General features: G+C 65.1%; 78 protein-coding genes, 2 tRNA genes, 3 rRNA genes, 2 pseudogenes and 2 riboswitches (2 of these 87 cut by a window edge). Of the genes and pseudogenes, 22 read left to right on the forward strand and 63 right to left on the reverse strand.

Features of this window, described 5'->3' with window-relative positions; translation table 11 throughout:
* From LFL96_RS19895 to LFL96_RS19930, 8 genes are all read right to left on the reverse strand, one after another.
* Positions 1-608, reverse strand: partial view of an aromatic ring-hydroxylating dioxygenase subunit alpha gene (locus LFL96_RS19895; RefSeq protein ID WP_281002431.1) — the 5' end (the start) only. It extends 715 nt beyond the left edge of the window; 608 of the gene's 1,323 nt are visible here — the first part of the coding sequence; the start codon lies at positions 606-608; the stop codon falls past the left edge of the window.
* Positions 609-681: 73 nt separating this feature from the next.
* Positions 682-1,524, reverse strand: a complete 843-nt coding sequence (locus tag LFL96_RS19900; protein WP_281002432.1) for an electron transfer flavoprotein subunit beta/FixA family protein — start codon at positions 1,522-1,524, stop codon at positions 682-684.
* Complete coding sequence (locus tag LFL96_RS19905) at positions 1,521-2,705, reverse strand: electron transfer flavoprotein subunit alpha/FixB family protein (RefSeq protein ID WP_281002433.1); 1,185 nt, start codon at positions 2,703-2,705, stop codon at positions 1,521-1,523. Before LFL96_RS19905 ends, LFL96_RS19900 begins: the two co-directional genes overlap by 4 nt.
* Before the next feature lie 4 nt (positions 2,706-2,709).
* Positions 2,710-4,623, reverse strand: coding sequence for a (Fe-S)-binding protein (locus LFL96_RS19910; protein WP_281002434.1), 1,914 nt, complete (start codon positions 4,621-4,623; stop codon positions 2,710-2,712).
* A gap of 2 nt (positions 4,624-4,625) precedes the next feature.
* The gene (locus tag LFL96_RS19915; protein WP_281002435.1) at positions 4,626-6,689 is read right to left on the reverse strand and encodes an NADH:flavin oxidoreductase; all 2,064 of its coding nucleotides are present in this window, start codon (positions 6,687-6,689) and stop codon (positions 4,626-4,628) included.
* Positions 6,690-6,734: 45 nt separating this feature from the next.
* A complete protein-coding gene (locus LFL96_RS19920) occupies positions 6,735-7,271 on the reverse strand; it encodes a DUF5943 domain-containing protein (RefSeq protein WP_281002436.1) in 537 nt (178 codons plus the stop codon).
* 59 nt (positions 7,272-7,330) lie between these two features.
* A complete protein-coding gene (locus tag LFL96_RS19925) occupies positions 7,331-8,302 on the reverse strand; it encodes a dipeptidase (RefSeq protein WP_281002437.1) in 972 nt (323 codons plus the stop codon).
* An 18-nt stretch (positions 8,303-8,320) separates the two neighbouring features.
* Positions 8,321-9,595, reverse strand: coding sequence for a serine hydroxymethyltransferase (locus tag LFL96_RS19930; protein ID WP_281002438.1), 1,275 nt, complete (start codon positions 9,593-9,595; stop codon positions 8,321-8,323).
* A 495-nt stretch (positions 9,596-10,090) separates the two neighbouring features.
* On the opposite strand from LFL96_RS19930, the gene LFL96_RS19935 reads away from it, so the two are divergent.
* A complete protein-coding gene (locus LFL96_RS19935) occupies positions 10,091-11,086 on the forward strand; it encodes a GlxA family transcriptional regulator (RefSeq protein ID WP_281002439.1) in 996 nt (331 codons plus the stop codon).
* Between the two features lie 141 nt (positions 11,087-11,227).
* Here LFL96_RS19935 and fdhA read toward each other — a convergent pair whose 3' ends face one another.
* Positions 11,228-12,427: a formaldehyde dehydrogenase, glutathione-independent gene (gene fdhA / locus LFL96_RS19940; protein WP_281002441.1), complete on the reverse strand. Its 1,200-nt coding sequence runs from the start codon at positions 12,425-12,427 to the stop codon at positions 11,228-11,230.
* A gap of 239 nt (positions 12,428-12,666) precedes the next feature.
* Between fdhA and betI the strand changes: the two genes are divergently transcribed.
* The 3 genes from betI to betA are packed head-to-tail and all read left to right on the forward strand — an operon-like array spanning position 12,667 to position 16,488.
* Complete coding sequence (betI, locus tag LFL96_RS19945; RefSeq protein WP_281002442.1) at positions 12,667-13,284, forward strand: transcriptional regulator BetI; 618 nt, start codon at positions 12,667-12,669, stop codon at positions 13,282-13,284.
* Entirely contained in the window at positions 13,284-14,753 is a 1,470-nt protein-coding gene (gene betB, locus LFL96_RS19950; protein ID WP_281002443.1) for a betaine-aldehyde dehydrogenase, read from the forward strand. The genes betI and betB overlap by 1 nt, the downstream gene beginning before the upstream one ends.
* Positions 14,754-14,799: 46 nt before the next feature.
* Positions 14,800-16,488 carry a choline dehydrogenase gene (gene betA / locus LFL96_RS19955; protein ID WP_281002444.1) on the forward strand — a complete coding sequence of 563 codons (1,689 nt, stop codon included), beginning with the start codon at positions 14,800-14,802 and terminating at the stop codon, positions 16,486-16,488.
* 49 nt (positions 16,489-16,537) lie between these two features.
* Here the strand turns inward: betA and LFL96_RS19960 are convergent, their stop codons facing one another.
* Positions 16,538-17,500, reverse strand: a complete 963-nt coding sequence (locus LFL96_RS19960; RefSeq protein ID WP_281002445.1) for a glycosyl hydrolase family 18 protein — start codon at positions 17,498-17,500, stop codon at positions 16,538-16,540.
* Positions 17,501-17,927: 427 nt separating this feature from the next.
* On the opposite strand from LFL96_RS19960, the gene ampC reads away from it, so the two are divergent.
* Together ampC and LFL96_RS19970 are read left to right on the forward strand one after the other, a co-directional pair.
* The gene (gene ampC / locus LFL96_RS19965) at positions 17,928-19,160 is read left to right on the forward strand and encodes a class C beta-lactamase (protein ID WP_281002446.1); all 1,233 of its coding nucleotides are present in this window, start codon (positions 17,928-17,930) and stop codon (positions 19,158-19,160) included.
* 68 nt (positions 19,161-19,228) lie between these two features.
* Complete coding sequence (locus LFL96_RS19970) at positions 19,229-19,699, forward strand: cupin domain-containing protein (RefSeq protein ID WP_281002447.1); 471 nt, start codon at positions 19,229-19,231, stop codon at positions 19,697-19,699.
* A gap of 36 nt (positions 19,700-19,735) precedes the next feature.
* Here the strand turns inward: LFL96_RS19970 and LFL96_RS19975 are convergent, their stop codons facing one another.
* The 16 genes from LFL96_RS19975 to LFL96_RS20050 all read right to left on the reverse strand — a co-directional run bounded on the left by LFL96_RS19975 (position 19,736) and on the right by LFL96_RS20050 (position 46,045).
* Positions 19,736-21,850, reverse strand: a complete 2,115-nt coding sequence (locus tag LFL96_RS19975; protein WP_281002448.1) for an HlyD family efflux transporter periplasmic adaptor subunit — start codon at positions 21,848-21,850, stop codon at positions 19,736-19,738.
* A gap of 13 nt (positions 21,851-21,863) precedes the next feature.
* The gene (locus LFL96_RS19980) at positions 21,864-23,357 is read right to left on the reverse strand and encodes an HlyD family efflux transporter periplasmic adaptor subunit (protein WP_281002449.1); all 1,494 of its coding nucleotides are present in this window, start codon (positions 23,355-23,357) and stop codon (positions 21,864-21,866) included.
* 4 nt (positions 23,358-23,361) lie between these two features.
* Positions 23,362-24,228: an efflux RND transporter periplasmic adaptor subunit gene (locus LFL96_RS19985; RefSeq protein ID WP_281002450.1), complete on the reverse strand. Its 867-nt coding sequence runs from the start codon at positions 24,226-24,228 to the stop codon at positions 23,362-23,364.
* Positions 24,225-25,937 (reverse strand): TolC family protein, encoded by a 1,713-nt coding sequence (locus LFL96_RS19990; RefSeq protein WP_281002451.1) that lies wholly within the window; start codon positions 25,935-25,937, stop codon positions 24,225-24,227. Before LFL96_RS19990 ends, LFL96_RS19985 begins: the two co-directional genes overlap by 4 nt.
* Positions 25,934-34,144 (reverse strand): DUF4347 domain-containing protein, encoded by an 8,211-nt coding sequence (locus tag LFL96_RS19995; protein ID WP_281002452.1) that lies wholly within the window; start codon positions 34,142-34,144, stop codon positions 25,934-25,936. Before LFL96_RS19995 ends, LFL96_RS19990 begins: the two co-directional genes overlap by 4 nt.
* A gap of 96 nt (positions 34,145-34,240) precedes the next feature.
* The gene (locus tag LFL96_RS20000; protein WP_281002453.1) at positions 34,241-34,852 is read right to left on the reverse strand and encodes a tail fiber protein; all 612 of its coding nucleotides are present in this window, start codon (positions 34,850-34,852) and stop codon (positions 34,241-34,243) included.
* Positions 34,853-34,910: 58 nt separating this feature from the next.
* Positions 34,911-35,246, reverse strand: a complete 336-nt coding sequence (locus tag LFL96_RS20005) for a hypothetical protein (protein WP_281002454.1) — start codon at positions 35,244-35,246, stop codon at positions 34,911-34,913.
* 217 nt (positions 35,247-35,463) lie between these two features.
* Positions 35,464-36,024, reverse strand: a complete 561-nt coding sequence (locus LFL96_RS20010) for a GNAT family N-acetyltransferase (protein ID WP_281002455.1) — start codon at positions 36,022-36,024, stop codon at positions 35,464-35,466.
* 296 nt (positions 36,025-36,320) lie between these two features.
* Entirely contained in the window at positions 36,321-37,034 is a 714-nt protein-coding gene (locus LFL96_RS20015) for a hypothetical protein (protein ID WP_281002456.1), read from the reverse strand.
* 237 nt (positions 37,035-37,271) lie between these two features.
* Positions 37,272-38,699, reverse strand: a complete 1,428-nt coding sequence (locus LFL96_RS20020) for an MFS transporter (protein WP_281002457.1) — start codon at positions 38,697-38,699, stop codon at positions 37,272-37,274.
* Positions 38,700-38,878: 179 nt separating this feature from the next.
* Positions 38,879-39,142, reverse strand: coding sequence for a hypothetical protein (locus LFL96_RS20025; protein ID WP_281002458.1), 264 nt, complete (start codon positions 39,140-39,142; stop codon positions 38,879-38,881).
* Between the two features lie 123 nt (positions 39,143-39,265).
* Complete coding sequence (locus LFL96_RS20030; protein WP_281002459.1) at positions 39,266-39,922, reverse strand: sarcosine oxidase subunit gamma; 657 nt, start codon at positions 39,920-39,922, stop codon at positions 39,266-39,268.
* A complete protein-coding gene (locus tag LFL96_RS20035) occupies positions 39,912-42,914 on the reverse strand; it encodes a sarcosine oxidase subunit alpha family protein (RefSeq protein ID WP_281002460.1) in 3,003 nt (1,000 codons plus the stop codon). The genes LFL96_RS20030 and LFL96_RS20035 overlap by 11 nt, the downstream gene beginning before the upstream one ends.
* Entirely contained in the window at positions 42,911-43,270 is a 360-nt protein-coding gene (locus tag LFL96_RS20040) for a sarcosine oxidase subunit delta (protein WP_281002461.1), read from the reverse strand. Before LFL96_RS20040 ends, LFL96_RS20035 begins: the two co-directional genes overlap by 4 nt.
* A 48-nt stretch (positions 43,271-43,318) precedes the next feature.
* Positions 43,319-44,563: a sarcosine oxidase subunit beta family protein gene (locus LFL96_RS20045; RefSeq protein WP_281002462.1), complete on the reverse strand. Its 1,245-nt coding sequence runs from the start codon at positions 44,561-44,563 to the stop codon at positions 43,319-43,321.
* 87 nt (positions 44,564-44,650) lie between these two features.
* The gene (locus tag LFL96_RS20050; RefSeq protein WP_281002463.1) at positions 44,651-46,045 is read right to left on the reverse strand and encodes an L-serine ammonia-lyase; all 1,395 of its coding nucleotides are present in this window, start codon (positions 46,043-46,045) and stop codon (positions 44,651-44,653) included.
* A 783-nt stretch (positions 46,046-46,828) separates the two neighbouring features.
* Here LFL96_RS20050 and LFL96_RS20055 point away from each other — a divergent pair.
* Positions 46,829-47,773, forward strand: coding sequence for an IS110 family transposase (locus LFL96_RS20055; RefSeq protein WP_280999422.1), 945 nt, complete (start codon positions 46,829-46,831; stop codon positions 47,771-47,773).
* A gap of 305 nt (positions 47,774-48,078) precedes the next feature.
* Positions 48,079-49,146: a GlxA family transcriptional regulator gene (locus tag LFL96_RS20060; protein WP_281002464.1), complete on the forward strand. Its 1,068-nt coding sequence runs from the start codon at positions 48,079-48,081 to the stop codon at positions 49,144-49,146.
* A 58-nt stretch (positions 49,147-49,204) separates the two neighbouring features.
* Here the strand turns inward: LFL96_RS20060 and LFL96_RS20065 are convergent, their stop codons facing one another.
* From LFL96_RS20065 to LFL96_RS20090, 6 genes are all read right to left on the reverse strand, one after another.
* A complete protein-coding gene (locus LFL96_RS20065) occupies positions 49,205-50,140 on the reverse strand; it encodes a choline ABC transporter substrate-binding protein (protein WP_281002465.1) in 936 nt (311 codons plus the stop codon).
* 91 nt (positions 50,141-50,231) lie between these two features.
* Positions 50,232-51,239: a GlxA family transcriptional regulator gene (locus tag LFL96_RS20070; protein ID WP_281002466.1), complete on the reverse strand. Its 1,008-nt coding sequence runs from the start codon at positions 51,237-51,239 to the stop codon at positions 50,232-50,234.
* Between the two features lie 7 nt (positions 51,240-51,246).
* Entirely contained in the window at positions 51,247-52,149 is a 903-nt protein-coding gene (gene choW, locus LFL96_RS20075; RefSeq protein ID WP_281002467.1) for a choline ABC transporter permease subunit, read from the reverse strand.
* Positions 52,142-53,320: a glycine betaine/L-proline ABC transporter ATP-binding protein gene (locus LFL96_RS20080; protein ID WP_281002468.1), complete on the reverse strand. Its 1,179-nt coding sequence runs from the start codon at positions 53,318-53,320 to the stop codon at positions 52,142-52,144. Before LFL96_RS20080 ends, choW begins: the two co-directional genes overlap by 8 nt.
* A 280-nt stretch (positions 53,321-53,600) precedes the next feature.
* Positions 53,601-54,896 carry an MFS transporter gene (locus LFL96_RS20085; RefSeq protein WP_281002469.1) on the reverse strand — a complete coding sequence of 432 codons (1,296 nt, stop codon included), beginning with the start codon at positions 54,894-54,896 and terminating at the stop codon, positions 53,601-53,603.
* A 134-nt stretch (positions 54,897-55,030) separates the two neighbouring features.
* Positions 55,031-56,137, reverse strand: a complete 1,107-nt coding sequence (locus LFL96_RS20090) for a tartrate dehydrogenase (RefSeq protein ID WP_281003942.1) — start codon at positions 56,135-56,137, stop codon at positions 55,031-55,033.
* Positions 56,138-56,279: 142 nt separating this feature from the next.
* Here LFL96_RS20090 and LFL96_RS20095 point away from each other — a divergent pair, with 142 nt between their 5' ends.
* Positions 56,280-57,200, forward strand: coding sequence for a LysR substrate-binding domain-containing protein (locus tag LFL96_RS20095; protein WP_281002470.1), 921 nt, complete (start codon positions 56,280-56,282; stop codon positions 57,198-57,200).
* A 42-nt stretch (positions 57,201-57,242) separates the two neighbouring features.
* Here LFL96_RS20095 and LFL96_RS20100 read toward each other — a convergent pair whose 3' ends face one another.
* Positions 57,243-58,925: a long-chain fatty acid--CoA ligase gene (locus LFL96_RS20100; RefSeq protein WP_281002471.1), complete on the reverse strand. Its 1,683-nt coding sequence runs from the start codon at positions 58,923-58,925 to the stop codon at positions 57,243-57,245.
* 258 nt (positions 58,926-59,183) lie between these two features.
* On the opposite strand from LFL96_RS20100, the gene LFL96_RS20105 reads away from it, so the two are divergent.
* The 3 genes from LFL96_RS20105 to LFL96_RS20115 all read left to right on the forward strand — a co-directional run bounded on the left by LFL96_RS20105 (position 59,184) and on the right by LFL96_RS20115 (position 63,352).
* Complete coding sequence (locus LFL96_RS20105) at positions 59,184-61,001, forward strand: acyl-CoA dehydrogenase (RefSeq protein ID WP_281002472.1); 1,818 nt, start codon at positions 59,184-59,186, stop codon at positions 60,999-61,001.
* Positions 61,002-61,233: 232 nt separating this feature from the next.
* Positions 61,234-61,593 carry a BON domain-containing protein gene (locus LFL96_RS20110; protein WP_281002473.1) on the forward strand — a complete coding sequence of 120 codons (360 nt, stop codon included), beginning with the start codon at positions 61,234-61,236 and terminating at the stop codon, positions 61,591-61,593.
* A 412-nt stretch (positions 61,594-62,005) separates the two neighbouring features.
* Positions 62,006-63,352 carry a sensor domain-containing diguanylate cyclase gene (locus LFL96_RS20115; RefSeq protein WP_281002474.1) on the forward strand — a complete coding sequence of 449 codons (1,347 nt, stop codon included), beginning with the start codon at positions 62,006-62,008 and terminating at the stop codon, positions 63,350-63,352.
* A 55-nt stretch (positions 63,353-63,407) separates the two neighbouring features.
* On the opposite strand, the gene LFL96_RS20120 is transcribed toward LFL96_RS20115, so the two are convergent.
* The 7 genes and pseudogenes from LFL96_RS20120 to LFL96_RS20150 all read right to left on the reverse strand — a co-directional run bounded on the left by LFL96_RS20120 (position 63,408) and on the right by LFL96_RS20150 (position 68,557).
* The gene (locus LFL96_RS20120) at positions 63,408-63,623 is read right to left on the reverse strand and encodes a YXWGXW repeat-containing protein (RefSeq protein ID WP_281002475.1); all 216 of its coding nucleotides are present in this window, start codon (positions 63,621-63,623) and stop codon (positions 63,408-63,410) included.
* A gap of 66 nt (positions 63,624-63,689) precedes the next feature.
* Complete coding sequence (locus tag LFL96_RS20125; RefSeq protein WP_281002476.1) at positions 63,690-64,856, reverse strand: DUF1501 domain-containing protein; 1,167 nt, start codon at positions 64,854-64,856, stop codon at positions 63,690-63,692.
* 5 nt (positions 64,857-64,861) lie between these two features.
* A complete protein-coding gene (locus LFL96_RS20130; RefSeq protein ID WP_281002477.1) occupies positions 64,862-66,454 on the reverse strand; it encodes a DUF1800 domain-containing protein in 1,593 nt (530 codons plus the stop codon).
* Positions 66,455-66,527: 73 nt separating this feature from the next.
* Positions 66,528-67,112 (reverse strand): periplasmic heavy metal sensor, encoded by a 585-nt coding sequence (locus LFL96_RS20135; RefSeq protein ID WP_281002478.1) that lies wholly within the window; start codon positions 67,110-67,112, stop codon positions 66,528-66,530.
* Positions 67,109-67,534 (reverse strand): hypothetical protein, encoded by a 426-nt coding sequence (locus LFL96_RS20140; protein ID WP_281002479.1) that lies wholly within the window; start codon positions 67,532-67,534, stop codon positions 67,109-67,111. The genes LFL96_RS20135 and LFL96_RS20140 overlap by 4 nt, the downstream gene beginning before the upstream one ends.
* Positions 67,531-68,097, reverse strand: a pseudogene (locus tag LFL96_RS20145) (RNA polymerase sigma factor); the annotation flags it as partial. The pseudogene LFL96_RS20145 and the gene LFL96_RS20140, both read right to left, overlap by 4 nt.
* 160 nt (positions 68,098-68,257) lie before the next feature.
* On the reverse strand, positions 68,258-68,557 hold the full coding sequence (locus tag LFL96_RS20150) for a YXWGXW repeat-containing protein (protein ID WP_281003943.1): 300 nt from the start codon (positions 68,555-68,557) through the stop codon (positions 68,258-68,260).
* Positions 68,558-68,947: 390 nt separating this feature from the next.
* On the opposite strand from LFL96_RS20150, the gene LFL96_RS20155 reads away from it, so the two are divergent.
* Entirely contained in the window at positions 68,948-69,685 is a 738-nt protein-coding gene (locus tag LFL96_RS20155; RefSeq protein ID WP_281002480.1) for an HAD family phosphatase, read from the forward strand.
* 94 nt (positions 69,686-69,779) lie between these two features.
* On the opposite strand, the gene LFL96_RS20160 is transcribed toward LFL96_RS20155, so the two are convergent.
* The 9 genes from LFL96_RS20160 to LFL96_RS20200 all read right to left on the reverse strand — a co-directional run bounded on the left by LFL96_RS20160 (position 69,780) and on the right by LFL96_RS20200 (position 80,261).
* Positions 69,780-71,168, reverse strand: coding sequence for a beta-propeller fold lactonase family protein (locus LFL96_RS20160; protein ID WP_281002481.1), 1,389 nt, complete (start codon positions 71,166-71,168; stop codon positions 69,780-69,782).
* Positions 71,169-71,310: 142 nt separating this feature from the next.
* Complete coding sequence (locus LFL96_RS20165; protein ID WP_281002482.1) at positions 71,311-71,703, reverse strand: carboxymuconolactone decarboxylase family protein; 393 nt, start codon at positions 71,701-71,703, stop codon at positions 71,311-71,313.
* A 75-nt stretch (positions 71,704-71,778) separates the two neighbouring features.
* A complete protein-coding gene (locus LFL96_RS20170; protein ID WP_281002483.1) occupies positions 71,779-72,351 on the reverse strand; it encodes a peroxiredoxin in 573 nt (190 codons plus the stop codon).
* 345 nt (positions 72,352-72,696) lie between these two features.
* Entirely contained in the window at positions 72,697-74,073 is a 1,377-nt protein-coding gene (cysS, locus tag LFL96_RS20175; protein WP_281002484.1) for a cysteine--tRNA ligase, read from the reverse strand.
* A gap of 372 nt (positions 74,074-74,445) precedes the next feature.
* On the reverse strand, positions 74,446-74,784 hold the full coding sequence (cyoD, locus tag LFL96_RS20180; RefSeq protein ID WP_281002485.1) for a cytochrome o ubiquinol oxidase subunit IV: 339 nt from the start codon (positions 74,782-74,784) through the stop codon (positions 74,446-74,448).
* Positions 74,785-75,393, reverse strand: a complete 609-nt coding sequence (gene cyoC, locus LFL96_RS20185; protein WP_281002486.1) for a cytochrome o ubiquinol oxidase subunit III — start codon at positions 75,391-75,393, stop codon at positions 74,785-74,787.
* A complete protein-coding gene (cyoB, locus tag LFL96_RS20190) occupies positions 75,393-77,381 on the reverse strand; it encodes a cytochrome o ubiquinol oxidase subunit I (protein ID WP_281002487.1) in 1,989 nt (662 codons plus the stop codon). Before cyoB ends, cyoC begins: the two co-directional genes overlap by 1 nt.
* Before the next feature lie 3 nt (positions 77,382-77,384).
* Positions 77,385-78,284 (reverse strand): ubiquinol oxidase subunit II, encoded by a 900-nt coding sequence (cyoA, locus tag LFL96_RS20195; RefSeq protein WP_281002488.1) that lies wholly within the window; start codon positions 78,282-78,284, stop codon positions 77,385-77,387.
* A gap of 423 nt (positions 78,285-78,707) precedes the next feature.
* Positions 78,708-80,261, reverse strand: a complete 1,554-nt coding sequence (locus tag LFL96_RS20200) for an NADH-quinone oxidoreductase subunit M (protein WP_281002489.1) — start codon at positions 80,259-80,261, stop codon at positions 78,708-78,710.
* A 626-nt stretch (positions 80,262-80,887) separates the two neighbouring features.
* Here LFL96_RS20200 and LFL96_RS20205 point away from each other — a divergent pair.
* From LFL96_RS20205 to LFL96_RS20215, 3 genes are read left to right on the forward strand one after another with little or no spacing between them, the layout of a single operon-like run.
* On the forward strand, positions 80,888-81,685 hold the full coding sequence (locus tag LFL96_RS20205) for an ABC transporter ATP-binding protein (RefSeq protein ID WP_281002490.1): 798 nt from the start codon (positions 80,888-80,890) through the stop codon (positions 81,683-81,685).
* Positions 81,675-84,245, forward strand: a complete 2,571-nt coding sequence (locus LFL96_RS20210) for an FtsX-like permease family protein (RefSeq protein WP_281002491.1) — start codon at positions 81,675-81,677, stop codon at positions 84,243-84,245. The genes LFL96_RS20205 and LFL96_RS20210 overlap by 11 nt, the downstream gene beginning before the upstream one ends.
* Complete coding sequence (locus LFL96_RS20215; protein ID WP_281002492.1) at positions 84,245-85,405, forward strand: carotenoid 1,2-hydratase; 1,161 nt, start codon at positions 84,245-84,247, stop codon at positions 85,403-85,405. The genes LFL96_RS20210 and LFL96_RS20215 overlap by 1 nt, the downstream gene beginning before the upstream one ends.
* A 206-nt stretch (positions 85,406-85,611) precedes the next feature.
* On the opposite strand, the gene rrf is transcribed toward LFL96_RS20215, so the two are convergent.
* From rrf to LFL96_RS20240, 5 genes are all read right to left on the reverse strand, one after another.
* Positions 85,612-85,725: ribosomal RNA gene (gene rrf / locus LFL96_RS20220) — 5S ribosomal RNA — on the reverse strand.
* A gap of 215 nt (positions 85,726-85,940) precedes the next feature.
* Positions 85,941-88,820: ribosomal RNA gene (locus LFL96_RS20225) — 23S ribosomal RNA — on the reverse strand.
* A gap of 323 nt (positions 88,821-89,143) precedes the next feature.
* Positions 89,144-89,219: transfer RNA gene (locus LFL96_RS20230), tRNA-Ala, on the reverse strand.
* Positions 89,220-89,308: 89 nt separating this feature from the next.
* A tRNA-Ile gene (locus tag LFL96_RS20235) sits at positions 89,309-89,385 on the reverse strand.
* A gap of 77 nt (positions 89,386-89,462) precedes the next feature.
* Positions 89,463-90,993: ribosomal RNA gene (locus LFL96_RS20240) — 16S ribosomal RNA — on the reverse strand.
* Together the 16S, 23S and 5S rRNA genes with 2 tRNA genes alongside form the textbook arrangement of a ribosomal RNA operon.
* A 548-nt stretch (positions 90,994-91,541) precedes the next feature.
* Between LFL96_RS20240 and LFL96_RS20245 the strand changes: the two genes are divergently transcribed.
* Positions 91,542-92,480 (forward strand): flagellar brake protein, encoded by a 939-nt coding sequence (locus LFL96_RS20245; RefSeq protein ID WP_281002493.1) that lies wholly within the window; start codon positions 91,542-91,544, stop codon positions 92,478-92,480.
* A 216-nt stretch (positions 92,481-92,696) separates the two neighbouring features.
* On the opposite strand, the gene LFL96_RS20250 is transcribed toward LFL96_RS20245, so the two are convergent.
* From LFL96_RS20250 to cobW, 4 genes are all read right to left on the reverse strand, one after another.
* The gene (locus tag LFL96_RS20250) at positions 92,697-93,236 is read right to left on the reverse strand and encodes a VWA domain-containing protein (RefSeq protein ID WP_281002494.1); all 540 of its coding nucleotides are present in this window, start codon (positions 93,234-93,236) and stop codon (positions 92,697-92,699) included.
* Between the two features lie 149 nt (positions 93,237-93,385).
* A complete protein-coding gene (locus LFL96_RS20255) occupies positions 93,386-94,768 on the reverse strand; it encodes an AAA family ATPase (protein ID WP_281002495.1) in 1,383 nt (460 codons plus the stop codon).
* Between the two features lie 2 nt (positions 94,769-94,770).
* Positions 94,771-98,685 carry a cobaltochelatase subunit CobN gene (cobN, locus tag LFL96_RS20260; protein WP_281002496.1) on the reverse strand — a complete coding sequence of 1,305 codons (3,915 nt, stop codon included), beginning with the start codon at positions 98,683-98,685 and terminating at the stop codon, positions 94,771-94,773.
* 6 nt (positions 98,686-98,691) lie between these two features.
* Positions 98,692-99,867, reverse strand: coding sequence for a cobalamin biosynthesis protein CobW (gene cobW / locus LFL96_RS20265; protein ID WP_281003813.1), 1,176 nt, complete (start codon positions 99,865-99,867; stop codon positions 98,692-98,694).
* Between the two features lie 195 nt (positions 99,868-100,062).
* Positions 100,063-100,341, reverse strand: a riboswitch (cobalamin riboswitch).
* A 67-nt stretch (positions 100,342-100,408) separates the two neighbouring features.
* Positions 100,409-100,704: riboswitch (cobalamin riboswitch) on the forward strand.
* Positions 100,705-100,919: 215 nt separating this feature from the next.
* Here cobW and LFL96_RS20270 point away from each other — a divergent pair.
* From LFL96_RS20270 to bluB, 4 genes are all read left to right on the forward strand, one after another.
* On the forward strand, positions 100,920-101,378 hold the full coding sequence (locus LFL96_RS20270; RefSeq protein ID WP_281002497.1) for a cobalamin biosynthesis protein: 459 nt from the start codon (positions 100,920-100,922) through the stop codon (positions 101,376-101,378).
* A complete protein-coding gene (gene cobO, locus LFL96_RS20275; protein WP_281002498.1) occupies positions 101,375-101,977 on the forward strand; it encodes a cob(I)yrinic acid a,c-diamide adenosyltransferase in 603 nt (200 codons plus the stop codon). Before LFL96_RS20270 ends, cobO begins: the two co-directional genes overlap by 4 nt.
* A gap of 120 nt (positions 101,978-102,097) precedes the next feature.
* Complete coding sequence (locus tag LFL96_RS20280) at positions 102,098-103,405, forward strand: cobyrinate a,c-diamide synthase (RefSeq protein ID WP_281003814.1); 1,308 nt, start codon at positions 102,098-102,100, stop codon at positions 103,403-103,405.
* The gene (gene bluB / locus LFL96_RS20285) at positions 103,389-104,051 is read left to right on the forward strand and encodes a 5,6-dimethylbenzimidazole synthase (protein ID WP_281002499.1); all 663 of its coding nucleotides are present in this window, start codon (positions 103,389-103,391) and stop codon (positions 104,049-104,051) included. Before LFL96_RS20280 ends, bluB begins: the two co-directional genes overlap by 17 nt.
* A 22-nt stretch (positions 104,052-104,073) precedes the next feature.
* Here bluB and LFL96_RS20290 read toward each other — a convergent pair whose 3' ends face one another.
* The 4 genes and pseudogenes from LFL96_RS20290 to LFL96_RS20305 all read right to left on the reverse strand — a co-directional run bounded on the left by LFL96_RS20290 (position 104,074) and on the right by LFL96_RS20305 (position 109,549).
* Positions 104,074-104,691 carry a DUF4136 domain-containing protein gene (locus LFL96_RS20290; protein ID WP_281002500.1) on the reverse strand — a complete coding sequence of 206 codons (618 nt, stop codon included), beginning with the start codon at positions 104,689-104,691 and terminating at the stop codon, positions 104,074-104,076.
* A 73-nt stretch (positions 104,692-104,764) separates the two neighbouring features.
* Positions 104,765-107,266 (reverse strand): CHASE2 and HATPase_c domain-containing protein, encoded by a 2,502-nt coding sequence (locus LFL96_RS20295; RefSeq protein ID WP_281002501.1) that lies wholly within the window; start codon positions 107,264-107,266, stop codon positions 104,765-104,767.
* Positions 107,267-107,331: 65 nt separating this feature from the next.
* A pseudogene (locus LFL96_RS20300) lies at positions 107,332-108,671 on the reverse strand (FecR domain-containing protein).
* Positions 108,672-108,775: 104 nt separating this feature from the next.
* Positions 108,776-109,549 (reverse strand): response regulator transcription factor, encoded by a 774-nt coding sequence (locus tag LFL96_RS20305; RefSeq protein WP_281002502.1) that lies wholly within the window; start codon positions 109,547-109,549, stop codon positions 108,776-108,778.
* Between the two features lie 778 nt (positions 109,550-110,327).
* On the opposite strand from LFL96_RS20305, the gene LFL96_RS20310 reads away from it, so the two are divergent.
* Positions 110,328-111,596: a Fic family protein gene (locus tag LFL96_RS20310; protein ID WP_281002503.1), complete on the forward strand. Its 1,269-nt coding sequence runs from the start codon at positions 110,328-110,330 to the stop codon at positions 111,594-111,596.
* Positions 111,597-111,965: 369 nt separating this feature from the next.
* Here LFL96_RS20310 and LFL96_RS20315 read toward each other — a convergent pair whose 3' ends face one another.
* A protein-coding gene (locus tag LFL96_RS20315) for a DEAD/DEAH box helicase (RefSeq protein WP_281002504.1) crosses the window boundary here: on the reverse strand, positions 111,966-115,343 show its 3' portion. It continues 264 nt past the right edge of the window; only the last 3,378 of its 3,642 coding nucleotides appear in the window; the start codon falls outside the window, past its right edge; its stop codon occupies positions 111,966-111,968.

Genomic DNA, 115,343 nt, shown 5'->3' on the forward strand with positions numbered 1-115,343 from the left:
TAGCACTCGCGGTTGTTCTCCATCGTGAGCTTCCAGTTGCCCTCTTCGACGATGTCGATCGACGCCGCGATCTTGCAGTTGGCCAGATCGTGCGGCAACAGATACGGCTCCATCGCGTCGCGCACCACGGAGAAATCGGCGGGCGGCGTGTCGGCGAGGCAGATGAAAATCAGACCGGCGAGATTCTGCACGTGCACCGATTTCAGGCTGTGCTTGCAGCGGTCGAACTGATCGCCCATGTGTTCGGCGAACATCAGGTCGCCGTTCAGGTTGTAGGTCCAGCTGTGATACGGACAGACGATATTGCCGAGCGAGCCCTTGTCGGTATTGCACAGACGCGCGCCGCGATGGCGGCACACGTTATGGAACGCGCGCACCTGCATATCGTCGTCACGCACGATCAGGATCGAATCGTGCCCCAGCTCCACGGTGATGTAGTCGCCCGGCTCCGGCACGTCCGGTTCCACCGCGACCTGGATCCAGTGCTGACGGAAAATCGCCTCCATGTCGAGCGCAAAAATGGCTTCGCTCGTATAGAACGGCGCTTCCAGCGTGTGATTCTTCTTGCGGCGTTCGATCATCGTGCGAACGTCTGCCGAAACTTTCATTGTGTGCTCCGTTGCATGTCACGTCTGGCGCCGCGCCAGGCCCTCCTGGTCGCATGCTGGCCCGAACCGGAAATCAATAATCCACGAGTTGATGCTCGCGCAAATACGCCAGAATCACTTGTGCTTTTTCGACGGAACTCCCTTCAATTACGACGCTGCCGCCGCGGCTCTCGGTCGTCGTGGCCGACAGCATGCGGGCGTGGCCCGAGCGCTTTTCGGCGGCGGCGAGGCGCACCGGCTTCGCGGTCGCGGGGCGGATCGTCCACGGCGTGCGGGCGGGTGCGGTTGCACCCGCATCGATCCTGGCGGGTGCGGCGGCTGCGGCGACTTCAGCAAGCGCGGCCGCCGGACGGATCGCGCCTTCGCGCAGCCGTGCATACGCGTAGGTCGGCGTCGCGTTGGCGAGCGGATGCACGGCGATCAACGCGGGCAGTCGCACTTCGACACGGCGGCGCAAACCCTTCGGCATGAACTGGCGGACTTCGGCGCAACCGTCGCGCAGCGTCACATCGACCGCCGCGCCGACCAGTGGCACGTCGAGCGCATGCGCCACCTGATACGGCAGCATGCCGCTGTCGAACGCACCCTCGGCGCGCGTACCCGTCAACACCAGGTCGTAGCCGCGCAGGCGAGCGGCGAGTAGCGGCGCGGCATCGCACGCCGAAGCGTCCGATATTGCGTCGTCGTTTGCGCCGGGCGCCGATAGCGGAATCACTTCCACCGCGCTTGCGCCGAGCGCCAGATACTCCTGCAACGCGGGATTCGACGAATCGCCCGCATGCAGCACGTCCAGCGTCGCGCGTTGCGTCTTCGCAAGCGAGAGCGCCAGCGTCAGCGCGGCACCATCGTTGCGGCTGTAGCGCGCGACTCCGCTGACCGGATGACGTCCCACGGAAACCAGCACGGCGATCTTCATGCGAGCGCTCCCTCGGCGACGGCGGTTGAATTCAGCAAGGCAGCGCCGGTGCCGCGCGCGCTGCGCGCCGCGGCTGCCGCTTCGGTCAGCGCCGCGATAGTTTCGCGCGCATCCGCGATCACCGTGAGGTTCGCGCGCCTGGCGATCGGCGCGCTGGCGTCGAGATTCACCGCGATCACGTGACGGCAATCCTTGATGCCCTGCAAATGCTGAACCGCGCCGGAAATGCCGAACGCGATATACACGCTCGCTTCGACGGTCTTGCCGGTCGCGCCGATCTGCTTGTCGCGGGTGAACTTGCCGTCGTCGACGGCGACGCGGCTCGCGCCGATCGCGGCACCGAGCGTCGACGCGAGGCGTTCGAACGCGGGCACGTCGCTCACGCCGTTGCCCGCCGAGACGATGAAATCCGCTTCCTCCAGCGCGACCTGGGCCGCGTCGATCTCCTCGATGCCGAGATCGCGCACGCTGCCTTTCGCGGCCGAGGCCGAGGCCGCGCCGTCGAAACGCCACACCACGCGCTCACCCGCGCCGACGAACGGCAGCTTCGGCTCGACCGCATTCGGCGCGAGCAGGACGACCTCGGGCAGCGAGCCCACGGCGAAGGCCGTATGGCCGCGGATGTAGCTGGCCACATGCGCCGCGTCCAGTTCGACCACGTGCGTGGCGACGCTCGCGCCAGCGGCAGCCGCGTAGCGCCGGCCAAGATCGCCGTCGCCGGTTGCGTTGTCGGGCAGGAACACATGCGCGGGCGCATAGGCCGCGACGACGGCGGTCAATGCGTTGAGTTCGTCGGCGGGCGCGAAGCCGCGGCGGTCGAACATCGGCAGTTCGATCAGCTTGTCGGCGCCGAGCGCGGCGGCGTCGCCGGTGAATTCGCCGAACACCAGCAGCACGACCTCGGTGACGGCATCCGCGATCAGCGCGGCGCCGGCGAGGGTCTGCCGCGCGTGATCGTCCAATGCGCCACGATCGGCGTGCGCGGCGACCAGCAGCACGCGTTGCGCGGCTTCGTGCGTGCGCTGGCCCTTCGCGTGTTCCCGATGCGCCGCGCCATGCGCGACGACATCCAGCGAATCCGCCAAGCCCGTCGAGCCCGTCACGCCCAGCGTGATGCGTTTGAGTCCCTCCGCCGTGATCGTGAACGGCCGGCGCGGATCGATTCGTTTGAGCGTTGTCATCCCGTTACTCCAGCGCTGCTGCAACCAGTTCGGCGACGTCCAGCACGTCCGGACGCGGCCCGACCACGCCTTCGAGCATCGCGGTGCAATTCGGACATCCCACCGCGACGATCTCGGCGCCCAGCGTGCGGGCATCGTCGATGCGGATATCGGGAATGCGCCGTTTGCCGGGGATATCGGTCAGCGGCGCACCGCCGCCACCGCCGCAGCAGCGTCCGCGCATGCCGTGCCGCTCCATTTCCACCACCTTGATGCCGATGCTCTTCAGCACGCGACGCGGCGCCTCGGTCTCGCCGTTATAGCGGCCCAGGTAACAGGGATCGTGATAGGTGATCTTGCGCTCGGCCAGCGCGGCGACCGCGCGCGGCGCCAGCTTGCCGCCCACGACCAGTTCGTCGATCAGCGCGGTGTGATGCAGAACCTCGTAGAAGCCGCCGAGCGCGCGGTACTCGTTGCGCAGGCTGTGCAGCACGTGCGGGTCCGCGGTAACGATACGGCCGAACGAGTACTGCGACAGCGTGCCGATCAGCTTGCGCGCGAGCTGCTGGAAGGTCGCCTCGTCGCCGAGACGGCGAGCCGTGTCGCCGGTGTCGGTTTCCACGCCGCCCAGTACCGCATAGTCGATGCCCGCGCGGTTCAGCACCTTCACCAGTGCGCGCAGCGTGCGCTGGTAACGCATGTCGAACGCCCCTTCGCCGGCGATCAGCAGCACCTCCACCGGACGGCCGGGCTGGGCCACCTGCACCTGCAGATCGACGGCCCAGTCGTAACGCGCGCCGATGTCGTAGCCGTTCGAGCTGCCGGTCTCGCGCAGATTCGCCAGCGTGAGCGGCCCCTTGCCCGGCACGCTGCCTTCCACCAGCGTCTGGTTGCGGCGCATGTCGACGATCGCGTCGACGTGCTCGATCAACATCGGGCACTCCTGCACGCAGGCGCGGCAGGTGGTGCACGACCATAGCGTGTCCGCCTCGATCAGCGCGGAAATCAGCGGCTTGCCCGGCGCACCCGCATGCTTGCCGACGGGAATGCCCGGTGTCGGACTGCCCGCGTACAGCGCATCCGTGCCGCCCACCATGCCGGTGACCAGATCCTGAATCAGCTTCTTCGGATTCAGCGGCTGACCGGCGGCGAACGCGGGACAGGCCGCCTCGCACTTGCCGCATTGCACGCACGCGTCGAAACTGAGCAACTGGTTCCAGCGGAATTCGACCGGCTTGCCGACGCCGTATTCCTTCGCATCGAGCACCGGCATTTTCAGCGCGGTCGGCGGCACGACGTCGTTGTCGCTGCGCCCGGCGAAGCGTTCCTGACGCGGATGGAACGCGAGGTGCAGCAGTCCCGCGAGCGCATGCTTCATCGGACCGCCGCGCGCCGCGCCGAACGTCATCGCGAACGCACCGCCCGCGATCAGCAACGCGACGATCACCGCGAGCGCGCCGGACATCGCGGCGGCCGGCAGCGCGATGAACAGCGCGAGCCCCAGCGCGAACGCGCCGAGCAGCAACGGCAACTGATCCCACGGGCCGCGCGAGAGCCGCGCCGGTACCGCTTTCGCGCCGTGCCGGCGGCGCCACACGAACACCGCGCCGGCCAGCATCACGAGTGCCGCGAGAAAGATCAGCCGGTCGAGCCACGGCGAGTAGATCGCGAGCCCGTAGTTGACGAACACCAGCGCCATCGCGAGAATCGCGCCGCCCGCCGTCGCCACGTGCGTTCTGGCGATGTACGGATCGCGCGCCACCACGTGGTGCAGATCGACGAAGTAGCGCTTCGGAATCGCCAGCAGATTGACCCAGCTGTACGCGCCGGCCGCCGTCGCGCGCCCTTCGCGCCAGTACGCCGCGCGTTTGACCAGCGCGAACGCCAGACCCGCCACCGACAACCACAGCAGGACGGTGATGACAAACACGGGGCTCATCGTCAGAAATCCTTGCAAAGGCGCAGCGCGTCGTAGATCGCGCCGTGAATGTTGTGCATGGAAATGCAGTCGCCGACGCGGAACAGCAGGAAGCGGCCATCACCGAGCGTTTCGCCGAGCGACGGTTGCGGTTCCGACGCGAACAGCTTGTGCACGTCCACCTGGCCCAGGTTCAGCGACTCCGGCTTGAGCTTCCAGTAGAGCTCGTCGTTCGGCGTGCTGCCGTTCTCGATCACCACCTGATCGACCGCGCGCTCTTCCTGCTCCTCGGTGTATTCGTTGCGCAGCACGGCAATCTTCCTGCCGTCCTCCTCGTACACCTTGTCGAGCCAGTAGTTCGGCGTATGGATCACGCCTAGCGCGTACAGCCGGCGATAGAAAATCGGGAACGTGGTGCCGCCGACATCGTCGGCCACCTTCACGTCCGGCGTCACGATCTCCACGTGCGAGCCGCGGCTCGACATGAAATCGGCGACGCCCGCGCCCGCATGCGTGCTGACGCCGTCGTACACCAGCACGTTCTTGCCGGGTTCGACCTTGCCGGACAGCACATCCCACGAACTCACCGCGAGCCCCGCATCCACGCCCCACGCCGCGACCTGCGACGTGAACGCCGAGCCGCCCGTCGCGAGCACGACGATGTCCGGCTTCTCGGCCATGATGGTTTTTTCATCGGCGGCGACACCGAGGCGACGATCCACGCCGAGGCGCTTCGTCTCCATGTCGAACCAGCGCACGATGCCCGCCATCTGCTCGCGCTGCGGCGCCTTCGCGGCCAGCATGATCTGGCCGCCCACGTAGTCGTTCTTCTCGAACAGCACCACGTCGTGACCGCGCGACTTCGCGACGCGCGCCGCCTCGAGTCCGGCCGGCCCCGCGCCGACCACCACGACCTTGCGCTTCGGACCCCGCGTCTTGGCGATCACGTGCGGCATGGTCGCCTCGCGCGAGGTCGCGGCGTTCTGCACGCACAGCACGTCCAGGCCGTTGTATTGCCGGTCGATGCAGTAGTTCGCGCCGACGCATTGCTTGATCTCGTCCTCGCGGCCATCGCGGATCTTGATGACCATATGCGGGTCGGCGATCTGCGCGCGCGTCATGCCGACCAGATCCACCATGCCGCTTGCCAGCAGCCGCTCGGCCTGGCCCGCGTCGCGAATGCTCTGCGCGTGCATGACCGGCAGTTTCACCACCGACTTGATGCCGGCCGCCAGATGCACGAACGGCTCGGGCGGCAAGGCCATCGGCGGCATGCAGTTGGCGAGCGTGTTGTGGGTATCCGCGCCGGAACCGATCACGCCGAGGTAATCGATCAGGCCGGTTTCGCTCATCGCCTGAGCGATCTCTTTCAGTTGCTCGTGGTCGAGACCGTCTTCATGGAATTCGTCGCCGCACATGCGCAGGCCGACGCAGAAGTCCGCGCCCACCGCCTCGCGTACCGCCTTCAGCACCTCGGTGCCGAAACGCAGACGGTTTTCCAGCGAGCCGCCCCATTCGTCGGTACGGAAGTTGGTGCGCGGGCTCCAGAACTGGTCGATCAGATGCTGGTGCGCGGCCGAAATCTCCACGCCGTCCATGCCCGCGTCCTTCACGCGTTTGGCCGCCGCGGCGAAGTCGCGGATGATGCGGCGGATCTCTTCCACTTCGATGATCTTCGCGTTGCCGCGGTGCACCGGTTCGCGCACGCCCGACGGCGACATCAGATGCGGCCAGTGCTCGCCGTGAAACGCCGAACGGCGCCCCATATGCGTGGCCTGGATCATGATCTTCGCGCCGTGCCGGTGCATCGCCTCGGCGAGCCGCGCGAGCGGATCGACGATCCTGTCGGTCGACAGATTGACCGACTTCCACCAGCCTTGCGGACTGTCGATCGATACCGGGCTCGACCCGCCGCAGACGGCGAGGCCGACGCCACCCTTGGCCTTCTCTTCGTAGTAACGGATATAACGGTCGCCGGGCAGGCCGCCGGGTTCCGCGTACACCTCCGCATGCGCCGTGCTGACGATGCGGTTGCGCAAGGTCAACTGGTTCAGCGTGAGAGGCTTGAAAAGGTTCGGGTAACGCATCGCGATCGACCTCGGAATGGATTGCTTGTTGTGCCGTGCCGTGCGCTAAGCCGCGTGCGGCGACACTTCGAACACACAGTGATCGTGGTGCTCGGCCGCGCACTGCGCCTCGCGCGAATGCGACGGCGGTCCCTTGCGCGCGCCTTGCGGCGCGGTGTCGTTGACCCAGTCCATCGCGCCCGCGAACCAGCCGGCGAACATGTAGCAGAGCTTGCCCTCCTTGCCCGGCTGCGCGAGCACGAACGACGAGTGATGCAGTTCGATGCGCGCATGCGAGGTGGACGGGTCGGCCTCGGTGATCGTGAAGATGCCCCAGCCGCGTTGCGACAAGCGCTTCAGGTAATGCTCGAACACCGCCATGCCGCTGATGCCGTGCTTGGCCGCTTCCTTGTCGCACCAGAAATACGCGGACTTGTAGCCGGCCTTGTAGAGAATCTCCGCATACGTATCGAGCCCGAGCGCTTCCTCGACCGCGGTGTGGTTGTTGGTGAAGAAGTGACGCGGCACGTACAGCATGGGCAGCGCGTCGGTGGTCCAGACGCCGGTGTCCGCATCGACGTCGATAGGCAGTTGCGGTTGCATGTGAGGGTTCCGTTTTTTTTGCGTGTGAGAGTGCGCTTCGAATGTCGTGCCCGGAAACGTCAGCCGTTCCAGACTTCGCCGAACACGCGTACCCAGTTCTCGCCCATGATTTTCCTGATGCGCGTCTCGCTCCAGCCGGCGCGTTCCATCGCGGCGGTGAGGTTCGGAAACTCGCCGATCGTGCGGATGCCTTCGGGATTCACGACCTTGCCGAAGTTCGTCAATTGACGGTAACGGCCCTTGTCGTGCGTGATCCAGTCGAAGAATTCGGTGCTGTAGCCCTGCGTGAAGTCCGTGCCGATGCCGACCTGATCCTCGCCGATCAGGTTCACCACGTATTCGATCGCCTCGATGTAATCGTCGACGGTGGCGTCCGGGCCGCGCTTGAGGAACGGCGCGAACATCGTCACGCCGACGAAACCGCCCGCGTCCGCGATCTCCTTCAGTTGCTCGTCGCTCTTGTTGCGCGGATGTTCCTTCAGCCCCGACGGGCAGCAGTGCGAGTAACACACCGGCTTGTTCGACGCGGCGATCGCCTCCGACGATGTCTTGCCGCCCACATGCGAGAGATCGACCATGATGCCGACGCGATTCATCTCCTGAATCACTTCGCGGCCGTAACCGGACAGGCCGCCGTCGCGCTCGTAGCAACCCGTGCCGACCAGGTTCTGCGTGTTGTAGCAAAGCTGCACCACGTTCACGCCGAGGTCCTTGAACGCTTCGATGTAGCCGAGGTTGTCCTCGAACGCATGCGCGTTCTGGAAGCCGAAGATGATGCCCGTCTTGTTCTCTTTCTTCGCGCGATGGATGTCGTCGGTGGTGCGCACCAGCGTCAGGATCTCGCCGTATTCGCGGATCTGCTGCTTCATCTCCGCGATGTTGTCGACGGTCTTCTGGAAACTCTCCCACACCGATACCGTGCAGTTGACCGCGGTCACGCCGCCCTTGCGCATGTCTTCGAACACCGAGCGCTCGAACTTGGAAATGTTCAGACCGTCGATGATGATGCTGTTGTCGTGCAATGTGCTCATCGTGTGCTCCAGGCGTGCTCAGTAGATGGGAAAGCGTTCGCACAGCGCGAAAATCTCGCGGCGCACGCGTTGTTCGGTGGCGGCGTCGCCTTCGGGGGACACGCGCAGCGATTCGAATACCTCGACGATCAGACGCCCGACCTCGCGGAACTCGCTCACGCCGAAACCGCGCGTGGTGCCGGCCGGCGTGCCGAGACGAATGCCCGAGGTGACCGTGGGCTTCTCGGTGTCGAACGGAATGCCGTTCTTGTTGCAGGTGATGCCCGCGCGTTCGAGCGCCTGTTCGACCTGATTGCCCTTGAGCCCCTTGGGCCGCAGATCGACCAGCAGCAGATGGTTGTCCGTGCCGCCCGTCACGAGATCGACGCCGCCCGCCTTGAGCACCTCGCCGAGCGCCTGCGCGTTGGCGAGCACGTTGTCGATATAGGTCTTGAAGCCCGGTTGCAGCGCTTCGCCGAAGGCGACCGCCTTGCCCGCGATCACGTGCATCAGCGGGCCGCCCTGCAAGCCGGGAAACACCGCCGAGTTGATCTTCTTCGCGATCTCCTCGTCGTTGGTCAGCACGAAACCGCCGCGCGGGCCGCGCAGGGTTTTGTGCGTGGTCGACGTCACGACGTGCGCATGCTCGACCGGATTCTGATGCCGGCCCGCCGCGATCACGCCGGCGATGTGCGCCATGTCGACCATCAGTTTCGCGCCGACGCTATCGGCGATGCCGCGCAAACGGGCGAAGTCGAGCGCGCGCGGATAGGCGGAGAAGCCGGCGATCAGCAAGGCCGGCTTGTGCTGCCGCGCCAGTTCCTCGATCTGTTCGTAGTCGATCAGCAGCGTGTCGCGCTTCACGCCGTACTGCACGGCGTTGAACCACTTGCCCGACAACGCCGGCTTCGCGCCGTGCGTGAGGTGGCCGCCCGCGTCGAGCGACATGCCGAGCACCGTGTCGCCCGGCTTGAGCAGCGCGAGCATCACCGCGCCGTTCGCCTGCGCGCCGGAATGCGGCTGCACGTTGGCGAATTTCGCGTTGAACAGCGTCTTGATGCGGTCGAGCGCGAGCGTTTCGATCACGTCCGCGTATTCGCAACCGCCGTAGTAACGCTTGCCCGGATACCCTTCCGCGTACTTGTTGGTCAGCACCGAACCCTGCGCTTCGAGCACCGCGCGCGACACGATGTTTTCCGACGCGATCAGCTCGACCTGCGATTGCTGGCGTTCGAGCTCTTTCAAAATAGCGCCGCGCACCGCCGCGTCGCGGGTGGCCAGCGATTCTTCGAAGAAGGGATTCGGGTTCGACATGGAAGGTCCGTGGGGTCGGTTAAGCCGCTTGAAGTTCGTTTGAAGTTCGCTTGAAGTCCGGTTTCAACCCGGCCAAAGCCGCCTGAAACGGGTTGACGAAAAAGGCCGTGAGCGCCGCCTGTCGCGGCATTCGCGCCGCGTAGCCCGCATCTGGCATTGCGTCTATTCTTGACGTTCGCCCCGCGCGTCAATTTATGAATTCAGACGCGTTCTTTGCCTTTTCCGCCATCGGCGTCCTTTTTCGACAAGTCGGCGGGCTTGCGTGGTGACGAACGCGCGCTGCTGCACTGCACCCGGACGTCATGCGCGCTTCCTGTGCGCGACGACCGCGCTCAGGCTCCGTTGTGGTGCCACGTTGACCGTTGATTCAGCGCGCCTGGCGGTAACCGAGGGTTTAGCCTGATGGCACGGTAGTTGCGCTAGTCCTCAGAATTGCAGCAGTCGCCGCTCCCCACGGCGACGCGACATTACAGATTCGAAGGAATCATTCCTCCCATGTCCACCGATCGCACGGCGTCGTTGTCGCACTTCGCATTCATGCCGCTCCCCAACTTCACGATGATCGCGTTCACCAATGCGATCGAAGTACTGCGCATGGCGAACTATCTGACGGGACAGACGCTGTACCGCTGGTCGATCGTGAGTCCCGACGGCGGTCCGGTCGCGGCGAGCAACGGCCTCTCGGTGGATACCGGTCCGGTCGAATGCGTCGGTCAGCCGGACATCGTGTTCGTGGTCGGCGGTATCGACGTGCAGCACGCGACCACGCCCGCCCATCTGTCCGCGCTGCGCCGTTTCGCGCGCATGGGCAGCGTGCTCGGCAGCCTGTGCACGGGCACCTATGCGCTGGCGCGCGCGGGACTGCTGGCCGGCTACGCGTGCGCGATTCACTGGGAGAACATGTCGGCGCTCAAGGAAGAGTTTCCCGATACGCGTTTTCTGAAAGAGCTGTTCGTGATCGATCGCGACCGCGTGACCTGCACCGGCGGCGTCGCGCCGCTCGACATGATGTTGAACCTGATCGCGCCGCGCGTCGGCACCGCGCGCGTCACGCAGATCGCCGAGCAGTTCATCGTCGAACATGTGCGCGATACCAGCGCGCAACAGAAAATGCCGCTGGTCGCGCGGCTCGGCTCGGCCAACAAGTCGCTGTTCGAAGTGATCTCGCTGATGGAGAACAACATCGAGGAGCCGTTGTCGCGCGAGGAACTCGCCCGTCTGGCCGGCATGTCGCAACGGCAATTGCAGCGGCTGTTCCGCGAACACCTGGGCATGACGCCGACGCACTACTATCTGACGCTGCGTCTGCGGCGCGCGCGTGAATTGCTGCTGCAGACCGATATGTCGATCATGCACATCACGATGGCGTGCGGCTTCCAGTCGGCCTGCCACTTCTCGAAGAGCTATCGCGATGCGTTCGGCACGGCACCCACGCGCGAGCGGCGCAAACAGGCGCCTTCGCTGGCGGTGGTGCCGGTAATGGCAGCTTGAGGCCAGGCTGCCGCGGCGAGGCTGAATGCCGCCACGCACATGACGCGGCTCGAATCATAAAAAACGCGTTGAACGGCATCCGTTCAACGCGTTTCGTTTTTCCACTGCCCCCACCTCTCAGGCTCCAGCTTCATTCGCCCATCAAGCCGCCTTCAACAACCCGTGCGGATCGATCACGAACTTGCGCGGCGCGCCGCCATCGAACTGCCGGTATCCTTCCGGCGCCTCGTCGAGCGACACCACGGTCACGTTGACGATATCCGCGATCGGCAGACGGTCCCACAGAATCGCCTGCATCAGGTTGTGGTTGTACTTCATCACCGGCGTCTGTCCGGTATGGAACGAATGCGACTTCGCCCAGCCGAGACCGAAGCGGATGCTCAGGCTGCCCTTGCGCGCGGCGGCATCGACGGCGCCCGGATCGTCCGTCACGTAAAGGCCGGGAATGCCGATCGCGCCGGCCGCGCGTGTAATCTCCATCAGCGAATTGAGCACCGTGGCCGGCGCCTCTTCCTGCGCACCGCTGCTGCCGTGGCCGTGCGCCTCGAAGCCGACGCAGTCCACCGCGCAATCCACCTCCGGCTTGCCGAGAATCTGTTCGATCTGCTCGCCGAGCGTCGCATCCTTCGAGAGGTCGATGGTCTGGAAGCCCATCTTGCGTGCGTGCGCAAGGCGCGCCTCGTTCATGTCGCCGACGATCGTGCAGGCCGCGCCCAGCAGCCGCGCGGAAGCGGCGGCCGCCATCCCGACCGGCCCCGCACCCGCGATATAGACGGTCGCGCCGGGCTTCACGCCGGCCATCACCGCGCCGTGATAACCGGTCGGCAAAATGTCGGACAGGCATGTGAGGTCGCGGATCTTCGCCATGGCCTGGGCGGGATCGGGAAATTTCAGCAGATTGAAATCGGCGTACGGCACCAGTACGTATTCGGCCTGGCCGCCGATCCAGCCGCCCATGTCGACGTAACCGTAAGCGCCACCCGCACGCGACGGATTCACGTTCAGACACACGCCGGTGTGCTGCGCCTTGCAGGTCGGACAGCGTCCGCAGGCCACGTTGAACGGCACCGACACGAGGTCGCCGATCTTCAGCGTTTCGACGTCGCGGCCCACTTCGATCACTTCGCCGGTGATTTCGTGGCCGAGCACGAGGCCGACTTCGGCGGTCGTGCGGCCGCGCACCATGTGCTGATCGGAGCCGCAGATATTGGTGCTCACCACTTTCAGAATCACGCCGTGACCGATCGCCCGGCCGCGAGGATCGACCATCTTCGGATAATCGATCGACTGCACTTCCACCTTGCCCTGCCCGAGATACACGACGCCGCGATTGCTGCTCATTTGTCCGTCTCCATGTCTTGTGAGCGGCGTGACGACTCCATGCGGCACGCCGTTCAACGAGCGTAGCGCCCGCCGGACAAACCGCCTGGTCCCAACGCGACACGAGTTTGGCCGGAACCGACACGCGCGGCGCGAGCCATGTCCACAGGCGTTCGGGTCGTTTTTTATTGATTGACCGTTCAATATAAAAAAACTAACATGCGCCTTCGCTTCGTCCTTTTGTTTCCTTTGCCAGCGCCATGCCCAAACTCGGAATGCGCGAAATCCGCCGCGCGCAACTGATCGACGCCACCCTGCTCACGATCGACCAGACCGGTCTCGCGGGCGCCACGCTCGCCTCGGTCGCGCAGCGCGCGAGCATTTCCACCGGCATCGTCAGCCACTATTTCGGTGACAAGGACGGCCTGCTCGAAGCCACCATGCGTCACGTGCTGCGTGATCTGTGGCAGGCCACCTCGCGCCGCCGCCGCGCCGCGAAAGCCGACCCGCGTTCGAAACTGCGTGCGGTGGTCGCGGCGAATTTCGACGCGCAACAGACCAGCGGCCCGGTGATGAAAACCTGGCTCGCGTTCTGGTCCGAGAGCATGCACAAGCCCGCGCTGCGGCGGCTGCAATACGTGAACACACGCCGGTTGAATTCGAATCTGTGCGCGGATTTTTCGAAGGCATTGCCGCGTCCGGCGGCCCGCCGCGCGGCGAGCGGACTGGCGGCGCTGATCGATGGCTTATGGCTGCGCGGCGCGCTGTCCGGCGAACCGTTCGACCCGAAGGCGGCGCTGCGCGTGGCCAACGACTACATCGACCTGGTGCTGGCCGCGCGCGGCGAGGCCGGTCCCTCTTCTGCAAGGAGCAAGTGATGACGGTATACGCTACGCAGCGTCTCTACATCGGTGGCGGCTATGTCGATGCCACGAGCGCGGAGACCTTCGAAACGCTCGACCCCGCGACCGGCGAAACGCTCGCCGTCGTGCAGCAGGCGAGCGCGGCGGACATCGACCGCGCGGTGCAGTCCGCGCGCGACGGTCAGCGCGAATGGGCCGCACTCACGGCCATGCAGCGCTCGCGCATTCTGCGCCGCGCGGTCGATCTGCTGCGCGAGCGCAACGACGAACTCGCCGCGCTCGAAACCCGCGACACCGGCAAGCCGATCGCCGAAACGCAGGCGGTGGACATCGTCACCGGCGCGGACGTGATCGAGTATTACGCGGGGCTCGCCACCGCGATCGAAGGCCAGCAGATTCCGTTGCGGCCCACGTCGTTCGTGTACACGCGGCGCGAACCGCTCGGCGTATGCGCGGGCATCGGCGCATGGAATTACCCGATCCAGATTGCCTGCTGGAAATCCGCACCGGCGCTCGCGGCCGGCAACGCGATGATCTTCAAGCCGAGCGAGATCACGCCGCTGTCGGCATTGAAGCTCGCCGAGATCTACACCGAGGCCGGCGTGCCGCCCGGCGTATTCAACGTCGTGCAGGGCGACGGCCGGGTCGGCGCGCTGCTGGCCGCGCATCCGGACATCGAGAAGATTTCGTTTACCGGCGGCGTGGAGACCGGCAAGAAAGTGATGTCGATGGCGGGCGCCTCGTCGCTGAAGGAAGTGACGATGGAGCTCGGCGGCAAATCTCCGCTCGTCGTGTTCGACGACGCCAACCTCGAACGCGCCGCCGACATCGCGATGAGCGCCAACTTCTTCAGCTCCGGCCAGGTCTGCACCAACGGCACGCGCGTGTTCGTGCAACGTAGCGTGATGGCGCGTTTCGAAGCGCAGCTGCTCGAACGCGTCGCGCGCATTCGCGTCGGTGCGCCGCACGATCCGCGCACCAACTTCGGCCCGCTCGTCAGCGCCGCGCAATTGCAGAAGGTGCTCGGCTACATCGAAAGCGGCGTGCAGGAAGGCGCGCGTCTGCTTGCGGGCGGCACGCGTCTCACCGACGGTCACTTCGCCCGTGGCCAGTACGTCGCGCCCACGGTGTTCGCCGATTGCCGCGACGAGATGCGCATCGTGCGCGAGGAAATCTTCGGGCCGGTGCTGAGTCTGCTCGCATTCGACAGCGAGGACGAAGCGATCGAACGGGCTAACGACACGGCGTACGGACTCGCCGCGGGCGTCGTCACCGAGAACCTGGCGCGCGCGCATCGCGTGATTCACCGGCTCGAAGCAGGCATCTGCTGGATCAACACGTGGGGCGAGTCGCCCGCGGAAATGCCGGTGGGCGGCTACAAACAGTCCGGCGTCGGCCGCGAGAACGGTCTCACCACGCTCGAACACTACACGCGCATCAAGTCCGTGCAGGTCGAACTCGGCCCGTATCAGCCGGTGTTCTGAACCGGCGCGCCGAACCGGTACGCTGAACCACGAGGAGAACCACGCGATGGCTTCGAACGAATACGACTACATCATCGTCGGCGCAGGGTCGGCGGGCAACGTGCTCGCGTCGCGCCTCACCGAGGACGCGGACGTGAGCGTGCTGCTGCTCGAAGCGGGCGGCCCCGACTACCGCTTCGACTTCCGCACGCAGATGCCGGCCGCGCTCGCGTATCCGCTGCAAGGGCGCCGCTACAACTGGGCGTACGAGACCGATCCCGAACCGCACATGAACAACCGGCGCATGGAGTGCGGACGCGGCAAGGGACTCGGCGGATCGTCGCTGATCAACGGCATGTGCTACATCCGCGGCAATGCGCTCGACTACGACGGCTGGGCGCAACACGCGGGTCTGGAGAACTGGACCTACCTGGATTGCCTGCCGTATTTCCGCAAGGCGGAGACGCGCGACGCCGGCGCGAACGCCTATCACGGCGGCGACGGTCCGGTGCATGTGACCACCAGCAAGCCCGGCAACAATCCGTTGTTCGCCGCGATGGTCGAAGCCGGCGTGCAGGCCGGCTTTCCCCGTACCGACGATCTGAACGGCTACCAGCAGGAAGGCTTCGGTCCGATGGACCGCACGGTGACCGCGAACGGCCGGCGTGCGAGCACCGCGCGCGGCTATCTGGACCGCGCGAAAACGCGGCCGAATCTGACCATCGTCACGCATGCCGTCACCGATCGCGTGCTGTTCACCGGCAAGCGCGCGGTGGGCGTCGCGTATCTGCATCACGGCCAGACGCTCAGCGCGCACGCGCGCCGCGAGGTGCTGGTGTGCAGCGGCGCGATCGCCTCGCCGCAATTGCTGCAACGCTCGGGCGTGGGCCGCTCGACATGGCTGCGCGAACTCGGCGTGCCGCTCGTGCACGATCTGCCCGGCGTCGGCGAAAACCTGCAGGACCATCTGGAGATGTACATCCAGTACGAGTGCAAGGAACCGGTGTCGCTCTACCCCGCGTTGCAGTGGTGGAACCAGCCGGCCATCGGCCTCGAATGGATGCTGAACGGCACGGGCATCGGCGCGAGCAATCAGTTCGAGGCGGGCGGCTTCATCCGCACCCGCGACGACGACGCGTGGCCGAACATCCAGTATCACTTCCTGCCGGTCGCGATCAATTACAACGGTTCGAACGCGATCAGGATGCATGGCTTCCAGGCGCACGTCGGTTCGATGCGTTCGCCGAGCCGTGGCCGCGTGAAGCTGACTTCGCGCGATCCGAACGCGCATCCCAGCATCCTGTTCAACTACATGGCCGATCCGCTCGACTGGCGCGAGTTCCGCGACGGCATCCGCATCACGCGCGAGATCATGCGGCAACCGGCGCTCGACCGTTATCGCGGCCGCGAGCTGAATCCGGGCGCGGAGCTGGTCAGCGACGAACAACTCGACGCCTTCGTGCGGATGCGCGCGGAGACCGCATTTCATCCGTCGTGTTCGTGCAGGATGGGTTACGACGACATGGCGGTAGTCGATCACGAAGGCCGCGTGCACGGCATGGAGGCGCTGCGCGTGGTGGACGCGTCCATCATGCCGCGCATCACCACGGGCAATCTGAACGCGCCGACCATCATGCTCGCGGAAAAAATCGCCGATCGCATTCGCGGACGCGAGGCGCTGGCGCGCGCCGACACGCCCTACTTCGTCGCGAACGGCATGCCGTCGAGAAAGCGCGACGCGACCGCGGCGGTGTAACTCCGGCACCGCCGCTCATCGCTCATCGCCTGCATCGAAACCCCGACGATCAAAGCCCCAACTGCGCGATGAACAGATTGGTGAAGCCCAGCACCCCCGCCTGCCCATAGCTATTGCAGGTGGGCGACGCGTAGCCCGGCGCGCAATCGTCATCGCGGTCGAACGACCAGAAGTGCACGCCGGCCAGGCCGTTCTGCTTCGCGAACGCGGCCACCGTCGCGACATCGGCGGTGGTGAAGGTCTCGCCCTGGGTGTCGTTGCCGCCGATCATCGGCGTCAGTTCGATCTGGCTATACGGCACGCCGTAATAGCCATGCAGATTGATCGCCGCCTGCACCGCCGACTGCCCCATGTCGCACGCGCCGTCGCTGCCCACCACGCAGTTGCCGGGAATCGCGCTGCCGTAGTCCATCGTCATCAGGTTGACCGTGTAATTCGTCAGACCCGCGGACTGGATCGCGTTCATCACCATCATGCCGGTGCCGCCGAGGCTTTGCGCCGAGTTGCCGCCTAGCGTCGCGATCGTGAAACTGAAGCGCAGGTTCGGGTAGCTGCGCTGCGCGACGATCACGCGTTGCACGAGATTGTTGATGTCGTCCTGGCTTTGCCCGGCTTCGATATCGAAGTCGACGCCTACCATGTTGGCCGAGTAGTAGGTCTGGATAAACTTGCTGAAGCCCGCGTCCGAGCCGCAGGTGAACGACCCGGCCGCGCCGCCGGTCGACACGATGTAGCGCTTGCCCGCATTCACCGCGTTCTGCACATTCGCGCCGGCCACCTGTGCGGGCGTGAGGCCGGCCCAGTTCTCGCTGCCGCATTCGCCGGTGGCGAACGCCCAGGTCAGCGTATCGAGCTTCGCGGGCATCACGCTGAGAATCGGTTGCAGGGAGCCCGTCACGGCGGTGGAAATCACGTTCGTGTTCCAGTTCATGTTGATCGTCAGATCCTTGTACGGACTGAAGACGAACGCCGTCGGCGAGGCTTGCGGAACGGACATTTTCTTTTGACTCACGCCGGCGGGATCCGACCCGCCGCCGCCGCATGCCGCGATAAGCACGCATGAAAGACTGGCCACAAGACTTTTTATCAGTTTGGCTTTCAAGGCTATCTCCTGAGTGAGCATCCAGTTGTCGGCCATTGTGCTGACGGGTCCGGTGATCCACCCGCACGCGCGGTTCGCGGAAATGGCCCTCAGGCAGCTTAGTAATTTCCCGTACGAAAACACCTGTTCATGTGGAGAGGTCAGGTCAGGCCCGCGTCACGGGAGCGTTTCTTGCGCCACAAGATTTTCTTTACCCTCGCGCAAGTTATCGTCGATTGTCAGCGCGGCGTAAAAGCCGGATAGTGCGGCCTCGGCTCGACGCGCATCGGATCGATTCCGGCAACGCGCTCGCCGACGACATCTCAAGGCACATTCAAGACTTCAAGGAACGCCGGACATGAAGCGCACCACGCTTAACCTCGTCACGTCGCTGTTTTTCGCCGCGCTATGCGCGAATGCGCCCGCTGCGCGCGCGGCCGATGCCGATGCTGCACAGGGCAATGCCAACGCCTCGGCCAAGGGCGCGGCAAACGCATCGGCCAACGAAGCCGCAATCCGCCGCACGGTCGATGCCGCGATCGAACCGCTGATGGCGAAAGACGGCATTCACGGCATGGCGGTCGGCGTGATCGTCGCGGGCCAGCCGTACGTGTTCGACTACGGCGTGGCGTCGGCGGAAACCGGCAAGCCGGTCACGCGCGACACGCTGTTCGAACTCGGCTCGGTGAGCAAGACGTTCACCGCATCGCTGGCCTCGTATGCGCAGGTGAACGGCAAGCTGGCGCTGACCGACCGAACCAGCCAGTACCTGCCGGCGCTGCAAGGCACGCCATTCGGCGACGTGCGTCTCGTCAGCCTCGGCACGCATACGCCAGGCGTGCTGCCGCTGCAGGTCCCCGACGAGATTCACGACGACGCGCAGTTCCTGCAATACCTGAAGGCGTGGAAACCGGGCTGCGCGCAAGGCACCTGCCGCACCTATTCGAATCCCGGCATCGGCACGCTCGGCATGATCACCGCGAAAAGCATGGGCGGCGATTTCACCGCGCTGATGCAGCAGCGCGTGTTTCCCGCGCTCGGCCTGAAGCACACCTATATCGATGTGCCGCCCGCTCAGATGCCCGACTACGCGCAGGGCTACAAAAAGGACGGCGCGCCGATCCGCGTGGCGCCCGGCGTCCTCTCGGCCGAGGCCTACGGCGTGAAGACCACGGCCGCCGACATGACCCGCTTCGTGCAGGCGAACATGGGGCTCGTGCCGCTCGACGGCCAGTGGCAACGCGCGCTGACCGACACGCACATCGGCTACTACCGCGCGGGCGGGATGACGCAGGATCTGATCTGGGAGCAGTACCGCTATCCGGTGGCGTTGAGCACCTTGCAGGAAGGCAATTCGTCGAAGATGGCGCTGACCGCGACGCCCGTCACCGCGATCGAACCGCCGCAGGCGCCGCGTCAGGACGTGTGGATCAACAAGACCGGTTCGACGAACGGCTTCGGTTCGTATGTGGCCTTTATTCCGGGCAAGCAACTGGGGATCGTGATGCTGGCCAACAAGAATGTGCCGATTCCGGAGCGCGTCGCCGTCGCGCATCGCATTTTGACGGCGCTCGATGCTCAGATGCGTTGAGTGCGAATCGACAGCGCGTCGTAGCGCGCGGGGTGAAGCTTGCTGATGGGAAGCCGTGGAGACATGTCATGAATGAAACGCGTCGCATGACGCACATCGGAGCGGGAACGATCGCGCGGTTCGCGCTATCTGGGCTGGCTGCGTCGATCGGCCTGGCCGCATCGATCCCATCGACGCACGCCGCCGGAACGGCGAACGCGACAGCCGCCAGCGCCCCGGATGCCAGGCCGACCGTCGTGCTGCAACGCGTACCCGTGGCCGGCACCGATCGCGAAATGGGCATGGGTATCGCGGAATTCCCGCCGAACGCGGCCAAGCCGCGGCATCGCGCGAGCGGTCCGGAGGTCGCGTACATCCTCGAAGGCGAAGTCACCGTGCAGGTGGACGGCCAACCCGACCAGGTGGTCCACGCGGGCGAGAGCTACCGGATGCCGGCGAACGTCGTCCATGTGACGAAGGCCGGACCGGCCGGCGCGAAAGTGCTGGCGACGTGGGCGTGGGTACCCGGCAAGCCGTTCAACGTGAACGTGCCGAAGTAACACGACGAGCGTGTCGCGATCCGCTCGCCGTCGCCCTCAAAAACCGCCCTCGCGCTGCATCACCGCCACCAGCGAACGCAGCCACTTGCCTGCATAGCTTTCGCGTCCGCCATCGAGCGATGCGCTGCCCGACACCTCGCGCGCGAGCGTCCGGTCGCCGTCGCACTCGTCGATCCGCACGCGCCAGGTGGCCTGCAGCGGCACCAGTTGATGCGTCTTCGCATCCTGCTCGGCGGGAATCGGGCCGCCATACGTGCTCGCCACCGACGGCTCGTCGAGCGTCCCGATGTTTACCTTGTCGACGGCCTGCACCCGGCAATGCACCGGACCCATCTCCGCCAGCGTCGCGACGAACACGGCCGGCTCGCCGGGCCGCACGCGCCCCACGTCGTTCTCGCCGACGAACGCATCGCCCTTGATGCCGCTCGGCCCCAACACGTCGAACAGATGCTCGCCGCGCGGCAGCCACGTGCCGGCCACGAGCGCATCGCCGGGCGCATTCAGCGTGCCGTCGAACGGCGCGCGCACGGTCAACTGCTCGATCTCCGCCTGCAAACCGGCAACCGTCTGCCGCGCGGCGTCCCAGCGCCGCGTCAACGCCACGCCCTGCTCGCGCAGACGATCGTCGAAGGCCTGCTGTTCGACCTGCCAGCGCAGCAGCGCTTCCTCGGCCTGCGCGGCCTTCAGCCGATAGTCGAGGTCCGGCGACACGATGGTCGCCAGCACGTCGCCCGCCCGCACGGTCTGGCCGTCGCGCGCCGGCGGCGGCGTGGCCGCCACGTAGCCCGCCGCGACCGTGTACAGACCTTGCGCCTGGCGCGGTCCGAACACCGCCGGCGCACTGACGCCCGCCTGCCACGGCAGCACGATGAAACCGGCCAGCAGCGCGGCGAGCAGCGCCGAGCGCCGCGTCTGACGCCGCCACCGCAATTGCGCGCGACGTTCCCAGCACGCGGTCGCCTCGCGCCACATCGGCCGCATGATGAACCAGCCGAACTCGATGCAGAACAGCATCAGCCCCAGCACCTTGAAGAATGCGTGATACACGACGAGCGCGATCGAGAAGAACACCGCGAGCCGGTACAACCACGTCGCGAACGCGAAGCCGATCAGAAAACGCCGCCGCGACGGCGCGCACGGCTCAGGCTGCGGCTCGCCGAAACCGAACAGCCATTCGCGCAGCCACCAGCGGCCGAGCGCGAACGCGCGGTCGTGCAGGTTCGGCATGCCGAGCCAGTCGGACAGCAGGAAGTAGCCGTCGAAGCGCATGAACGGACTCGCGTTGATCGCGAGCGTGCCGATCCAGGTGGTGGTCGCGAGCAGAAACGCGCCGGCGCGCAGCGGGCCGTCGGGCAGCAGATTCCACGCGAGCGTCGCGACCGCCGCGAGCGCGAGTTCGCTCAGCATGCCGGCCGCGCCGATGCGCAGACGGTCCGCGCGGCCCGGCACCTTCCAGGCCTCGGTGGTGTCGGTGTAGAGCACCGGCAGCATCACGAGGAAGGCGAGCCCCATGGTCGGCACGCGGCAACCGTAGCGCTGCGCGGTGAACGCGTGGCCGAACTCGTGCAGTATCTTCGCGAACGCCAGCGCGATGCCGACCGCGACGATCCCCTGCAGATCCGCGTACGAGTGGAAGGTATGCAGGAATTCGTCCCAGCGGCGCGACACGAGGAACAGGCCGAGCAGCGCGCACGCGCCGATCGCCATCCAGAACGGCGGCTTGTAGGCGAACGACGCGTAGCGCGCGGTGCGGCGCAGAAACGCCATCGGATGCCACAACGGAATGCGGATCATCAGATAGTGCTTGAGCAGCCACATCGCCTGGCCGAGGCGGCCGGCCTCGGCGCGCGCGGCGAGCCGGTCGGCGTCGCCCGCGCTCTGCGCGACCAGCAGGTTCTGCTGTTGCAGCATCTTGCACAGCGCTTCCATGTCGTCGAGCGTGACGGTGAGCGTCGTGTCGCGGTTCACGCTGGCGACGATCGCGTTGGCGTCGTCGAGCGGCCAGCGCGACAGCATCTCGAACGCGGGCCAGCCGATCTGGAAGAAACGGTTCGCGGCGGGATCGTGCAGCATCCACGTCGGCGCGCCTTCGGCACTGGGCGCGCCGGCGCTGAGTGTCAGTTCCTGGCGTAGTTGCGGCAGACGGCTCATCGGGTTACCTGCCTCACCAGCCGAGCCACTGCCGCGCGAGCGTCAACGGACGGCGCAGCACGTAGTAGAACAACGGCACCCAGCGGCCGTGAATGCGTGCCGTGCCCATCGCGCCGAGCGGCGGACGCGCGTTCGCCGCGGTGTCGTCGAAGCTGGCCCGCACGCGGTACGCGAGCACGCCTTCCGGCGTCGGCTCGGCGCGATACGCGACCGAGTCGATACGCGCCTCGTAGGTGGCGAGCGGCGAGCTCTTCGGATACAGCGTGATGGTCGCGCCCGCTTTCACGTCGACGTTATCGGCGACCGGCACATAGGCGGTCAGTTCGACGTGGGCCGGGTCCGCGAGCAGCAGGATTTTTTCGCCGACGGCGACCGCCTTGCCGGTCCATTCGTTCGGATCGGAAAACACCGCGACGCCCGCGCGCGCCGCGCTCACGCGCACGCGCGCGAGTTGCTGCGCGGTGTAGTCGAGCTGCACCGCGCTTTGATCGAGCTTGCCCTTGCGCTCGGCCATGTCGAGACGGTTGCGGTCGTCGGTGACGGCGAGCTGCGCGGTCTGCCGGTACTCTTCCTGCGCGGTGTCGAAGTCCTTGCGCGCGAGCGCATAGCGTGACTGCAACGTGGTGGGGTCGAGTCCGAGCAGCGGCGTGCCGGCCGCGACCGGTTGATTGGGCTGCACGTACAGGCGGTCGATCACGCCGTCGAGCGGCGCGCGGACCACGAACGGATCTTTCGGCGTCACCTCGGCCGGTGCGAGCACCGTGAGGCGCACGGGAATCACGCACGCCACCGCCAGCGCGATCAGCACGCGGCGCTGTTGCCGTCCCGGTTTGAGCATCGTGCGCGCGCGTTCGACCAGCGAGGGCCGCGGGCCGAATGCGGCGAACGCATGCGACCAGACCTGCGCGAGTTCGGCGAGCAGCGCGCAGTCCACCGCGGTCCACGCGGCATCGCGCGCGAACACCACGCCGCCGAGCGCACGGCCGCCGCGATCGGTGAGCGGCAGCCATAAGCCGTGCTCAGGCCACCACGCGCTCCATTCCTCGATCACGTGCGCGGCGGCGGGATCAGCGGCGAGGTCTGCCGCGGTGAATGCGCGGGCGCGTTCGACGGGCGCGGCCGGCGCGTTCTGCGCCGCCGACGCGGCCGCGTCTTTCGAATCGGCGGGATGGGCTGCGTCGTTCGATGCGCCGTCCGGCTTGCGCGCCAGCACGCGGCACAGCGCACCGAGCCACTGCACGTACGGCGCGTTCGGATCGCTTTCCGGCAAACCCGACACCGCGGCCACCGTGCCGGGCGCGGTGCCGCGCCACCAGGCTGCCTGCCTGTACGGCAGCAGCGACAGCGTTTCATTGACGACCGTGAAGCCGAGCGCGGCTTCGGTTTGCGCGGCGCGCGCGCGAGCCGCGAGTTGCCAGAGCGTGGCGAGCTGCTGCGCGTCGATGCGCACGCTGCTCGCGTTGCCGCCGGGCGATGGCGCTCCCGGCGCCGGATGCATGTTGCTCATCGCATCATCGGCTGGCGAAGGTCGCCCAGCCGCTCATGCCGGGCAACAGCTCGGGCACGCTGCCGGTCAGCGCGGCCGTCACGTCGACGGTCTGGGTGACCGGATCGACGCGCGCGCCGATTCGCGCCACCTGGGCCGGATAGGTCTTGCCGACTTCATCGACCTGCACGCTGAGCGCGTGGCCCGGCTTCAGCCAGACGAGCCACTTCGACGGCACGATCATTTTCAGTTCGAGGCGGCTGGTGTCGACGATCGTCAGGAGCGGCTTGCCCGGTTCCGCGAACTGTTGCGGCGCGGCCGAGCGCTTCGACACGCGGCCGTCGAACGGCGCGGTGATCACGCATTTGTGCACGGTCGCCTGCATGTACGCGACCTCGGCATTGCTCGCCTTGAGTTTGGCGGCGGCCTGCTGCACTTCGAGTTCGCCGACCGAATGCAGTTGCGCGAGCCGTTGATCGACGTTCAGCAGATCGCTCGCGGCGCCGGCCTCGGCCTGAGCCTTGCGCAACTGCGCGTTGTACAGCGAGCAATCGAGCGATACCAGCGTCTGGCCGGCGCGAAACGCGTCGCCGTCGCGCAGCGGCAGCGACGCGATCTTGGCGGCGATTTCGCTCGACAGATCGACCTGATCGCGCGACACGAGCTGAATGCGGATGCGCCCGTCGCCCGACGCGTCGGCCTGCTGGGAAGCAGTCGACGCGGCAGGCGCGGCAGGCGCCGGCACGGAGACCGGCTTGACCGCGGGCTTGACGGCAGGCTGCGCCGCGGGTTTTGCATCGGCCTGGGCGCCGGGTTGCGCGCTCAGGGCCGGTAGTGCGGACAACGACATCACTGCGGCTGCACACCACGCCGCGCACTGCGAAAACTTCATTGCGTCTTGACTCCACTATTCGCTTGCAGCGGCGCCGTGGCGCCGGCAGGCGCATTGGCCTGACTCACCGTCTGGGTCTGCACCGCGGCCACGCCGCCCGCCGCACCGGCCGGGGTCGCGGGCAGCGGCGCCGGCGGCAGGTTGCCGCCGTGACCGAGCGCGTACCAGCGCTGCTGTTCCTGATTGATCGACTGTTGCAGCGACGCGAGGTCGTGACCCTTGACCGCATCCGGCACCGGATCGAGACCGAGCGTGGCGAGCAGTTGCCCGTACGCGTTTTCGAGTTCGCCGTAGCTCTGGTACAGACGCAGTTCGGACATCATCGCGCCGGTCGCCGCGCGGATTTCCTCCAGCTTGCCCTGCGCGTTCGCCTGGGTCGCGTTGTGCGTGTGCTGCAGAATCTGCTGGTCGACGTCGTTCATCTGCTTGAGCAGATCGAACTGACGGCGCTTCGCGCCCAGTTCCGTGCTCGCGACGTGCACCTGGGTCAACACCGCCATGCTCAGCGCGAGACGCTGGGTCTTCGCCACTTCGAGCTGCGCGTCGGCCATGCCCTTGATGTTCTTCACGTTGATCAGGTTCAGCAGGTTCCAGCTCACGCTGATACCGGCCGCACGCCACGCGTTGTAGACGAGGAAGCTGTTGCTGTCGTAATGCGTGCCGAGGCTGAACTCGATACCCGGCAGCATCTTCGCCATCGCCTTATGGGTTTCGTTGACGCTGATCCGCTCGTTGTAGCTCGCCTCGACCAGCTCCGGACGACGCTCCAGCGCGGTCTCTTCCATGCGGTCGATCGGCATGTCGAAGGTCGGCACTTCGAAACCGTCCGGCGGCGCGAGCGTGTAGTCCTTGCCCGGTTCGAGATTCATCAGCGCGGCGAGACGCGGCTTCGCTTCTTCGAGCTGATCGCGGATCTCTTCGAGCTGACGCATCAGGTCGAGCAGCGCGTGCTGGTAGTTCAGCGTATCGAGCGGCGCGCGCAGGTTCTCGCGCTGCGCCTGACGCGAATCGTTCAGCGCCAGGCGGGCCTGATCGAGCAACGGTCCGATACGGTCGCGCAGACGCTGCGCGCCGGTCGCCTGCCAGTAGGCTTCGCGCACCTGCTGCATCATCAGCTGCACGACCTTGCGGCGGCGCTGTTCGAGCACCAGTACGTGGTCGGCCTGCTCTTTCGCTTCGTAGTAGCTGACGCCGAAGTCCAGCAGGTTCCACGAGAACGACAGGTCCGCGGTACGGTCGTTCTTGTCGGTCGAGTACGACGGTGCCAGCGATTGCTCGTTGGTGAACACGTTGGTCGACGACGAGGCCAGCGGATGGTTGCGCGTCGTGTAGCCGGCCTGCGCGGTCAGCTTGGGCAGCAGGTCGAAGTTCGACAGGTCGAGCTGCTTCTGCGCGAGCGCCTCTTCCATCATCTTCAGCCGATGATCGAGGTTGTAGCGGATCGCGCGCGCCATCGCCTCATCGAGCGTGATCGGGCCGCTGACGGCCTGCTGCTGCGAGAACATCGACGTGCGGTCGGTTTGCGCGGTCTGCGTGCGCTCCGCGTCGGTAAAGGGAACGGGTTTGATCGCGCAGCCCGACAGCCAGATCACGGCGAGCGACAACGCCAGCAACGCAGGACGCGGTGCACGCACCGCTACGGACGAGGAGTTCAATTCGGCTGCTCTCTTTCGAAAAGTGATGGGATTCTGGAAACGGTGGACGCTCATGCGTGACCTCGCGTGACGGTCTCGTTCGCGGGTGCGGTGGCGGCTGGGGCGGCGGCGACGGTCGGACGCGCGACGTGCAGCGTCGCATGGGCACGCACGAACTGTTCGGCGAGCGACGGTTTGGCCAGCGGCGCCTGGTTGAACTGCAGCGCCGCGTGCGGCACGGTGGCGGGCGTCGTGCCATGGTTCGCACCCGGTGCACGCAATGCACCATGCTCCCCATGACCGGCCTTGTCCGTGGACGCCGCGCGGCCCGTGCCGCCGAATTCGATCGCCACGTCGCGGCGCGTCTGATGCCCCTGCGCATCGCGCGCGATGATCGAGATGGTCAGGTCGCGCTGATTCGCCGGCACCTTGCCGCTCAGCGTGCCGTGCACCGGGTCGTAGTGCATCCAGCCCGGCAGCGGACGGCCGTCGGCGAGACGCAGTTCGACGTGCGCGTCGGCGCCCAGCGGCAAGCCTTCGCTCGAACCGATCATGACCGGCAGCGAGACGACGAACGCCTGATCCGGCCGCACGTTCAGATGCACGGCGAGCGCGGGCAGATCGAGCGACAGCGGCGTATTGCCCGGCGCCGGCGTGGCCTCGTTCGGTCCGACCGAGGTGTCGCTCAGCGAGCCATGATGACGCGAGGGATCGGTGCGACCGTTGTTCGCGTAGCCATGCGCGCCGATTTCGTCGGCCACGAAGGTTGCCGTATGGACCGCCGGCAGCGACCCCACTTCCGGCTGCGGCGCGAAGGCGTCGAGCACGATCAGCGGATTCGAGATGCTGTCGGTCAGATTGCGCGGGAAGCTGATCACCGTGTCGGGCGCGGGCGCATTGAATGCGCTCGGCGTCGCCGGGCCCGCGCTCGACGGACCCGCCGCGCTCACGCCGTTGCCCTTGGGCGGCAGCGTGGTCGGCGTGGCGGGCGCCGGTTGGCCCGACTGCGCGGGCGGTGCCGACGACACGACAGGCGGTGCGGCGGCGATATTCACCGTGCGCGTGGAAGCCTCGCTAGTCTTGTGGCCGTCGTTGACCGAGATGCTGATCGTGCGGCTCGTCGCACTGGTTTCGCTCGCGCTGTCCGCGTACGTGACGCTGGCGAGCGCGGCCTGCCATTGCGCGAGCGTCGTGCCCGGCCCTGCCGCGTTCAACGTCAGCACGCCGGTCGCCGCATCGTAGGTCGCGGTGATGCTGCCGGTCGCCGCGCTCGGGTGAAACGCGAGCACGTCGCGATCCGGGTGGAAGCCGCCGGTGATCGAGATGGTCGCCGAGGCGAGCGTGGCGCCGCTGTCGGCATCCGTCACGCTGATCTGCGGTGCGATCGTGACGGGTTGCGCGTTCGGTCCGCTCGCGAAGGTCGGCGTGCCGTCGTTGCCGATCGAGACCACCGGTGTCTGATCCGTCGCGGTGATCGTGATCGTCTTCGTGCCGGCGGCGCTGTCCTTCGTGCCGTCGTTGACGCTGAAGCTGATGGTGCGCTGGGTTGCGTCGGGCACGACGGCCGTGTCGGTGTAGGTGACCGACCGCAGCGCGGCCTGCCATTGGGCGAGCGTCGCGGTCGCGCCCGACGAGCTCAGCGTCAGCACGCCGGTCGTCGCGTTGTAGCCGGTGACGGTGATGTTGCCCATCGTCGCGTTGTCGTTGGTGAACGACAGCACGTCCTGGCCGGCGTGGAAGCCGCCGGTGACGGATACCGTCGCCGAGGCGAGCGTCGTGTTGTCGAGGTCGGATACCGTCACGCCGTTGTCCACCACCACCGGCGTCGAGGCGGCGTTGTCACCCGAGACGAACGCCGTGCTGCCGTTCGACGTGCTCAGGACCGGCGTCTGGTCGACGTCCGCCACGGTGACCTGCTTGCTGCCCGCGGCGCTGTCCTTGGTGCCGTCGTTGACGGTGAAGCTGATCGTGCGCGTGGTGTTGTCCGGCGTCAGGGCCGTGTCGGTATAGGTGACCGAACGCAGCGCGGCCTGCCATTGCGCGAGCGTTGCCGACGCGCCCGTCGAACTGAGCGTCATCACACCGGTCGAGGCATCGTACGTGGCCGTGATGTTGCCCATCGTCGCGCCGTCGTTGGTGAACGACAGCACGTCCTCGCCAGCGTGGAAGCCGGTGGTGACGGATACCGTCGCCGAGGCGAGCGTCGTGTTGTCGAGGTCCGACACCGTCACGCCGCCGTCTACCACGACCGGCGTCGAGGTCGTGTTGTCTCCCGCCGTGAACGCCGTGCTGCCGTTCGACGTGCTCAGGACCGGCGTCTGGTCGACGTCCGCCACGGTGACCTGTTTGGTACCCGCGGCGCTGTCCTTGGTGCCGTCGTTGACGGTGAAGCTGATCGTGCGCGTGGCGGCGTCCGGCGTCACGGCCGTGTCGGTGTAGGTGACCGAGCTCAACGCCGCCTGCCACTGCGCGAGCGTCGCGGTCGCGCTCGTGGAGGTGAGCGTCATCACGCCGGTCGATGGGTCGTACGAGGCCACGATGTTGCCCATCGTCGCGCCGTCGTTGGTGAACGACAGCACGTCCTCGCCCGCATGAAAGTTGCCGCTGATGGAAACGGTCGCGCTTGCGAGCGTGCCGTTGTCGAGGTCCGATATCGCGATGCCGTTGTCCACCACCACCGGCGTCGAGGCGGTGTTATCGCCCGCCGTGAATGCCGTGCTGCCGGTCGACGTAGTCAGGATCGGCGTCTGGTCGACGTCCGTCACCGTGACGGTCTTGCTGGCCACCGTGCTGGATTGAATGCCGTCGTTGATCTGGAAGCTGACCGTGCGCGAGGTCGGGTCGGGCGTGATCGCCGTATCGGTGTACGACACCGCGCGCAACGCCGCCTGCCATTGCGCGAGCGTCGCCGTCTGGCCGATCGAAGTCAGCGTCATCACGCCGGTCGCGGCATCGTACGTGGCCACGATGTTGCCCATCGTCGCGCCGTCGTTGATATAGCTCAGCACGTCTTCACCAGCATGGAAGCCCGTACCGATCGACACGGTCGCCGAGGCCAGCGTGCCGGATTCGGGGTCGGTGATCGTCAGGCCGCCGTCCACCAAGACCGGCGTCGATATCGTGTTGTCGCCCGCCGTGAAAGCGGGCGTGCTGCCGCTGAGCGTCACGTTCGGCGACGAGCTGAGCACGTCGACGTTGCTGGACATCGACGCGCTGTTCTTCACGCCGTCGTTGACCGTGAAGGACACCGTGCGGTTGCCGAGCGGCGAGGTCGGGCTGTTCGAGAACGTCACCGAGGCGATGGCGTTCGCCCATTGCACGTTGCTCGCCGTTGCTCCGGAGGAAACGAGCGTCAATACGCCCGTCGCCGCGTTATACGACGCCGTGATATTGCCGAACTGCGACGAACTGGTGTTCAGGAACGAGAGCGTGTCGCCGGGCTGATATCCCGACGTGATCGCGACGGTGCCCGAGGCCTGCGCGGGGTTGTCGAGATCGCTGACCGTCACGCTGCTGAATACGGTTTGCGCACCGGTGCCCGCCACGTAGTCGACCGTACCGCTGCTGACCGAGGTAACCGGTGTCTGATCCGTATCCGTCACGGTCACGTTTTTCGTGCCGGCCACGCTGGTCTTGCTGCCGTCGTTGACCGAGAACGATATCGTGCGGGTCGAGTTGCCCGGCGTGACCGCCGTGTCCGTATACGTCACCGTGCGCAGCGCCGCCTGCCATTGCGCGAGCGTCGCCGACGCGCCCACCGAGCTGAGCGTCATCACGCCGGTCGCCGCGTTGTAGCTGGCGGTGATGTTGCCCATCGTCGCGCCGTCGTTGGTGAACGACAGAATGTCTTCGCCGCTATGGAAGTTGCCGGTGATCGACACGGTCGCGCTCGCGAGCGTGCCATTGTCGAGATCGGACACCGTGACGCCGTTATCCACCGTCACCGGCGTCGAGGCCGTGTTGTCGCCCGCGACGAACGCGGTCGATCCGCCGCTGGTGCTCAGCACCGGCGTCTGATCGGTATCGGCGACGGTGACGTTGCGCGACACCAGCGCGCTGTCCTGCGTGCCGTCGTTGACCGTGAAGCTGATCGTGCGCGTGGTGTTGTCCGGCGTGACTGCCGTGTCGGTGTAGGTGACCGAACGCAGCGCCGCCTGCCATTGCGCGAGCGTCGCCGATCCACCCGCCGAGCTGAGCGTCATCACGCCGGTCACCGCGTTGTAGCTGGCGGTGATGTTGCCCATCGTCGTGCCGTTGTTGACGAAACCCAGCACGTCTTCGCCCGCATGGAAACCCGCGCCGATCGATACGGTGGCCGACGTGAGCGTGGTGTTGTCGCGGTCCGATACGACGATGCCGCTGTCCACCGCCACCGGCGCGGCAGGCGCATTGTCGCCCGCCGTGAACGACGCGCTGCCGCCGCTGGTCGTGACGACCGGCGTCTGATCGACGTCGGTGACCGTCACGAGCTTGGTAGCCGCCGCGCTATCTTTAGTGCCGTCGTTCACCGAGAAGCTGATCGTGCGGGTCGCGGGAACCGGCGTGACGGCGGTGTTCGTGTAGGTCACGGCATCCAGCGCGTTCTGCCACTGCGCGACGGTCGCGGTTCCGCTGGCCGAGTTCAGGACCAGCACACCGGTGAGACTGTTGTAAGTCCCGCTGATGTCGCCGAACAACGTCGGGCTGCTATTGGAGAACCCCAGCACGTCCTCGCCGCTGTGCAGATTGCCGGTGATCGACACGACGGCCGAGGCCAGCGTCGTATTGTCGAGGTCCGAGACCGTGATGCCGCTGTCGATCGCGACCGGCGTCGACGTGACGTTGTCGCCCGCGGTGAAGGCGGTCGAGCCGCCCGTCGTGGTGAGAATCGGCGTCTGGTCGGTATCCGTGACGGTCACGGTGCGCGTCGAGGTGGCGCTGCTATGGCTGCCGTCGTTGACGGTGAAGCTGATGGTGCGGGTCGCGTTGTTCGGCGTGACCGCCGTGTCGGTGTACGTGATCGAGCGCAAGGCCGACTGCCACTGCGCGAGCGTCGCCGTGCCGCTCGCCGAGCTCAGCGTCATCACGCCGGTCGTGGCGTTGTACGTCGCCGTGATGTCGCCCATCGTCGTACCGTTGTTGGTAAAACTCAGGACGTCCTGGTCGTTATGATAGTTGCCGGTGATCGAGACAGTCGCGCTTTGCAGCGTCGTGCTGCCGGCGTCGGTCACGGTCAGGCCCGAGTCGATCGTGACCGGCGTGGACGGCGCATTGTCGGCGGCCACGAAAGCGGCCGAGCCGCCGTCGGTCGTGACGACCGGCACGGCGATGACCGTCACCGTGTTGGTGACGGCCACGCTGCTCTTGGTGCCGTCGCTCACGGACAGCGAAATCGTGCGGCCGCCCGGCGAACCGCTGGCGGCGTCGGAGAAACGCACCGCGTTGAGCGCGTTGTCCCACTGCGCGAGCGTCGCGGTGGCGCCCGTCGAGCTCAGCGTCATCACGCCGGTCGCGGTGTTGTACGACGCGCTGATGTTGCCCATCGTCGCGCCGTCGTTGATGAACGACAGCGAATCGCCCACCACGAAACCGCTGCCGATCGACACGTTGGCCGACGCCATCGTCGTGTTGTCGCGATCGGCGATGCTCACGCCGCTGAACACCTGCGTGGCGGCCGTGCCCGCGATGTACGAGACGCCGCTGCTGGAGGTGCCGAGGGTCGGCGTCTGGTCCGTATCGGTGACCGTCACCGTGCGCGTGGACGTGGCGCTGGTGTGCGCGCCGTCGTTGACGTTGAAGCTGATCGTGCGGGTCGCGCTGTTCGGCGTGACCGCCGTGTCGGTGTACGTGATCGAGCGCAGCGCCGCCTGCCATTGCGCGAGCGACGCGGTGCCGCTCGCCGAGGTCAGCGTCAGGACGCCGGTGCCCGCGTTGTACGCGCCGCTGATGTCGCCCATCGTCGCCGGGTTGTTCACGTACAGCAGCATGTCTTCGCCGCTGTGGAAGTTGCCGGTGATCGACACGGTGGCGCTCGCCAGCGTCGGGCTGGCCGCGTCCGAAACCGTCAACCCGGCGTCCACCGCGACCGGCGTGGAGGTCGTGTTGTCGCCTGCGACGAAGGCGGCCGAGCCGCTGTCCAGCGTGATGTTCGGGCCGGACGTGACGTTCACCGTGTTGCTGATCGCCGCGCTGTTCTTGCTGCCGTCGTTCACCGTGAACGCCACGGTGCGCACGCCCGGCGGCGCATTCGACGCGTCGGCGAAGCGGATCGCGTCGAGCGCGTTGTCCCACTGCGCGAGCGTGGCGGTCGCGCCCGACGAACTCAGCGTCAACACGCCGGTGCCCGCGCTGTACACGGCGCTGATGTTGCCCATCGTCGCGCCGTCGTTGGTGAACGACAGCACGTCGCCGGACTGGAAACCGTTGTTGATCGAGACGGTCGCGGTCGCCATCGTCGTGTTGTCGCGGTCGCTGATCGTGACGCCGCTGAACACTGGCGTGGAAGCCGAGCCGGCCAGATAGGTCGTGCCGGTGCTGGAGCTGCTGAGCGTCGGCGTCTGGTCGGTATCCGCGACGGTGACGTTGCGGGTCGCCGTGATGCCGGCGGACACGCCGTCGTTGACGGTGAAGCTGACGGTGCGGGTAGCCGTGATCGGCGTGATCGCGGTATCGGTGTAGGTCACGGCCTGCAACGCGTTCTGCCACTGCGCGATGGTCGCCGAGCCGCCCGACGAGGTCATCGACAGCACGCCGGTGCCCGCGTTGTACGTCGCCGTGATGTTGCCGTACAGCGTCGCGTTGCTGTTGGTGAACGACAGCACGTCCTGGCCCGCCTGGAAGCCGGTCCCGATCGACACCGTCGCGCTCTGCGCGGTGGAGGATTGCGGGTCCGACAGCGTGATGCCGTTATCCACCGCGATCGGCGTCGACGTGACGTTGTCGCCCGCCACGAACGGGGCGCTGCCGCTGCTGGTCGTGGCCGTCGTGCCGAGCACGGTGTACGTGAAGTTGTTCAGCGTCGGGGACATAAAGCCGTCGTCGCCGACGTCGACGATCTTCAGCGACGTGAGATTCTGGAAGTCCGCATTGCTGGCAAGGCTCTTGGTGCCTGAGAACAGGCCGCCCGACACCAGCACGACTTCCTTCGACGTGTCGCCGTTCGGAATAAGGTAGATCGTGCCGTCGGAAAACGCGTCGATGTCGAAACTTTGCAACGCGAAATGCTGGCCGCTCGCGAGCGCGATGTTCAACGACGACATCTGCGTGCCGTTGAAGTTGACCATCAGCACGCCGTCCGTCGGGCTGCTGGACAGCGGCGGCGCGCCGAACGGATCGGTCGTCTGCGTGTAGACGTCGCTCTCCACGGCCTGATCGGTCGTGTAGGTGATGCCGTCGAGCGTGAAACTCGTGCCCGTGGTGTCAAAAGCCGGCGACACGTGGTTGTCGTAGGTCTCCACCGTCACGCCGAGCAGCGCGTTGTATTGCGCCTGCGCCGCCGCCGATTCGATCACCGGCGTGTGCACGTCGCCGACCGTGTATTCGAGCGTCCAGTTGCCGCCGAGCGCGGCAAGGCCGGTCGGGTCCGTCGAGGCCGCCACGTTCAGATGCGTGAGGGCCGCGATGTTCTGTACCAGCGCCTTGCCGTCCGCGTTCTGCGCGACGTCGCAACCGTAGATCAGGAAATCGCCGCCCGGCTTCATTTCCGCGCCGATCTGCGCCAGCTCGGCGCTGTAGGTCGACAGGTCGCCGGCGTTCAGCCAGCTCGAGCCCGCCTGGATCTCGCCGTCCGCGCCGTGCGAGATCAGATGAATCGATTCGATGCCCTTGTGGGTCTGCAGATACTGCGCGATCTGCGCGAAGCCGTCGGTGTTCGCGTTCAGCACCACGTATTGCGTGCCGGCCGGCAAACCGGCGATCAGCGCCTGGTAGTTCGCGACGCTCGGGTCGATGAACACCACCTGATGCGCCGCCCCGTCGCCGCCGTGGCTGGCCGCGCCGGACTCCGTCGCCTTCGTGTTGTCCTTGTTCGTGCTGTCCTTGCTCGCGTCGGACTTCGCCGCGTGATCGGGTTTGACGTCGTGCTCGGCGACCGGCTTCGGCGTGGCCGACAGCGAGCTGGTCGCGCTCGCGTGCGAGTCCGCTTCCGCGCCATGCGGATGCGGCGCGACCGCCGCGACCGAGGCGTCGTACACGACGCGCGGTTCGAGTGCCATGATCAGCGGCGCCGGCGCAACCGGCGCACGCGCGCCGGTCGAGTCGCCGGTGTCGCCCAGACGCTTCAGTAGTTGCTTGACGATTTTCATGACACTCGCTCCGCGGGGCGCCGCTTGCCGCGCCCATTACATTGACGACCTGCAACTATCGATGGCCGCCGCGCCGCGGCGGCCGAACCCTGCGTGTTACTGCCGCGTCGGGTACACGCCCTGCATCGCGATGATGAAGGTCGTGCCGAGGAACGGATTGCGCAGGCTGATCGGCTGGCTGCCCCCGGCCGCCTGGTTGACGATGGTCGGCGCCGTCGTCGTCACCGATGCGTTGAACGGCGCGAAATTCGTGTTCGCCGCCGACGTGCTGTAAATCGTGGCCGCATGGCCGCCCGACGAACCCTGGGCGAGCACGGTGGTGGGACCCGGCGTCGCCGTGGTGTTGGTCGTCGCGGTGGTCGCCGGCACGCTGATCTGCGCGGTGCCCGTGCCGCCGCCGGTGACGGTGGCGACGTGCGAGTGAATCGGCATCTGCGATTGCAGAATCGTGGTGGATTCGGCGCCGCTGATTTCACCCCAGACGACCGGCGCTAGGCCCGGCCCCGAGCCCGTGCCGACCGGCCCGCGCCCCTGGAAATCCGGCAAACCGAAGGTGGTCGTGCCGGTGCCGCCGAACGTCGTGCCGAGCAGCGCGAACAGCGCGTTGTTCTGGGCGATCGACACGATCTGCCCCTGGCACAGCGCCCAGCCTGCCGGCGCAAAATTGAAGCCGACCATACGAATTTCGCCGAGATACTGATCGCTCATGAACTTCTCCTGGAGAGAGGACGGGTAAAACGCCGGGTCGCGAGCACGACGGCCGGCGTCATTGCGGGGACTCGACCGGCTGTTGGGGCGCCGGTTTCAAGGTGTGGATCACGATGCACAGGGTCGCGGCGCCGCTTTTCTGCGGACGTGTCGGCGTGGCGAGCAGCACCCACGCGCGGCCATCCGGCGCGTCGATGCGGTAGTTATCCTGGGGAAGCTGCACGCCCAGCGGCAGCTCGAAGAAAGCCTGGTAGCAGACGTAGTCGTCGTCCATCGCAACGCCGGCGGGCGCGTCGATCAACCGCGCCTGAACCGCCGTGCCCTGCTGCGACGTCAGCGTGAAGAGACCGCCGAGCGACTCGATCAGCTCGGCATGTGTAGGAATTGCAGACAACCCGCCCCCCGGCAGTGAATTGGTCGCGCGCCGTTCGCCCGAAAATGGCCGACCGCCTTTTGTGGCGATGCATAGCGCATTTAACGGACGGGTTTTGAAACACCGTACCTTGTTTCGATGTGGCTCGATGCAAGGGTTAACGGCGCGCGTCAAACCTGGCTTGAAAATATTGTTGTTATACGAGGCGCTTTATATGCGCGCCGCATTTTTGACACATTTACTCGAAACTGGACTGCAGGCCCGGCAATGATTCGCCGGGAAAATCGAACGGCATGACTTCACGCCGCATCGATTCATAAATGCCATTTTCTCCGCTTTTCGCGAAGCCTAGCCGACGATAAAGCGATTGCACCGGATTGTTCATTTCGACATACAGCGTGATCGGCAAACCGGCCTGCGCCGCCCTGTCGACCACCGCGTGCATCAAACGCGTGCCGATACCCGCGCCGCGAAACGCCGGCAGCAGGGAAATATCGATCACGTTGACTCCCCGCTCCCGATGCCAGTTGTGATACAGACGGCCCGCGGGGGTATCGCCGGCCATCACGACGTCGAAGCGGCCGGCCGGATAATGGCGGCGGTAATAGACGTCCTGCATATCGAACTGCTGCGCGAGCAGCGCGTCGATCTGCTCTGCCGTCCAACCGGTGGCGGCAAATTCTTCGGCGCGCGTGCTGACGAAAACGCTTTTCAGGAACTCCCGGTCGGCGGGTGTCGATGGGCGCAAGGAAACCGCGGATTGCGCGATCGGTGCGACCAGATCCGGCATTGCTGTCATGCGCTTGCTCTTGCAGGGATTTATGAGATGCGTATGGGATCGGATCGTAACGGGTTGTTAATAAGCGTGCAATCGATTATTCAGGAGATTGCGGGAAGGGATTTCCCGGATTGCGGACGGTTTTCGCGAGGCGCTGTTTGAGGTTTGATTGGGAGCGCTGCTTAATCAGTGAGTTGCGGGAAATTTTGCCGATTCGTTTGGTTTGAGTTAAACGTTTGCGCTTGTAACAATCTGAAATGTGAACGAACGTGTTATTAATGCATGGTGAGTATTGCTGATTGGGCTTTTTCGCCCGCTTACTGCGCTTCGTTTTCCGGTCTCGCGTTGGGAAGCGCTTCCACCGGCAACAGAATCACGGGAATATGGGCGGAGTTCTGTAATGTGCCGTCTCTGGAGCCCGCCCCGATCCAGTCCTTGCCATCGATCATCTTGTTGGTGCTCTCGACCGTTTTCGACAACATGCATTTCCTGTTCTGCTCGACCCGGAGAACCGCACCTAGCGACGCGTTCGAAGTGGGATCGGCCTTTGCCTGTTTGTTGTCACGCGTATGGATCCGGATATTGAAGGGCTTGCCGCCGCCCGAGGCCGCCACACAAAAATTGCGCCCCGTCCGTATCTGTTGACGCCCTTCGCCCAGGTTCGGCTTCCACGGGCGTTCGGTGGATGGATGAATCAGTGTCATCAATGCGGTCGCGTCAATAGCGCCATTATTTCTCAGTGATTTCAATTGCGCTTCGGACGTCTGCATTGAATGACTCATCGGCTGCAAGGCGTGAATTCCATTCGCCTGCTCGATCGAATTGCGACGCTGCACGCCATTGTTAAATGCAATGGCCTGGCGATGCTCGTCGGAATTCGTTCCACCGGGCGCCTCGCAATCGAAGAACACGAGTTCTTCGTCGTCGGAGTCGGTCGCCTCAGTCGCCTCCATCGTCGACGCAGCCTCGCGCGACTGATCGCAAAGGGGCTTTGCCGCCTTGTCCGGGCGCATGTACAGGGAATAGGGCATGGCGACGCCTCCTCATACCGGTCCGCAACATGAATATGAAACCAACACAATTTCGTTCTCTATTGGAACATCAAACACCAATCTCACGGCAATCGCAAACGATAATATTTATTCAATAAAAAAATCCATATAAAATGAGATTCTCCTCATGATAATTACGCAATAAAAAGACAGCGCGCATTCCGAAAAAGTCTCGTATCACGACAGCGTTTTTGCTCGAATGCGCGCCGCCTCGGCTCACTCGCGCGCCACGCCCAGCACGCCACGCGCGTTGCCCGTGTCGCCCGCCTCCACCAATGCCTCCAGCACCACGCCGCGCGTCTCGACCCCGAGCACCCATACGGCGGCGCCCGCCACCACGAAACACGCCGCGCCTAGCGAAAACACGCCGCCTTGCCCAAAAACCGGCAGCACGACGCCCACCACGTACGGCCCGATCAACGACCCCACCCGCCCAATCGCCGACGCAAATCCCGACCCGGTCGCTCGCGCGCCGGTCCCGTAAAGCTCAGGCGTATAGGTATAGAGCACGGCCCACATCGCGAACAGAAAGAACTGCATCGCGAGCCCGGCACAGATCAGCAAGGTCGGCGTCTGCGCATGCAACGCCGTCTGCCCGTATAGATAAGCCATCACCGCGCTCCCCAGCAGCGAGGCGATGCAGGTCGGCTTACGCCCCCACCGTTCCACGAGCCAGGCCGCGCAGATGAAGCCCGGAATCCCCCCGAGCGAAATCAGCACCGTATACAGCACCGATTTCGTGACGGCAAAACCCGCCTGCTGCATCAACGCGCCCAGCCACGAGGTCAAGCCGTAAAACCCGAGCAACGCAAAAAACCACAAGGTCCAGACCATCACCGTGCGGCGCCGGTAAATGCCGCTCCAGATTTCCCGGAACGCGCCCATGCCCTGCTCCACCGGCGGCTCGGCAAACATCGCCGGCGCGGGTAGCTCACTCAACTCGCGCAGACCCGCCGCCTTCATCACCTTCGCCTCGACCTCGGCGAGCACGCGATCCGCTTCCTCGATGCGCCCGCGATGTTCGAGCCAGCGCGGCGACTCCGGCACCACGCGCCGCACGATCAGCACGAACACCGCCGGAATCGCCAGCAACGCGAACTCGGTGCGCCAGCCCAGCGTCGGCAGGACGAAATACGACACCACGCCCGCCGTGATGAAACCGAGCGGCCAGAATCCATCCATCAATGCGATCAGCCGCCCGCGCGAGGCCGCCGGCACGAACTCCGACAGCAAGGTCTGCGCGATCGGAAACTCCATCCCCATGCCGAAGCCGAGCAGCACGCGATAGAAAATCAGCGCGTCGACGCTCTGCGCGGTCGAACAGAGATACGAGGCGACGCCCCATAGCACCATGCTCCACTGGAATACCGGGCGGCGTCCGAAACGGTCGGCCAGCAGGCCCGCGACCGCCGCGCCGATCACCATGCCGAAGAAGCTCGCGCTCGCGACCAGACCCGCCGTCGCGGTCGACAGATGAAACTCCGATTTGATCGAGCCGAGCACGAAGGTCATCGTGCCGAGATCGACCGAATCGAAGAAGAACGCGATGGCGATGATGATGAAGATGGTCCGGTGATAACCGGAAAACGGCAGTCGTTCGAGCCGGGCGGCAGCGCTCGCGCGCGACTGGATAGCGATGGACATAGCATCCCCTCGTTGATGCGGCGGCAGCCGCGTGAGTACTCCGATCAGTGTCTTTTCAGTAGACGCCGACATAAATCGGCCACATAGAAAGAAACCGTCATCGGGGTGGAACGGGGACGTCGTGCGTGGCGTGGTTCCACGCAGCGCGTGGACTATCGTTCAGATGGCGTTGCCCGGCATCACACCCGCCGCCGCGCACGCGCCGCGCCGGCAATGCGCGCGAGCGCCTCCGCGCTCAGCCGCGCGGCGATCCGTTCGACGTATTGATGGTGACGCGCCTCCAGCGGCGCGCCAAGTTGCTGTGCCAGCAGATAGCGGATCAGCGCGATGCGCCGGTGCCGCAGCACGATGCTCTGATCGAGCAGTGCGAGCGCGGCATGCGCATCGCCTTCATGGCATGCGCGCTCGGTGAGGCGCGCGGTGACGACGCGGGTCGAACTCATGACGAACCGTCCGTCCGCTTCATGGCCGCGCGTTCACGCGAGTTCATCCATGTGCATCCGTTCATGTCCGGCCATGTCCATTCACGTTCGTCCACGCCCGCCGCACGCCGCATGCCGCACGCGTTACGACATCAGCGGCTCGGCCGCGTCGAGCATGATCTTCACGAAGTAGTCCGCGAAGCTGCGGCGCACCACCAGGTCGAAACTGTTCGCGCCGGTCGGCACGAGCGTCATCGACGCCTTGAAGTAGTGACTTTGCGCGCACTGCCCCTCGCCGAACAGCTTCGGGTGCAGATCGAGCGGACACCCGCGCGCCAGCACCTCGCGCGTGCGCGTGCCGCTGATGTCGAGCACCGTGTACCCGCTGCCGATATCCACCGCCGCCGCGAACAGTCCCGCGAAGGCGGCGCCCAGTTTCGCCTGCAACGGCGCGGTGCGGCTCGCATCGTGCGCGAGCGCCGAACGCACCAGCCATTCGTCCGGCCCGAGCCACAGCATGTCGTAGCCGTTGCCGCGCGCGACCGTGTTGGCCTTCTCCGGCGGACGGCACCCGATCACGCTCTCCACCGCCGCGACGAAGGCCGCGTCGCGCGTATCGCCGCGCACGTTCACCAGTTCCAGAAACGGCCGCTCGCTCAACCGGAAGGCCGCGCCCGCCGTGGCCAGATGTTTTTTCAGCAGCGCATCCGCGCCTACCAGCGGCGATTCCTGCCACACGCCCGTCTGCCTGCCGACCGCACGATCCACGACCGTCCCCGTTCCCCGCGTTTCATTCCACATGTTGACGTGCTCCTTCGCTATCGTAGAAGACCGAGCTGGCGATCTTCGCCGCAATCTGTTTGCCGCTCGCGAGCGGAATCGTGACCGTCTCGCCGATCTTGTCGAGGCCGCCCTTGACCACCGCCATCGCGATCGAGCGCTTCAGGATCGGGCTGTAATAGCTCGACGTGACGTGGCCGAGCATCGGCGCGGTATCGCCCTGGAACGGCCCGGCGACGATCTGCGAGCCCTCCGGAATCACGAACGACGGATCGTCCGCGAGCAGTCCGACGAGTTGCTTGCGCCCGGCCTTCGCGGTGTCCGACCGGGCGAGCGAGCGCTTGCCGAGAAAGTCCTTCGACTTCGCGACCAGCCCGCCCATGCCGACGTCGTGCGGCGTCATCGACCCGTCCGTGTCCTGGCCGACGATGATGTAGCCCTTCTCCGCGCGCAACACGTGCATGGTTTCGGTGCCGTACGGCGTGATGTCGAATTCGGCGCCGGCCGCCATCAACGCTTCCCACACCGCGCGGCCGACGTTGGCCGGCACGTTCACTTCATACGCGAGTTCGCCGGAGAAGCTGATGCGCATCACCCGCGACGCCGCGCCCGCCACCGTGCCCTCGCGATAGCTCATGAACGGAAACGCCGCGTTCGCGAAGTCGATGTCCTGGCAAACCTTCTGCAACACCTTGCGGCTATTCGGCCCGACCACGGCGAAGGTGGCCCAGTGATCCGTGACCGACGCCAGCCGCACGCGCAGGTCCGGCCATTCGGTCTGCAGCCAGCGTTCGAGCCACGTCAGCACGCGCGCCGCGCCGCCGGTGGTGGTGGTCATCATGTAGTGCTGATCGGCGAGGCGCACGGTGACGCCGTCGTCGAAGATCATGCCGTTCTCGTCGAGCATCAGGCCGTAGCGGCACTTGCCCACTTCCAGCTTGCTCCACGGATTGGTGTAGACCCAGTTGAGCAGCTTCGCCGAGTCGGGGCCCTGAATGTCGATCTTGCCGAGCGTCGACGCGTCCAGAATACCCACGCTCGTGCGCACCGCGAGCGATTCGCGCGCGACTGCCGCGTGCAGGTCCTCACCCGCCTTCGGGAAATACCACGGCCGCTTCCAGTTGCCGACGTCCTCGAACGCCGCGCCGTTTTCCACATGCCATTCGTGCACGGCGGTCTTGCGCACCGGATCGAGAAACTCGCCCAGCTCGCGGCCCGCGAACGTGCCGAACGTGACCGGCGTGTAATTCGGCCGGAACGTGGTCGTGCCGGTTTCGGGAATCGTCTTGCCGAGCGCCTGCGCGAGAATCGCCATGCCGTTGATGTTGCCGAGCTTGCCCTGATCGGTGCCGAAGCCCATCGCGGTATAACGCTTCACGTGTTCGACGGATTCGAACCCTTCGCGCGCGGCGAGGAAAATGTCCGCGGCCGACACGTCGTTCTGGAAATCGATGAACTGCTTCGGCCCGCGCGTCGCCAATTCGCGCCCGCCGACCAGCCACAGCGGCTGCATCTTCGCCTCGCTGACTTCCGCCACCTGCACCGGGTTCGGCCGCGTGACGATGAAGCCCGCCGCGCGCGCGGCCTCGCTGCCCGCATCCATCGCGAAACGGATGCCCTGGCCGAGCGTGAAATCGCCCGCGCACGCGCCGACGCTGGTCTCCGGCTGCATCGCCTTGCCCGGCACGAAGCAGGCCTTCTCGTCATGCCAGTGGGCCTTGCCGCCCGACTGCGCGAACAGATGCAGCACCGGGCTCCAGCCGCCGGACATGGCCAGCAGATCGCAGCTCAGTGCGCCCTGCTTCGCGCCGACCTGCGCGTTCGCGTACGCCGCGAGCTCGACCGAGGCGACCCGCAGCTTGCCGTGCGCCGCGGTAATCACCCTGCCGTTCAGTACCTTGACGCCGTAGCGGCGCGCGAGCGCCGGCAGCGTGCCTTTCGATTCAGCCGTGCGCGGATCGACCACGGTGACCTGCGCGCCGGCCGCCTTCAGGTCGAGCGCGCACTGGTAGCCGTCGTCGTTGTTCGTGAACACCACCGCATTGCGGCCCGGCAGCACCGCGTAGCGATGCAGATAGGTCGACACCGCCGACGCCAGCATCACGCCCGGCAGATCGTTATTGCCGAAGACGATGGGCCGTTCGTGCGCACCGGTCGCGAGAATCACGCGTTTCGCGCGGATCTTCCACATCAGTTCGCGCGTGCCCTTGCGTTGCGACACCGGCAGATGATCGGTAAGGCGCTGCGTGACCGTGACGAGGTTGTGGTCCTGATAGCCGAACGCCGTGCTGCGCGACAGGATCTTCACGTCGGGCATCTGACGCAGTTCGTCCTCGATCCGGTGTACCCATTGCAGCGCCGGCTTGCCGTCGATTTCCGCGCGGCACGACAGCAGCGAGCCGCCGAGTTCCGGCTGATCGTCGACCAGCGTCACGCGCGCGCCGGACAGCGCCGCCGCATGCGCGGCCGCCAGCCCGGTGGGACCGCCGCCGACCACCAGCACGTCGCAGTGGGCGAAGCATTTGTCGTAGCGGTCCGCGTCGTGATGTTCCGGCGCCTTGCCGAGGCCGGCCGCATCGCGGATCACTTCCTCGTATTTCGGCCAGAATTTGCGCGGCCACATGAAGGTCTTGTAGTAGAAGCCGGCCGGAATGAAGCGCGCGAACTTCTGGTTGACCGCCATGCGGTCTTTCTCGATGCTCGGCTTCGCGTTCACGCTGCTGGCCACCAGCCCCTGATACAGCTCGACCTCGGTCGCGCGCGCATTGGGCACCGTGTACGCGCCGGTTTCCAGTTGCACGACCGCGTTCGGCTCTTCCACGCCCGCCGTCACGATGCCGCGCGGCCGGTGATATTTCCAGCTCCGTGCGACGAAATGCTGGCCGTTCGCGAGCAGCGCCGAGGCCAGCGTGTCGCCTTGATAACCCTGGTATTGACGGCCGTTGAAGGTGAACGTCAGCGGCATCGCGCGGTTGATGCGCCCGCCGTTCGGGAGTCGGTCTTTCTGGCTCATTGCGTCTTTCCTTGCTGGGTCAGGCCTGCGTTGCCTGCATTGCCTGCGTTGCCTGCGTTGCCCGCATTGCCTGCATTGCTATCCATCGCGAGCAGCGGACGCTCGAACGTCTCGTAGCCCTGAATCTCGTAGCTCACCGTGTCGCGCTGCGCCTTGAACCAGCGCCGGCATCCTTGCGTGTGCAACCATTGTTCGCGATGCACGCCGCGCGGATTCTTGCGCATGAACAGGTAGTCGCCCCATTCCTTGTCGGTCAGTGCTTCGGTGTCGAGCGGACGGGCGATATCGGCCTCGCCGCCGCAGGAAAATTCGGTTTCGGCGCGTGGCCCGCACCAGGGGCATTCGATCAGCAGCATCTCTTTCTCCAGAGCAAATTCGTGGCGGTGCGTTCGTTCAATAGTCGTTCAATGCGCGACGGCGGCAGCGCCGTGTTCGTCGATCAGGTGACCGGTATAGAAGCGATCGAGCGAGAACGGCGCGTTCAGCGGATGCGGTTCGTCGCGTGCGATGGTGTGCGCGTACGCCCAGCCCGAACCCGGCGTCGCCTTGAAGCCGCCGGTGCCCCAACCGCAGTTGAAGTACAGGCCCTTCACGTCGGTCTTGCTGATGATCGGGCACGCGTCCGGCGACACGTCCACGATGCCGCCCCACTGCCGGTTCATCCGCACCCGCGAGAACACCGGGAACATTTCGACGATCGCTTCGAGCGTGCCTTCGATGATCTGGAAGCTGCCGCGCTGACCGAAGCCCGTGTACTGATCGACGCCCGCGCCGATCACCAGGTCGCCCTTGTCGGACTGACTGATGTACGCGTGCACCGCGTTCGACATCACCACCGTGTTGACCACCGGTTTGATCGGCTCGGACACCAGCGCCTGCAACGGATGGCTTTCCAGCGGCAGACGCACGCCGGCCATGTCGGCGAGCGTCGAGGTATTGCCCGCCGCGACGATCGCGACCTTCTTCGCCTTGATGAAACCGCGGGTGGTATCCACACCCGTCACCTGACTGCCGTCGCGGCGGATGCCCGTCACCTGACAGTTCTGCACGATGTCGACGCCCGCCTGATCCGCGCCGCGCGCGAAGCCCCACGCGACCGCATCGTGACGCGCGACGCCGCCGCGCCGCTGGATCGATGCGCCCAGCACCGGATAGCGGCTGTTCAGATTGATGGTCGGTTCGATTTCCTTGATCTGCGCGGGCGTGAGGAATTCGGCGTCCACGCCGTTCAGGCGGTTCGCGTTGACGCGGCGCTCGGTGTCGCGCACGTCCTGCAGCGTGTGCGCGAGATTCATCACGCCGCGCTGGCTGAACATCACGTTGTAGTTCAGGTCCTGCGAGAGGCCTTCCCACAGCTTCATCGCTTTTTCGTAGAGCGCGGCGGATTCGTCCCACAGATAGTTGGAGCGCACGATCGTCGTGTTGCGCGCGGTGTTGCCGCCGCCGATCCAACCCTTCTCCAGCACCGCGACGTTACGCACGCCGTGCTCCTTCGCGAGGTAGTACGCGGTGGCGAGACCGTGACCGCCGCCGCCGACGATCACCACGTCGTATTCGCGTTTGGGCTCCGGGCTTTTCCACTGACGCTCCCAGTTCTCGTGATACGACATCCCGTTACGCAGGAGGCTGAATATCGAATAGCGGCTCATCGTTGATCCTTGTGGGTGCTGTCTTTGCTGTCTTTGCTGTGTTGTCGTTGCATTACTGCCGTGCCTGCGCGCCTCGCGCGACGCGCTTCAACATTCGATGACGTTCACGGCCAAGCCGCCGCGCGACGTCTCCTTGTATTTGGTCTTCATGTCCGCGCCGGTTTCGCGCATGGTCTTGATCACGTTATCGAGCGACACGTAGTGCTGGCCGTCGCCCTTCATCGCCATGCGCGCGGCGTTGAGCGCCTTGATCGCGCCCATTGCATTGCGTTCGATGCAGGGAATCTGCACGAGACCGCCGACCGGATCGCAGGTCATGCCGAGGTTGTGTTCCATGCCGATTTCGGCGGCGTTCTCGACTTGCGTCGGCGTGCCGCCCATGACGGCCGCGAGCGCCGCGGCGGCCATCGAACAGGCCACGCCGACTTCGCCCTGGCAGCCCACTTCGGCGCCGGAGATCGACGCGGTTTCCTTGTAGATGATGCCGATCGCGGCGGCCGTGAGCAGGAAGTCGACGATGCCGTCGTCGCTGGAGGCGTGCATGAACTTCACGTAGTAGTGCAGCACGGCGGGAATCACGCCGGCCGCGCCGTTGGTCGGCGCGGTGACGACGCGGCCGCCGGCGGCGTTTTCCTCGTTGACGGCCATCGCATACAGATTGACCCAGTCGAGCATGGACAGCGGATCGCGCAGCGATTCCTCGGAGCGCGCGCGCAGTTGCGCGCAGAGATCGGCGGCGCGGCGTTTCACGTGCATGGGGCCGGGCAATTCGCCGCGCACCTTGCAGCCGCGTTCGACGCAGGCGGCCATGGTGCGCCAGATCGCGAGCAGGCCGCTACGCACTTCGGATTCGGGACGCGCGACGCATTCGTTGCGCAGCGTGATGTCGGCGATCGACAGACCGGTTTCGCGGCACACGCGCATGAGGTCGTCGCCGGTGCGAAACGGGTGCGGGACATCGGCGCCCGCGCGCTGACCGTTGATGCGATCGCCTTCGCGATTGACGACGAAGCCGCCGCCGATCGAGTAGTACTCTTTTTCGACGAGCAGTTGATCGTTGTCGTCGAAGGCCTGAAAGCGCATGCCGTTCGGGTGGACGATGCCCGAGCCGGGGGCGCCTGGCATCAGTTTGCGGAAGAAGCCGAGGTGCTCGCGTTCGTCGAATTTGATCGTTTGTTTGCCGAGCAGGGTCAGTTGCCGGGTGGTCCGGATTGCCTTCAGGCGAGGTTCGATGAGGTCCGGGTCGATCAGGTCGGGGAGGTTGCCTTCGAGGCCCAGCAGGATCGCTTTGTCGGTGCCGTGGCCTTTGCCGGTGGCGCCTAGGGAGCCGAAGAGTTCGACTCTGACCTTGCGCACGAAGGCTAGCAGGTTGGCGTCTTCGATATGCGAGGCGAAACGGCACGCGGCGATCATCGGGCCCACGGTGTGGGAGCTGGATGGGCCGATGCCGATTTTGAACAGGTCGAAGACGCTGACGTTCATGATGGTTTTCTTTTGCGCGGGGCGCTTGGGTGAGGGTTTGGTTGCTATGGGGCTATTGCATCGCAGACCGGTTTTGGTCGATAGAATGAAAACGCCATGTTGGCGGGATGGGGGCGTCAAGGTTGGGGCGCTGCGCTGGCTTTTTTTGGGGGTTTTGTTTGTGGGGTTTGACTGATTTTTTTTGGCCTTTCCTTGATTTGCTTTTGGTCTATTAGTGTTGCCCCTGTGCGGGGCGGCACTTACTCTCTTTGCCGCGGCAAAGAGAGTAAGCAGAGAAAGCCGCTTCACACCGCCAGCTCATAAGCGGACACTTCGCACAGCCACGGTAGTGGCCCATCTGGAATCCGTGCCCTCGCACACTCCCCGCTCGTGACAAAGGACTCATTCATCCCGTCTCGCGCCGCGCGCTCGCCGGCACGGTCCACCCCGAACCGAAGGGCGGCGTTGGATTTACCCGGGGGCGCGCGTAGCGCCGCCGGAAGCATGACTGCTGTACCATCACCGCAAAATGCGCGAGAACACGGATTCCAGATGGACCACTAACAATACTGTGCGAGAGCCCCACTTATGAGCTGGCGGTTCAAAGCGGCTTTCTCTTGCCTACTTGTATATTCCCTCCTGTGACGACGACCCGATCAGTTGTCGCCACAGGGACAGTCAGCTCGTCTGCCTTCAGTGCTTCGAGCACGCAGAGAAGCTTGAGCGACTGTCCTTTTCATCCTCATAACCCGAACAGTTGACGGAGCCTCGAGCTCGTATTTTCCTGCAAGTATGGGTACCACGATGAATCCTGTTTCTTCCGTTTATATCGGCATCGACGTCAGCGGCACAACGCTCGACATCGCCATTCACGACACGACCGACCATTTTCGTGTCGACAATGAGCAGACCGCCATCGATCAACTGGTACAACGTCTCATCGCGTTGAACCCCACCCTGATCGTGATGGAGGCCACCGGCAAGCTCGAACTCGCCGTGCTCAGAGCCCTCTGCGAGGCGGGTCTGCCCGCTGTCGCCGTGAATCCCCGGCAGGTGCGCGACTTCGCCCGCGCGACCGGCATGCGGGCCAAGACCGATCGCATCGACGCCTTTGCCATCGCCCGTTTCGCCGCGGTCATCAAGCCCGTGGTGCGCCCGCTCACCGATGTGCAGACCGAGCAGTTGCAGGCCCTGCTGCTGCGCCGCGCCCAGCTCGTGGACATGCTCGTGGCCGAGAAGGCCCGTCTTGAGCGCGCCCACGCCGCCGCCCGCGAAAGCCTGAATGACCACATCAAATGGCTCAAGCAGCAGATCAGGATCGCGGACAACGATATCGACTCGTTCCTGCGCTCGTCTCCCGCGTGGCGTCAGAAGGAAGATCTGCTGCGCTCCGTGCCCGGTATCGGTCCCGGCGCCGCCGCAACGCTGATCGCCTTCATGCCGCAACTGGGTTCGCTGAACCGCCGCGAGATCGCCGCGCTCACCGGCGTCGCTCCGTTCAATAGCGACAGCGGCAAACACATCGGCAGGCGTCGCATTCAGGGCGGGCGAGCCGTCGTACGGCGCGCTCTTTACATGGCCTGCGTGCCCGCGCTGCGCTTCAATCCGACCATTCGCGCTTTCTATGACCGGCTACGCGAGGCGGGCAAGCCGTTCAAGGTCGCCATCACGGCGTGCATCCGCAAGCTCATCGTCACACTCAATACGATGGTCCAGCATGACACGCACTGGAGGCCGTCGATCATCTGAACTTCTTCAAGCGTTCTTACCGAAGGCGCGATCGGAGATCGTGCGGCATGCGCTCGCCTGTACGTCGCCGGCGGATCGACATGTGATCCGCCGCCCACCCGATACCCGTCGCTTGACTTCCAATACGGTTGCTTCTCTTTGCCGCGGCAAAGAGAAGTAGGTGCCGCCCCGCACAGGGGCAACGCTAATAGACCGATAAGAACACAAGGAAAGGCCAAAACAAAAACCCCAACTGCTATGCTTCCCTAACGACCCAGCGCAAGCCCACCAAAAGCAATCAGCAATCAGCAAAACAGCAAACCGCAATGCACCCCCTCACCCCCCCCGAACCGGAACAAAAACACCGTATCCGCTTCGGCATCATCCTCCTCCCGAACTTCACGCTAACGGCCTTCTCGGGTTTCGTCGACCTGCTGCGACTATCAGCCGACGAAGGCGACTTCAGCAAACCCGTCCGCTGCTCCTGGAGCGTCATCGGCGAAACGCTCGCCCCCGTCCGCGCGAGCTGCGGCATCCAGATCACCCCCTGGGAAACCTTCGACTCCGCCGAGCCCTTCGACTACGTCGTCGTCGTCGGCGGCCTGCTCCACTCCGGCCCCGCCGCCAACGATGCCACCCTCGCCTTCATCCGCCGCGCCGCCGCCACCCACGCCACCCTCGTCGGCATGTGCACCGGCGTGTTCTCCCTGATGCGCGCCGGCGTCCTCGACGGCCATCGCATCTGCGTCAGCTGGTTCCACTACTGGGATTTCATCGAACGATTCCCCAACGTCAACGAGGAAGCCCTCGTCGCCGATCGCCTGTTCGTGATCGACCGCCGCCGCATCACCTGCTCCGGCGGCCGCGCCTCCATCGATGTCGCCGCCGCCATCCTGCTGCGTCACTTCGAAACCGCCACCGTGCAGAAAGCCCTGCGCATCCTGCTCGTCGACGACATGCAGAAAGGCAACGCGCCCCAGCCGCATCCCCCCGGCCTCGCGCCCGCCACCCATCCGAAAGTCAAACGCGCGATCCTGCTGATGGAACAGCACGTCGGCCGCTCGCTGTCGCTCGACGAACTGGCCGGCAAACTCGATCTGTCGCCACGTCAGCTCGAACGCCTCTTCAAGGCCCAAACCGGCAAGGCGCCGCAAGCCTACGCCAAGCAGGTGCGCCTGCGCACCGCCGCGTGGCTGCTCACCAGTTCGGACAAGACCGTCGCGGATATCGCATCGAGTTGCGGCTTCTCCGATGCGTCGCATCTGGGCCGCGAGTTCCGCAAGCAATTCGGCCTGCCGCCGATGATGTACCGCGAACAACGCGGCACCGCCGCGGAAACGGAAGACGGCGCCGGTTTCGACGAAACCTTCCCGGGCCGCGCGCAAGCCATCTGACTCGCGTCGAACGAATCGGCGCAAGGCGCGCGCCTCGCGGCACGCGCCCGCTTCGCCCTTACTGCCCCGCCACGTACGCCTTCACCGCCGGCAAACCATCCTTGCCGTCGAACGTCTTCACACCCGCGAGCCACTTGTCCAGCACGGCCGGGTTCGCCTTCAGCCAGTCCTTCGCGGCCTTGTTCGGGTCGGTCTTGTTCATGATCGGCAGCATCACGTGATTCTCGATATCGGTCGTGAAGTGCAGATTCGCCACCAGCTTCGCGACGTTCGGGCAGCGCGCCGAGTAGTCGGTCGGCACCACCGTGAGCACGCGCGCTTCGCCGTAGTTCGGACCGAACACGTCGTCGCCGCCGGACAGATAATCGATCTTCATCTGCACGTTCATCGGATGCGGCTCCCAGCCGAGAAACACGATCGGCTTCTTCTCGCGGATCGCGCGGTTCACCTCGACCAGCATGCCCGCCTCGCTCGACTCCACCAGCTTGAACTTGCCGAGCCCGAACTGGTTGCTGTCGATCATCTTCTTGATCAACGCATTGCCGTCGTTGCCCGGCTCGATCCCGTAGATCTTGCCGTCGAGCTTGTCGTAGTTCTTCGCGATGTCCGTGAAGTTCTTGATCCCTGCCTGATACGCGTAATCCGGCACCGCCAGCGTGTATTTCGCGCCCGTCAGATTCGGCGTCGACAGCACGGTCAGTTGATTGGCTTTCCTGAACGGATCGATGATCGGGTCCATGGTCGGCGACCAGTAGCCGAGGAACACGTCGATCTGTTTGCTCTTCACGCCGGCAAACGTGATCGGCACCGACGCGATCGTCTTGGTCGGCTTGTAGCCGAGCCCTTCGAGCACCGTCGAGGCCAGCCCGGTGGTCGCCGCGATGTCGGTCCAGCCGACGTCGGCGAAACGCACGTCGCGACAGGTCGCGGGATCGGCGGCAAACACGGATGTCACAGATAGCGCGCACAACGACGCAGCCCACACACGTTTCATGGCATTCCCTCAGAGTAGTTGATGCTCGACTGGTTTTATTGAAAGGATTTCTGTGCAGTACAAGCCATGCCGGCCAACCCAGACCGACAACCTAGGCCGACAGCCGCCGCTCGACACTCGGCGCATGGCCGAACTGCGCGCGGTACGCCTTGCTGAAATGGCACGGCGAATGAAACCCGCACACGGTCGTGACCCGCGCGATGGACGCATCCGTATTGCGCAGCAGCTCGCGCGCGCGCCGCAAGCGCAGCGTCAGGTAGTAATGCGTGGGCGACACGCTCAGGAACATCTTGAACATCCGCTGCAAATGGCGTTGCGACAGATGCACGAGCCGCGCGAGTTCGTCGAGCGACAACGGCTCCTCGATGTTCGCCTCCATCAGCCGCACCACTTCGATCAGTTCGGCTCGCGAAAATCCGACCCGCGCGTCGACGGGAATGTGCTGATAGTCGGTCGAGCCGCGAATCCGCTCGACGATGAACTGCTCCGACACCTGCGCCGCCACCGAGCGGCCGAGCCGCAGGCCGACGAGATTCAGCATCAGATCGAGCGGCGCGGTGCCGCCGGTGCAGGTCATGCGGTCGCGGTCGATCACGAACAGTTCATCCGCGAAACGCACGTGCGGATAGCTCTTGTGCAACGGCGACATGTCTTCCCAATGCACGGTCGCGCGGTAGCCGTCGAGCAGACCGGCGGCCAGCAGCGCATACGGTCCGGTGCAGATGCCGCCGAGCGGAATGCCCTGGTCCGCCACCTCGCGCAGCAGCGCGATCACGGTGTCGTTCACGTACTCGCGCACGTGCCAGCCGGCACACACGAACAGCACATCCGGCAGACCCGCTTCGGCGAGCGTCGTGGTGGGCTTCACCGTGATGCCGTTGCTGGCGCGCGCCGGTTCGCCGTCCGGCGTGATCACCGACCACCGGTAATGCTGCGCGCGACCCACGTAGTTGGCCATGCGCAGCACCTCGACCGCGCTGGTGAACGCGATCATCGAAAAATTCGGCAGCGTCAGAAAGCCGACGTGCGCGAGCCCGGACAGCGGCGCGCCGGTGGCTTCGGCAGGCGTCTCGACCGGTACGATCGCGTCGCGCTTCATGGGCGGCTCAGCCGTGTTGCGCCGCCGGCTCGCGGCGCACTTTCATCAGACCGCGCAGACCGGCGAACAGCGGCGCGCGCGCCATGCCCGGCGCCCGGCCGAAGCTTTCCGTGATGCGGTCGAGAATGATCGCGAGCATCACCACCGAGAGGCCGCTTTCGAAACCGAGCCCGATATCGAGGCGCTGAATGCTGGCGAGCACGTCGTTGCCGAGACCGCCCGCGCCGACCATCGACGCGATGATCACCATCGACAGCGCCATCATGATGGTCTGGTTCACGCCGGTCATGATGGACGGCAGCGCATTCGGAAACTGCACCTTGTACAGCAGTTGCCACGGCGTGCAGCCGAATGCCTGCCCCGCTTCGACGATCTCGCGGTTCACGTGCTTGATGCCGAGCGACGTCAGACGCACCGCGGGCGGCATCGCGAAGATCACGGTGGAGAGAATCCCCGGCACGCGGCCGAGGCCGAACAGCATCGCGGCCGGAATCAGGTAGACGAAGGCCGGCATGGTCTGCATCAGATCGAGCACCGGACGCACGATCATTTCGACGGTGCGGCTCTTCGCGGTCCAGATGCCGAGCGGCACGCCGAGCAGGAGGCTGATCAAGGTCGACGACAGCGTCAGCCCCAGCGTGATGACCATCTGATCCCAGAAGCCGGTGCCGTAGATCAGCAGCAGCGCGAGCAGCGTGAAGGTCGCGAAGCGCCAGCCGACCCGCCATAGACCGATGCCGACGAAGAACGCCATCATCGCCCACATCGGCACGGCCTGAAGGCTGTGCTCGACCAGCGCGGCAAAACTCTCGATCACCTTGCCGATCGAGTCGAACGTCTTCGCGTCGTGGTCGAGCAGATAGTGGACGCCGTGATCGACCCAGGCGCCAAGTGGAATGACTTCAGACATGGGAACCTCGATGGCGCGTGAGAACGTTCAGCACGTTCGACTGGTTGATCGATCCGCAGTAAAAGCCGTCCGCGTCGACCACCGGCAGCGGCGCGCGGCTCGCCACCACGCGTTCGACGACGTCGTCGAGCGGCGTGCTGCGACGGATGCATTCGATGTGATTGAGTTGCGGCGACGCGCCGCCGGTCGCATCGCGGCCCACGAAGCCGCGGAACCGGCGCTCGCCGTCGAGCACGAACGCGTAGTCGGCGCTGCCGTTCAGCGTGGCGGCCACGCTCGACGCGTCGAGCGCCTGCGAGTGCTGCATCAGCGGCACGGCGTCGGTCTGCATCAGATCGCCGGCCGTCAGATAGCGGCTGGTGTCGATGCCTTCGAAGAAAGCCCGCACGTAGTCGTCGGCGGGATGGGTGATGATCTGCTGCGGCGTGCCGACCTGCACGACGCGCCCGCCTTCCATGATCGCGATGCGCGTGCCGATGCGCATCGCCTCTTCCAGGTCGTGCGACACGAACAGGATCGTGCGTTGCTGTTCGCGTTGCAGATCGAGCAGCACGTTCTGCATTTCCTTGCGCTTGAGCGGATCGAGCGCGGAGAACGCTTCGTCCATGATCATCAGCGACGGGTTGACCGCCAGTGCACGCGCCAGACCCACGCGCTGCTGCATGCCGCCCGACAGTTGCGCGGGCAACTTCCCGGCGAACGGCGCGAGGCCGACCTGTTCGAGCACGGTCATCGCGCGCCGTTCGCGCTCCTTGCGGCCCATGCCCGCCACTTCGAGGCCGAAGGCCGCATTGGACAGCACGGTGCGCTGCGGCATCAACGCGAAGGACTGGAACACCATGCTCATGTCCTTGCGGCGCAGCGCGGTCAATTCCGCGCGCGGCACGGCGGCCACGTCGCGTCCGTCGATCAGCACCTTGCCCGCGCTCGGTTCGACGAGCCGGTTGATCAGACGGATCAGCGTCGACTTGCCGGAGCCGGACAGGCCCATCAGCACGAAGATCTCGCCTTCCTTGACCTCGAACGACACGTTGTGAACACCGACGATCTGACCGGTCTGCGCGAACACGTCCTCTTTCGTCGCACCGCCGGCCATCATGTTGAGTGCCTGTTTCGGGTTGGTGCCGAACACCTTGCACAACCCTTCAACGACGACCTTGGGGGAATTCATTGAATGCTCTCTCCTAGCGTGGCGGACGTCCGTCCGCGCTGTGCATACATAGTTGCCAGAAAAAAGTGCGCGTTGCCGACTATTTGCGACAACCACATGTGGAAATACGACACCTGTGGTTCGCGCGAGCGGGCGGACGATGCCGGGAGGCTTGCTGGGTAAGGGTTTGGCGGGGGTAGACAGGAACGTGGGGGCGTGTCGCGCCAGAGCAAGTGACGGTACTTGCGGCAGCGCAACACGACAGGAGACCAGACGAAACGGGCGAGCCGGCGCTCGCGCCTCACTGCGCGGCAGGCGCGGCCCGATACGCGCGCCGCCCGACCAGCAGGGCCAGCAGCGCCGACACCGCGAGACTGGCCGCCACCACGTACAAGCCCGCGGCATAGCCACCCGTCACGCCCTTCAGCCAGCCGATCGCGAACGGACCGACGAAGCCGCCCAGATTGCCGATCGAGTTGATCATCGCGATGCCGGCCGCGGCGCCCGCGCCCGACAGGAAGGTGCTCGGCATCGCCCACAGCGGCGCCTTCGCCGCGCTGATACCGACGTTCACCACCACCAGCGCCAGCACGACCGCCACCGCCGTGTCCGCGACGCCGGCCCAAGCGAGACCGATCGCCGCCGCCACGCACGGCAGCACGACGTGCCACCTGCGCTCGTTGCGCCGGTCCGAGCGACGCGCCCACCACACCATGCCGAGCACGGCCAGCACGCTCGGGATCGCATTCAACGCGCCGGTGCCGAGCGCGCTGAAACCGAACTGGCGGATGATCAGCGGCGCCCACAAGCCGAGCGTGTAAAGACCCGCGGAGGTGCCGAAATAAATCATCGCCATGATCCACACGCGCGTGTCGCGCAGCGCCGCGAGCGCGCCGGCCGCGTGCCCGGCCTGGGCTTCGCGTCCCCGGCGTTCTTCGCGCAGCGTCGCGATCAGCCAGGCTTTTTCGTCGTCGGCGAGCCAGCCGGCGCGGTCCGGCGAATCGGTCAGCGCCTTGAGCACCACGAAGCCGAGCACGACCGCCGGAATCGCTTCGATGATGAACAGCCACTGCCAGTCCTTCAGACCCAGCAACGCGGGCATCTGCATGATCGCGCCGGAAATCGGCGAGCCGATCGCGGTGGACAGCGGCGCGGCCGCCATGAACGCGGCCGCCGCCACCGCGCGCTGACGCGACGGAAACCACTGGCTCAGGTACAGGATGATGCCGGGGAAGAATCCCGCCTCCGCGACGCCGAGCAGAAAGCGCAGCACGTAAAACGACGTCGGCCCGGTCACGAACGCCGACGCCGCCGACACGAGCCCCCACGTCACCATCACGCGCGCGATCCACAACCGCGCGCCGACCTTGTCGAGAATCAGGTTCGACGGCACCTCGCACAGAAAGTAGCCGAGAAAGAAGATGCCGCCGCCGAGGCCGAACATGGTCGGCGTGAGACCGAGGTCGTGGTTCATCGTGATCGCCGCGAAGCCGACGTTCACGCGGTCGAGAAAGCTCACGAAATACAGCAGCATCACGAAGGGCAGAATGCGCCAGGTGAGCTTGCGGACCACACGGGCTTGCACGTCGGTGTTCATGTCTGTCTCCACTCATTCCCTGCACGGTGCAGTGAGATCGCCCGTGACGCGATGCGGCCGGGCGTTGTGTATTTGGGTTGCTCGCGCGTTGCTCGCGGGTTGCTCGCGCTCAGCGCCACGCGGCGGGGTCGAACTCAGGCGGCCTTGACCGCCTGCCGCCCTGCTCCGCCCGCCTGCGTGGCCAGCCGCGCGCAGACAGCGTCCGTCACCTGCGCGGTGGTCGCGCTGCCGCCCAGGTCGCCGGTATGCAGCGACGCGTCCGCGGTGATCCGTTCGATCGCGGCCATCAACTGCTTCGCCGCGTCGTCCTCGCCCAGGTGTTCGAGCAGCATCACCGCCGACCAGAACGTGCCGACCGGATTCGCGAGCCCCTTGCCCATGATGTCGAAGGCGGAACCGTGGATCGGTTCGAACATCGACGGATAGCGGCGCTCGGGATCGAGATTCGCGGTCGGCGCGATGCCGAGGCTGCCGGCCAGCGCGGCCGCGAGATCGCTGAGGATGTCGGCGTGCAGATTGGTCGCGACGATCGTATCGAGCGTGGCCGGCCGGTTGACCATGCGCGCGGTCGCGGCGTCGACCAGTTCCTTGTCCCAGCGCACATCCGGAAACTCCTTCGAGATCTGCAGCGCGATCTCGTCCCACATCACCATCGCGTGACGCTGCGCGTTGCTCTTGGTGATCACCGTCAGCAGCTTGCGCGGACGCGATTGCGCGAGCCGGAATGCGAAACGCAGAATGCGCTCGACGCCGGCGCGCGTCATCATCGACACGTCGGTCGCGACTTCGATCGGGTGACCCTGATGCGCGCGGCCGCCCACGCCCGCGTATTCGCCCTCGGAGTTCTCGCGCACGATCACCCAGTCGAGGTCTTGCGGCGCGCAGCGTTTCAACGGCGCGTCGATGCCCGGCAGGATGCGCGTGGGCCGCACGTTCGCGTACTGGTCGAAGCCCTGGCAGATCTTCAGGCGCAGCCCCCACAGCGTGATGTGATCCGGAATATGCGGGTCGCCGGCCGAGCCGAACAGGATCGCGTCCTTGTCGCGCAGCGCATCGAGTCCGTCGGCGGGCATCATCACGCCGTGCTCGCGGTAGTAGTCGCCGCCCCAGCCGAAATTCTCGAACTCGAACTGGAACGCGTCGCCGCGCGCGGCGATCGCTTCGAGCACGCGCTGGCCCGCCGGTACGACTTCCTTGCCGATGCCGTCGCCGGGAATGGTTGCGATGCGATAGGTCTTCATCTTCACGAAGCGTCTCCTGAGGTGTGAGTGAGTTGTGGGTGAGTTGTGAGCGATCGAGACACATCGTAGAGCCGCGAGCGCGGCCGCAAACGCTGCTAGACTCAAAGCATCTTTAACCTCAGGTTAACAATGGGCGGCTGCCGTGACTGCATCGATACAACCGGACGACCTCGCGTTTTTCTCGACGCTCGCCGCCGCCGGCAGTCTCACGGCGGCCGCGCGCGAGCTCGGTCTGAGCACGGCGGCCGTGAGCAAGCATCTCGCGCAGATGGAAATGCGCGCGAGCGTCGCGCTGGTGAACCGCACCACGCGGCGCATGAGCCTCACCCCCGAGGGCGAGCTGTATCTGAACCGCGCGCGGCGCATCCTCGGCGAACTGGACGATCTCGCGCAACTGCTCGGCGGCTCGCAGGCCGCGCCCAAGGGTTTGCTGCGGGTCAACGCGACGCTCGGTTTCGGCCGCAGCCATGTCGCGCCGCTAATCTCGCGTTTCGTGCGGCGTTTTCCGGAGGTGGATGTGCAACTGCATCTGTCGGTCGATCCCCCGCCGCTCAGCGACGATGCCTTCGATGTCTGCGTGCGCTTCGGCGAACCGCCGGATGCCCGCGTGATCGCCCGCAAGGTGGCGCGCAACCGGCGTCTGCTGTGCGCGGCGCCGGCCTATCTGGCGGCACGGCGCGCGCCGCGCAGCCCGGCCGAGCTGACGCAGCACAACTGCATCGGCATCCGCCAGGGCGACGACGGTTACGGGGTATGGCGTCTGACCAGCGGACGCGGCGCGAGCGAGAAAACCGAAACGGTGCGCGTGCGCGGCAACCTCACCACCAACGACGGCGAGATCGCGGTGAAATGGGCGCTCGACGGTCACGGCATTCTGATGCGCGCGGAGTGGGACATCGCCGACTATCTCGACGATGGCCGTCTCGTCCACGTGTTGCCGGATTACCGCACGCCGGGCGCGGATATTTACGCGGTGTACCCGCAGCCATTGCAGATGACGGCGCGCGTGAAAGCGTTCGTCGACATGCTCATCGAGACGCTCGGCGCGCGCGGGCCGACGTGACGAAGGCAATCACGATGCGGAAGTGACCCTACGCGGCGCAGCTCACCCCGCCGCGCGTCGCACGGCTTCCTCCTCCTGCAACTGCCGCCAGAGAATTTTGCCGCTGCCCGACTTCGGCAACGCGCTCACGAACTCGACGATCCGCGGCGCCTTGTACACGGCCATCTGCCCGTGCGACCAGTCGATGATCTCCTGCGCGCCGACCTTGCCCACATACGCATCGTCGAGCACCACCAGCGCTTTCACCGTCTCGCCGCGCTTCTCGTCCTGCACGCCGATCACGCACACTTCATGAATCGCCGGATGCCGGTACATCAGCGCCTCGACTTCGGCCGGCCACACCTTGTAGCCCGATGCGTTGATCATCCGTTTGAGACGATCGGTCATGAAGAAGTAGCCATCCTCATCGATATGGCCGAGGTCGCCGGTACGCAGAAAACGCTTGCCGTCGAGTTCGACGAAAGCCTCCGCGCTCGCTTTCGGATTGCGCCAGTACCCCTGCATCACCTGCGGCCCGTGGGTGACGATCTCGCCGGTCTCGCCGCGCGGCAATTCCTGCAACGAAACCGGATCGATCACGCGCGAATCCACGTCGAACACCGGTATGCCGAGACATTGCGCCTTCGGCCGGTGCGGCGGATTGATGTGCGTGCCGGCGATCGTTTCGGTCATCCCGTAGCCTTCCACGTAGTCGAGCCCGGTCAACGCCTTGAGCTTTCTCGCGATCGCGTCGGGCATCGCCGCGCCGCCGCCGCGCGTGCCGGTGAGGCTCGACAGATCGTAGTCGCCGAGTTTCGGGTTCGACAGGAAGTCGACCATCATCGTCGAGATCGATTGCCACGACGACACGCGATATTTCTCGATGCATAGCGCGGCGGTATCGCGATCCCAGCGCGGCAACAGCACGATCGTCGCGCCCGCGAAGATCGGCCCGTTCATGCCGCCCTGCATGCCGGTCACGTGAAAAAGCGGCAGCACGGACAGGCTCACGCTATCGGCCGCCGACGCGAACCACACGCAGCAGCCGAGCGTCGTGCTCATCACGCTGCGATGGGTATGCATGCAGCCTTTCGGCTTGCCGGTCGTGCCCGACGTATACGGCATCACGCACAGATCGTCGGCGCCTGCCGTCAGCGGACCCGGCGCGATGTGCCGTTCGAGCACGTCGCGCCACGCCGTGACGCCCGGGCGCGCGAATGTCCGGCGCGGCGCGGCGACGAACTCCGGCACCGCGAACGGCGACGGACGCTTCAGATAATCGCTATACGTGGCGACGATCGCGTGACGCAGGCCCTGGCCGGGCGCATCGCCGAGCAAGGGCTCGACGTTCGGAAACAGACACTGCGGCGCGATGATCGTGGTCGCGCCGCTGTCTTCCACATAGTGCGCGAGTTCGGCGCTCATGTTCATCGGATTGACCGGCACCACGACCGCGTTCGCGCGCAGGATGCCGTAGTAAGCGATGACCCATTGCGGACTGTTCTGCATGTACAGCAGCACGCGATCGCCGGCCTGCACCCGGCATTCCTGTTGCAGGAAACCGGCGATCCGTTCGGTCTCGTCCTTGAATTCGGCGTAGGTGACCGGCGTGTCGTAGAAGAGGATGAACGGCTTGTCGGGAAAGCGCGTCGCCGAGACCTCGGCGTTGTAGTACAGGCTGGTTTCGGGCAGCGTCAGATGGCGCGGGACCTGCGGCGGCCAGTGTGGAAAGTGGCTTTGATTCACGACGTCTCCTGCGAGATCGATGCACATAAACGGGTGTGAATATCCGGGCGTCTTCCGACGGTCATCCGCATCGGAATCGCTTCGCCAATAAAAGCACGCTCATTCGCTTTTGCGATAGACTGACACGTCGCCCGTCAGCGGATGACTGGGATTTACCCCGATATCCGCGCTACCGATCTTCTCCGCGCCACGTCTCCCCACCCGTCGAGCGCCCCCTCAACCGAGCCGCGCGGCTCATCGTCGAACAGGTCTTCTCTCATGCAGGATGCGTCGATCGTCAATTCGCGGGATCTGGAGTTTCAGCTGTTCGAAGTCCTCGACGCCGAGGCGCTCACGCGCCGCCCGCGTCACGCGGACCACAGCCGCGAGACCTTCGTCGCGGCGCTCGATACCGCGCACGCGGTCGCCGTCGACACATTCGCCACGCACAATCGTCTCGCCGACGAACACGAGCCGCACTTCGACGGCCAGCGCGTGAGCGTGCTCCCCGAAGTGAAACACGCCCTCGACGCGATGCGCGCCACCGGTTTTCTCGCCGCGGGCAAGGACTACGAATGGGGCGGCATGCAGTTGCCCTCGGTGATCGCGTTCGCGTGCCTGTCGCTGTTCAAGAGCGCCAACATCGCCACCGCGTCGTACGCGATGCTGACCACCGCGAACGCGAATGTGATCGAACGGTTCGGCAGCGACGCGCAGAAGCGCAAATATCTGCGCGCGCTGTTCGAGGGCCGCGCGTTCGGCACCATGGCGCTGACCGAACCGCAGGCCGGTTCGAGCCTTTCCGATCTCGTCACGAGCGCCACGCCCAACGAGGACGGCACCTATTCGATTCGCGGCAACAAGATTTTCATTTCGGGCGGCGATCACGAACTGAGCGAAAACATCGTGCATCTGGTGCTCGCGCGAATTCCCGGCGGCCCGGCGGGCGTCAAGGGCATCTCGCTGTTTACCGTGCCGAAGTATCACGTCGACGCGAACGGCGAGCGCGGCGAGCGCAACGACGTCGCGCTCGCGGGACTGATCCACAAGATGGGCTGGCGCGGCACGACCTCCACGATGCTGTCGTTCGGCGAGCATGGCGCATGCATCGGCGAACTGGTGGGCGAACCGCATCAAGGTCTCGCGGCGATGTTCCATATGATGAACGAGGCGCGTATCGGCGTCGGTCTCGGCGCGGTGATGCTCGGCTATCGCGGCTACCTCGCGTCGCTCGACTATGCGCGCGAGCGGCCGCAAGGGCGTCGTCCGGACAACAAGAATCCGCTCGATCCGCAATTGCCGCTGATCGAACACGCGGACGTGCGTCGCATGTTGCTCGCGCAAAAAGCCTATGTGGAAGGCGCATACGCGTTGTGCCTGTACGCCGCGCGTCTGGTCGACGAACAGCACACCGGCGAGACCGACGCGGCGCGCGCCGAAGCGGGCCTGCTGCTCGATCTGCTGACGCCGGTGGTGAAGTCGTGGCCGTCGCAATGGTGTCTGGAGGCGAACAGCCTCGCGATCCAGATTCACGGCGGCTACGGTTACACGCGCGAATATCCGGTCGAGCAGTTCTATCGCGACAACCGGCTGAACATGATTCACGAAGGCACGCACGGCATCCAGGCGATCGATCTGCTGGGTCGCAAGGTGGTCATGAAACAAGGTGCGGCGCTAGCGTTGTTGATGCGCGAGATCGAGCGCACGATCGACGCGGCGCGCGCTCATCCCGCGTTGCATGCGCATGCCGATGCACTCGGTCATGCATCGCGCGATCTGGCCGATACGGTGAAGGCGCTGCTGCCCACGCTCGCCGCCGACAGCGAACGCGCGCTCGCCAATGCCAATGCGTTTCTCGAAGCCTTCGGCCATATCGTGATCGCGTGGACGTGGCTGCGCCAGGCGATCGTCGCGAACGCGGCGCTGGCTTTACCCGGCGCCGGCGCCGACAGCAGCGCGGACGCGGACTTCTATCGCGGCAAGCTGCACGCATGCCAATGGTTCTTCCGCTGGGAACTGCCACGCGTCGCGTTGATGCTCGACACATTGCGCCGTCTGGACGACACCACGCTGTCGATGGCGCCGTCGTGGTTCTGATCGCGGCGCAGCTTAGCGCACCACATAGTGCGACGCCTGGCGCAATGGTCAGTTTTTCCAGCATGAGCGCGTCGGCTGGAGTATTGTTTAAGCGCGCCGGGAGCGCCGCGGCATCACTCTTCTACAAGACAGGGGCTCCTCGCGAGTAGACAAGTACTCGCAAGCGCGTGGTTTTTGCCTGCAACGAAGTGACATCACTCAGCGACATCAACTTTTCGAGGATGGAGAAAACGTGAAAACAGTCAATCTATTGAAGGCGCTCGGCATTGCATTGTGTGTCACGGTGGCATCCAGCGCCTACGCGCAATCCAGCGACGCGATGGCGTCGGGCAGCATGGCCGCGCCGGCGAAGAGCATGAAGAAGACGGACCGCTCGCTCGGTCTGCAAGTGCGCAAGGCGCTTGCGAAAGCCCAGGGCTTCGACGTGTCGAACGTGTTCGTGCGCGCGCGCGGCGGCGCGGTGACGTTGACCGGTTCAGTGCCCGACGGCGCGCAGATCCCGCAGGCGGAAGAAGTCGCCAAGGGCGTGGCCGGCGTGAAGTCGGTGAACAACAAGCTGACGATCGGCACGCAAGGCGGCAGCGGCGGCTGAACACCGCGTCGTTGATCGAAGTCAACGCAAGCTCATTCAACCCACCCCCGCGTAGTACGACGAAGTCCGTGGACGACGAGCCGCACCGCCGGTCGCGAAGCGCGAAAGCGGCGCGGCTCGCCGTCCCGTCATCTGTCGTCTGAAGTGATTCACCGCCGGAAAGCCGCGCAACAGTTAGCGATCCTAGCTTCCCGCCTGCCTCGTCGACACCCCTCTTCCGCTGCTTACCGTCCCGCGCGGCGGCACAATCTTCATACCAGCCCATGCGCCACACGTGGCGTTTTTGTATGTGACCAAGTGACGATCAGCCGCTAGAATGCGCGCTTGCACGCACTTTGCGGTCCGGCCTGACCGCGCGATGCTTTCGCCGCCCTTTCACGTCCACCTTATTCGTCGCATGAAAAGCAGCATCATGAGCCTGGCGGTTAACCGCCGCCACCGCCTTGCTGCCTGCGCGGTTTCCGGGGTGCTGCTGGGCACGGTGCTCGCCGTGCTGCCGGTCGCGAGCCGTCCCGTGGCGACCGTCGCGCCGTTCCTGCCGCTCTTCACGATGGCCGTGATCGCCACCGAAGGGCTCACCGCCTTTCTGCTGTGGACGCAATTCATGATCACGCGCGCCGCGTTTCTGGCCGCGCTGGCCGGTGCGTACGTGTACACGGCATCGACGGTCGCCGTGCAATTGCTGGCATTCCCAGGCGTGTTCTCTCCGACCGGCCTGCTCGGCGCGAGCCCGCAAAGCGCGGTGTGGATCTGGGCGTTCTGGCATGGCGGCTCGCCGTTGCTCGTGGTGGTCGCGCTGTGGGCGCGCTGGCGTTACCCGGTGCCGCTGACCGCGCAAGGCGCGGCGGCGCGCATCGGCAGTGCGCTGCTGCTGGGGCCGTTGCTGCTGTCGCTGCTGCTCTGCTACGTGGCGATCCGTCACGCGGACTGGTTTCCCTCCCTGGTCGAAGGCGGCTCCTATCAGCGGCGTCTGCATAGTCCATCCGGGATCGGCCTCGCGCTGCTCAGCGCGGCCGCGTTCGTCTGCCTCGTCGCCACCACGCGTTTGCGCACGATGCTCGACCTGTGGCTCGGCGTCGCGATGCTCGCCGGTCTCGGCGACATCGTCGTGACGCTGGCGGCGAACTCGCGTTTCAGCGTCGGCTGGTATGTCGCGCGGGTGGCGTCGGTGATGGCGTCGAGCACCGTGCTCGGCGTGCTGATCTGGGAAATCAGCCACCTGTACCGCGAATTGCACAAGGCCAACGCGCGGCTCAGCGAATTCGCGTCGCGCGACGGTCTCACCGGCCTCTACAACCGCCGCTATTTCGACGAACGTTATCCGGAAGCGCTGACGCGCGCCCAGGCCGCGCCGTATCCGCTGACGGTGATGATGGTGGACATCGACCACTTCAAGCGCTTCAACGACACGCTCGGCCATCTGCATGGCGACGACACGCTGACCGCCGTCGCCGCCGTGTTGCAGGCGAGCCTGCGGCGCAGCGGCGACTTCATCGCGCGCTACGGCGGCGAGGAGTTCGTGGTGGTGTTGCCGGATTGCGGCGCGCAGCTCGCGAGCCAGCTGGCCGAGCGGCTGCGGGTCGCGGTCGTGCAGCGCGGCGTGCCCGCGCCGTTTACGCCGGCGGGCCGGGTGACGGTCTCGGTGGGCGTTGCGACGACGCGCGCGAGTCAGGCGGCCACGCCGGAGGTTCTGCTTGCGCAGGCCGACGCGGCGCTGTACCGGGCGAAGGAAGCCGGACGCAATCGCGTCGCGGCGTGAGGATCGCCGGCGCTAGCCGGCGCGATTGAATAAATAAACTCCCGGCGTCCGGCGTTCAGCCGACCCAATGCCCCGGCACCCATTGCCAGTGATTGCCTTCCCAGCGGTAATGGCCCTTCACCCAGTGATAGCCCGGCGCGGGCGAGGCCGGTACGACTTCCACCAGCGGCGCGGGCTGTGGCGGACGGGCGGGTTCCACCACACAGGCGGACAGCAGCGCGGCGCACAGGCCGGCGAGCGAAACAGCGCGAATGGACGGTCCGATTTTCATTTTTCCTCTCCTGGATGTTGTTGAATAAGCCGGCTTGTGCCGGTTTTTGATTTACCGCGGGTCATGCTAGGCACGCACGATGCCCGTCAACGGCCGCACTGCCGCCGACGACGACGCAGACGCACCGCCGCCGAACAGCGCGTTCGCCGTGCGCTGCGGATCGAGTCCGAGGCTTTCGCCGGCCGTTCCGGCGATCACCGCATCGAGCGAGGTGGTCGGTTTCAGATCGCGCCCCTCGTACAGCTGATGCGGCGCGAGCCCCGGCCAGTCCGACATGACACGCCCGCCCGCCACCGACCCGCCCAGCACCATCGCCACCGATCCGGTGCCATGGTCGGTGCCGCCGGTGCCATTGGCGGCGGCGGTGCGGCCGAACTCGGTCGCCACCAGCACGGTCGTCTTGCTCCATGCCGGTCCCATGCCGTCGCGCAGCGCCGCGAGCATCGTGTCGAGCGCCTTCAACTGGTTGGCGAGGCGCGGATTCTGCGCGCTGTGCGTGTCCCAGCCGCCGGTTTCGATCATCGCGATGCGCGGGCCGTCGTCGCGCGCCAGAAAACCGGCGGCGAGCTTGCCGAGGCTGGCCGGGTCCTGACGCGCACTGGCGTCGCCCGCGAGGCCGCGCGCGGCCATCGCCGATTCCCATAGCGGCCGCAGTTGCGCGTCCTGGTCGTAGAGCTGCGAGACCCGCGTGAGCAGATCGTCGGGCGCCTGCGGCAACGCGGACGGCGCATACGACGTCACCTGCGCGGGACCGCGTAGCGCCATCGGCACGGTTGGCGCGAAGGCGATCGCGTTCTCGCGCGTGGCCGGCAATTGCGCGACGAGGCGGTTCAGCCAGCCGTCCTTCATCTGATACGGCGACGCGCCGCCGGTCTCCAGCACGTTCTGGCCATCGAAATGCGAGCGGTCGCGATACGGCGACGCCACTGCGTGCACGAAGAGCGCCTGGCGGTTCGCATACATCGCGGCGGTCTGCGCGAGAGACGGATGCAGCGCGAAGGTGCCGTCGAGCCGGGTCGCGTTCGAGGTATCGATCGCCAGCGCGCCGCGCAGATTCGCATACGCGGGTTCGGCGTACGGCACCACGATGTTCAGACCGTCGGCCGCGCCGCGCTGGATCACGAAGACGAAACGGCGATCGGTGGCGACGCTCGCGAAGGCGATGCGCGGGGCCACCAGCAGCGCGCCCGCGCCCACGGCGGCGACGTTGAGGAATTTGCGGCGTGACAACATGGCATTCATCTCCGTTGAAAGTCGGGCGACACCAGCAACAAGGCGATCGCCGTCGACGCGCTTTCGGCGCGCCCCACCGCGGTCGCGGTCGGCGCGCTGAGCGAGCCCGCCGTCAAGGTCTGGCCGAGCGCGCGCGCGTCGAGCCGGTCGCCGACCCGCGACGCGAACCGCTGCGCCATCTCGACGCGCCGCACCAGCGCATCGGGCGCGGCCCAGCTCGCGGCGATGTCGTCGTAACCCGCGGGCGAGCCCGGCCGCCAGACCGGCTGGCCGAGTTGCGTGAGAAGCGGCGCGGTCTGCAGATTGCCGAGGTCCTGCCAGCCGAGACCGCGCATCGACGAAATGGTCCATTCCCATGGCGTCTTGAACTTGAGCGGCGTCGGCGACCACGCTTCATGACTGTCGAGCAGCGCGCGATAGACGGCCGGCAGATCGCCGCCGCTGCGCGCGAACACGCCGGCCAGCCGCTCGCTCACGCCGGGCGGCGGGTTGTCGCCGACGAAATGGCGCGCCAGTTTGCCGCCGATGTGCTGCGCGGTCGCCGGCGACGCGGCCAGGTCGTGCAGCACCGCGAGCGCCTGCTCCTCGCCGGGCTGGTCGTAGCGGCGGCCCATGATGGTGCGCGAGCCCGGCTCATGCAGCGCGGCGCGAAACACGAAACTGCCGGGCGCTGCGTCCGGCTGCGCGCCGAAACGGCGTGCGTTGGCGTTGGCGTTCGCACCGGGACCGGCGGCGACGCTCCAGCCGGTCAGCGCGCGAGCGAATTCGGTGACGTCGTCCTGGCTGTAGCCGCTGCGCACGCCGAGCGTATGCAGCTCCATGATTTCGCGCGCGAGGTTTTCGTTGAGTCCGCGCTTACGCTCCGGATTGCGCTGCTCGGCGCGCAGCGCGGCCATGCTGTCGGGACCGACCGAGCGCGTCTGATCGAGAAACAGCTGCATCGCGGGATGACGTTCGACCGCCACCAGCATGTCCTCGAAGCGGCCGAGCACGTGCGGGCGGATCGCTTCGGCTTCGAAGGAACCGGCGAGCGCGGCGACGCCGGGTTTTTCGGTGGAGACGGCGAAGTGGTTCGCCCAGAAATGCACCAGCCGCTCGACGAACGGCGTCTGCGTGGTCAGCGCGCTCGCGACCCGCGCATTCACGGACGAGCGGTACAGGTCGACGATTTCGCCGCGCATGGCTTTGCGTTCTGCCTGGCGGGCGGTTTGAGCGGGGTCTTGCGGCGGGGTTTGTGCGGCGCTTTGGGTCGCGTTCCGGCTCGCGTTCTGCGCATTCTGTTGACGGCCGCCTTGCGCGCCGAACGGCGTTCCCGGTTGCGGTACGCCGCGCGCAGTCGCCGGATTGCCCGTCGCGCCCGCTTCGGCTTGCGCTTGCCGGTTCTGCTGATTGAACTGCATGCGCTGCTGCAACAACTCGGTCGAGAGCGCCACCGAGTCCGGCTGGCCAGCCCACGCGGCAGGCCGTGGCTGATACTGCTCCAGTTGCGCGAGCAACCATCCTTTCGGATCGGCGGGCGGCGTATCGTCGGCCCGCGCACCCAGGCCGAAGCGATTCAGCGCAATCGCGGCGGCGTTCAGATTCGGTGAGTTAGCCATATCGTCCTCGTCGGCGTTCGATATGGATTAAACGGCGCTCGCGGGCAAATCCGTCGCACCGTCTTGCGTTTTTTTAGTTGGCCGACGCACCGCTGGACGGTTGAACCGTGCCGCCGGCCTGGTTCGTTTGACTTGCCTGGCTCGCCTGAGCATTCTGCTTGCCCTGCCCGCCGGGCTTTTTCGCATTCGCCGCCGCTTGCGTCTCGCGCCATTGCCCCCGCACTTTCAAACTCTCCGCGAATGCCACCCGCTCTTCCGGCGACAACGTCGACGCGAAATCGGCGACGCTGCCTTCCACGTCCGCGCGCAGATTGCTGTCGGCGGCGCGCACGCGGGCAAGCGCGGCGTCGAGCGCGGCGCGGTCGAACTGCGGCGCGGCCAGCAGACGCAACACCTCGCGACGGCCTTCACGGCCCTCGCGCGCATAGTCGCGGCCCTCGCGGCGCGCTTTCTTCAACCCGTCGACGAACGCCTTCTGCCGATCGGCCGACAACGGCTCGGCGGCGAAACGCAGCGCGTGTTGCTGCGCAGCCGCCGCCGCGTTCGTCGCGCGATGCGTGGCGAACCACTGATACGCGCCGCCCGCAATTGCACCGAGCAAAAACACATTGACCACCAGCGACGCCGCCAGTACGAATTTCCACGACCGGCCGTTCATTCGCCGCTCCAATCGGCGGAAGTCCCGCCAAAACTCGAAGTTAAATAAGAAGACTCGTGCACCGGCGCCACCGATCCGGTCACCACGAAGAACGACACGGCGAACGCGCCCGCCACGCCGCCTAGCAGGCCGACGCCCGCCACCGCCGCGCCCGACCACCACCAGCGGCGCGGCGTGCCGGCCGGGCCCGGCTGTCGCACCGGCGCGCCACGCAGAACCCGTTCGCGCAGCGCCACGCTGGGCGGCTCGACCTTGTCGGCGGCGAGCCACGCGTCGAGACCGGCGGCCTCGTCGAGCAGCGCATCGGCCTGCGCGCGGTGCAGCGTCGCCCACGCCTGCGCCGCCGCGCGCTCCTGCTGCGGCCAGCGGCGCGCATCGGCGCCATAGGCTTCGACGATCTGTTGAAATCTTTCGGGCGTCATGATTTGTCCTTGCTAAGGCCGCGGTCGGCCAGTTGAGCGCGCAGATTGCGGCGCGCGCGCGCCAGCAGGCTTTCCAGCGCATCGACGGTGATCCCCATCAGGGCGGCGGCGTCGATGTTCGACATGTCCTGGTAGTAATTCAGCACCAGCGCCTCGCGTTGCCGCGCGGGCAGCGCGGCGAGCGCGGCGCGCACCCGCTCGTCCTGGGCGCGCGCTTCCAGTTGCGCGTCGGGCAGCGCGGCCGGATCGGGCTGGTCCGGCAGTTCTTCATACGGATCTTCACGACGGCCACGCAGACGGTCGTAGCAAAGATTGAGCGCGACACGATGCACCCACGTGTCGAACTTCGCCTCGCCCTCGCGCCAGCGCGCCGCGTGCTTCCAGATCCGCACGAACACCTCCTGGGCCACGTCTTCGGCTTCCATGCGGTCGCCCAGCATGCGCGTGGCGAGCGCCAACAGGCGCGGCAGCTTGCGCGCGACGAGCGAACGCACGGCGGCCGGGTCCTGCCGGCCGACCTGCTCGAGCAGTTCCGCGTCGGGATCGCGTTCACTCAAGGCGTGGCGCTCCCCGGCGCGCGTTGGATGGAAAGGTCATTGCCCGGTTCGTTGCATGGGCGGCTTTTTTGCGTGACTCGCTGCCTGACTGGCAGTCTGACTCATCGCCCGACTCGTCCCCGCTCATGCCCGGCCGATGCCGGCCCGCTGTCTGGTTCATGCGCGCTCAGGCCCAATGCCCTTCGACCCAGCGCCAGTTCGGGCCGCGCTGCACCCAGTGGCCCGGCACCCAGCGGTAGCCGACCCGCACCGGCTGCCAATGCCCCGGCACCCACACGTAGCGGCCATGATTCCAGCGCCAGCGGCCCTGATCCCACACATAGCCGGCTCGCGGCGCCGGCACCACTTCGACGCGCGGCGGCGGCGGCGCCATCGGCGCGACGATCACCGCTTGCGCGCGGGCCGGCGTGGCCGTCAGCGCGGCAGTGCCGCCCAGCGCGACGATCATCGCCACGGCGCCGAGCAGGCGGCCGGTCCGGGTCGCGTTCAAGCGCGTTGTCGTGTGCGATTTCAGGTCCGATTTCGTGTGAGATGTCATGTCCTTTCTCCCTGAAGGCCGAAGCCGGAAGCGGCTCCATTGTCGGTTGAACGCGCGAGCGGAAAAAATCCGTCGCTTCCCTGACAAATTGCTTTTTGCGACGTGCGGCGGACGATGCCGATTCCACGGCGAGGGGGCTGCCCTGCGCCGGCAGGCACCGCACCGCACTGCCCCGCACCGCACCGCATCGCATCGCATCGCATCGCATCGCGCACTTTACGGGCAGCGCTGCCAAACGGCAGCCTCTTCGCCCCCCGACGACGCGCGAGCCGGTAAGGTATGCTTTCTGGCTTCTCTCACCCACTATTTTTCCGCCCGATGGCCGACTCACCTGCCCACTCATCTGCTGCCCCCTCCGCCGATTTCCCCTTCGACGCCGTGCTGTTCGACTGCGACGGCGTGCTCGTCGACTCCGAACCCATCACCAATCGCGTGCTGACCGAGATGCTTGGCGAGTTGGGCTGGCAGTTGAGCGTCGAGGAAACCATGCGGATTTTCGTCGGCAAGGCGGTGCGCGACGAAGCGCCGCTGATCGAAGCACGCACCGGCGTGGCGATTACGTCCGACTGGCTGATGCAGTTCCGCGAGCGACGCAACCTGGCGCTGGATCGTGAGCTGGTGGCGATTCCTGGCGCGGAACGCGCAGTCCGCGCACTGCACGCGGCCCTGAACGGACGCATCGCGGTAGCGTCCGGCGCGGATCGCATCAAGGTGGAGTTGCAGCTCGTCAAGGCCGGGATGCTCGACTGTTTCGCGGGCCGCATTTTCAGCGGGCATGAGACGCCGCGCAGCAAGCCGTTTCCCGACGTGTATCTGGCGGCGGCCGCCGCGCTCGGTGTCGATCCAGCACGCTGCGCGGTGATCGAGGACACGGTGACGGGCGCCACCGCCGGCGTCGCGGCCGGGGCGACGGTGTTTGGGTATTGTCCGCAGGAACTGAGTCATAGCAACGCAACGGCGCTGCACGGCGCGGGCGCGGTGCACGTGTTTCGCGACATGGACGAATTGCCGGGGTTGCTGGCGGGATGGGCGCAGACGAACCAGCAACCTCGCTGACGCACGCTGCACACTGCACAGTGCGCGCGGCTGCAATTTCTGCACGCCGCCGGACCTCCTTATCGTGCATAAGTCCCGCTGTACGATGCCGCCCCTACCGGCTGAATATCGCCATGGACACAGGCGTCGTTCCCGTCTGCACGGTCGCGACACTCAGCGCCGTGAGCGCGCCATCGACACCAATCGCGTACTGCGAAATCGTGTTGACGTTACTGTTCACCACATAGGCGAAGCGACCCGAGGGATCAAACGCGACAAATGTCGGACCGTCGCCGGTTGTCACGGTCGGCGTACTCATGGGCGTCAGCGCACCGCTGACGCCGATCGTGTACTGCGAAATCGTACTGACGCCAGAACTCGAGTTTGTTACGTAGACAAAGCGCCCTGTCGGATCGACCGCGACGAAGGTCGGAGCGATTCCGGTCGATACGGTCGACGGACTCATGGCCGTCAGCGCGCCGTCAGCACCGATCGTGTACTGCGAAACCGTGTTGTCGAGCCGGTTTGTCACATAGACGAAGCGGTCCGACGGATCGAGAGCGATGGATTGCGGCTGGTTTCCCGCCGCTACGCTCGGCGGACTCATGGCCGTGGGCACACCATCGGAGCCAATCGTGAACTGCGCGACCACGCTGGCCGGCCCGACCCCATACGCGAAGCGGCCCGAATGATCGATAGCGAGGCGGGCCACCGAGGGCGCCGCCATCGCGGGCGGCGAGCTCACCGCCGTCAGCGCGCCGTCAGCGCCGACGCTGTACTGCAAAATTTCACCGCCACCTTGGTACGTCACGTAAGCGAAGCGACCTGAAGGATCGGTCGTGATGCCGAAAGGATAGGTTGCTGGAGTCGATACGGTCGACGGACTCATGGCCGTGAGTCCTCCGTTCGCGCCAATCGTGTACTGCGAAACCGTGCTGTCGTATTCGTTCGGCACATAGGCGAAGCGACCCGAAGGATCGACGGCGATGGACGTGGGTTGATCGCCCGAACGCACAGTCGGGACGCTCATCGGGGCGAGCACCCCGTTAGCGCCGATGGCGTACTGCGAAACGTCGTCGTTCAGTACGTTGACCACATAGGCGAATGCAGGCCCGATGATGCAACTGATCGCGACAGTGGTGACATTGGCTGTCGCTTGAGTGCCGGCGCCGTTCGACACCGTGCAGGTCTGACCCGCGGGCTGAGCGCCAATGGTGACAGCGTAGCTGCCGTCGAGCGGCAGCGGGGTGGCGAAAGTGAATCCGCCATTCGCACTCACGATCAGCGGATCACCGCCGTTGTCGTTCAGCGTGAGCTGGGCCCCGGCGGCCAGGCCCGTTACGGTGCCGCTGACCGTGAAGGTCGGGGGCGGCGGATTGGGCGGTGCCGCGCCCTGGGAACCCGATCCCCCACCGCAGCCCGCCATCGCAAGCACGGCGCACAGCGAAACGCCAGCCAGACGCCGGAACATATCCGGCACACCCATTTCTCGACTATGCGACATAAATGCGCTCCAGACCTTTATGCGGCGTTGGGTGAATCCACCGCGACGATCATAGCCGACCTGGCCGGACCTTCCGTTCAAGTGCGCCAAAAGATCTGCCTCAAAGCGCCAACGACGCCCGAGCGCACTGTTGCCCACCCACCTATTCGAACGCCGGATCGATCGGCACGCGATAGTCGACCGCGAGCCGGTTGGTCTCGTTCGCCATGCCGACCACCGCCAGCAGTTCGCCGAACATCTCGTCGGTCATGCCGGCGCGGCGCGCGGCGGCCGTGTGGCTGGCCACGCAGTAGCCGCAGTTGTTCGTCACACTGACCGCGACGTACAGCAACTCCTTGATCAGCGGATCGAGCGCGCCCGGCGCCATCACGTCCTTCAGGCTATCCCAGGTGCGCGCGAGCGTCGGCGGATGCTGGGCGATGAACTTCCAGAAGTTGTTGACGTCCTCGACCTGACGGGTCTGCTTGATGTCGTCGTAGACGGCTTTGACTTCCGGCGAGGCGGCGGCGTATTCGACGGCTTTCTGCTGGCTCATGCGTGCTCCTGGTGTGATGGAATCGGCGTGCGCATATTGTGCAGGCAATCGCGCGCGACGCCTAACCGACGATGCTCACGCCTCGTCCCTATGCGCGACGAGCCACGCGAGCACGTCGGCGGCATTGCGGTCGGGCGGGAACACCGGATAGAACACCTTCGCGATCACGCCGTGATCGACGATCAGCGCGAGCCGTTTGATCAAGGTCATGCCGCCGGCTTCGAAGGTCGGTAGACGCAGCGCGTCGGTCAACCGCAACAGCTCGTCGGACAGCAAGGGATACGGCAGATGCAAGCGCTCCACGGCCTCGCGCTGATACGCGGAAGCTTGCGTGGAGAGGCCGAACAGATACGATGCGCCAGCCTCGCGGAGTGCCTGAGCATGGTCGCGAAACGCGCACGACTGCGGCGTGCAACCCGGTGCGCCGGGCGTGGCGAGCCAGCCGTCGATCAGCGGGTCCTGCGGACGCTTCTTCCATGGATACGCGTAGATCACCACGCGCCCCGCCAGCCCGGCGAGGTTGACCGCTTCGCCGCTCGTCGACGTCAAGGCGATGTCGGGCAGACGCATGCCCTCCAGATGCGATGTTGCGCCGTCGTCCTGCGGTACCGGCAGGGTCGACCAGTCGATTACGAGTGTGTCCGTCATTTCTGCTCCTTCGTTGAGCCGGTACGCGGAAGGGACTGGCGAATAAAAAAAGCCCCGACCGTGTGACCAGCGGGGCTTGTGATCTGCGCTTGGGATCTTCTTGATGCGCAGTGTTTTCTAGTGCGTACACGTCCCCCATGACGAAGCCCGATGGGCTCGTTCATGGTGGTGAACCGGATGGCAAATCGCAATCGCGATGGACGTGAGGTTTTGCATGACGATGCAGTGTGCCCGTTATTCTTCAGATGTGTCAACGCACGGGAGCGTATGGTTGGCATGTGGCGTTCGGCACGTTTTGGTACGTAACACCATGCTCACCTGCCCGCTCATCACGCCCCCGCGCATTCAATCGAGCGGACGCAACACCTGCCCGCCCGCGCCGTCTTCCACTTGCCAGCCCGCCGTGTTCAATTGCCCGCGCAAGCGGTCGGCCTCGCTCCAGTCTTTCGCGACGCGCGCGGCCAGGCGTCGTTCGGCAAGCAGCGCGATCGACGGTGGAATCGTCACCGCGTCTTCCCGCCAGTGCGCGAGCCGCAGTCCCAGCACCGCGTCGAAACGGTCCACTGTCGCGCGGCGCACGGCCGGCGGCAGGTCGCTGCGCACCACGTCCCACAGTACCGCGAGCGCACGCGGCAAGTTCAGATCCTGATCGACTTCCGCGTTGAAACGAGTCAGCGCGGCCGCATCCGCTTCGCCGCCCACCGGCCATTTAACGTACGCGCTGCGCAAGCGCGTCAACGCGGCTTGCGCAGCGTGGAGCGCATCCCAGTTAAAGCGCAGGCTGCTGCGGTAATGCGCGCTCAGGCACAGGTAGCGATACGCCAGCGGATCGACGCCTCGTTCGATCACCGTCTGCAGGCGCACGAAGTCGCCGCCCGACTTCGCCATCTTGCCCGCGTCGAGCATCAGGAAATGACCATGCAGCCAGAAATTGGCGAGCCGCGTGCCGTGGCGCGCCTGGGTCTGCGCGATTTCATTGCTGTGATGCACGGCGATATGGTCCTCGCCGCCGCAATGAATGTCGAACCACGGGCCGAGGTATTGCGCGGACATCGCCGAGCACTCGATATGCCAGCCCGGAAAACCCACGCCCCAGGGACTGTCCCACTCCATCTGCCGGGTGCTGCCGGGTGGGCTGAACTTCCACAACGCGAAGTCCGTCGCGCGCCGCTTGTCGCCGACGGCGACTCGTATGCCGGCCTGCAGGCCCGAAACATCGAGGCGCGCGAGGTAGCCGTAGTCGTCCTGTCGGCCGGTATCGAAGTAGAGACCGTCGGCGGTGCGATACGTGTATCCGTTGCGTTCGAGTTCGGCGATGAAGTCGATCTGCTGCGCGATGTGATCGGTCGCGCGGCACCAGACCGTCGGCTCCAGCAGGTTCAGCGCGCGCCAGTCCTGCTGGAACGCCGCGGTATAGCGTTCGGCGATGGCCCATGCCGATTCGCCGGTGCGGCGACTGCCCTTCTCCATCTTGTCCTCGCCCTCGTCGGCATCGGAAACGAGGTGGCCGACGTCGGTGATGTTGACCACGTGGCGCACGGTATAGCCGTTCGCCGCCAGCGCGCGCCGCAGCACATCCTCGAACACGTAGGTCCGCAGATTGCCGAGATGCGCGTGGTCGTACACGGTCGGGCCGCAGCAGTACATGCCGACATGATCGGGTTGAAGCGGCGTGAACGGGCGTAGCGTGCGCGACCAGGCGTCGTAGAGAGCGAGCGGCATGATGGGTCCTTGAGCACGGGGTGCCGAGGTGTCGCGCGGTGGGAGACATGGCCGCGCGACGCGTCGTTGAAAAACAAAAAGGCCACCGGTCGTATGACGGGTGGCCTCGGGGCGATGAACGGGTACGGACGTGTTCGGATCGGCTCGCTACACGCAAGCTCCCCTCGGCAGGCCGCGACAGCATGCGCGCAAGGCAGATGGAAGGGAAGCGATGAACGGGTTCATGGATTCGATGCTAATGGCTAGCACGAATCTGGTCAATCGCTGGCCCCGTGTCGGTCCGCAAAAAAAACAGAACCCCGCGAGACTTTCATCCCGCGGGGTTCCGGTTTTGACGTGACGCGCGATGTGCTCGCGCGCGCGGCAATTCGTTTAGCGCGACATCATATGCATGCTGACGTTATGCATGACCCACAGCGTGCCGCCGATCACGATCACCGCGGTCAGCACCGTGAAGGCAAACGCCATCACATTCCAGCGCTGTTCCGACGACGTGTTCAGATGCAGGAAGAACACCAGGTGCACGACGATCTGCACGAACGCGAGGCCCGCGATCGCCAGCAGCGCGTTCTCGCCGGTCAGCATGCCGGTCAGCACGAGGCCGAACGCCGCCGCGGTCAGGATGACGGACAGAATGAAACCCGTCGCATAGCTGCCGAGGCTGCCGTGGCTTTCACCCGCTGCCGAGTGTGCGGAGTGGCTATGGTCCATTTAGATCACGCTCGCAAGATAGACAAAGGTGAAGACGCCGATCCACACGACGTCCAGAAAGTGCCAGAAAAGGCTCAGGCACGTCAGACGGATCATGTCGCGCTCGGTCAGATCGCGGTGCGTCATCACCTGCACGGCGAGCACCACCATCCAGATCAGGCCGCAGGTCACGTGCAGACCGTGCGTGCCGACCAGCGTGAAGAACGACGACAGGAACGCGCTGCGGCTCGGACCCGCGCCTTCGGCGATCAGGTGCGAGAACTCGCGCAGTTCCAGCACGAGGAACGACAGGCCCAGCAGGAACGTCACGCCGAGCCAGAAAAGCAGCACGCCCTTGCGCTTCCTGTACGCGCCCAGCATCGCGAAACCGTAGGTGATACTGCTGAGCAGCAGCATTGTGGTTTCGAGCGCGACGCCCGGAATCTCGAACAGATCCTTGCCCGACGGACCACCCGCGAACTGGTGGCTCATCACCGCGAACACCGCGAACAGCGCCGCGAAGATGATGCAGTCGGTCATCAGGTACAGCCAGAACCCGAACACCGAATGCGACGGCACGTGGTCCGCATCGTGATGATGCGCACCCGCGTCAATAGTATTGGTCGACATCAATCCACCTCCAACGCCATCTGGGCGCCTGCGCCCGAGCGCTTCTCTTCGATCGCGGCGACTTCGGCCGCCGGAATGTAATAGCCTTCGTTCTTCTGGAAGCTGTAGACGATCACGGTCGCGATCGAGCCGACCAGACCGACGATCGCCAGCCACCAGATATGCCAGACCGCGGCGAAACCGAGCACCAGCGAGAACAGCGCGGCGATCACACCAGCCGACGTGTTCGACGGCATGTGAATGTCGCGGTACACCGGTTTGGCTTGCAGGCTCTTGTCCGCCTTCATGTCCGCGAATGCGTCCAGCTTGTGCACCGTCGGAATGATCGCGAAGTTATAGGCCGGCGGCGGCGAGCTCATCGCCCACTCCAGCGTATGGCCATCCCACGGATCGCCGGTGACGTCGCGGTTCTGCGGCAGATTGCGGTCGCGGATACTGACGATGATCTGCAGCACCTGGCACGCGATACCGATCGCGATCAAACCTGCGCCGGCAGCGGCCAGAATCAGCCACGGGTGCCACAGCGGGTTGTCGTAGTGGTTGATACGGCGCGTCATGCCCATGAAGCCGAGCACGTACAGCGGCGTGAACGCCACCCAGAAACCGATCTGCCAGAACCAGAACGATGCCTTGCCCAGCTTCTCGTTCAGCTTGAAGCCGAACGCCTTCGGGAACCAGTAGTTGAAGCCGGCCAGATAGCCGAACAGCACGCCACCGATAATCACGTTGTGGAAGTGAGCGATCAGGAACAGGCTGTTGTGCAGCACGAAGTCCGCGCCCGGGATCGCCATCATCACGCCGGTCATGCCGCCGATGGTGAAGGTGATCATGAAGCCGATGGTCCACAGGATCGGCGGCGTGAATTGCAGACGGCCCTTGTAGATCGTGAACAGCCAGTTGAACACCTTCACGCCGGTCGGGATCGCGATCACCATCGTGGCGATACCGAAGAACGCGTTGACGTCGGCGCCCGAACCCATCGTGAAGAAGTGATGCAGCCACACGAGGAACGACAGCACCATGATCGCGCAGGTCGCCCACACCATCGTCTTGTAGCCGAACAGCGGCTTCTTCGCGAAGGTCGCCACGACTTCCGAGAAAATACCGAACGCCGGCAGGATCAGGATGTACACCTCGGGGTGACCCCAGGCCCAGATCAGGTTCAGGTACATCATGGCGTTGCCGCCGCCGTCATTCGTGAAGAAGTGCATGCCGAGGTAACGGTCCAGACCCAGCAGCGCGAGCGTGACGGTCAGGATCGGGAACGACGCCATGATCAGCACGTTCGTGCACAGTGCGGTCCACGTGAACACCGGCATCTTCATGAACGTCATGCCCGGCGCGCGCATCTTCACGATCGTCGCGAAGAAGTTCACCCCGGTCAGCAACGTCCCGATACCGGAAAGCTGCAGACTCCATAAGTAATAGTCGACCCCGACACTCGGACTGAACTGCAGCTCCGACAGCGGCGGATAGGCCAGCCAGCCGGTTTGCGCGAATTCACCGATCACCAGCGAGATGTTGATCAGGATCGCGCTGACCGCGGTCATCCAGAAGGAGAGCGAGTTGATGAACGGGAACGCGACATCGCGCGCGCCGATCTGCAACGGCACGATGATGTTCATCAGGCCGATCATGAACGCCATCGCCATGAAGAAAATCATGATGACGCCGTGCGCCGTGAACACCTGGTCGTAGTGATGCGGCGGCAGATAGCCGGGGTTCGCGTAAGCGAGCGCCTGTTGCAGACGCATCATGACCGCATCCGCGAAGCCGCGGAACAGCATGATCAGCGCGACGACGATGTACATCACGCCGAGCTTCTTGTGGTCGACCGACGTGAGCCACTCGGTCCACAGATAGCGCCACTTGCCGAAATAGGTGATCAGACCCAGCAGCGTCGCACCGCCGAGCGCGATCATCACGGCCGTGACCATGATGATGGGCTCGTGATACGGAATCGAGTCTAGAGAAAGTTTTCCGAACATGCGTTACCCCTTACCCTTTGGCGCACAGTTAGCGTCCTGCATGTTGTCGAGGACGTTCCCGTTGTTGTATCGGGCAATGATGTTGTGAAAGAGCTTCGGATCGACCGACGAGAAATAACGCACCGGTTCTTTCTCCGTCGGCGCCGACACCGCGTGGTAACGGTCCATGCTCAGGTTGTCCGACGAGGCGCGCACCTTGGCGACCCACGCGTTGAACTCTTCCGGCGACGAGGCGATCGTGCGGAACTTCATGTCCGAGAAGCCCTTGCCGCTGAAGTTGGCCGACTGGCCCGCGTAGTTGCCCGCTTCGTCAGCGATCAGGTGCAGACGCGTTTGCATACCCGCCATCGCGTAGATCTGGCCGCCGAGTTGCGGGATGAAGAACGAGTTCATCACCGTGTCCGACGTGATCGTGAAGTTGACCGGCGTGCCGACCGGGATCGCCAGCTGGTTCACCGACGCGATGCCGAGGTCCGGATAGATGAACAGCCACTTCCAGTCGAGCGCGACGACTTCGACGTTGATCGGCTTGACCTGCGACTCGAGCGGCTTGTACGGATCGAGTTCATGCGTGGTCTTCCACGTCAGGATGGCGAGAAACAGAATGATCAGCGTCGGAATCGTCCAGATGGCGATTTCGATACCGGTCGAATGCACCCAGCCCGGCTGATAGTCGGCGCTCTTGTTCGACGCGCGATAGCGCCATGCGAACAGCAGCGTCAGCAGGATCACCGGCACGACCACGATCAGCATGGCCCAGGTGGAGGTAGCAATCAGCTCGCGCTCCGCTACACCCACGCTCCCCTTCGGATTCAGAATATCGAGGTTGCTGCAACCCGAGAGCAACAACACGAGGCTCGTGGACAGGAAACTAATCGACCCCCGCAGAGTCTTTCCTTTCATATCCATTGCCTCTTATTTACGTCTTCAACGAACGTCATTCGACCGCTCTCCATTAGTAAGCGCTCGCATGGTAGGGGCACGTCAGGCGCTGATAAACCCTCGATTTAGCAACGATCTATTGCGTCGCAGCACCGTGCGACACGTTGCCGCAGGCGTGCGCTCGAATTCGCGCCTGCCGTCTCTACCTGCCTAGCTTCAAACAACCGTCACGACACGAAAATGCCTTTCCACAAGCGCTAAAACGCAACGCGATCCATGGGATTGCGCTGCGTCAAAGGCAAACGGAAAAGCGCGCGCCGGACTGAAAAAAGCAGATCGACACTGCAGCCCCCATGCGCCGGATGCTGCAGCAGCGAAATGCTTCAACTCACTCGGGTCACCCCTTCAACCCGCTGCTTCGACCTGCCGCTTCAACCTGTCGGCCTAACCCGGCGAACGAACCGTCGTGGCAACCGGCGCCGGCGCCGCGGCCTGCAGACGCTCGCCACCTTCCGGCGCGGAGTCCGACGGATGCACCGAGCGTTCCGACTGCGCCAGCAACGTGCCGACCGACGGATCGATCGCGTCGGTGAACGGCTTCGGGTTCAGGCCGATCGCCAGCACCAGCAGCGCCATCGCGCCGAGCAGCAGGAATTCGCGGTTGCCGAGGTCCTTCAGTTTCGCGACGCGCGCATTGGCGATCGCGCCGAAGATCACGCGCTTGTACATCCACAGCGTGTAGGCGGCACTGAGAATCAGCGTGGTCGCGGCCATCGCGCCGATCCAGAAGTTGAAGCGGATCGCGCCCATCAGCACCATGAACTCGCCGACGAAACCCGACGTGCCCGGCAGGCCGATGTTGGCCATCGAGAACAGCATCACGAACGCGGCGAAACGCGGCATGGTGTTGGCCACCCCGCCGTACTCGGCGATGGACGCGGTTTTGGTGCGGTCGTAGAGCATGCCCGTGCACAGCAGCATCGCGCCCGACACGATGCCGTACGACAGCATCTGCACGATCGCGCCGGCCTGGCCGATGCGGTTGAAGACGAACAGGCCGAGCGTCACGAGGCCCATGTGCGCGACCGTCGAATACGCGAGCAGACGGCGCATGTCGGTTTGCACGAGCGCGAGCAGGCTCGAATAGATGACCGCGATGAGCGACAGCGTGATCATCATCGGCGCGAAGAAATGGCTGGCCTGCGGTGCGATCGGCAGCGCGAAACGCAGCAGACCATAGCCGCCGAGCTTCAGCATGCCGATCATCACGGCGGCGCCGGTCGGCCCGTCCAGGTGAACGTCCGGCAGCCACGTGTGCAGCGGCCACATCGGCACCTTCACGCCGAACGCGGCGAGGAAGCCCAGGAAAATCAGCACCTGCGGCCACGTGCCGAGATGCGTCTCGCGCCACACGGCGAGATCGAAGCTGTGCGTCTGGCTATATAGATAGAGCATCGACATCAGCATCATCAGCGAGCCGAGGAACGACACGAAGAAGAACTTGATCGCCGCGTACGAGCGGTTCGAATGACCCCACGTGCCGATCAGCAGATAGAGCGGAATCAGCGTCGCTTCGAACGAGATGAAGAACAGCATGCCGTCGAGCGACGTGAACACGCCCTGCATGAAACCCGACAGCATCAGGAACGCGCCGAAGTACTGCGCGGTGCGCTGGGTGATCGACTCCCACGACGCGATCACGATGATGATCGTCGTCAGCGCGGTCAGCGCGACGAGCCACAGCGAAATGCCATCCACGCCCACATGCCATGCGATATCGAAGGTCGGCGACCACTGCACGTTCTCGACGAACTGCATCGACGTCACGTCGTTGCGGAAATTCGCGACCAGCGGGATCACCGGCAGGAACCCCGCGACCGCGCCGCTCAGCGCGAGCCAGCGGGTGCGACTACGTGCCGCGTCGGATCCGGCCCGCAAAACCACGAGGCCAGCGACAATAGGGATCCAGATTAGTAGGCTAAGAAGAGGCAATGGCATGTGCTCTGTCGAAAACTCTGTCGAAAACTTGAAGTACAAAATGCCGCCTCGATGCTTTCGAAAACGAAAGCATCGAAATGGACATGTAGGCTGAAATTTCGCTGAACTTGACGTGGAAGCGGTGCTGCCCGCTTCACGTTTACCCGCAGCCGAACGATCAAGGGTGGGAGATTACCAAGATAAGAATACTTTTGCAGCGCAACAACACCGCAAACCCTTTGTTAATGCACCATTGCCACGTTTGGACTTGCGGAACGAATAAAAATGTGCAGACGCACAACAGGGTTTGCCCGATGTTTTTTTCGTCCAATTTTGCGGGCAAAAGCAGGCAATTAAGCGACAGTTGAAGACTCTTGCGGCAATGCCCCAAAACGACGCGCGCACTGGAATAGTTCGTGCGGGTTCTCAGGGTCTTCCCGAGGTCGTTTTCGGGTGCCCGGCAATATTTTCGCGGCGGTCGAACGAAAATATTTTTTGATCCGGCACTCTAGCCACCGGGGGCTTTTTCGAGCGATCGGCCCATTGATCGAAGGCCATCCGAGCGCATTGTTTCCATGGGTTGGCGACGGCCACCTCATCGCCTCTTTACTGGTACCTTCTTCGTTGGCTTCATTTCCGGACATCGCATGCTCCCTCGCGACGAAGAGGTCGTTCCCGCGCTCGAATGCCGCGGCCTCAGCAAGACCTATGGCGCGGGCCGTATCGTCCTCGCGCAACTCGACTTCGTGCTTAGGCGCGGCGAGTTCGTCGCGATCATGGGCGATTCCGGCGTCGGCAAATCGACCCTGCTCAATCTGATTGCGGGCCTCGATCACGCGGATGGCGGCGAGGTCGTGATCGACGGCCATCCGATCGCCCGTCTCGACGACAACGCCGCGACCCGTCTGCGCCGCCGCAAACTCGGCTTCGTGTTTCAGGCGTTTCACGTGCTGCCGCATCTGACGCTCGCGCAGAACGTCGCGCTGCCGCTGCTGCTCAACGACATGCCGGCGAGCGCCGCGCTCGACATGCTCGCGGCGGTCGGCCTCGGCGGCCGTGGCGACGATTTTCCGCGGCAACTGTCGGGCGGCGAGTTGCAGCGCGTAGCGATCGCGAGGGCGCTCGTGCACCGGCCGACACTCATTCTCGCCGACGAACCCACCGGCAATCTCGACCCCGACACCGCGCACGAAGTGCTGGGTCTGTTTCGCGCGCAGAGCAAGGCGACCGGCGCGGCCACGATCATGGTCACGCACTCGGAGGCCGCGGCGGCGGTGGCGGATCGCGTGCTGATTCTGGGGGATGGCGGATTGCATGCGTCGGTTTTGCGGAGGGCGGCATCGGGCTCCCCGGCGCCCTCCACACTCTCCACCGACCACGCAAACGCGCACGCCGATAGCAACGCCGCGCCCTTCCAGACACGTTCCGCCGCCGATGATCGCTGAGTCCCGTCCATCGTTGCGCGCGCAAGGACATCGCGTACTCGCGCGCTGGTTGCTGAGCGCCGAATGGCGTAGTCAACGCGGCCGCGCACTGGTTGCGATTGCAACGATCGCGCTCGGCGTGGCGCTGGGTTACGCGGTGCAACTGATCAACAGCGCGGCGTTCAACGAATTCTCGGCGGCGGCCCGCAGTCTTTCCGGCGAGGCCGATCTGCAGGTGCGCGGCGCGCAGACGTCGTTCGACGAATCGGTTTATCCGCTGCTGTCCGGCCTTCCCGGCGTGGCGCTGGCGAGCCCCGTGCTCGCGCTCGACGTCACCGTGCCGGGCCGCAACGCCGCGCTGCCCTTACTCGGCACCGATGTATTCAAGGCGAGTCGCATCGCGCCGGATCTGACCGGCGTGCCGTCGCCCGAGCACCCATTCGATACGCTCGCGTCCGACGCGGTGTTTCTTTCCGCCGCCGCGCAGCAATGGCTGAACGTGAAAACCGGCGACCAGGTCGCGCTGCAAAGCGGGACGTCGATCGTGCATTTTCGCGTCGCGGGTGGCCTCGTCAGAACGCGGCCCGGACAACGGCTCGCGGTGATGGATATCGCCGCCGCGCAATGGCGCTTCGGCAAAGTCGGCAAACTGTCGCGGATCGACTTGCAGCTCGAACGCGGCGTCGATCGCGAACGTTTCCGGCGCGATCTGCAGACGCGGCTCGGCGACCGCTGGATCATCGCCGAAACACGCGATGCCGACAGCCGCACGGACCGTCTGTCGCGCGCATATCGGATCAACATGAATGTGCTCGCGCTGGTCGCGTTGTTCACCGGCGCGTTTCTGGTGTTTTCGACGCAAGCCCTCGGCGTCGTGCGGCGCCGCGCGCAATTCGCGATGTTGCGCGTGCTGGGCCTGACGCGTGCACAACTGCTGCGTCAGATTCTGATGGAAGGCGCGTTGCTGGGTCTGCTCGGTGCGCTGTCGGGACTCGCGCTCGGTTACGCGATGGCCAGCGGCGCGCTGCACTTTTTCGGCAGCGATCTGGGCGGCGGCTATTTTCCCGGCGTGCAACCTCGCGTGGGTTTCGAGCCCCTGGCGAGCGCGATATTTCTGCTGCTCGGTATCGCCGTGTCGGTGTTGGGCAGTCTCGCACCCGCGCTGGAGGCCGCTCGCGCGCGGCCCGCGGCGGCGCTCAAAGCCGGCGCCGAAGAAGGCGCGCTGGCGCGGCTCGCCACGCCGTGGCCCGCCTTGCTCTGTCTACTCGCGGCAGCCGCGCTGACGCAGATACCACCCTGGTTCGACATGCCGCTCGGCGGCTATCTGGCCGTTGCGTTGTTGCTGATCGGCGGGATCGCGCTGATGCCGCGCGTCACCGCGCTGGTGTTCGGCGCGGCGAGCCGGATGTTCGGCCAGCGACGCCGCGCCGGCGCCGCGAGCACGCTGGCGCTCGCGCGACTTGCGAATGCGCCGGGACATGCGTCGATCGCGATGGGCGGCGTGCTGTCGAGCTTTGCGTTGATCGTCGCGATGGCGATCATGGTGGCGAGCTTCCGCGTTTCGGTGGAAGACTGGCTGCTTCATTTGCTCTCCGCCGATCTCTACGTGCGGGTCGCGCCGAACGGTGACACCGGCGGCTTGAGGCCGGGCGAGCAGGCACGTCTTGCGGCCGTGCCCGGCATCGGGGCGGCGGCGTTCTCGCGCACCGCGCGCCTCTCGCTCGACGCCGCTCGCCCCGACATCGCGCTGCTCGCCCGCGAAATCGATGCAGCCAATCCCGGCGCGAATTTGCAGATGACCGGTCCGGTATGGCCCGTTTCCGCTTTGCGCGCGAATGAGACGCCGGTATGGGTCTCCGAGGCGATGGTCGATCTATACGGCTACCACCTGGGGCAGCGCGTTCGATTGCCGCTCGGCGAACCGGGACATGTGTTCACGGTCGCCGGCGTGTGGCGCGACTATGCACGGCAGACCGGCGCGATTCAGATCCGCTTGGCGGACTACCGTCGTTTGACCGGCGACACGACCGCCACCGATGTCGCGATTACCGTTCGGCCGGGTGAGCCGGTCGAACGCGTTGTCTCGGCGTTGAGGGCGTTGCCGTTCGGTGCGTCGCTGGATCTTGCACAGCCGGGAGACATTCGCGCGCGTACGCTGGTCATCTTCGATCGAAGTTTCGCGGTCACTTATCTGCTTGAGGCCGTCGCGATCGTGATCGGCTTGTTTGGCGTGGCCGCGACTTTTTCGGCGCAGACGCTCGCACGTTCACGCGAGTTCGGCATGTTGCGGCATGTCGGCGTGACGCGCTCGCAGATTCTCGGCGTGCTCGCGCTCGAAGGCGGCATGCTGACCGCTTGCGGAATCGCGATGGGTTTCGCGCTTGGCTTCGCGATCAGTTTGATCCTGGTGTTCGTGGTCAATCCGCAGTCGTTTCATTGGAGCATGTCGTTGCATGTGCCCTGGACGGTGCTGAGCGTCGTCGCGCTGGTGATGCTCGCGTCGTCGTGCTCGACGGCGGTGATCGCTGGACGTGGCGCGGTGTCGGTGAACGCCGTGCGCGCGGTGAAGGAGGATTGGTGATGCGGACTTCGTCGGGCAACGCGGATGGGCGATTGCGTCCGCAGATTCGTGGTCTGCTTTGCGCCGGCGCTCTGGTTGCGTCCGCCGCGTTTGCAGCGACGCCGGCGGGGGTGTCAGAATTCGCCGCCGTCACGCCCGGTCACGCGATCGCACTACCCTTGGATACCGGCGCGCATCCCATGTTTCGCACCGAATGGTGGTACGCGACAGGTTGGCTCACGACGCCGGACAATCATCCACTTGGATTTCAGATCACCTTTTTTCGATCGGCGACCGGACACGACTCCGCCGATCCGAGCGCGTTCGCACCGTCGCAATTGATCATCGCGCACGCGGCGTTGAGCGATCCGGCGCTCGGTCACCTGGCGCACGATCAGCGCATCGCGCGGGAGGGTTTCGGACTCGCGTATGCCAAGCCGGCTAACACCGACGTCAAACTCGATGCCTGGAAAATCATCCGCGGCAACGATGGTCACTACAACGTCACCGTCGACGCAAACGGATTCGCGTTGCACCTCGTGCTGACACCCACCCAAACGCCTTTGATTCAAGGCGAACGCGGCTATTCCCGCAAGGGACCGAGACCGGAACAGGCGAGTTATTACTACAGCGAACCGCAGCTGCGCGTAACGGGTAGCGTAGTAAGACCGGCTGACGGCGCGGGCGGCGCTTCGCGCGGAGACACCACGGTGACGGGGATAGCCTGGCTGGACCACGAGTGGTCCAGCACCCTGCTCGATGCGAATGCTGTCGGTTGGGATTGGCTCGGCGCGAATCTCATCGACGGTTCGGCATTGATGGCCTTCAAGGTACGTGGCCGCGACGGACATTCGATGTGGGCGCACGCGGCGCTGCGAAAGCCCAATGGCGAAGTAACGGCCTTCGACAACGATCAGGTCGATTTCACGCCCGTTCGCACATGGCGTTCGCCACGCACGAATACTTCGTACCCGGTTTCGATGTCGGTAAGAACCGGCGCGCTGACGTGGCAACTCGATCCGTTGATGGACGATCAGGAACTCGACTCGCGGCAATCGACCGGAGCGGTGTACTGGGAGGGAGCGGTACGCGTGAGCCGGAATGGCGCGGATGTGGGACGGGCGTATCTGGAATTGACCGGTTACGCCGAGAGACTGCGGATCGGGGGTCTGGGGCCGTGAGGGCGGAGGTTTGCTGCAGCCGGCGTTTAGACGCTGGAGATGGTCGCGTTGTTCTCTGCGTCGCCAGGGGCCGGTAATGGTTGCCGTCGTCGCGTGAGAACGGATACCCCCTGACCACATTCTGAAGTCGTGCTTTCAGGCGCGTAAACGCAGAAACCCCACCGTTGTAGGTGGGGTTTCTGTTTGCTGCAGTGTGCTGCTGGGGAGCCTGACGATTACCTACTTTCACACGGGCAATCCGCACTATCATCGGCGTGGAGTCGTTTCACGGTCCTGTTCGGGATGGGAAGGGGTGGTACCGACTCGCTATGGTCATCAGGCATGACTTGTTGCCGTGGCGCCTTTTGGGGCATCACGACCAATCCGGAAGAAGTAGTTTCTGATGATGTGACATCAGTGGCGGGGGTTGTGTTGTTTTATCTGGCACAACACTGATCTCAACCTGTGTGTGGTCTGCATAAGACCCTGCGCGTAGCGCAGGGTGGGGCATCCATAAGTGCTGAAGCACTAACGGCTGCCGACACACACCTGTTATAGGATCAAGCCTTACGGGCAATTAGTATCAGTTAGCTGAGCACATTACTGCGCTTACACACCTGACCTATCAACGTCCTGGTCTTGAACGACCCTTCAAGGGGCTCGAAGCCCCGGGGATATCTCATCTTAAGGCGAGTTTCCCGCTTAGATGCTTTCAGCGGTTATCTCTTCCGAACATAGCTACCCGGCGATGCCACTGGCGTGACAACCGGTACACCAGAGGTTCGTCCACTCCGGTCCTCTCGTACTAGGAGCAGCCCCCTTCAAATATCCAGCGCCCACGGCAGATAGGGACCAAACTGTCTCACGACGTTTTAAACCCAGCTCACGTACCTCTTTAAATGGCGAACAGCCATACCCTTGGGACCGGCTACAGCCCCAGGATGAGATGAGCCGACATCGAGGTGCCAAACACCGCCGTCGATATGAACTCTTGGGCGGTATCAGCCTGTTATCCCCAGAGTACCTTTTATCCGTTGAGCGATGGCCCTTCCATACAGAACCACCGGATCACTATGACCTGCTTTCGCACCTGCTCGACTTGTCGGTCTCGCAGTTAAGCACGCTTATGCCATTGCACTATCAGCACGATTTCCGACCGTACCTAGCGTACCTTCGTACTCCTCCGTTACACTTTGGGAGGAGACCGCCCCAGTCAAACTGCCTACCATGCACTGTCCCCGATCCGGATTACGGACCAAGGTTAGAACCTCAAACAAGCCAGGGTGGTATTTCAAGGTCGGCTCCACTGAAACTAGCGTTCCAGCTTCAAAGCCTCCCACCTATCCTACACAGACCGGTTCAAAGTCCAATGCAAAGCTACAGTAAAGGTTCATGGGGTCTTTCCGTCTAGCCGCGGGGAGATTGCATCATCACAAACACTTCAACTTCGCTGAGTCTCGGGAGGAGACAGTGTGGCCATCGTTACGCCATTCGTGCAGGTCGGAACTTACCCGACAAGGAATTTCGCTACCTTAGGACCGTTATAGTTACGGCCGCCGTTTACCGGGACTTCAATCAAGAGCTTGCACCCCATCATTTAATCTTCCGGCACCGGGCAGGCGTCACACCCTATACGTCCACTTTCGTGTTTGCAGAGTGCTGTGTTTTTATTAAACAGTCGCAGCCACCAGTTTATTGCAACCCCTTCACCCTCTGCGCGCAGGCGCATCAAGCTACAGGGGCGTACCTTATCCCGAAGTTACGGTACCAATTTGCCGAGTTCCTTCTCCCGAGTTCTCTCAAGCGCCTTAGAATACTCATCTCGCCCACCTGTGTCGGTTTGCGGTACGGTCTTGTTAGACTGAAGCTTAGAGGCTTTTCCTGGAACCACTTCCGATTGCTTCGTGACCTAGATCACTGGCCTCGCACCCTTGAATTCCGCGCCCGGATTTGCCAAAGCGCCTTCTCCAATGCAAGGACCGGGACTTCCAACACCCGGACAACCTTCCGCGATCCGTCCCCCCATCGCATCTAACAATGGTGCAGGAATATTAACCTGCTTCCCATCAGCTACGCATTTCTGCCTCGCCTTAGGGGCCGACTCACCCTACGCCGATGAACGTTGCGTAGGAAACCTTGGGCTTACGGCGAGGGGGCCTTTCACCCCCTTTATCGCTACTCATGTCAGCATTCGCACTTCCGATACCTCCAGCGCACTTTTCAATGCACCTTCGCAGGCTTACGGAACGCTCTCCTACCATGCACATAAATGTGCATCCGCAGCTTCGGTATATGGCTTAGCCCCGTTACATCTTCCGCGCAGGACGACTCGATCAGTGAGCTATTACGCTTTCTTTAAAGGATGGCTGCTTCTAAGCCAACCTCCTGACTGTTTTAGCCTTCCCACTTCGTTTCCCACTTAGCCATATTTGGGGACCTTAGCTGGCGGTCTGGGTTGTTTCCCTCTTGACACCGGACGTTAGCACCCGATGTCTGTCTCCCGTGATTGCACTCTTCGGTATTCGGAGTTTGCTATGGCGTAGTAATCCGCAATGGACCCCACAACCATGACAGTGCTCTACCCCCGAAGGTGATACACGAGGCACTACCTAAATAGTTTTCGGAGAGAACCAGCTATTTCCAGGTTTGTTTAGCCTTTCACCCCTATCCACAGCTCATCCCCTAACTTTTCAACGTTAGTGGGTTCGGACCTCCAGTACGTGTTACCGCACCTTCATCCTGGCCATGGATAGATCACCTGGTTTCGGGTCTACACCCAGCGACTGAATCGCCCTGTTCGGACTCGCTTTCGCTACGCCTGCCCTAATCGGTTAAGCTTGCCACTGAATGTAAGTCGCTGACCCATTATACAAAAGGTACGCCGTCACCCCTTACGAGGCTCCGACTGTTTGTATGCATGCGGTTTCAGGATCTATTTCACTCCCCTCCCGGGGTTCTTTTCGCCTTTCCCTCACGGTACTGGTTCACTATCGGTCGATCACGAGTATTTAGCCTTGGAGGATGGTCCCCCCATCTTCAGACAGGATTTCACGTGTCCCGCCCTACTTTCCGTACACCTAGTTCTTCCTCGCTGTTTTCGTCTACAGGGCTATCACCTGCTATGGCCGCACTTTCCAGAGCGTTCGACTAACAATGAAGATAAAGAGTACAGGCTGGTCCCATTTCGCTCGCCACTACTCTGGGAATCTCGGTTGATTTCTTTTCCTGCGGTTACTTAGATGTTTCAGTTCACCGCGTTCGCTTCGCGTAGCCTATGTATTCAGCTACGGATACTCCATAAGGAGTGGGTTTCCCCATTCGGATATCGGTGGATCAAAGCTCGTTTGCCAGCTCCCCACCGCTTTTCGCAGGCTACCGCGTCCTTCATCGCCTGTGATCGCCAAGGCATCCACCACATGCACTTGTTCGCTTGACCCTATAACGGGTGTGTCTTCGGCGCATTCACTCGGAACACGGCCTTCGCCACATCGTTACAGGTTGAGTATTCGTGTTGCGCCGTATTCCAAGGCAATCTTTCGATCACCTTTTCATACATTGATACAATCACAACCCTGATTCACCTACTCGCACACCCATCTCTAAGCATGCTTTCGTGAATCTCTTTACTACTTCTTCCTGATTGTTAAAGAACGACAGCCGATCACGCGGTTGCTATAACCACGTCTCGCTCTGACTGGCTCAATCGCCAATGCACAACTCTCTGCCCGTCTTGCCGGCAGAACACTATGCATTGAGGATTGGTGGAGGATGACGGGATCGAACCGACGACCCCCTGCTTGCAAAGCAGGTGCTCTCCCAGCTGAGCTAATCCCCCAGTCACATACAGACACACGATCAATTATCGTCTGCCGATGCAGTCTTCACAGATACGCCCTTCAGCGGCGAACCCCACCGCAGAAACAGTGGTGGGTCTGGATGGATTCGAACCATCGACCCCCGCCTTATCAAGACGGTGCTCTAACCGACTGAGCTACAGACCCCTGCGTCTGTCTGCGTATCTGTCTTTAATTTACAGCCGATAAGCGTGAGCGCTCAACGTTGAACACGTCAGCTCGAGAAAGGAGGTGATCCAGCCGCACCTTCCGATACGGCTACCTTGTTACGACTTCACCCCAGTCATGAATCCTACCGTGGTGACCGTCCTCCTTGCGGTTAGACTAGCCACTTCTGGTAAAACCCACTCCCATGGTGTGACGGGCGGTGTGTACAAGACCCGGGAACGTATTCACCGCGGCATGCTGATCCGCGATTACTAGCGATTCCAGCTTCACGCACTCGAGTTGCAGAGTGCGATCCGGACTACGATCGGTTTTCTGGGATTGGCTCCACCTCGCGGCTTGGCAACCCTCTGTTCCGACCATTGTATGACGTGTGAAGCCCTACCCATAAGGGCCATGAGGACTTGACGTCATCCCCACCTTCCTCCGGTTTGTCACCGGCAGTCTCCCTGGAGTGCTCTTGCGTAGCAACTAGGGACAAGGGTTGCGCTCGTTGCGGGACTTAACCCAACATCTCACGACACGAGCTGACGACAGCCATGCAGCACCTGTGTTATGGCTCCCTTTCGGGCACCCCCACCTCTCAGCAGGGTTCCATACATGTCAAGGGTAGGTAAGGTTTTTCGCGTTGCATCGAATTAATCCACATCATCCACCGCTTGTGCGGGTCCCCGTCAATTCCTTTGAGTTTTAATCTTGCGACCGTACTCCCCAGGCGGTCAACTTCACGCGTTAGCTACGTTACCAAGTCAATGAAGACCCGACAACTAGTTGACATCGTTTAGGGCGTGGACTACCAGGGTATCTAATCCTGTTTGCTCCCCACGCTTTCGTGCATGAGCGTCAGTATTGGCCCAGGGGGCTGCCTTCGCCATCGGTATTCCTCCACATCTCTACGCATTTCACTGCTACACGTGGAATTCTACCCCCCTCTGCCATACTCTAGCCCGCCAGTCACAAATGCAGTTCCCAGGTTAAGCCCGGGGATTTCACATCTGTCTTAGCGAACCGCCTGCGCACGCTTTACGCCCAGTAATTCCGATTAACGCTTGCACCCTACGTATTACCGCGGCTGCTGGCACGTAGTTAGCCGGTGCTTATTCTTCCGGTACCGTCATCCCACCACCATATTAGGGCGATGGTTTTCTTTCCGGACAAAAGTGCTTTACAACCCGAAGGCCTTCTTCACACACGCGGCATTGCTGGATCAGGGTTTCCCCCATTGTCCAAAATTCCCCACTGCTGCCTCCCGTAGGAGTCTGGGCCGTGTCTCAGTCCCAGTGTGGCTGGTCGTCCTCTCAGACCAGCTACAGATCGTCGCCTTGGTAGGCCTTTACCCCACCAACTAGCTAATCTGCCATCGGCCGCCCCTTGAGCGGGAGGTCCGAAGATCCCCCCCTTTCCTCCATAGAGCGTATGCGGTATTAATCCGGCTTTCGCCGGGCTATCCCCCACTCCAGGACACGTTCCGATGTATTACTCACCCGTTCGCCACTCGCCACCAGGATTGCTCCCGTGCTGCCGTTCGACTTGCATGTGTAAGGCATGCCGCCAGCGTTCAATCTGAGCCAGGATCAAACTCTTCAGTTCAAACCTGTTACTGTTTTTCGGGCTCTTTCGAACCCGGTCGCTCACTCAACGTACTGACGAATTGTTCGATCCATCTCTCGACGGTCAAACCTTCCTTTCATTACTGTGTGAGACTTGATACTTTTGCTTTACGCCAGACTCCGAAGAATCCGGCTCGCGTTCCGCATCAAGCGCCCACACTTATCGGCTGTTAATTTTTAAAGATCGTTCGCGAAAAGATTCGGGTGGCTTGCACCGCCCACTTCTTCCTGCGTCGCTGCATCAGCAGCAGAGAAACGAGATTATGGAGATCGGGTCACATGTCGTCAACCCCCTTCACACAATATTTTCATAAGACCGAGATTTCTTGCGTCGCACAGTCATCAGTGAGACCTGCGAGCGGGACTCGGTCACGGCGAAAAATTAGTTAGCCATCCGATTCAATTCAGGGACCCCAAAAAAGCGGCGAAACACAAGCCCCGCCGACTCGCTAAAGTTTCCTCCCAGTCAGCCGTCAACCATAGGTCAGCCGTCAACCATAGATATCCCGCCACTTAAAATAGCCGACCATGGACAATCCAGTCGAGCAACACTCCGAGGACAACCCGCCCGCCACGCAGTCGGCGGTTCTGAAGATGGACGCGGTGCCGGTCGGCACGCCGCTCGAATGGCCGGTCGTCGATGCCGACGGCACCCTGCTGTTCGCGAGCGGCACGATCCTCGCGACCACCGACGAGCGCAACTTCCTGTTCGGGCACTTCCAGCCGCATCGCGGCGACCTGCTCGACACGACGGCACAGGAGCCGCCCGAGGCCGAGCATCAGCCCGATCCCGCGAATCCGCTGACGATCAAGGACATGCACCTCGAAATCGGCGCGCTGATCGGCGTGCGCTCGCAGGTCGGCAGCGGCGCGCCGATGCATCCGTGCCGGATCATCGGTTTCGCGCCGAACCATGCGCTGTTCGTCACGCCGCCCCTGCACCAGGGACGCATCCTGCCGCTGGGTCTCGCCGAGAACATCGAAATCGTCGCGATTGCAAGCCATGCGGTGTTCCGCTTCGTCTGCACGGTCGAAGCCATTTGCCGCACGCCGTTCGACTATGTCGTGCTGTCGAAACCCGGCGTGATCCGCCGCCTGCGCGAACGCAAATCGATTCGCGTCAATACGCACCTCGCGGTGCGTTTCGGCATCGGCGAAACGGGGGAAACGTACGAGGGGCTCGGTCTCGCCAGGGGAATCAGCGCACTCGGCATGTCGCTGGCCGCGTCATGGACGGTCGGCGCGGTCGGCGAACGGTTGCGGGTCGCGTTCCGGCTGAAGTCGGCGGAACTGGACACCGAGATCGAAACCACCGCGATCATCCGCAACGTGCATAAGGCAGGCAATCCAGGCGAGCCGTCGATGCATGGGCTCGAATTCGATCAGCTCGATACGTCGCAGCAGATGGCGATGAAGGTGTTCGTGTTCGATCGTCAGGACGATGTGTCGTACTGGACGAACACCTGAAGCAACATCCGGACGACGCGAGCGAGGCAACGGAATCGTCCGGATAAAGCCTTGCGGTCGCGACAACGCGCGCGCGGCGCCAACCAGGCGCCGTTCACCGCGCCGTTGACCGCGCCGTTGACCGCGCCGTTGACCGCGCTGCTCGTCGCGCTGCTCGTCGCGGAACAGAACGCCTCGCCGAGTTCTTCGCACCATTCACGCGGAGTCGCTGATCGACTACCCGATCAGCGACTCCGGCGTCACACATTGCGCGTCCCACGCATCGGCTAGCGACGCGCAACGACCCAACCGTATCGCACCCCGCTCGAAATCGACGAACACGATCTGGTCGGCATCGCGAGGCCGCGTCGGGGAGTCGGCGCTGCGGCCGTCGGTCAGGATCCATAGCCAGCGCTGCTGGGCTGGCTTGAGGCGCGCGCGTTGTTCGAGCAACCGCGCCGCTCGCCGCACGCCGGACTCGAGCGGCGTGCCGCCGCCCCCGCCCACCGGACTGAGCCAACGCTCGTTCCACCAGCGCGGCACCGCCGGCCCGAAGCGCAGATCGGCCGCCGTTCCGCCGAAGCAGATCAACGCGGCCTCGGCGCGCTCGGCGCTCGCGCGATCGAACAGTGCGATCAGCAAGCCCTTGGCGAGCGCGAGACGCTGCCCGGCCAGCATCGAAGCGGAACAATCGAGCACGAAACAATGCAGCACGCCGCTGCTGGGCGCCTCGCGCACGAAGCGCAGATGTTCGGCTCGCAGCGGACGCGGTCCCATTGCCGCGAGCGTCGGCGGCCATGCGATGCGTCGGCCGGGAACGCCGCGTAACGCGCTGCGCGGCCGCGAAACCACTGGCGAATTCGTGAGTGCGCGTTGCCGCCATCGGAGACCGCTGGTTGAATCAGCGGCGGCGCCTTTCCGATGGCTCAGCGTTTTTTTACGGCGAGCGGTACGACGCCTTTGACGTGCGTGGCCGCGACGGGCTCGGGCGGCAGGTAGCCCCAGTCGCTATCGCTATGGCCAGAATTCTCGCCGGAGTTTTCGCCGGCGTTTTTGCCAGAATTCTCGCCGGCGTTTTTGCCGAAGCCGTCACTGGTGCCTTCGTCCGCATTGCCCCCCGAACGCGTCAACTCCTCACCAGCCCGTCCCGATCCCCGGGACTCATCACGCTCATCGAGTCCCGAATCCAAACCGGCCTCATCCCCACGAGCATGCTCCAGCGCCGCCGACATCTCCCGCTGCACCCCCTCCTGCTCACCCCCACGCCGCCGATGCATCAGCACCGCCTCCGCCACCCGCTCCACATGCCCGACCGTCACCTCGACGGCCTGCTCCAGCGCGGCCAGGGCCCGCGCCGCGCGCAACATCACGAGATCGGCACGCAGTCCATCCACGGCGGCTTCGATGCACAGTGCGCTGACCCGCGCGTGCACGGCGTCATCGAAAGCGAGGCGCGGCAACGCGACCCGCGCGGCCCGAATCCGTTGTACGAAATCCGCCTGCTGTCGAGCGTATCGCGCGCGAAAGCCGTGCGGATCGAGATCGAACGCGAGCCGCGCCTTTACGATGGCCTGCCGCATCGCCGGCTCGAAGCAGTTGCGCAACTCGACCATCAAACCAAAGCGGTCGATCAACTGCGGCCGCAACTCGCCTTCTTCCGGATTCATCGTGCCGATCAGCACGAAGCTCGCGTCGTGACTATGCGAGACGCCATCGCGTTCGACGGTATTCACGCCGCTCGCGGCTGCATCGAGCAACGCATCGACGAGCGCGTCGGGCAGCAGGTTGATCTCGTCGACATACAGCACGCCGCGATGCGCCTTCGCGAGCAGTCCGGGTGAAAAGCGCACCGCGCCGTCGCGCAGCACGGTTTCGATATCGAGCGTGCCGATCAGCCGGTCCTCGCTGGCGCCGAGCGGCAGGTTCACCAGTTGCCCTTCGGGCAGCAACTCGGCCAGCGCGCGCGCCGCGGTCGATTTCGCGGTGCCGCGCGGTCCTGCGATCAGCACGCCGCCGAGGCCCGGATCGATCGCCGCGAGCAGCAACGCCTGCTGCAATGACGCCTGGCCGAGCAACGCGGCGAACGGAAAAACGGGCCGTGGGCGCGCGGCGCGGGTTTCGCCCGCGCCTTCGGCACCGCCCGCTCCGCGCGTTTCGTATCGAGTCTCGCCCAGGCTCTCACCTCGTGCCTCGCCGGCGATCCGGTCCCGGCTCTCGTCGCCCGTGCCGATCCGGCTCTCGCCTCCGGTCTCGCCTCGCATGCCGCTCACGGCCTCGCCCCGCTCATCGCCACGAATGTCCGCACTCATCTTCACCGTCCCTCGATCTGCTGCTCGCTCGCGAGCAGATGCCGCTCGATCTGCGCGCGATACTCGCCGGGCGCTTGCCACAGTCCGCGCTGCATCGCTTCGAGCAAACGCTCGCTGATCGAATGCAACGCATGCGGGTTATGCCGCTGCAAGAACTCGCGCGTCGCCGCGTCGTTCAGATAGGCGTCGGCCACGAGCGCATATTGATGATCCGCGACCACGCGCGCGGTCGCATCGTACCCATAGAGATAGTCCACCGTGGCGGCGATTTCGGCCGCGCCCTTATAACCATGCCGCTTCACGCCGTCGAGCCACTTCGGATTCACCACGCGCGAGCGGATCACGCGCGCGATCTCTTCCTTCAGCGTGCGCACGCGCGGCGCGGCCGGATTGCTGTGATCGGCGTGATACACGCTCGGTTGCGCCCCCGCCAGATGCCTCACCGCCGCGACCATGCCGCCCTGGAACTGATAGTAGTCATTCGAGTCGAGCAGATCGTGCTCGCGGTTGTCCTGGTTCTGCAGCACGACGTCCATCGCCGCGAGACGCGTGCCGAATACCTGACGCGCCTCCTCGCCCGCGCTCTTCTGCGTGTACGCGTAACCGCCCCACGCCTGATACGCGTTCGCGAGATCGGCGTCGGTCTGCCAGTCGCGCGAATCGATGATCTCCTGCAAGCCTGCGCCGTATGCGCCGGGCCGCGCGCTGAACACACGCCAGCCGGCGCGCCGGCGCGCCTCGGCGGCGTCCATCCCGCCGGCCACGAGGGCATCGCGTTCGCGCAGCACGCGCGCGCGCAGCGGATTCACTTCAGGCGGTTCGTCGAGTTCGGCCACGGCCTGCACCGCGGCGTCGAACAGATGCATCACGTTCGCGAACGCATCGCGGAAAAAGCCGGAGACGCGCAACGTGACGTCGATACGCGGCCGGTCGAACGCATCGATCGGCATGATCTCGAAGTCCGTCACGCGATGACTGCCCGGCGCCCACCTCGGCCGCACGCCGAGCAGCGCGAGCGCCTGGGCGACATCGTCGCCGCCGGTGCGCATCGTCGCGGTGCCCCACACCGACAGGCCGATCGCGCGCGGATAATCGCCGTGCTCCTGCAGATGCCGCTCGATCAACTGCTGCGCGGACTTCAGGCCGAGCACCCAGGCGGCCTGCGTCGGAACCGCGCGGGTATCGACCGAATAGAAATTACGGCCGGTGGGTAACACGTCCGGCCGTCCGCGCGACGGTGATCCGCTTGGGCCCGGCGGCACGAAGCGTCCTTCGAGTCCGCGCCGGAGTTGCCGCATTTCCTGCGGTCCGCACGCATCGAGACGAGGCAGCACGTCGTCGCGCAGTCGCTCGATCACCCGTTCGGCTTGCGGCAGGCTGCCGGGCTTCAATGACGGAATTGACGTCAATGCCGAACCAGAGACCGCCGCCGAAGGCGATTCGACGGGCGAAGCCGAAGCCGAAGCCGAAGCCGATTCGACGGGCAAAGCCGAAACCGAGCCGGCAACAGAAGCCGTTCCCGGTCCACCACCATCGCACACCTCGCCCAACATCCGCGCCGCAAGCAACTCCAGCCGCTCGCGCGTATCGCCGCCATGCCGCCACGGCGCGTCGCTGACCTGCTGCAGCACGTCGGGCCGCGGCCCCTCCCACACGGCAGACCAATCCACCGTCAACGGATCGAACAGATGATCCATCCGCAGATCGCGCGCCAGCGCGTCGATCAGGCCGGCCCGCGCACCCTGCCCGTCGCCGACCGGAAAACGCCCCAGCGCCAGCAGCGTATCGCGCCGCTGCACGCCGGCCGGCGACTGCCCGAACGTGTGCAACCCGTCGCGGATCTGCGCTTCCTTCAGCTCGCACAACCACGCGTCGACGCGCGTGAGCAACGCATCCTCGTCGTCGGGCCCGCTCGGCGCCGCGAGACTCAGCTCCTCATGCAGCCGATGCTCGACGATGGTCGCGAGAATCGTCCGCCGCAGCAATGTCGAGCGGCGCGGGTCGACCATCAACGCTTCATAGTATTCGTCGACCTGGCGCTCCAGATCCTGCAGCGGCCCATAGCTTTCGGCGCGCGTGAGCGGCGGCATCAGATGATCGACGATCACGGCCTGCGCGCGCCGTTTCGCCTGGCTACCCTCGCCGGGATCGTTGACGATGAACGGGTACAGATGCGGCATCGGCCCGAGAATCAGATCGGGCCAGCAGGTTTCGCTCAACGCCACGCTCTTGCCGGGCAACCATTCCAGATTGCCGTGCTTGCCGACGTGCACCACCGCGTCGATCGCGAACGCGTGACGCAGCCAGAAATAGAACGCGAGGTACGCATGCGGCGGCACGAGTTCGGCGTCGTGATAGCTCGCGTAATCGCCCTGCTCGCGCGAGCGCGACGGCTGAATGCCGACGAACACCTGCCCACAGCGCCAGCCCGCGATCATGAAGCGGCCGCGCCGCAGCGTCGGGTCCTGCTCAGGCCGCCCCCAACGCGCGTTGAGCGCCTCTTTCACCTCGCCGGGCAACGCGTCGAAATAGCGCAGATAGTCGTCGAGCGCCAGGCTTTGCAGCGCGGGCCGCAGATCGCGCACCACCGGGTCGTTGGTCACGCCTTCGGTGAGCTTTTCCAGGAGCGCATCGCCGTTCGCGGGCAACGCGCCGACGCGATAGCCCTCGTCGCGCAACATCGCCAGAATGCCGGTCACCGAGGCCGGCGTGTCGAGGCCCACGCCGTTGCCGATGCGCCCTTCGCTCATCGGATAGTTGGCGAGAATCAGCGCCAGCTTCTTGTCCGCGTTATCGAGCGCGCGCAGACGGCACCAGCGCCGGCTCAGCTCGGCGAGAAAGCTCACGCGCTCCAGATCCGGCTGATACCGGACCACGTCGACCTGGGTGTGCGGACAGCGATACGCGAGGCCCTTGAAGCTGATCGCCCGCGTGATGATCCGGCCGTCCACTTCGGGCAGCGCGATATGCATCGCGATATCGCGCGAATTGAGGCCCTGGTTGTCCTTCAGCCAGTCCTCGCGGTTGCCGCCGCTCAGAATCACCTGCAACACCGGCGCATCGCCGGCGAGCGCGAGCGGCTCGGGGTCGTCGATCGCGGACGCGGCGAACGCCGTCGTGTTCAACACCAATGCAGCCTGATGTTGCGCGCACAACGACTGCACGACATCACGGCTCAGCGCATCTTTCAGCGACGTGATCGCGATCGGCAACGGGTTGACGCCGCGCGCTTCGAGCGCGTCGATCAGCGCGTCGAACACTGCCGTATTGGCCGCCTGCAGATGCGCCTTGTAGAACAGGATCGCGGCGACCGGCGCGTCCTGCCGCCAGCGCGCCTGCCAGTCGGCGACGCTCGGTGTGTCGCGCTCGGGGTGATACAACGTCGCGGCGGGCAACGCGCGCGGCGGCGCCGGTTCGCTGCCCCAGCCCAACGCGCGATGCGCGATGCAACGCAGAAACGCCTCGGCATTCTGCGCGCCGCCCTCGCGCAGATAGCGCCACAATTGATGACACAGGTCGGCATCCGCGGTGCTGCGCGCGAGCAGATTCGGGTCTTCCTGCAGGTCGCCGGAAAACATCGCGAGCGTCTGCCGCTTGCGTTCGGCCAGCGTGACCACCTGTTCGATCCCGTACGGCCAGTACGCCTCGCCGCCAAGGTGATCGACCACCACCACGCGCGCATGTTGCAGCACGTCTTCCAGATAGAAGTCGACCGATGCCGGCTGACGCAGATAGGTGACGTTCGCCAGACGCACGCTCGGAAAACCGTCGCCGAGGCGCGGCACCACGCTGGCCAGCAGCGACAGGGTGGTGTCGGCCGAACTGAGCACGACGATCTCCGCGGGCTGCTGATCGATACGGATCACGCCCTGGGTATCGTCGACAAACCCGCCCGGCGTCGTGCGCAGCAGATGCATGAGCGCTTATGCTCCGTTCGCGGCGAGCGTGCCGGACGCAGCGGACGCAGCGGACGCAGCGGACGCAGCGGACGCAACGGATGCATCGGCCGAAGCGAGCGCCGCGTCGAACGCACGTTGCAACGCAGGCTGATCGAGGTCTTCGCCGATCAGCACGAAACGGCTCGGGCCGCTTTCGCCGGCCTGCCAGCGTCGATCGAAATAGCTGTCGAAACGGCGGCCCACGCCCTGAATCACCAGACGCATCGGCGCGCCCGGCAATGCCGCGAAACCTTTCACGCGATAGATCGTGCTGGTTTCGACCAGCGTCTGCAACGCCGCGATCGCCGCTTCGCGCGAATGCACGTCCGCCTGCACGACCACCGAATCGAATTCGTCGTGATGGTGATCGGCGTCGTCGACGGAACCGTGATGGTCGTGGCGCAAATGAATCGTGTCTTCCGATGCCGCTTCGAGACCGAACAGCGTATGCAGATCGAGCTGCCCCATCTGCGCGCGCACGATTTTGACCTGCGGCGGAATCTCGTCGCGGATCAATGCCTCGACCGCGCTCTGCCCCGCGGCGTCGAGCAGATCGGTCTTGTTCAGAATCACCAGATCGGCCGCCGACAACTGGTCTTCGAACAATTCGTGCAGCGGCGACTCGTGGTCGAGATTCGGATCGGCCTGGCGCTGCGCATCGACGGCGACGGGGTTGTCGGCGAACTGGCCGCTCGCCGCGGCCGGGCCGTCCACCACGGTGATCACCGCGTCGACGGTAAAGCTGCTCTTGATCTGCGGCCAGTTGAACGCCTGCACGAGCGGCTTGGGCAGCGCGAGACCGGACGTTTCGATCAGCACGTGATCGATCTCGTCGCGGCGCTCGACGAGCTTTTCCATCACCGGAAAGAACTCTTCCTGCACGGTGCAGCACAGGCAGCCGTTCGCCAGTTCATACAGTTGGCCTTCGGTTTCCACGCCGTTTTCGTCGCAGCCGATCCCGCAACCCTTGAGGATCTCGCCATCGATCCCGAGTTCGCCGAACTCGTTGACGATCACCGCGATGCGTTTGCCGTCCGCATGCTGAAGAATGTGCCGCAGCAACGTGGTCTTGCCGCTGCCGAGAAAGCCCGTGACGATGGTGACGGGGATCTTGCGCATTGAATGCGCCTGGCGGGTTTGCTTGTCCATCGTGAGGTCCATCCGTGGGAGTTGCACGGGCACGCCGGCGCGCCTGATCGCGATCTGAACGGAAGCGTGGCAGGCGCGAACAACACGCGCTGCGTCCCACGACGACAAACCGGATAGATCACGAAGCACGGGGACGAACGGCGGCGTTGCCGCGACAACGGGAAACAGAAAGCGGGAGATCATGGACGCGCGCCGCATCCCCGCGGCGTTGGTCCTGCGTGTTCTGGCCGGTATCCGGGCTGGCGAAAGCGCCGCTTCCCCTTCCCGGGCGAGGAATTTCTCGCCCAGTGGTGATATGCCGACGCGGCCTTGCGCGTGGACATCGAAGCCGGCTCCGCGGCGCCGGTGATGAACCGACGCCACATTTCGCTTACCGTTGCGGGGGCAGCACAGGTTGACCGGTCCAATGCGGACAGGCGCCCTGTTTCCCGTTTAACTGCGTGCGCGGGAGGCGCGCACGCGAGCACCAAAGTGCGTGCGAGTGTAGGCGCGCGGGCCCTCGGCGTCAAGGCGGCATCGGCCGGGAAGGCTTATCGGGCGGGGCGCCGTGTGCTATCGTATGCGCGCGTTTGGTGCCCGCACATGCGTTCGCGTGTGCAGTTAAACGGGAAACAGGCCGCGCCCTCGTGCGCTTAACCTGTGCTGTCCCCGCAACGGTAAGCGACCAGCGGCGTTTCATTCGGCGGCACCTCGACAGTTTTTTCGCGAGGGCCGCGAACCCGCGCCGCGCATGCGTTTTTCGACGCCACTGTCCGATGAAAACCTCGATGAAAATCGACGCGTCCGGACGGGAAGGCAAAGCGCGTGAGGTCGTCAGCCCGGATACCGGCCAGACGCGGAGGCGGCGGCCATCACGCCGCCGGCCGCCGGAATCCGCGAGGGACGGATGTGATGGCGTTGTAGCACGACATGACAGATTCACGCGCGCGTTTGCGTCTTCGCGTTTGCGTATTCGCGTTTCCGTCTTCGTTCGTCGCTTTCGTTGGGTCGACACCGGTCGATCGACGCAGGCGTACAGCGTGGCGAACCACCTCTGTCGTTTGTGCCGGAATTCGTCGTATCGCATGACATCCTTATCGACCGCCGGGCGCTCGCTGAACGCCGGCATTGGCTGCCGCTCGCGCAGCAGCGCCGATCAGATCGAGGCGGCGGTGCGCGCCGCGCTCGGCGCATCGCTTCGCATCGAACAGATTGCAAGCGTGGCCTCGATCGACAGCAAAGCGCACGAAGCGGGACTGCTTGAATTCTGCGCGCGTCATGCGCTGCCCCTCGTCTTTTTCAGTCGCGAGCAGATCGCCGCACTGCCGGTCTCCACCGCTTCGGCGGCGGCGCAAGCTCATCTCGGTGTCGACGGCGTATGCGAGCCGTGCGCGCTGCTGGCCGCCGGCGACGGCGCGCGCCTCGTCGCCGGCAAAACCATTCACGAAGGCGTCACCGTGGCGATCGCCACCCGCACCCGCAGCACCCGCAGCGCGATTAGCGCCACGAACGCCGCCGCCCTCCACCCACAGGACCCGTCATGAAAACCGATCCCGAATCCCATCAACGGATGACCGAGCGCCGGCGCGAAGGCCACGAAAAGAAACAGGCCAGCGCGACCGTCGAGAAAGGTCTGCTGATCGTCAACACCGGCACCGGCAAGGGCAAGACCACGGCCGCGTTCGGCATGGCCGTGCGCGTGCTCGGGCACGGCATGCGGCTCGGCGTGGTGCAGTTCATCAAGGGCGCCCTGCATACGTCGGAGCGCGATTTTCTCGGCGCGATCGCGCAGTGCGATTTCGTCACGATGGGCGACGGCTACACGTGGAACACGCAGAATCGCGACGCCGACATCGCGACCGCGCGCAAGGGCTGGGACGAAGCGCGGCGGATGATCGAAAGCGGCGACTACCAGATGGTGATCCTCGATGAGCTGAACACCGTCCTCAAATACGAGTATCTGCCGCTCGACGAAGTGCTCGGCGTGCTGAACGGGCGTGCCGACATGCTGCACGTGGTGGTGACCGGCCGCCACGCGCCGGATGCGCTGATCGAAGCCGCCGACCTCGTCACCGAAATGCGCATCGTCAAGCATCCGTATCGCGAGCAAGGCGTGAAGGCGCAACGCGGCGTGGAGTTTTAACGGATGTGCGCAAGCGGCGACAACACGGGGTCGGCGGCTTCGGCGACCTCTGCAGCGGCCCCGGCAGCTTCAGCAAGCACGCGACCGGCAGGCACCAACACGCTTGCCGCCGGCAGTTCCGTGCACGCGTGCCCCGCGCTGTTCATCAGCGCGCCCGCGTCGGGTCAGGGCAAGACCACGATCACCGCGGGCCTCGCGCGCTATCACCGTCGTCTGGGCCGGCGCGTGCGCGTGTTCAAGACCGGCCCGGACTTTCTCGACCCGATGATCCTCGCACGCGCAAGCGGCGCGCCGGTACTGTCGCTCGATCTATGGATGGTCGGCGAGGACGCGTGCCGCGCGTTGCTCGCGCAGGCGGCGGCCGAAGCGGACCTGATCCTGATCGAAGGCGTGATGGGTCTGTTCGACGGCACGCCGAGCAGCGCCGATCTCGCCGCCGCGTTCGGCGTGCCGGTGCTCGCGGTGATTTCGGCGAAGGCCATGGCGCAGACCTTCGGCGCGATCGCGTTCGGCCTCGCGCATTTCAGGCCCGAGGTACCGTTTCACGGCGTGCTCGCGAATCGGGTCGGCTCCGCGCGGCACGCGCAGATGCTTCAAGAAGCGCTGCCGGCGGATCTACGCTGGTGCGGCCACATTGCCGCGAGCGATGAAATCCAGTTGCCGGATCGCCATCTCGGCCTGCATCAGGCCGCCGAGATCGCCGATCTCGACGCACGGCTCGACCTCGCCGCCGATGCGCTCGCCCAGACCGCACTCACCGCCCTAACCGAACTGCCGCCGCCGGTCGCTTTCGCCGCGCCGGCAAGCGCGCCATTGCCCCGTCTTCTGGCCGGCAAAACCATCGCGATCGCCCGCGATGCCGCGTTCTCGTTCGTCTACCCGGCCAATCTGACGCTGCTGGCATCGCTCGGCGCGCGACTCGCGTATTTTTCGCCGCTCGCCGACGAAGCCGTGCCGCCCGCCGCCGACGCCGTCTATCTGCCCGGCGGCTACCCCGAGCTGCATGCGGCCACGCTCGCCGGCAATGCACGCAGCGCGGCCGCGTTGCGCGCGCACGTGGCGGCCGGCAAAGCGCTCGTCGCCGAATGCGGCGGCATGCTGTATCTGCTCGACAGCCTCACGGACACGCACGGCACGCGCACGCCGATGCTCGGCCTGCTCCCCGGCGATGCCACCATGCAGCCGCGCTTCACCGCGCTCGGCATGCAGCAGCTCGACGGCCCGCACGGCACGCTGACCGGCCACACGTTTCACTACTCCAGGCTCAGCACGCCGCTCGCGCCGCTTCGCCACGCCACGCGGCCAAACGCCGCGACACAGGGCGAAGCCCTATATCGCCACGGCGCCATCGTGGCAACCTACATGCATGCTTACTGGCCCTCCAACCCGGCCTTCACGGCCGCCCTGTTCCATGGCGAAGCCTTTTAACGATCCCGACCGCGACGCCGTCTACCGGGCGATTTACGAACGGCGCGACATGCGCCATTTCGTGCGCGATCCGGTCGACCCGGCCGTGCTGCAACGCCTGCTCGACGCCGCGCATCACGCGCCGAGCGTCGGCTTCATGCAGCCGTGGCGGATCGCGCGTGTCACCGATCCGGCGCTGCGCGCCGCGCTGCACGCGTGCGTGGACAACGAGCGGCTCGCCACCGCCGACGCCCTCGGCAAGCGCCGCGACGAGTTCATGAAGCTCAAGGTGGAAGGCATGCTGGACTGCGCGGAACTGCTGGTGATCGCGCTGATGGATGGACGCGAACGGCATGTATTCGGACGCCGCACGTTGCCGGAGATGGATCTCGCGTCGGTCGCGTGCGCGATCCAGAACATGTGGCTCGCCGCGCGCGCGGAAGGTCTCGGCATGGGCTGGGTGTCGCTGTTCGACGTCGACGAAGTGCGTGCGCTGCTGCATATGCCGGCCGGCGCGCGGCCGGTGGCGATTCTGTGCCTCGGCCATGTCGATCAGTTCTACAGCGAACCGATGCTCGAAACCGAACGCTGGGCGAGCCGTGTGCCGCTCGCCGAGTGCGTGTATGAAAACCGCTGGCCCGAGGCGGACCCGGGCGCTTCGTCCTGAACGCTAGCGCGAACGCGCTTCGTCAAGGTTGCAGCGGCTTCACCGAGATCACGTCCGTCGCGCCGCTGCTTGCGTCGGTGCGCAGTTTCACGCGCCAGTCGGCCGGCATCGCGAACGGCAGCTTCGCCAGCGCGCTTTTGACCAGCGCGGGCATCGCGTGCAGCGGATCGGCGTCGCGATCCGCGCTGACCGCGCTGACTTTATAGACTTCCTGGCCACTCGCACGAGCGAAGAAACGCAGCGTCAGTTCGTGCCGGTACGCGGGTCCGCCGAACAGCGAGAACGGCGCGTGGGGTGGCGACGCGCAACGGCCTGCCCCGCAATTTTTCGTGTCGACGCCGACCGCGGCCAGTCGCGTGTCGTACGCGATCGACAACAGATAGCGCGCGGATGTCGCCGAGTTACCGCCGGCGTCGGTAAAGCCCTGCTTCGCCAGTTCGTCGCGCAACAACTGCTCGAAACGCGGATGATCCGCGCTGGCATCCTGCGACGGCATGCGCGCGAGCGTGTAAGTGCGCTCGCCTTGCAGCGCCGCCGCCGCGTCCTCGGCGTGGGACGTGTGCACGTCGGCGCTCGGGCCCGCGCAACCAGTGAGGCTCAGCGCGGCCAGCGCGGTACAGATCAGGATCGCTTTCACCATCGTCTCGCTTCGATAAAGGGCATGCTCGTCGTCGTTTTCGTGTTCGGGCTCATGTTCGTTTTCATGTTCGGGCTCACGCGCGCGGCGCGGTCGGCACTTCGGATTGCGTGTCCTCCAGCGCGGGCAGATCGATCGTGAAGGCCGTGCCCTTGCCCGGCGCGCTGACCACGCCGACCTCGCCGCCGTGACGCGTGACCACCGTCTTCACGAAGGCCATCCCGAGCCCCGCGCCGCCCACTTCCGGCCGCTCGGCTTCGTGAAAGCGCCGGAACCGTTCGAAGAGTCCCGCCTGCTGTTCCATCGGAATCCCGTAGCCTTCGTCGCGGATCGTGCAGGACACGCGTCTCGCGGCACCGGATACGCCAGGCGCCGCGACGACGCTCGCCAGGCTGCACGTGATCCGCGTGTCGGGCGGGCTGTACTTCACTGCGTTGTTCAGAATATTGACGAGAGCGCGCGTCATCAACGACCGGTCGACGCAGATCCAGTGGCCGTCGTCGTCGCCTTGCTCACCCTGCTCCGCGCCCGCCTCCATCTGCAATGCGATGCGCTTGGCGTGCGCCTGCGGCCAGACTTCGTCGCTCGCATCGATCAGCAGCTCGGCCAGGTTCACCGGTTCGAGCACGTAGGCCTGCGACTCGGCACGCGCCAGTTGCACGAAGTCGTCGGCGAGCGTCAGCGCGCGTTGCGCGTAGCGTTCGATGCGCTCCAGCAAGCCGCGCGCGAGCACCGGTTCGGCGCGGGCCCGTTCGATTTCCACCAGCGCCAGGATCGACGCCTGCGGCGAACGCATGTCGTGCGACAGCAGCCGCAGCGCGTCTTCCCGCTGACGCTCGGCCGCATGCAGCGCCGACACGTCGACGAGACCCGCGATCCAGCCGGTCGTCTCGCCCTGCGCGTTGGTGCAGTTCGCGTAGCGCAGCAGGTGATCGCGTCCGCTCGCGTCGCGTACTTCGACGCCCTGCGCCATCAGCGCGGCGAACTCGCCGCGCGTCGGGTCGAGCAGCGCGGGCCATTGCGCGTGCGCGAGCAGATTGTTGTCCGCGTCGGTGGCGGCGTTGCGGTCGATCGTCTTCACCAGCGCGAGGCCGCCGAGCACCGCGTGCATCGGCTGTCCTTCCGGCGCCGGCGCGTTCAGGCGCGCGAAATGGGCCTTGGCCGCGTGGTTCGCGATCAGCACCACGCCGCGCACATCGCTCACGAGAATCGGCTCGGGCACGCTGTCGAGACTGTCCCACACGAAGCGCTTCATGTCCTGCACGCGCTGCGCGGCTTGCGCCATCAGCGCCATGTGCTGCTCCAGCACGTCGCCGCCGAACTCGCGGCCGCGCGGCGGTGTCAGCGGCGTTTGCGGCAGCAGATGCGGTTCGTCCGCGAGACGCTGCAACTCCTTGCGCAGATAGGCCATCGTCATTTCGAGGCGGCGCCAGTTCCAGATCGGATACACCACGACCATGCCGGCGATGGCGGGCACCGGCGACATCCATAGCCGCGCGCCGTACAGCAACGCGGCGCTGCCGGCCGCCGCGAGCGCGCACAGCGCGCCGGTCAGCAACAGCGAACGGCGCGGCGACAGCACGAGGAAACCGGCCAGCAACACGACGAGCGGCACGAACGACACCGCGCACAGCACCCACGGCTCGGCCGGTTCGATTGCCCGGCCGGTGAGCAGCGTGTCGAGTACGTTCGCGTGGATGTACACGCCCGGCAGCGGACCCAGTTCGCCGGAGACCGGCGTCGCGAAACGGTCGTACAGACCGGAGGCGGTCACGCCGATCAGCACGATGCGGCCACGGAGCCGATCGGCGGACACGGCGCCGTCGAGTACGTCGGCGAAACTCAGCTTGCTGTAGTTCTCCGCGTTCGGCCCGAACGGAATCAGGAAGCGCCCCTCGCCATCGACGGGTTGCGCAGCGGGCTGGGCCGCGCCGGCCGTGACGTCGCTCAATCGCAGCGAACCATTCGCCACCGCCTGCGCGGCGGGCACCATCAACTGCGGCCAGCGCGACGGCGCGTCGCCCTCGAAGCGCGCGACGCTGCGCACGATCCCGTCGCTGTCCACTTCGAGATTGATATGGCCGAGTCCGGCCGCCGCGCGCGCGAGCGGCGCGACCGGTTCGACCACGCTACGCTGCCCCGCGCCGTCCGGCGCGCTCAGCAGCACCGGCAGATAGGTGGGACTCAGCGCGATCGCGCGGGCCAGTCCGGCGTCTTCCGGATTGGCCTCGGTGAACAGCACGTCGAAGATCACCGCGGCGGGCTTCGCCTCCGCGAGCCGTTCGAGCAGCCGCGCATGGACGCTGCGCGGCCACGGCCAGCGGCCGAGCCGCGCGATGCTCGCGTTGTCGATTTCGACCACCACGATGTCGCGCAGCAAGGGCTGCGCATGCACGCTCAGAAAGCGGTCATAGACCAGTTGATCGACGCTCGCGGAAAAACGTCCGAGCGAGCTGAGCAGAATCACGACGACACCCAGACAGCCGAGCGCCATCCATTCGATCAGGAAGCGGCGCCCGGCGCGCCGTCCGAGACGGGCGCGGGGATCGAGGCTCAGGCGCGGGGTTGGGTTCGGCAAGGCGTTGCGTGCTCGGGAGCGATGAGACGGGCCGACAGCCGGCCCGGTCCCGTGAATCTACAGTCTCAGCGCGCCAGCGTAAACGAACGCACCGCGCTGCTCTTCTCGTAGAAGCGGCCGTTCTCGAACTGCTCGGCGACGATCGTCCAGTAGTAGACGCCGGGCGGCAGGTCGCTCACCACCAGCTGGCCACCCGTCAGATCGGTACGGTCGACGATCGGCTGCCGCAGATCCGCGCTCGCGGCCAGCACGAAACGGAAGCGCGTCTCGACCGTGCTGCGGCTGACGAACCAGCGGAACTCGTAGTCGCGGCTGCCCGCACGCTGCGCGCCGAGGCCGACAACCCCAGTTGACGACGCTCGAATGCATAGACCTGCGGCAGGCCTTCGAGACCGTGCGCGTCGATCGCGGCGATGCGCACGAAATAGGTGCCGTCGGCGAGATCGCCGAAGTCCGCATGCGGCGCGCCGACCCGCAGATCGCGGACGAGGTCGAGCTGATCGGCATCGCGCGCGATCTGCACGCGGTAGCCGTGCGCCTCGGCATCGGGAACGAGGTCGAAGGCGACCGTCTTGCCGTCCTGCACCCTGGCCGGTTGCGTCAAGGCGGGCGCCGCCAGCAACGCGACCGGCGCGCCGATCGTGTCACCCGCGCGCGTGATGCTGCCGAAGCTCGCCTTCACCAGTTGCGCCGACGCCTGCAGCGGCACGCCCGGCTGCGGCGCCGCTGCGTGGCCGTCGAGCGTGGCCGGATCGACGCCGACTGCGCCGTCGAGCACTTCGACCGCGGTGGTGTGGGCGTCGTCGTCATAGGCGACCTTGAAGCGCGTGCCACGCACGCCCGCCACCACCGACGGCGAACGGATCTGGAACCGGTCGTCCGGCCGGGTCGCGTGCGTGACCTGACTGTCGACTTCGCCGTGACGCAATGCGAGCACGCGGTCGCCCGCGCCCGTCAACGTGGTGCGCCGCAAGCGCGCGATGTCGACGTCGGCATCGTGCGCGATGGTCACGTGCGAGCCGTCCGGCAGTTCGAGCGACACGAACCCGTCGCGGCCGGTGCGGATATGGTCGCCTTCGCCGAGCGTCGCGCCTTCCACCAGCGGACGGAACGGGCTCTTGCCGAAGGCGTGATCGACGGGGCCGCTCGTCGCGATCACGCGTGCGGATTCCTGGTCCTGCTTGAGCCTGTCGGCGGGCAGGCGCAACGCGATGCCGGCCGGCATGCGGCGCGGTGCGGGGACATGGTTGAGGCGGCTCAGCACCGCCCAGTCGCCCGGGTCGCGCAGATAGAGGCCGGCGATTTCGTAGAGCGTGTCGCCGTCGCGCGTCGTGTAGGTGACATAGGACGGCGTTGCCGGCGCGCGCGGCTTCGACGCGCGTGTGCCTTGGGCGTGGGCCGGAATCGAGGTGGCGCAGCAGAAGGCGACCAGGCTCGCGGCGAGCCAGCCGGTGCGGGGACGAATACGGTTATCGTTGGCCACGGTTCCCGCCACTACTGCGGGAACCGTCACGCGTCCCCCTCGTCGGGGCGTGCATCGGCGGCTGCGGGCTGCGGCGCGGAGTCGACCCGCTCGATCCGCTCGATCCGCTCGACCCGCTCGATCCGTTCGAGCCGGTAGCCGTAACCGTAGATCGGCGTCAGCCGGTAACCGTGCTCGGGACGCAGGCCAAGCTTGCTGCGCAGCATCGACACGTGGGTGTCCATCGTGCGCGACGGGATATCGGTCGCCTGTTTCCAGATCACGTCGAGGATATGCGCGCGCGACAGCGGCCGGCTCAGGTGCTGGAACAGCAGCAGCGCGAGTTCGAATTCCTTCTGCGTGACCGCGATCGTCGCGCCGCGCACCACCACGTGCTTCGCGCCCAGATCGAATTCGAAATCGCCGAACGTTTCCTTCACGGCGGCCGGCTTCAGGTGATACGCGCGGCGCAGCAGCGAGCCCACGCGCGCCAGCAGCACGGCGGCAGACACCGGTTTGACGACGTAATCGTCCGCGCCGGTGTTGAGAATCGACGTGATGTCGGTCTCGCGGCCGCGGCTCGTCATGAACAGCACCGGCAGGCGTTCGGACAGGCTTTCGCGCACCCAGCGCAGCACTTCCTCGCCGGACATGTCGGGCACGTTCCAGTCCAGCACCAGCAGATCGAACGTCTGACGCCGCAACTGCCTCACCAGCTCGCGGCCCGCGCCGAATGCATGGCAAATGTGGCCAGCGGCCGACAGTGTTTGACACACCAGATCGGCCTGAGCCGAATCGTCATCCAGGACAGCAATTCTCATAAATCCCCGCAACGCGACAACGTCATTCGTAACTGATGGCCGGCTGACCGCTGGGGCGCCAGCCGCTGGATCGCCAGCCGCCGGGATGCCGGCGACGACGCCGGCGAACCGGTCGCCGGCGAACCGGGCTTCCGCTTTTCGCTTCCACTTCGGCAGCTTTTCTTCGACTTGTGGTCCTTTGCCTTGCGCCCTGTTCAGTTGTACCGCCGCCTCGTCTCAAAATTGGCGCGCCATGTGGGATGCTTGATTCGGCGCGCGTCAATGGGCCCGTTTCGCGTAGCCCGTTTCAACGGGCTCCTGAGCTCTGATTATCGAGGGACGGCAATTCATCATAATCGAAAAAACAACCGTTTTTCCGTGTCCGGCATGCCGGGAAACCGCATGCCGGGCGGCTCTGCGATGGGAGCCGTTACTGCCGCGCCCCGCCGTGCATCAGGCTTCGGCGACAGCCGGGAATTAAAACCCTTAAGGGTTAAAAAGCCAGTTCGGTCGGTCTCGCTCGCACGGTGATTGGCCCCGTCCGCCTATTGTTTAATGCACGTCGCATCCGGGTTAGGACACGGCGATTTGACAATTTGCGAGTCAGTATAGGAATAGTCTCAAAATAAATCGTTTAAGGATTGTTAAGTCGGGTTTTAACGAACCATCAATCGGTGTCGCCTCGTATCGCCACACGTACAGGTCATCCAGCACAAGGCCGTCGTTACCGCCTCAAATTCGCCAAAAAACTCAATTTATCTATATAATTCAACGAAATTGTCGCTCGCCAATCCGCCATATGCACGCCAACAACATGATCGAGCCGGCGTTTCCGAACGACGGCGAGATGATCGACGTTCTCGACAAGGTCGCTGACCTGCGAGCCGCCGCCGCACAACTCTCCGCCAGCGCGGGACCGGCTTCGCGCGATGTGCTCGCACCGCTGCTGCGCGCCATGAACTCGTACTACACGAACAAGATCGAGGGGCAGCACACCTATCCCGCGGATCTTGAAGCGGCGATCGAGCGGAATTTCTCGAAGGAAGACGAAACGTACCGGCGCCAGCAACTCGCCATCGCTCACATGCGGCTGGAGAAAGAACTTGAGCCGGTTGCGTTGCAGTCGTCCTGGGCGCAGCAGTTCAGTCCCGAGTGGATCTGCCGGATTCACCGTGAGCTTTACATGCAACTGCCGGAGGCGTCGCTGATCATCAAGGACGCCAGGGACCAGCCGCGAGGCAAGCTCGTTCCCGGCGCCTTGCGCGATATCGAGGTGACGGTGGGCAACCATCGCGCGCCGCCGGTCGAGATGCTGCCCGATCTGCTGCGGCATTTCGCATTCCGCTACGGGGTCGACAATTACTCGACGAGCAGAAAGGTCGCCGCGGCAGGCGCGGCATTGCATCGTTTATCGTGGATTCATCCGTTCGCGGATGGCAACGGCCGCGTAAGCCGTTTGCAGAATCACCTGCTCCTCACCCATCTCAAACTGACCGACGGACTCTGGTCGCCGATGCGCGGCCTCGCCCGTCGGCAGGCTGACTATTATGCGGCGCTCGGCGCAGCCGACAACCCGCGCAGAAACGATACCGATGGCCGCGGTAACCTGAGTTCCAGCGGCTTGACGCAATTCCTTTCGTTCTGGCTCGACGTGTGTATCGATCAGGTGGCGTTCATGTCCGGGCAGTTGTCGTTCGCCACGCTCGAACACCGCTTCGGCAGTCTGGCTTTGCAGATCACGCACGACTTCGGCCGCAGCATGTCGCATTCGCGCAATGCGATTCAGCCGGAGCAACTTGGCCGCGCGCTTTATCGCCTGTTTCAGATCGGCCGGTTGGAGCGCGGCGAATTCAAGGCGATGCTGGTTTCGGCGGACCGGACCGCGTCGCGTGCGATCGCACAGTTGCTGGCGTTGCGGCTCGTCAAGAGCGCAAGCCGGGTCGGGCCGCTGGAACCGGGATTGCCGTTCTTCAGCCTGCGTTTTCTGTTTCCTGGCCTGTGGCCCGAGGCCGATGGTGTGCCGGTACCGATCATCGACGCCGCTGCGCAAAAGAACGACGTCGCTTAGGCGGCGTGCGTGTCAGGTGAGGCGGGCATAAAAAAACGGCGTCGCCCCGACAAGGAAGCGACGCCGCTGAACACACCACCCTCGCGGGGGTCTAGCCGCACGAGTGACCTAACGGTAGCCGTTCGGAAAAGCGCGCTCAAGATGAAAGAACTGCGTTTGTAACGGCGCGCCAGGTAGCAATTACGCATCCCGTGAAGCGCGTTCGCGTCAGATCGAAGCGGCATCGGCGCCGCAAAATCATCAGATTTTAAGCATCATTAAACGTCAATTTACAGTCGCAGACGTTTGTTACAGACGCGTCTTTTAGCACCGTCGTTCGTGTTCAGGTCAAAAACCCAACATGTGGCGAATGCGAGCAGCGCGCGCCGCTCAACGTTCGCCTTCCAACTCCGGCATCGGCGCGAACAACGCGTCGAGATCGTCGTCGGAGAACTTGGTCGCGCCGGCTGAATCCTCGGAAAGAATGCTGTCCGCGAGCCCCGCTTTCTGCTCCTGCAACTCGACGATCTTTTCCTCGATGCTGCCCGCCGCGATCAGCTTGTAGACGAACACCGGCTTGTCCTGCCCCAGCCGGTGCGCGCGGTCGGTCGCCTGATTCTCGGCCGCCGGATTCCACCACGGGTCGTAGTGAATCACGGTATCGGCGGCGGTCAGGTTCAGACCCACGCCGCCCGCCTTCAGGCTGATCAGGAACAACGGCACCTCGCCTTGCTGGAACCGCTCGACCGGCGTGACGCGATCCGTCGTGTCGCCGGTCAGCAGCACGTAGGGAATCGCCGCTTCGTCGAGCGCTTCGCCGATCAGCGTCAGCATGCCGGTAAACTGCGAGAACAGCAGCACGCGCCGGCCTTCGTCGATCAGCTCCGGCAGCATCGACAGCAGCAGATCGAGCTTGGCCGAGCGCATCGGACGCAGCGGTTTTTCGATAATGTCCGCCTTGTCAGACTTCGCAGCTTTCGCCGCTTTCGCCGCCTTGCCTCGCTTCGCGCCGGACGCCGGGTCCGCTTGATCCACCCGATCCGCCGCGCCTACGCCGCTTTCCGTTCCGAGCGCCAGCGTTCTAACCAGTCGCGGATCGCAACACACCTGCCGCAACTTCAGCAACGCATCCAGCACGATGATGTGGCTGCGCGCGAGTCCCTGCGCGCTGACCGCCGCGCGCACCCGCTCCTGCATGGCGGTGCGCACGGTTTCGTACAGATCGCGCTGCTCGCCCTCCAGATCGACCGAGCACATGATGGTCGTCTTGGCTGGCAACTCCTTCGCGACCTCGTCCTTGCGACGCCGCAGCATGAACGGCCGGATGCGCCGCGCCAGCAGCGCGCGGCGCACGCCGTCGCCGTTCTTTTCGATCGGATTGCGCCAGCGTTTGGTGAAGTCCTGCTGGCTGCCGAGAAAACCCGGCAGCAGAAAATCGAACTGCGACCATAGTTCGCCGAGGTGATTCTCCAGCGGCGTCCCCGTCAAACACAGCCGATGCCGCGCGCGCAAACCACGAATCGCCTGCGCGGCCTTGGTGGTGGCGTTCTTCACGTACTGCGCCTCGTCGAGAATCAGCAGGTGGTAGTCGTGTTCGGCGAGCACCTTCTGATCGCGCCACAGCAACGCGTAGGTGGTCAGAATCAGTTCGTGTTCGACGATCTGCTCGAAGCGCTCCTTGCGCTGCGGGCCGTTGAGCACCAGCACCTTCAGAGCGGGCGCGAAGCGCCGCGCTTCCTCGCGCCAGTTGTGCACCAGCGTGGTCGGCACGACGATCAGCGCGGGCCGCGTCAGACGTCCCGCTTCCTTTTCGGCGAGGATGTGCGCGAGCGTCTGCACGGTCTTGCCGAGTCCCATGTCGTCGGCGAGCACACCGGCCAGATCCTGTTCGCGCAGATACTGCATCCAGTTCAGCCCCTGCTGCTGATACGCGCGCAATTCCGCCTTCAGGCCGCCCGGCACCGGCACCTCGCGCAGGCCCGGCCCCGCCTGCAGACGCTGCGCGAGTTGCCGGACCGAATCCTCGCCGTTGAACTGCCAGCGGCCGGTATCGTTCAAGGCGTTCAAGCGGCCGGCGTCGACGGCGGCCACGCGCAGCGGCGCGCCGTCCGCGAGCGTACCGCCGAGCGCGTCGAACAGATCGACCAGCACGCGCACCACCGGCTTCAACCGGTCGGCACGCAGGCGCAGACGCTTGTTCTCCTCGGTCTTCAACTCGATCTTTTCGTCGTCGGCGATCGATTCGAGCGCGCCGTTCAACCAGCGGCGATCGCGCCGGAACAGGTCGGCGAGCAGCGGCTCCAGCCGCACGTTGCGCTCGCCGATGCGGATGCCCATCTCCAGATCGAACCAGCCGTCGCCGGCTTGATGCGCGGTGCCGTCGATCGCATCGATCTCGATCACGTTGTAGCGGAACGCGGACGCCATGGTCACGCGCCAGCCTTTGGCGACAAGCTCCGGCACGGCGTCGTTGACGAATTCGGACCACGCGTCGGCATCGGGCAAGCCAAGCATCGTGTCGGGCAGCAGACGCGACGCGAAGACGCGGCTCGTCGGCACTTTCTGCAAACCGGTGCGGCGCAGTTCCAGCAGACGTTTTTTCTCGGCTTCGTAGCGGCGGCGAATATGGATCACGTCGCCGCCAGGCATCGGCACCAGCGTGACATTGCTGTCGACGTTGATGCTCACGCCGTCGTAGTCGAAGCTCACGCCCGCCAGTTCGACCGCCTCGGTTTTGCGCATGCCCGCCTTGCTCGCCGACGGCAGCGTGTGGCTGTTCAGCGTGAGCACCGGCACCGGTTCGACGTCGATCACGCGGATCGACGAGCCGTCCTGCGTGGGCGGCAACGGCAGGTCGGGCGCGATTTCGCGCAGCACGGAGGCGACCAGCGGCGCCTCGGCGAGCGAGATCGGCGGCATCGCGAGGTAGTCGGGCAACTGCTGGAACGGCAGCGACGATTCGACGATGCCCGCCTCGTTCGCGACGCCGTCCACGTACCACACCGGTTCCGTCGGCAACACCATGCTGGCGCGCGGCTCGGTGCGCAACACGGGGCGCAGGCGCTCGTCGGCAAGCGGCTCCCATTCGATGCGGCCAGGCCGATCCGCGCCGAGCGCCAGCGGCGTGGGACTGTCGCGACCGGGCTCGGTGTTGAAATCGAAGAACAGACGCCCGGTCGCGATCAGTTTCTGCAGCATCTCGGCGCCGCTCGTGCCGCGCAGGATGAACTGGCCGAAGTCCTCGCGCGAACGGCCGAGCCACAGGCCGCGCAGGATCGACAGGTCTTCGTCGGAGACGAATCTGGGTTGCTTGATCAGCGCGGCTTCGACGTTGGACCACGGTTCGTCGATCCGGAACACCGTGCCGTCCACGTTGAAGTGCGCGCGGTACAGCACCACCTCGTGGCGCATGTGGAAGTCGGACCAGTTCAGCCGGTAGGCGAGCGTCTGGCTGCGCGGCGCGGTGGAGGTCTGGGCGTCGGCCTCGGCTTCGGCGCGCGCGCGAAAGCGTTCGAGCCAGCTGACCAGTTCGGGACGCACGCCGCCCGCTGCCGACGCATGCGCCGGATTGGCCGCGAAGCCCGTTAGCGGGCGGAAATCGCGGCTGGCGTCGTGGTTGGCTTCACCGGCAAGGTGGCCGCTGTGGCCGCTTTCACCGCTGTAACCGGCGGGGTTGCCGGAGTCGCCGGGGTTAGCGCCGTCCGCCTCGCCGCCACGCTCGTCGAAGTTCACATGGTTGATGTGATCCATCTCGTCGTGATAGTCGAG

Origin of the sequence: Paraburkholderia sp. D15 (assembly GCF_029910215.1) — a bacterium.
Lineage (GTDB): Bacteria > Pseudomonadota > Gammaproteobacteria > Burkholderiales > Burkholderiaceae > Paraburkholderia.

Bases quoted from the DNA above. Each gene is read 5' to 3' on its own strand.
- LFL96_RS20115 (WP_281002474.1), top strand. From the start codon at position 62,006: ATGAGCCTGGCGGTTAACCGCCGCCACCGCCTTGCTGCCTGCGCGGTT.
- betI (WP_281002442.1), top strand. From the start codon at position 12,667: ATGCCCAAACTCGGAATGCGCGAAATCCGCCGCGCGCAACTGATCGAC.
- LFL96_RS19900 (WP_281002432.1), bottom strand. From the start codon at position 1,524: ATGAAGATCGCCGTGCTGGTTTCCGTGGGACGTCATCCGGTCAGCGGA.
- LFL96_RS20120 (WP_281002475.1), bottom strand. From the start codon at position 63,623: ATGAAAATCGGACCGTCCATTCGCGCTGTTTCGCTCGCCGGCCTGTGC.
- fdhA (WP_281002441.1), bottom strand. From the start codon at position 12,427: ATGAGCAGCAATCGCGGCGTCGTGTATCTCGGGCAGGGCAAGGTGGAA.
- LFL96_RS20085 (WP_281002469.1), bottom strand. From the start codon at position 54,896: ATGAACACCGACGTGCAAGCCCGTGTGGTCCGCAAGCTCACCTGGCGC.
- choW (WP_281002467.1), bottom strand. From the start codon at position 52,149: ATGTCTGAAGTCATTCCACTTGGCGCCTGGGTCGATCACGGCGTCCAC.
- LFL96_RS19925 (WP_281002437.1), bottom strand. From the start codon at position 8,302: ATGAGCACATTGCACGACAACAGCATCATCATCGACGGTCTGAACATT.
- LFL96_RS19975 (WP_281002448.1), bottom strand. From the start codon at position 21,850: ATGAGCCGTCTGCCGCAACTACGCCAGGAACTGACACTCAGCGCCGGC.
- LFL96_RS20215 (WP_281002492.1), top strand. From the start codon at position 84,245: ATGCGGACTTCGTCGGGCAACGCGGATGGGCGATTGCGTCCGCAGATT.
- LFL96_RS20160 (WP_281002481.1), bottom strand. From the start codon at position 71,168: ATGTCGCATAGTCGAGAAATGGGTGTGCCGGATATGTTCCGGCGTCTG.
- cobN (WP_281002496.1), bottom strand. From the start codon at position 98,685: ATGCATCTGCTGCGCACGACGCCGGGCGGGTTTGTCGACGATACCCAG.
- LFL96_RS20130 (WP_281002477.1), bottom strand. From the start codon at position 66,454: ATGGCTAACTCACCGAATCTGAACGCCGCCGCGATTGCGCTGAATCGC.
- LFL96_RS20035 (WP_281002460.1), bottom strand. From the start codon at position 42,914: ATGAGCCAGAAAGACCGACTCCCGAACGGCGGGCGCATCAACCGCGCG.
- LFL96_RS20050 (WP_281002463.1), bottom strand. From the start codon at position 46,045: ATGAACGTCAGCGTCTTCGACCTGTTCAAAATCGGCATCGGCCCATCC.
- betA (WP_281002444.1), top strand. From the start codon at position 14,800: ATGGCTTCGAACGAATACGACTACATCATCGTCGGCGCAGGGTCGGCG.
- LFL96_RS19915 (WP_281002435.1), bottom strand. From the start codon at position 6,689: ATGCGTTACCCGAACCTTTTCAAGCCTCTCACGCTGAACCAGTTGACC.
- LFL96_RS20255 (WP_281002495.1), bottom strand. From the start codon at position 94,768: ATGAGTGCGGACATTCGTGGCGATGAGCGGGGCGAGGCCGTGAGCGGC.
- LFL96_RS20040 (WP_281002461.1), bottom strand. From the start codon at position 43,270: ATGCTGCTGATCGAATGCCCCTGGTGCGGGCCACGCGCCGAAACCGAA.
- LFL96_RS20105 (WP_281002472.1), top strand. From the start codon at position 59,184: ATGCAGGATGCGTCGATCGTCAATTCGCGGGATCTGGAGTTTCAGCTG.
- LFL96_RS20030 (WP_281002459.1), bottom strand. From the start codon at position 39,922: ATGTGGAATGAAACGCGGGGAACGGGGACGGTCGTGGATCGTGCGGTC.
- LFL96_RS20065 (WP_281002465.1), bottom strand. From the start codon at position 50,140: ATGAAACGTGTGTGGGCTGCGTCGTTGTGCGCGCTATCTGTGACATCC.
- LFL96_RS20020 (WP_281002457.1), bottom strand. From the start codon at position 38,699: ATGTCCATCGCTATCCAGTCGCGCGCGAGCGCTGCCGCCCGGCTCGAA.
- bluB (WP_281002499.1), top strand. From the start codon at position 103,389: ATGGCGAAGCCTTTTAACGATCCCGACCGCGACGCCGTCTACCGGGCG.
- LFL96_RS20025 (WP_281002458.1), bottom strand. From the start codon at position 39,142: ATGAGTTCGACCCGCGTCGTCACCGCGCGCCTCACCGAGCGCGCATGC.
- LFL96_RS20290 (WP_281002500.1), bottom strand. From the start codon at position 104,691: ATGGTGAAAGCGATCCTGATCTGTACCGCGCTGGCCGCGCTGAGCCTC.
- LFL96_RS20270 (WP_281002497.1), top strand. From the start codon at position 100,920: ATGACATCCTTATCGACCGCCGGGCGCTCGCTGAACGCCGGCATTGGC.
- ampC (WP_281002446.1), top strand. From the start codon at position 17,928: ATGAAGCGCACCACGCTTAACCTCGTCACGTCGCTGTTTTTCGCCGCG.
- LFL96_RS20155 (WP_281002480.1), top strand. From the start codon at position 68,948: ATGGCCGACTCACCTGCCCACTCATCTGCTGCCCCCTCCGCCGATTTC.
- LFL96_RS19930 (WP_281002438.1), bottom strand. From the start codon at position 9,595: ATGTCGAACCCGAATCCCTTCTTCGAAGAATCGCTGGCCACCCGCGAC.
- cyoD (WP_281002485.1), bottom strand. From the start codon at position 74,784: ATGGACCATAGCCACTCCGCACACTCGGCAGCGGGTGAAAGCCACGGC.
- LFL96_RS20245 (WP_281002493.1), top strand. From the start codon at position 91,542: ATGGACAATCCAGTCGAGCAACACTCCGAGGACAACCCGCCCGCCACG.
- LFL96_RS20090 (WP_281003942.1), bottom strand. From the start codon at position 56,137: ATGAAGACCTATCGCATCGCAACCATTCCCGGCGACGGCATCGGCAAG.
- LFL96_RS19920 (WP_281002436.1), bottom strand. From the start codon at position 7,271: ATGCAACCGCAACTGCCTATCGACGTCGATGCGGACACCGGCGTCTGG.
- LFL96_RS20135 (WP_281002478.1), bottom strand. From the start codon at position 67,112: ATGAACGGCCGGTCGTGGAAATTCGTACTGGCGGCGTCGCTGGTGGTC.
- LFL96_RS20055 (WP_280999422.1), top strand. From the start codon at position 46,829: ATGAATCCTGTTTCTTCCGTTTATATCGGCATCGACGTCAGCGGCACA.
- LFL96_RS19980 (WP_281002449.1), bottom strand. From the start codon at position 23,357: ATGAGCAACATGCATCCGGCGCCGGGAGCGCCATCGCCCGGCGGCAAC.
- cobW (WP_281003813.1), bottom strand. From the start codon at position 99,867: ATGGACCTCACGATGGACAAGCAAACCCGCCAGGCGCATTCAATGCGC.
- LFL96_RS20070 (WP_281002466.1), bottom strand. From the start codon at position 51,239: ATGAAGCGCGACGCGATCGTACCGGTCGAGACGCCTGCCGAAGCCACC.
- cyoC (WP_281002486.1), bottom strand. From the start codon at position 75,393: ATGTCGACCAATACTATTGACGCGGGTGCGCATCATCACGATGCGGAC.
- cysS (WP_281002484.1), bottom strand. From the start codon at position 74,073: ATGCCGCTCGCTCTCTACGACGCCTGGTCGCGCACGCTACGCCCGTTC.
- LFL96_RS20170 (WP_281002483.1), bottom strand. From the start codon at position 72,351: ATGACGGACACACTCGTAATCGACTGGTCGACCCTGCCGGTACCGCAG.
- LFL96_RS20010 (WP_281002455.1), bottom strand. From the start codon at position 36,024: ATGACAGCAATGCCGGATCTGGTCGCACCGATCGCGCAATCCGCGGTT.
- LFL96_RS20000 (WP_281002453.1), bottom strand. From the start codon at position 34,852: ATGAGCGATCAGTATCTCGGCGAAATTCGTATGGTCGGCTTCAATTTT.
- cobO (WP_281002498.1), top strand. From the start codon at position 101,375: ATGAAAACCGATCCCGAATCCCATCAACGGATGACCGAGCGCCGGCGC.
- LFL96_RS20045 (WP_281002462.1), bottom strand. From the start codon at position 44,563: ATGAGCCGCTATTCGATATTCAGCCTCCTGCGTAACGGGATGTCGTAT.
- LFL96_RS19985 (WP_281002450.1), bottom strand. From the start codon at position 24,228: ATGAAGTTTTCGCAGTGCGCGGCGTGGTGTGCAGCCGCAGTGATGTCG.
- LFL96_RS19935 (WP_281002439.1), top strand. From the start codon at position 10,091: ATGTCCACCGATCGCACGGCGTCGTTGTCGCACTTCGCATTCATGCCG.
- LFL96_RS20080 (WP_281002468.1), bottom strand. From the start codon at position 53,320: ATGAATTCCCCCAAGGTCGTCGTTGAAGGGTTGTGCAAGGTGTTCGGC.
- LFL96_RS20205 (WP_281002490.1), top strand. From the start codon at position 80,888: ATGCTCCCTCGCGACGAAGAGGTCGTTCCCGCGCTCGAATGCCGCGGC.
- LFL96_RS20165 (WP_281002482.1), bottom strand. From the start codon at position 71,703: ATGAGCCAGCAGAAAGCCGTCGAATACGCCGCCGCCTCGCCGGAAGTC.
- LFL96_RS19910 (WP_281002434.1), bottom strand. From the start codon at position 4,623: ATGAGCCCCGTGTTTGTCATCACCGTCCTGCTGTGGTTGTCGGTGGCG.
- betB (WP_281002443.1), top strand. From the start codon at position 13,284: ATGACGGTATACGCTACGCAGCGTCTCTACATCGGTGGCGGCTATGTC.
- LFL96_RS20250 (WP_281002494.1), bottom strand. From the start codon at position 93,236: ATGGGACCGCGTCCGCTGCGAGCCGAACATCTGCGCTTCGTGCGCGAG.
- LFL96_RS20200 (WP_281002489.1), bottom strand. From the start codon at position 80,261: ATGCCATTGCCTCTTCTTAGCCTACTAATCTGGATCCCTATTGTCGCT.
- LFL96_RS20305 (WP_281002502.1), bottom strand. From the start codon at position 109,549: ATGAGAATTGCTGTCCTGGATGACGATTCGGCTCAGGCCGATCTGGTG.
- LFL96_RS19995 (WP_281002452.1), bottom strand. From the start codon at position 34,144: ATGAAAATCGTCAAGCAACTACTGAAGCGTCTGGGCGACACCGGCGAC.
- LFL96_RS20310 (WP_281002503.1), top strand. From the start codon at position 110,328: ATGCACGCCAACAACATGATCGAGCCGGCGTTTCCGAACGACGGCGAG.
- LFL96_RS19990 (WP_281002451.1), bottom strand. From the start codon at position 25,937: ATGAGCGTCCACCGTTTCCAGAATCCCATCACTTTTCGAAAGAGAGCA.
- LFL96_RS20140 (WP_281002479.1), bottom strand. From the start codon at position 67,534: ATGACGCCCGAAAGATTTCAACAGATCGTCGAAGCCTATGGCGCCGAT.
- cyoB (WP_281002487.1), bottom strand. From the start codon at position 77,381: ATGTTCGGAAAACTTTCTCTAGACTCGATTCCGTATCACGAGCCCATC.
- LFL96_RS19905 (WP_281002433.1), bottom strand. From the start codon at position 2,705: ATGACAACGCTCAAACGAATCGATCCGCGCCGGCCGTTCACGATCACG.
- cyoA (WP_281002488.1), bottom strand. From the start codon at position 78,284: ATGAAAGGAAAGACTCTGCGGGGGTCGATTAGTTTCCTGTCCACGAGC.
- LFL96_RS19970 (WP_281002447.1), top strand. From the start codon at position 19,229: ATGAATGAAACGCGTCGCATGACGCACATCGGAGCGGGAACGATCGCG.
- LFL96_RS20125 (WP_281002476.1), bottom strand. From the start codon at position 64,856: ATGTTGTCACGCCGCAAATTCCTCAACGTCGCCGCCGTGGGCGCGGGC.
- LFL96_RS20015 (WP_281002456.1), bottom strand. From the start codon at position 37,034: ATGCCCTATTCCCTGTACATGCGCCCGGACAAGGCGGCAAAGCCCCTT.
- LFL96_RS20210 (WP_281002491.1), top strand. From the start codon at position 81,675: ATGATCGCTGAGTCCCGTCCATCGTTGCGCGCGCAAGGACATCGCGTA.
- LFL96_RS20060 (WP_281002464.1), top strand. From the start codon at position 48,079: ATGCACCCCCTCACCCCCCCCGAACCGGAACAAAAACACCGTATCCGC.